Source organism: Stenotrophomonas sp. 2619, assembly GCF_040548725.1.
GTDB lineage: Bacteria > Pseudomonadota > Gammaproteobacteria > Xanthomonadales > Xanthomonadaceae > Stenotrophomonas > Stenotrophomonas maltophilia_AP.
The window spans coordinates 1-115,343 of sequence record NZ_JBEPSF010000001.1 but is presented as its reverse complement, the minus strand read 5'-3'; the positions used below and the strand labels follow the sequence as shown (position 1 = coordinate 115,343).

Below are 115,343 nucleotides of genomic sequence, written 5' to 3'. Positions count from 1 at the left end.
CGCGCTGATGGGTTTCCATGTCGACGCGCACTCGTATCGACACGAACAGCAGGAGGGACCAACGATTGGATTGGTGGAGAAATGGACTTCAACTCAACCTGCGCATCCGGCCGGCCGGGTTCGCCGTTGCCTTGGTATATGCCTTCGCCTGCTGGGGCGCGCGACAGATATCGCTTGATCAGTTCTACCTGCCCGCCGGTGTCCGGGTTGCCGCCCTGCTGCTCTGCCCTGCCCGTCTCTGGCCGTACCTGATCCTGGGCGAGTATGCGTACTTCGCCCAGATGCGGTATCCGATGATCGACAAGTACGGGCTGGCCTGGGTGGTGATCGCTTCGGCGTGCATGATGCCGGCGGTTGCGCTGGTGGTACGCCTGCATCGCAGGATGATGACGGCACAGACGGAGGTGTGGCTGCTCTCGGTCGCCGCGACCGCCGCCCTGGTGGCCACGGTTCTGAAGCTGGGCCTGTCGCATCTGCTTTGGCCGGTACCGCCCAGCCTGCCCATACTCACCAGCGCGGCGCGGTTCGCGCTGGGTGATTACATCGGCATATTGACGCTCGCCCCGTTGGCCGTGCTCTGGACAAAGCGCGGCGTGCCTTACGACTGGCTGGCATGGCGCGCACCGCCAACGGTCATCGCGCTGTCTTCCCTGCTGGTGCTTGGCGTTCTGACACGGCTGGCCGCCGGCGATGACATGACCAGGACCAGTCTGCAGCTGATGCTGGCCTTGCCCGTGGTTGCCTTGACCTGCATGCATGGCTGGCGTGGCGCCGCAGTCGGCGTGCCCGTGCTGAACCTGCTCATCAGCGCGACCACCCCAAGCACCGGCCTGCCCGGCTCGTTCGATGCGCCCACCTTCGCCACCCAGCAGGTCGTCGCGCTTGCTGGTACGGCGCTGCTCGCACTGGGCGCGCAGATCAGCCACTACTTCCACCAGTACGCACGCCGCGATCTGGATGGGCAGCGGGCCGTCACGCTGTCCAGAACGGCGCACATCGCCAGCGAAATGGACCTCCGCGAACGGGCGCTGGGCCTGAGACGGATTGCCGATGGCCTGGACGTGTCCATCCAGGAAACGGTCGAGCTGTTGAAACGGCATGGCCACCACGAGCCTGCGGAGCGGCTGCTGCGTGCCTCGGCGGCCCATTCCCGCCAGTTCCGTGAGCAGACCAGCATGGTGTACCCAACGGCGCTTGAGCAGGTGGGTCTTTACCTTGCCCTGCAGGTCAGCGGTGCGCGGGAAGCCTGGGACGCTACCGACAGGGTGTCACGCCCCCGGTTGGGGGGAGACCCCTGCAGGTTGAGCGTGGGGCTGCAGTTGGCCACCTACCGGACGCTGACCGACGCGGTGTCCATTCTCCTCAAGAACGAGTACGGGCAGATTCAAGTGCGCGCGCGTTGCGGTCAGTTCCGTCAGCACCGCGGCATTCTGGTCACGGTGGGGCTGCTGGACGTAAACCGCAGCCTGTCCCCGGCAACGCTGGCCCTGGTCACCGAGCGGTTGGCGGCGCGCGCGTTGGCGTATGGCGGAACAGTGACCTGCCACCGCAATCGCATCCGGATGCTTCTGGTGGACGCACCGGCATCTGCGGCCAGGCCGTCGGTGCCGACCCCACTCGTGCTACGCGAAAACGCACTCTAGGGTCGACCCACGCGCCCTGCAGATCGCTACCGGGATCTGCAGGTGGCCTGGGCCACCTGCAGACGTTTCCGGTGCCCTGCTGGACCACCCAGGGGACATCAACCGCCGTTGGCGGGAACCTCAACGGACCAGATGGCGTCATTGCCCTCGCCATAGACGACCAGCGCGAACTCGGCACGCCTGTAGACCTCGCGGCGCACGGCATTGCTCGGCACGACCAGGCGTTGCGACGGCAACGAGGTGCGCGCGGGGCTCTTACCAGCCGGCAAGGTGAAGAATTGATCGTCGATCTTGCCCACGATCACGCGCACCTGGCCCGCAAGATCATTTACCTGGTAATACGAGATTCCATCACGCTCAAAACCGTAGACCAGCCAGTTGGGATCCTGGCTCAGGTTCACGGCCAGCGGAAGGGATTCACCCATACCGCTTTTGGCCAACGCAATACCGTTGCCATCGCTCGGACAGCAGGCGGCTGCCGCAACGAACGGCATCGAGAGCAGGCTCACGACCAATACCACACCACGAACGCGGGAAATTCGCACAAGCACCTCCAGAGTATAAGTAATGGAAACAGCGAGACGATTCTATCGTTGCCGCGGGCACATATTCCCTGACAATATTCCTAAAGCGAAATGACCCGGTTTGTCTCGCCGCGCCAGTGCGGGCATCAGGCTGCCCTGCAGTGCCATCAGGTCCGGGCCGCGCGGCAGGCCTGTTCGCAGGCCCGGCCCGGCACCCAGGGTCCCACCAGGGCATCGGCGTATGCCGCCCCACTGTCGCCCGGCCCAACCGGCACCGCTGCACGGGCCGCCAACCCACCCTAAAGTTGCATGTGAAATCGCCGCTATATCTGCCGACCCACTCGAAATCGAGCGTACGCCACATGCCGGCTCTGTTGCAGGGCGCTTTCGACAGCGACCCCGGTGATGCCTTACCCCAGCGGATCCTGCTGGTGGAAAACTCGCGCACGTTCACCAGCATGCTGCGCGAGGCGATCGAGCAGCGGCTGGAGCTGCCGGTGTTCGTGGCCACCAGCCTGGCCGAGGCCGGGCGGCTGCTGGACGAGGAACAGGGCTGGTTCCTGGTGCTGACCGGGCTGGTGCTGGCCGATGGCGACCGCGACAAGGTGGTGGAGTTCTTCCTGTCGCGCGGGCTGCCCACGGTGGTGGTCAGCGGCGTCTATGACGAAGACCTGCGCAAGCGCGTGCTGCAGCAGCAGATCATCGATTATGTACTGAAGAACACCCCCGGCAGCATCGATTACCTGGTGTGGCTGGTGCAGCGGCTGGAGCGCAACCGGCGCATCGCGGCGCTGGTGGTGGATGATTCAATGTCGGCGCGGATGTACGCCGCCTCGCTGCTGCGCATGTACGGCCACACCGTCTACGAGGCGGCCGACGGTGCCGAAGGGCTGAAGGCGATCGAGGCGCACCCGGCGATCCGGCTGGCAGTGGTCGACCAGGAGATGCCGGGCATGGAAGGCGTGGAGTTCACCCGCCGGCTGCGCACGATGCGCTCGCGCGACAAGCTGGCGGTGATCGGCATCTCGGGCAACACCGACCCTTCACTGATCCCGCGCTTCCTCAAGAACGGGGCCAACGATTTCCTGCGCAAGCCGTTTTCCCGCGAGGAGTTTTTCTGCCGGGTCTCGCAGAACGTGGACCAGCTGGAGCTGATCGGCACCCTGCAGGACCTGGCCACGCGCGACTTCCTGACCGGGCTGCCGAACCGGCGCAGCTTCCTGGAGCAGAGCCAGCGCCAGCTGCCGCAGCTGCACCACAACGATGACCTGGTGGCGGTGGCGATGATCGACATCGACCACTTCAAGCACATCAACGACACCCACGGTCATGAAGCCGGCGACGACGCGCTGCGCGCGGTGGCCGCCGCAGTGGCTGGCCATGCCCGCGACCAGGACCTGATCGCACGCTTCGGCGGCGAGGAATTCTGCCTGCTGGTGCCGGGGCTGGAAGAAGACGAGGCGCGCGGCTATTTCGAAATGCTGCGCGAGCGCATTGCGGCGCTGGAGGTGAAGCTGGGCGACACCACCCTGCGCATGACCGTGAGCATCGGGCTGTGCTGCCTGCGCCCACAGCGCGATTCCCTGCACCGGCTGATCTCCGAGGCCGACCGCCAGCTGTACCTGGCCAAGGCCGGCGGGCGCAACCGGGTCAGCTGTACCAGCGTTGCCAGTGCCGCCCGGGAAACCGCCCTGGCGCCTTGATCGAGATCAACGCGAGCGTGTCGCGATCAACCTAGAGTCGTTCCCAGTTGAACACCACAGGGAACGCACATGGCACTTCTGGTCTGGCAGGACGACCTGAACATCGGCATCGACGTCATCGACCACCAGCACATGCGGATCGTGGAGATGCTCAACCACCTGCACGTGGCGCAGACCAGCCTGCAACGGCTGGCGGTGGCCGAGGTGATCGACGAACTGGTGGACTACACCATGTCGCACTTCGCCTTCGAGGAAGAGCTGATGGAGGAAGCCGGCTATCCGTTCTGTGCGGCGCACAAGCGCGTGCATGAGATTTTCATCAAGCGCGTGGCCGAGTACCGCCTGCGCTTCCAGGCCGGCGAAGACATCAGCGACGAACTGCGCACCATGCTGTCGCGCTGGCTGTTCAACCACATCCGTGGCGACGACAAGGCCTACGCGCCGCAGGTCAAGCTGCACCTGAACCAGTTCGCCCGCGAGCACCAGCAGGGTAACTGGCTGGGGCGCACGCTCAAGCGCTTCTTCCGCTGACAGCCGCGCGCCGACCCATCGCCAGCAGCGCCAGAATGGTCACCAACGCGGTGCCGCACAGGTAGAAGCCAACCGCCAGCAGGCCGAAGCGCTCGGCCAGCCAGGTGGCCACGTACGGCGCCGGGGCCGCGCCGAGGATGCCGGCCAGGTTGAACGACAGCGACGCGCCGGTATAGCGCACCTGCACCGGGTAGATTTCAGCCAGGAAGGTGCCGCACGGGCCGTAGGTGAGGCCCATCAGGAACAACCCCAGCGACAGGAAGCCCAGCACCAGCCATGGGCTGCCGGCCTGGAACAGCGGCGCGAACACGATGCCGAACGCGAGGATCAGGCCACTGGCCACGATCATGGTGCGGCGCGTGCCCCAGCGGTCGCCGTACAGCGCCGACAACGGAATGCCGGCGGCGAAGAACAGGATGCCCACCATCTGCAGCAGCAGGAACTGCTCACGGCTGTACTGCAGCACGGTGGTTCCGTAGCCCAGGGTAAACACCGTCATCAGGTAGAACAGCACGAAGGTGGCGAACGCGCCCAGCGTGCCCAGCACCAGGGTCAGGAAGTGCTCGCGCATGACGGTCCACATCGGCAGCCTGACCCGCTCGTTGCGGTCCAGCGCGGCCTGGAACTGCGGGGTCTCATGGATGTTCAGCCGGACCCACAGGCCCACCGCCACCAGCAGTGAGCTGGCCAGGAACGGGACGCGCCAGCCCCACTGCAGGAAGTCGGCATCGCTCATCGCCCGGCCCAGCAGCAGGAAGATGCCGGCCGACAACAGGAAGCCCAGCGGCGCGCCCAGCTGCGGGAACATGCCGTACCAGGCGCGCTTGCCCGGCGGTGCGTTCTCGGTCGCCAGCAGCACCGCCCCGCCCCACTCACCGCCCAGCCCAAGGCCCTGGCCGAACCGGCACAACGCCAGCAGGGCCGGGGCGAGGATGCCGATGCTGGCGTGCGTAGGCAGCAGGCCGATCGCCACGGTGGACACGCCCATGGTCAACAGGGCGGCCACCAGCGTGGCCTTGCGCCCGATCCGGTCGCCGTAGTGACCAAACACCGCCGAGCCCACCGGCCGTGCGATGAAGGCCACCGCGAAGGTGGCCAGCGACTGCAGCAGGGCCGCGCCATCGCTGCTGTCGGGGAAGAACAGGTGTGGGAACACCAGTACCGCCGCCGTGGCGTAGATGTAGAAGTCGAAGAACTCGATGGTGGTGCCGATCAGGCTGGCCAGCAGGATGCGGCGGGGCGAATTGGCGGCAGGTGCGGCAGGTGCGGCAGGAGTCGACATCGGGCACACAAAGAGGGGTAGCTGCCGGATTCTGCCACGCCCCCAGCCCGGCGCGGACGATGGTTGCAGACGAGACAGTCAGGCTGTGACCGCGCCCACTGCCCGCGCAACCGCGCGGAACTCCGGAGACGACCCACGGTCAGAGCAGGTCGATCCCGTCAGGATGGACGTGGAATGTCGTCATCGATGCCGTCCCCGCCTGCCCCACGCTGGAGCCGACCCTGTGCGATCGGGGTGGTCATCGCGGTACACGGCCTGTTGTTGCAGGTGCTGCTGGCGCCCACCCCGCTCGCGGGCATGGGCGGGGACGACGATCGACTGCGCGTGCGCTGGCTGCCGCATCCCGAACCTGTGCCGCCGCCCGCGCTGACGCTGCGACTGCCGCCCGCGCGCGCCTCGACGCCGCGACCCTCCCCGCCGGCGCCGGCACCCCGGCAGGCCGCCATCTCCCGCCCCGCTGCGGCGTCGGCGGCACTGCCGCTGGACCTCCATGTGCCAGGCCTCGGGCCAGGCAATGACGGCGTGGACGGGGCCACCTTCGTCGCGCCCGTCATCGGTCGGCGCGTGGTGCATGCCGCGTTCGCGCCACCGCCCCGCCGCTTCCGCATGAAGCGCGGCCTGACCCCGGAGCAGGTCGTGCAGGGCATCGCCCAGGCCCTGCAGATGTGGCCACCGGGCTACATCGTGGATCCCTGCCGGCTGAGCGCCGCGCAGGTGGACTACTTCCAGAACGCGGTGGACGAACGCGACCGCGACCTGCTGCGCGAGGCGCTGGTCAGCCAGCGCCAGGACTGCTGAGCGCGCTCACTCGCCCAGGTGGATCCAGGTGGCCTTGAGCTCGGTGTACTTGTCGAACGCGTGCAGCGACTTGTCGCGACCGATGCCGGACTGTTTGTAGCCGCCAAACGGGGCGGTCATGTCGCCGCCGTCCCACTGGTTCACCCACACGCTACCCACGCGCAGCTGGCGCGCCACCCGGTGCGCGCGGCCGAGGTCGCGGGTCCACAGACCGGCGGCCAGACCGTAGCGTGAATCGTTGGCCAGCCGCAGCGCATCGGCTTCGTGGTCGAAGCCGAGCACGCTCAGCACCGGCCCGAAGATTTCCTCGCGGGCAATGCTGTGCCCGGCATCCACCTCGTCGAACACGGTGGGCTGCACATAGCTGCCACCGGCGACCACCTCCACCCGCTTGCCGCCCAGCAGCAGGCGCGCGCCTTCGGCCTGGCCGCGGTTGATGTGGTCCAGCACCTGGTCGGCGTGCCGGTCGTCCACCAGTGCGCCCATCGGCGCGTCCGGATCGAACGGATGGGCCGGTTGCATGCGCCGCGCGTGCGCCAGTACCCGAGTCACGAATTCGTCCTGGATCGAGCGCTGCACCAGCAGCCGCGATGCCGCCGTGCAGACCTCGCCCTGGTTGTAGAAAATGCCGGTGGCGGCCGCTTCGGCGGCCTTGTCCAGGTCTGGTGCATCGGCGAACACCAGGTTCGGGCTCTTGCCGCCGCACTCCAGCCAGGTGCGCTTGAGGTTGGACCGCCCGGCGCACTGCAGCAGCCGCTTGCCCACGGCGGTGGACCCGGTGAAGGCCAGCGCGTCCACCTCCATGTGCAGCGCCAGCGGTTCGCCGGCGCGGGTGCCGTCGCCGGGCAACACGTTGAACACGCCGTCGGGAATGCCGGCCTCGGCGGCCAGTGCGGCCAGCCGGATCGCACTCAGCGGCGAACGCTCGGACGGTTTGAGGATCAGCGAATTGCCGGCTGCCAGCGCCGGGGCGATCTTCCAGCAGGCCATCAGCAGCGGGAAGTTCCACGGCACGATGGCGGCCACCACGCCCACCGGCTCGCGGCTGACCAGGCCCAGCGTGTCCGGTGCGGTCGGGGCGATCTCGCCGTATACCTTGTCGATGGCCTCGGCAGTCCAGCGCAGGCAGCGCACCGCGCCCGGCAGGTCGCCCTGGCGCGCGTCGCGGACCGGCTTGCCCATGTCCAGGCTTTCCAGCAGGGCCAGCTCGTCGGCGTGCTGTTCGACCAGGTCGGCCAGCCGCAACAGCACCTTCTTGCGATGGACCGGCGCGGCGCGCGACCAGTCCCCGGCATCGAAGGCGCGCCGCGCGGCAGCGACCGCGCGCTCCACGTCGGCGCTGCCGCAGTCGGCCACCTGGGCCAGTGCGCGGCCGTCGATCGGACTGATGCAGGCAAAGCGCGCGCCATCGGCGGCGTCCACGTAACGGCCATCGATGAAGGCCTGGCCATTCACCACCAGCGCATCGGCCTGGCGTTGCCATTCCTCGCGGGTACGGGCAGCGATCATCGGGGTCTCCAGCAGTGGATATCGGCCTCCTTTATACCCACCGTCCTCACCCCGCGCCGTGATGCATCTGCGATAGAGTCGTGACCATCCGGTTCCCTGCGGAGTTGCCCATGCGCCGTGCCGACCACCCGTTGTCGTCCCTGTCCCAGCAGCGCCCCGATGCAATGGATGCGTTCTGGATGCCGTTCAGCGCCAACCGCCAGTTCAAGGCGTCGCCGCGCCTGCTGGTGCGGGCCGAAGGCATGTACTACCACGATGTCGACGACCGCCCGGTGCTCGATGCTGCGGCCGGGTTGTGGTGCTGCAACGCCGGCCATGCACGGCCGCGCATCGTGCAGGCAATCCAGCAGCAGGCGGCCACGCTGGATTTCGCCCCGCCCTTCCAGATGGGCACGCCGTTGCCGTTCGTGCTGGCCCAGCGCCTGGCCGCGTTGGCGCCGGCACCGTTGAACCATGTGTTCTTCAGCAACTCCGGTTCCGAAGCGGTGGATACCGCGATGAAGATCGTGCTGGGCTACCACCGTCTGCGCGGCGAGGGGCAGCGCACCCGCTTCATCGGCCGTGAAAAGGCCTACCACGGGGTCGGTTTTGGCGGCATGTCCATTGGTGGGCTGCCCAACAACCGCAAGCAGTTCGGCGCGCTGCTGGCCGGCAGCGATTTCCTGCGCCACACCCTGGACCTGGAGCGCAATGCCTTCAGCCCCGGCCTGCCCCGGCATGGCGCCGAGCTGGCCGAGGACCTGGAGCGGCTGATCGCGCTGCACGACGCCTCCACCATTGCCGCGGTGTTCGTCGAACCGATCGCCGGCTCGGCCGGGGTGATCCTGCCGGCGCCGGGATACCTGCAGCGGCTGCGCGAGATCTGCGACCAGCACGGCATCCTGCTGGTGTTCGATGAGGTGATCACCGGCTTCGGCCGGGTGGGCAATGCGTTTGCCGCACAGCGTTTCGGCGTCACCCCGGACCTGATGACGCTGGCCAAGGGGCTCACCAACGGCGCGGTGCCGATGGGCGCCACGCTGGTGTCCGATGCGGTGCATGCGGCCTTCATGCAGGGCCCGCCGGCGGCGATCGAGCTGTTCCATGGCTATACCTATTCGGCCCACCCGCTGGCCTGTGCCGCCGCCTTGGCCACACTGGACACCTACGCCGAGGAACACCTGTTCGAGCGCGCCATCGAGCTGGGCGACTACTGGCAATCGGCGCTGCACAGCCTGCGCGGCCTGCCGCACGTGGTCGACATCCGCAATTTCGGGCTGATCGGTGCGGTGGAGCTGATGCCGCGCAAGGATGCCCCCGGCGCACGTGGCTATGAGGTGTTCGAGCGCTGCTTCCGCGAGGGCAGCCTGCTGGTGCGCTGCACCGGTGACGTGATCGCGCTGTCGCCGCCGTTGATCATCGACAAGGCGCAGATCGATCGCATCGTGGAGATCCTGGGCGACATGATCAACGCCACCGCCTGATACGCCATGGCGCGAGCCTGGCTGAACCCGGCGACCGGGACGCGACTACCCCGCCCCATTACAATGGTCGGTCACGTTGGCTCGCGTACCGGATTGCATGGACATTGTTGTCAAAGAAGAACTCAAGGCCTACATCGATCCCCTGACCACCGACGAGCACGACGCGCTGGAGCGCAGCATCCTGGCCGAAGGCTGCCGCGATGCGCTGGTGCTGTGGGGCGATGTGCTGGTGGACGGGCATAACCGTTTCGGCATCTGCCAGAAGCACGGCCTGCCGTTCCAGACCGTGCAGAACACCCGTTTCCAGTCGATGGACGATGTGCACCTGTGGATGATCGAGCAGCACCTGGGGCGGCGCAGTGTGTCCGACTTCCAGCGCGGCGTGCTGGCCCTGCGCAAGCGCGACATCCTGGCCGAGCGCCACCGCGCCGAGCAGGCCCAGCTGCAGAAGGAGAGCGACGGTGAGACCGCCGATGCCAGCCCTGAAGGCGACGAGGACAGCCCGCCGTGGGCGCCGGCGCCGAAGGTCAGCCGCGCCGACATGGCCCGCGAAGCGCGCCTGAGCAGCAGCCAGGTGACGATGATCGAGCGCATCCACAAGCAGGCCGCGCCGGAGCTGGTGGAAGCGGTGAAGACCGGGGTGATCTCGATCAGCGCCGCTGCGGCGGTGGCCGACCTGCCCGAGGATGAGCAGCGCGCCGCGGCCGTGGGCGGCAAGGACGAGCTGAAGCAGGCCGCCAAGCGCGTGCGCGAGGCCAAGCGCAAGCCGCGCAAGCCGGTGCAGGAGGTGCTGCACAGCGCCGACGGTGACACCGAGGTGGACCCCAGCCGCGAAGCCGAGATTGCCGACGCGCTCAACGCGCTCGGCGAAGGCCCGGCGGAACTGCGCCAGCGGGTGATCGCGCTGACGCTGGAAAACGACGCCCTGCGCCAGCAGCTGGCGGCGCTGCGCAAGCAGCTGGCCGACGCCGACGCGTGATGTGAAGCGGTGCGCCGCGTAGCGCCGGGCTCTGCCCGGCTGCTCTTGGTGCGGACTGCGCCATGCACCTGCGGACAGCCCCCGGGGTTGCCGGCCAGCGGCCGGCACTACCGGGTGCTCATACCGCACCGCGTAGCGCCGGGCTCTGCCCGGCTGCTCGTGGTGCGGACCGCGCCATGCACCTGCAGACAGCCCTCGAGGTTGCCGGCCAGCGGCCGGAATTACCGTTCTGTTGGGGTTCGCCTGGTTGCCGGCCAGCGGCCGGCACTACCGGGTGCTCATACCGGGGTGGGTAGACTGTGGGGATGACACCTATTGCTCCCCCCGACCCCCGCCGCGCGCAGCTGCGCCGTCTCAAACTGATCGCGCTGGCGATGCTGCTGGCCATGCTGGGCGGCTTCGTGGTCAGCCACCTGCAGGGCGAGCGCGGTATCTGGGCGTGGGTGTCGGCGTTCTGCGAGGCCGCCGCCGTGGGCGCGCTGGCCGACTGGTTCGCCGTGGTGGCGCTGTTCCGCCGCCCACTGGGCCTGCCCATTCCGCACACCGCAATCATTCCGCACAGCAAGGACCGCATCGCCGACAGCCTGGCGGTGTTCGTGCGCGACCAGTTCCTGGAACCGCAGGCGCTGCTGGCGCGGTTGCAGGTGTTCGACCCGGCCAGCCGACTGGGCAGCTGGCTGGCCGACCCGGCACGGTCGCGGCTGTTGGCCGACATGGCCCGCGGCTGGGCACTGCAGGCGCTGGACTTCCTGGACGAGGCGGCGGTACGGCGCAGCATCCAGGGCTTTGTGATCCAGCAGCTGCGGCAGTGGAATGCCGCAGCCACGGCCGGCGAGCTGCTGGGCCTGCTCACCGCCGACAACCGCCACCAGCGCGTGCTTGACGAGGGCCTGACCCGGGTCAGCGAGTGGCTGGACAACGACGCGGTGAAGCAGCGCGCCTCCGCGCTGATCGTGCGCTACATCCAGCGCGAGTGGCCCAAGCTGGCCAGCACCGTGAACTGGGTCAAGCCGATCGACGAGATCGGCGACAGCCTGGCCGAGCGCATGGCGCACGCGGTGCTGGCCGAGCTGCAGCAGATCCTGGCCCAGCCCGAGCACCCGCTGCGGCGCGATTACGAAACCTGGCTCGCCGATTACATCCAGCGCCTGCGCACCGACCCGGCGCTGGCCGGGAAGATCGACCAGATCAAGCAGCAGATCATCGACCATCCGGCCGTGCAGGAGTATGTGCAGGGCCTGTGGGAGCGCATCCACGCCAGCCTGCGCGCGGACCTGTCCAGTGAGGAGTCGGCACTGGCCGGCCACCTGCGCCGCAGCCTGGCCTCGGTCGGGCAGGCGCTGCAGGACGACCCGTCGCTGCGCGATGCGCTCAACCAGCACCTGATGGACGGTGCCGAACGCCTGACCAGCCGCCTGCGCGAGGGCGTCACCCAGCATATCGCGCAGACCGTCAAGGGCTGGGACGAGCGCCACCTGGTCGAGCAGCTGGAACTCAGCGTCGGCCGCGACCTGCAGTTCATCCGCTTCAACGGCACCCTGGTGGGCGGCCTGATCGGCCTGCTGCTGCACGCCCTGACGGTGTGGATGCACTGGTAGGCGGCACCGCCCGGTTGACGGATTGACCGGGTGTTTTTGTGAATTGGTTCGCGTATTCTGCCGCGCATTCCGGGCTGGTGTGGCCCACAGGGGGAATGATGCAAAGGACCATCCTTGCGCTGGCGCTGTGTGCGCTGGCCAGCAGCGCCCATGCCGGTCGCGTGTACAAATGCGCCGCCGGCGGGCAGACCATCTACCAGACCGTGCCCTGCCCGCCCGAGCAGGACACCGGCGTGACCCGCCCGATCACCCGCGACCCCAAACTGACCTGGGAAGAACGCAGCCGCGCCCAGCGCGAGCTGTACGATGCCCGCCGGCGCATGCAGGCCGATGCCGGCCGCGGTCAGCCGGCGGTGCGCGGCACGGTCATCGACGGCTCGGTGGATCCGGAAAAGTGCGAGGACCTGCGCGTGCGCCGCGACATCAGTGAAGCCTTCGGGCGCGCCGCGCCACCGCGCATCGAAGACGAGATCAAGAAGGCCTGCGCGAAGCGGTGACCCGACGTACCGCGCCCACCAACGCCTCCATCTGCGCCGGCGTGCTGAAGATGCCCGGCGTTACCCGCAGGGAAGCGCCCGAGGCCAGGCCCTCGCGCGGCACCACGAACACGCCCGATTGGCGGACCATCTGTTCGGCGGTGGCGGTGGTGTCGGCCAGGGTGGTCTGGCCGCGCAGGCGGAAGGCGGCGATCGCGCTGGACAGGCGTGGATCGGCCGAGGCCAGCAGTTGCACGCGGTCGTCGTCGCGTAGCGCATCGAGCCACAGGTTGCGCAGGTACACCAGCCGGGCGCGCTTGTTGGCCACCCCGATGCGCTGGTGCAGGTCCAGCGCGACCGGCAGCGCCATGCACGCGGCGAAGTTGACCGTGCCGGTGTGGACGCGGCTGTCGATGCTGTCATCGTCGGCCTCGCCCATGTACGGGTCCAGATCGCGCACGCGGCCGCGCCGCACGTAGATCGCGCCCATGCCGACCGGCGCGCCGATCCATTTGTGCAGGTTGATGCCGACGAAGTCCACGCCCAGCGCGCGCAGCGGGGTGTCCACCTGGCCGATGCCATGCGCGGCATCGAGCACCACCTCCACGCCGGCGGCGCGTGCCAGCGCTGCGATCTCGGCTACCGGCAGCAGCATGCCGTTGCGGTGGTTGACCTGGGTGAGCAGCAGCAGGCGGGTACCCGGGTAGCGCTGCAGCGCCTGCCGGTAGGTGTCGATGATGCTGTCGTAGTCGAACGGTTCGGGCAGCACGATGCGCTGTGCCGCCACGCCGCGGCGCACCTGCAGCCAGCGCATCGCGCTGATCATGCTGTCGTAGTCGGTGTCGGCGTACAGCACGGTGTCACCGGGGACGAGCCGGTTGTAGCCGCCGATCAGGACCTGCATCGCCTCGGTGGCCCCCCGGGTGAGCGCGATCTCGTCGGCGTGCACGCCCAGCGCCTCGGCCAGGTGGGTCCGCGCCTGTTCCAGCAGCGGTGGGAACGCCCGCCGCCCGAACCACGCGTTGCCGGCGTTCACTGTCGCGGTGGCCTGCTGGTAAGCCTGCAGCACCGGGCGTGCCATGGCGCCCCAGTACCCGTTGTCGAGCATCACCACCTCATCGCCGAGGTCGTACAGCGCGCGTATGTGCGCCCACCAGGTCTCGTCGGTGGCCAGCTGGGCTGGCGTGCGGTCGCGGATCATCGGCAGTTCCAGGCCATCCATCATCACGTGTCTGCATCGGTATTGGCAGGTCTCAGTCTGCCAGTGCACCGGTGTGCATGACCACGCTGCGGGCAGGCGTTGAACGGTTTGATAACGCTTGCCGAACGAAATGATAATGACTATCATTCACGCATTGGATGTACGCCCAGCCTCTCCGGCCCCGGCAGCGCGTGTCGCGCCAGGTCCCGCCCCGTGTACGCCCCTCGACGACCCGTTCTGGTGCCCGCGAATCGCCGATGGCGGCGAAGCGGTGCGCCGGAGCAATCCCGCCGGAGATGCAGGCCCCCCTGCCCCACCACGTTGTCACGTGGCGCCACGCCCAGCGCGGCCCGCAATGGATTGCAACGCTGCTTTACCACCCTGGAAACCCGCCATGACCGCTTCAACCGAATCGCCGCTGATCCGCCCCTCCCTGCTTAGCCTGGCCCTGCTTGCTGCCCTTGCTGGCCAGGCGCCGGTGGCGCTGGCCGAGACCGATCCGGGCGATGCCACCACGCTGGACACGGTCAAGGTCACCGCCGACGGCGACATCCCGACGTCGTACACGGTCAAGCAGGCGCGCACCGCCACCAAACTGGACCTGTCGTTGCGGCATACCCCGCAGTCGGTCACGGTGGTTACCCGCCAACGCCTGGACGACATGGGGTTGTTCGCGCTGTCCGACGTGATGAGCCAGGTCACCGGCGTGCACGTGTCGGTCACCGACAGCGAGCGCATCAGCTACATCTCGCGCGGCTATGCCATCAACAACTTCCAGATCGACGGCATGCTCAACACCTTCGGTGGGTCGCTCAAGACCAACACCGACAGCGCGATCTACGAGCGCATCGAGGTGGTCCGCGGCGCCACCGGGCTGACCACCGGTGCCGGCGATCCGTCGGGCACCATCAACATGGTGCGCAAGCGTCCGACCGATACGATGGCAATGAGCGCCGGGATCACGCTGGGCCGCTGGGGCAACCAGCGCCTGGAAGCGGACATCGGCGGCCCGGTCGCCCTGGACGGCCGCGTGCGCGCGCGGTTCGTCGCCGCCAAGCAGCAGAGCGATTCGTTCCGCGACATCTACAAACTCGACAAGGATGTGTTCTACGGCATCGTGCAGGCCGACCTGAGCGACAGCACCCTGTTCGAGGTCGGCTATGACTACCAGTCGCCGAAGACCACCGGCGTGACCTGGGGCGTGGTGCCGTACTGGGGGGCCGATGGCACGCCGGCCAACCTGCCCCGTTCCACCAACCTGTCCGCCGAATGGAGCAGCTGGCCGATCGTGGAGAAGACCACCTTCGCCCGCCTGGAGCAGCAGCTGGGCAACGGCTGGGCGATCAAGGCCGCCGCCACCCAGGCCAAGCGCGATACCGACGGCAGCGTCTGGTACGGCGCGGCCGGCTACCCGCGTGCGGACGGCACCGGCGTCACCGCCTACACCAGTCATTTCGCCGAACGCAGCGAAATGAACGTGTTCGACCTCAACGTGGGCGGCCCGTTCCGTCTGTTCGGGCAGGAACACGAGCTGGTGGCCGGGATCGGCCAGTCGGTGCGCGACAGCGAGGTACCGGGCATCGAGATCCCCGACGTCCCGGCCAGCTATGCGCAGGTGCCGGACTGGCGTAACTGGACCGGTCAGGTCGCACAGCTGCCGATCCAGCGGTTGGGCCGTATCGCCTCGGAAAGCGAGTTGCGCCAGCGCGCCGCCTACGTGGCCGCCAGGCTGCAACTGGCCGATCCGCTGCTGGCGGTGCTGGGCGCGCGCTACGGCAGTTGGGAAACCCGTACCTGGAACTACCGCTATGACGCGGCCGGCAACCGCAACGGGACCACCCGCGGCGGCTACAAGCCGGACGACTCCCTCACCCCGTACTTCGGCCTGATCTACGATTTCACCCGGCAGCTCAGCGCCTACGCCAGCTACACCGACATCTTCCAGCCGCAGTCCTACCGCGACCGCAACAACAATTACCTGGAGCCGGTGGTCGGGGACATGTGGGAAGCCGGCCTGAAGGGCGAATTCTTCAACGGTCGCCTCAATGCCTCCGCCGCGGTGTTCAAGGGCCTCAAGGACAACGTGGCCGAACTGGACGACTCGGTGCCGCCGGGTACCCTGCCCGATGGCACCGATGCCTACCGCTCCAGCGGCAAGGGCAACAAGGTCAGGGGCTGGGAAGTGGAAACCCAGGGCAGCATCACCGAGAACTGGAACGTTTCGGCCGGCTTTGCCCATACGACCATTCGCAACCAGGCCGGCGTGCTGCAGAACACCACCAACCCGATCGACACCTTCCGCCTGAACACCAGCTGGCGGCCCAGCGGTGCCTGGGACCGGTTGTCGCTGGGCGGCGGGGTGACCTGGCAGAGCAGCATCTACCGCAACAGCACCAAGCCGCGCGCTGACTACCTGACCAGCGGCCGCACCGAATCGGCACGCATCACCCAGGACGCGTTCTACCTGGTCAATGTGTTCGCCGGCTACCGCTTCAACGACAATTTCTCGGCCCAGCTCAACATCAACAACCTGCTCGACAAGAAGTACTACAGCAACGTCGGTTTCTACAACGGCGTGTACTGGGGCGAGCCGCGCAACGTGATGTTGAACCTGCGCTGGAAGCTGTAACCGCTCTCCAGGGAACGTTGCTTCGTGCAGCGACACGGCCACGGACGGCCACTTTTCCATGCATCACCGGCCGCGGCCGGTGATGTCCGTTGTTCGACATGACATTGCAGGTTCCCCGTGGACAGCACGCCTGACGCCAGCTGGTTCAGCCGCTTCGGAAGTTTCTTCGCCCGCCCCTGGCTGGGCGTGTTGTCACGCTCGCTGGCCGCCATCTTCGGCGGCTACGCGCTGGCCGCCACCTGCGCGATGTTCTTCGCCGTGGCCCTGCCGATCGCGCGTGGACAGGCGGTGTTGACCGGGATGCTGGTGGCCATCGTGCTGTGCGCCTGCGCGGCGTTGTGGGCATTCGCCACCCGTACCGCGCTGCGCGCGTGGGTCGGCATCCTGATCCCCACCGCGCTGTTCTGGGTGGGTACCGAACTGCTGAGGGCTGGCGCATGAAAAACGGATTCCGCCAATCGATGGCGTGGCTGCACACCTGGACCGGCTTGCTGGTCGGCTGGCTGCTGCTGCTGATTTTCATGGCCGGCACGGCCAGCTACTACCGCGAAGAGATCAGCCGCTGGATGCGCCCGGAGCTGCCGCGCAGTACGGTGTCCAACGAGGTCGCTGCCGAACGTGCCATTGCGTTCCTGCAGCACAAGGCGCCGCAGGCCGAAAGCTGGAACGTGACCCTGCCCGACCCGCGCAACCCGGCCATGCGGATGTTCTGGCGCAACCCCGAATCGATGGTCAAACCGCCTGCGGAAGGCGAGAAGCGCCGGCGGCGTGGCGGGGGCCGTTTCGGTGATGCCACCGTAGACCCCGGCACCGGCGAGGAAGTGGCCGCGCGCGAAACCCGCGGCGGTGATTTCTTCTACCGCCTGCACTTCGACCTGCACTACATCCCCGTGTACTGGGCGCGCTACCTGGTGGGCTTCTGCGCGATGTTCATGCTGGTGGCGATCATCACCGGGGTGATCACCCACAAGAAAATCTTCAAGGACTTCTTCACCTTCCGCAAGGACAAGGGCCTGCGGTCGTGGCTGGATTTCCACAACGTCAGCGCGGTGATGGCCCTGCCCTACCACGCGATGATCACCTATACCGGCATCGTCACCCTGATGTTCATGTACCTGCCGTGGGGCGTGAACGTGGCCTACCCCAAGGACGAGGATGCGTTCTTCAGCGAGGCCTTCGCACGCCTGGCCGACATCGAGACGCCCTCGGAAGGCACGGCCACCGCGCTGCCGATCCAGCAGTTGCTGGATGCCGCGCGTGCCGAGTGGAAGGGCGCCCAGGTGAGCGGCTTCACCCTGTACCACCCGGGTGCGGCCAATGCGGTGATCGACGTGTACCAGCGCGACGGCAAGCGGCTATCGGTGGATACGCCGTCGTTGCGCTATGACGCGGTGAGCGGCGCGCTGATCGAGGCCAGCCCGCTGTCCGGTGGCGCCACCCAGACCCGCGGGGTGATGTACGGCCTGCACCTGGCCCGCTTTGCCGACTGGGGGCTGCGCGCCCTGTTCTTCCTGTCCGGGCTGATCGGCTGCCTGATGGTGGCCAGCGGCGTGGTGCTGTGGGCGGTCAAGGAGCGGCCCAAGCATGCCAAGAGCGGAAAGATCGGGTTCGGCCTGCGCCTGGTGGACGCACTCAACATCAGCGCGGTCGCTGGCCTGCCGATCGCCTTCGCCGCCTACTTCTGGGGCAACCGGCTGCTGCCGGTGCAGATGGCCGAGCGTGCGGATGCCGAAGTGAACGTGTTCTTCTACGCCTGGGGTGCGGCCCTGCTGGCAGCCTTCCTCTGGCCCAAGCGGCTGATGTGGGCGTGGCAGTTGTACGTGGGCGCAGCGATGTTCCTGTTGATCCCGGTGATCAATGCCCTCACCACCCACGCGCACCTGGGCGTGACCCTGCGCAACGGCGACTGGGTGCTGGCCGGGTTCGACCTGGTGATGCTGGCCTTCGGTGCGGTGTTGGCGTACTGCGCGCTGCGCATGCAGCGCTGGCAGCCGGCGCTGACCGCGGCGGAGAAGAAGAAGCGGCAGGTTGCCGCGGCGGCGGCGGCCAAGGCGCAGGAAAGCGCGCACGCGGAGGCCAACGCATGATGCTGCTGGCCCTCACCGTGAGCTTCTCGGCCTTTACCGCGCTGTCGCTGGCCATGGACAAGCACCAGCTGGACCTGCATGGCAAGGCCGCGGCCAGCCCGGCCCGTATGCGGCTGTGGCGTTGGCTGGGCTGGGCGCTGCTGACGCTGTCGTTCGCGCTGTGCGTGTGGGACCACGGCTGGGCCGCCGGTCCAGTGCTGTGGCTGGGTGCGATGACGGTCAGCGGCATGCTGATCGCCTTCGGCCTGTATCCGTTCCGGCCACGCTGGATCGCGCCGTTGGCGTGGGCGTTGCCGGTGATCGGGCTGGCGGTGGCGTTGCTCGCCCGCTGACACGTAGTGCCGGGCGCTGCCCGGCAATCGATATTCCGCGGGCGGTAGCCGACCAACGGTCGGCTCTACGGGGTCACCCCGACAGCCAGGTAGCGCCGGGCGCTGCCCGGCAATCGATGTTCCGCGGGCGGTAGCCGACCAACGGTGGGCTCTACGGGGTCACCCCGACAGCCGGGTAGCGCCGGGCTCTGCCCGGCAATCGATGTTCCGCGGGCGGTAGCCGACCAACGGTCGGTTCTACGGGGTCACCCCGACAGCCGGGTAGCGCCGGGCTCTGCCCGGCAATCGATATTCCGCCAACGGCGGCCAGGTTGTGCCCGACGCAACGGGGTTACCCGGTCAGGGCACCAGCGAAAACACGTGCGCCGGGGCGGCCGCGTCGTCGATGACCAGTCGGTTGCGGGCCACGCACTCGTGCAGCGCACCGGACTTCACCGCCACCCGCTCGCTGGCCAGGTTGCCCACCGCCACCACGATCTCCACCCGGTGCAGTTGCAGTGGCCCGAATGCATGGGCCGCCAGCGCCTGCACGACACGGGTGGCAACGCCCTGGCCCTGCCCCGCCTGCCGCACCCAGTACCCCAGGTTGCAGAAGCGATGATCGTGCCGGATCGCGTTCAACCCGGCGCCGCCCAGAAACGCACCGGTGCCCGGGTCGAACACGCCGTACTCGTACGCCGTGCCCGCCGCCCAGCCCTCGCGGCAGGCCTGGAACCACTGCAACGCCTGTTCGTCCTTATAGTTCACCGAGGACCACGGCATCCAGCGCCGCATGCCCTCGGCCGACTCGCGCACCGCCGCGGCGAACGCGGCGGCATCGGTGTCCTCGAAGGGTCGCAGCAGCAGTCCGTGGGCGTGGAGGTGGCGATCGTCCATGCGGCCGTTTCCCGTCAGGCGCCGTAGCGGCGCAGTTCCCATGCGCGATGGATGCGCGGATTGCGTTCGAAGTCATCGCCGATGGTGTCGGCGGAGATCTCCCTGCACTCGGCAAATTCCTTGATCGCTTCCTCGTCCAGCTTGAAGCGGCGGAAGTTGTTGGAGAAGTACAGCACGCCCTCCGGGCTCAACCGCGCCACGGCCGCGCGCAGCAGGCGCACGTGCTCGCGCTGCACGTCGAAGTCTTCGGCGCGCGCGGAGTTGGAGAAGGTCGGCGGATCGCAGAAGATCACATCGAAGCGGTGCCGCTCGGCCTCCAGCCAGGCCAGGGCATCGGCCTGGATCAGCTGGTGCTGGCTGCCGCCCTTGCCGTTGAGGGCCAGGTTGTCGGCACACCACTGCAGGTAGGTGCCAGACAGGTCCACGCTGGTGGTCGATGCCGCACCGGCCACCGCCGCCTGCACGCTGGCCACGCCGGTGTAGCAGAACAGGTTGAGGAAGCGCTTGCCGATCGCCTCCTGCGCCATGTGCCAGCGCAGCGGGCGGTGGTCCAGGAACAGCCCGGTGTCGAGGTAGTCGAACAGGTTCACGCGCAGCAGCGCGTCGTTCTCGCGTACCAGCACGAATTCGCCGCGCTGCTCGAAACGACCGTACTTGCTGCCGCCCTTGCCGCGTTCGCGCGACTTCAGCGCGACCTGCTCGGCCGGCACCTGGAACACTTCGCGGGCGGCCGACAGCAGCTCGTTGCGGCGGCGGCGTACGTCCACGTCGGGAATGGTGGCCGGTGCAGCGTATTCCTGCACGTGCAGGAAGGTACGGCGTGCGCCGCCGTCTTCTTCGTACACGTCGATGGCCGCGGCGTATTCGGGCAGGTCGGCGTCGTAGACGCGGTAGCAGGTGATCGCTTCGCGGGCGCGCCAGTTCTTGAACTTCTTGATGTTCTTGCGCAGGCGGTTGGCCACCATCTGCGCGCCTTCGCTGAGCTCGCGCGGCTGCCCGGCGTTCTCGCGTTGCGGCACCGCGATGGGGTCGCAGACGATCAGCGCGCACTCGATGGCGCCGTTGAACAGCTGGTACTTCTTGTTGGCGCGCAGGCCGGTGGCGAAAGCCAGGTCGGCGCTGCCGCACAACAGGCTGGCGCGCCACTGCGGCACCGTGCGCTTGAGCGCATCGCCGAGCTGGCGGTACAGCACCGCGTCAGCGGCCAGGCGCTCGTCGTAGGGCGGGTTGCAGACCACGCAGCCGGTTTCCTGCGGCGGCACCTGCACATCGGTGATGTCGCGCACGCCGAACCAGATCGCGTGGGCCACACCGGCCGTTTCGGCATTCTGCTTGGCCGCGTGGATGGCGTGCGGATCCACGTCGCTGCCGTGGATGACCTGCTTGAGTGCGCTGCGGCCGGCGGTTTCGCGGGCGCGCGCTTCGTCCATCAGGCTGTTCCAGGCGTCGCGGTCGAAGCCCAGCCAGCGGCTCGGCGGAATGCTGCCGTGGCGCTGCAGGCCCGGGGCCACGTCGGCGGCCATCAAGGCGCCTTCGATCAGCAGCGTGCCGCTGCCGCACATCGGGTCGAGCAGGCCACCGCCTTCGCTGTGGATCTTCGGCCAGTTGGCACGCAGCAGCACGGCGGCGGCCAGGTTCTCCTTCAGCGGCGCATCGTTCTGCGCCATGCGCCAGCCGCGGCGGTGCATCGGGCCACCGCCCAGGTCGATCGAGATCGTGGCCCGGCCCTTGCGCAGCGACAGGTTGATGCGCACGTCGGGGAATTCGGTATTGACCGATGGCCGCTCCAGGCCCTGCGAACGCAGGCTGTCGACCACGCCGTCCTTGACCCGCTGCGCGGCAAAGCGCGCGTGGGTGATTTCGGTCCCGGACACGTGTGCGTCCACCGACAGGGTCAGCTCGGGGCTGATGTGCTGCTCCCACGCCATCGCCGACACGCCCTGGTAGAGCGAGCCTTCATCGGGGCAGTCGAACTCGGTCAGCGGCCACAGCACCCGGCTGGCCAGGCGCGACCAGAGCACCACCCGCAGCGCCTGCGACAGTTCGCCCTCGGCATTGACGCCGGAAATGGTGGCGGTGGCCTTGTCCAGGCCGAGCGCCAACAGTTCGTCGGCAAGCAGGTACTCCAGGCCCTTGGCGCAGGAAACAAAGAATTTCACAGGATCGGTATCGCAGGTCAGCGGAGAAGGGGTGCCCTCGGGCACGGCAAGCAGCCCGGCGCGGGCGCCAGGAGGGCCATTGTACGTGACCGGGGCAGGATCGCCCCGGCGGCGCGGCCGGGGCACCGGATCCCGGGCGGAGCCGACGGCAGGTCGCTACGCCTGCAGCGAACGGCGGGCGGCCGTTGGTTGGTGCGCCGCTACAGCACGGTTGGTACCGACCGTTGGTCGGTACGCTGTCCCGGTTGGTACGCCGTCACAGCGACAGCAGCAATTCCTCGAACGCCCGCGCCGACACCTCGACGTGGTTGTTCAGCCGGTGCCCGTCATCGACCAGCAGCAGCCGCGCCGAGCGGGCCTGGGCCCAGGCGATCACCTGCGCGGCCGGAATCAGCTCGTCATGCCAGGCATGCACCACGCTGGTGGGCACCGCGGCCGCGTCCAGGGCCGGCATCGGGCCCATGGTGGTGGGCGGCACCATCAGGAACAGGCCCCGGGTGGGGACCTGCAGCGAGGCGATCGCCGAGATGTAGGCGCCCAGGCTGGAGCCGGCCAGCACCACCGGCCCGCGCGGGGCGGCCGCAGCGGCCAGGTCGAGCAGCCGCTGCAGGCGGGCGCGCACGTCGCCTACGCTGCTGACCGCGCGCATGGCGTCCAGGTCGGTGTAATCGGGGCGTTCATGGGTCCAGCCCAGGCGCTGGGCGACCTCGGCCAGCGCGGTCACTTTGGTGGCGTCCGGGCCGCTTTCAAAGCCATGGGAAAGGATGCAGTGGCCGCGGCTCATGCACGCACCGCGCAGGAATCGATTTGAGCGTTCATGGCGGAATGCTAGCATCGCGCCATGCCCGGCCGCGCCCCGCCACCGATCGATCCGCAGCCCCTGCCCTACCAGGACAGCCTGCAGGCGCGCGTGCCGGCGCAGATCGACCTGGTGGTGATCCACTGCACCGAACTGCCCGACCTGGCGATGGCGCGCGCGTACGGCGAGCGTGTGCTGTACGACAGCGGCAGCGGCAACAGCGGGCACTTCTACATCGACCGTGACGGCCGCATCGTGCAGTACGTGGCGGTGGACCGGGTGGCGCACCATGTCAGCGGCTACAACCCGCGTTCGATCGGGATCGAGCTGGTCAACCGCGGGCGCTACCCGCACTGGCTGGATTCGCGCCACCAGGCCATGGACGAGCCGTACCCCGATGCCCAGATCGCCGCGCTGATCGACCTGCTGCAGCACCTGTGCCAGACCTTGCCGGGCCTGCAGTACATCGCCGGGCACGAGTGGCTGGACACGCGCGAGGAAGTGGCCAGCGACGATCCGGATCGGCGGGTGCCGCGCAAACGCGATCCCGGCCCGTTGTTCCCATGGCCGCGGGTGTTGGCGGCGGTGGCCCTGCAGGAACTGCGGGGGTGAGTCGGGTTGCCGGGTAGCGGGGTTGCCGGGCAGAGCCCGGCATTACGGTGTGCCGCGCAGAGGCTGGCGTCAGCCGGTGGCGACCGGACGCGAGGCGTCGCTGACCCAGCCGCTCCACGAATCGGCATAGACCTTTGCGCCGTGCAGACCGGCTACTTCCATGGCCAGCAGCAGGTGGCAGGCGGTGACGCCCGAGCCGCACATCAGCACCACCTGTTCGGGGGCATGGGTGCCGATCAACGGCTGCAATGCGGCGCGCAGATCAGGCGCCGGGCGCAGGCGGCCGTCTGCCACGTTCAGCGCGAACGGTCGGTTGACCGCGCCGGGGACGTGGCCGGCCACCGGGTCGAGTGGCTCCACTTCGCCGCGAAAACGCTCGCCCGCGCGTGCATCCAGCAGCCACCCCGGCGCATGCTTGAGCCGCGCGGCGACTTCGTCGACCGTGGCGATCCGGGCGCGATCGAAACGGCCCGGATAGGGAGGCAGCGGTTCCACCACCGGTTGGTCGGTGGTCAGCGCCAGGCCAGCGGCCTGCCAGGCCGCCACGCCGCCATCGAGCACCGCCACCCGGGTGTGGCCCATCAGGCGCAGCAGCCACCACAGGCGCGCGGCCGCCATGCTGCCGTCCGCGGCGTCGTAGACGACCACCTGGGTATCGGGCGCGATACCCCAGCGGCCCAGTGTGGCGGCGAACACCGCACTGTCGGGCAGCGGATGGCGGCCCTGGCCAATCTTGCTCAGGTCGGCCAGGTCACGATTGAGGTCGGCGTGCAGCGCCCCGGGAAGATGCCCCTGCGCGTAGGCCTGCGCACCGGACTGCGGATCGGCCAGTGCGAACCGCGCGTCCATCACGCGCACCGCGGTGCTGGCCGTGGCGCGCGCGTCCAGCACGCGGGTGCCGGCCTGGCCCAGGGTTGCGGCCAGATCGGCGGCATCCACCAGCGTGGTCCAAGTGGGGAGGGGGGTGGTCATTCGGTCTGCTCCAGGCGGCGACGCAGGTTGTAGAGAATGGCGGCGGTTGCGCCCCAGATGCGCTGGCCAGGCCAGCCGTACTCCAGCACGTGGCGCACACGGCCACGGTGCTCGATGTCCACGTGGCGCAGGTTGTCCGGATCCATCAGGTAGGCCAACGGCACTTCGAACACTTCGGCCACTTCGTCCGGCTGCGGCACCGCCACGAAGGCCGGGTCGATCACCGCCACCACCGGCATCACCCGGTAGCCGGTGATGGTCACGAACGGATCCAGATAGCCGAGCACCTGGACCTGCTCGGCGGGCAACGCGATTTCTTCCTCGCTTTCGCGCAGCGCGGCAGCCACCGCATCGCGATCGTCCGGCTCGGTACGGCCACCGGGGAAGCCCACCTGCCCGCCGTGCTGGCGCAGCGTTTCGGTGCGCCGGGTAAGAATCACCTGTGCCCCTTCGGGGCGCGGCACGATGCCGGCCAGCACCGCCGCTTCCACCGGCGGACCGGGTGGCAGCAGATCGATCAGTTCGCTGCGGTTCCAGCCATCACCGGTGGGCGGCTGGTCCAGCGGGTGCAGAGCGCGCAACAGGCGCTCGTGTTCGGCCAGCGAGCCGCGCAGCGATTGCCGCAACTGCTCGCGCAGCGGCAGCGTGTGCTGCATGACGTGGTTCTGTTGGTGTCGAGTCATCGTGGACCAGCGGGTAATTTCATCCACGCTGCGCAGGCAGCCCGTGCACAGCCCGGCGCGATCCAGCGCACAGATGCCGATGCAGGGTGTGGGGATTGCATGCGTGGGGTCTGCCAGGGAATGCACCGGGCAACAGTAGCGCGAATACACGGGATCTGCGCGGTTTTCAGGCACTGTCGGGCCGTGTCTGCCGTCCATCCACGGGCGCGTGGCGCCGCACGGCGGACACAAAAAAACGCGCCGGTGATTCACCGGCGCGTTCGGGGTGCAACAGCGTATTACTTGACGCTGACCAGCTTGATCTCGAACTGCACTGCCACGTTCGGCGGGAACGGGGTGCGCGGGTCGGCACCGTAGGCCTGTTCCGGCGGCAGGGTGACTTCCCACTTCGAGCCGGCCGGCATCTGCACGAGCACTTCGCGCATGGCCTTCATTTCGACTTCGCTGACCTTGATCGACGGAATCTGCTGCGCCGGACGCGCTTCGGCCGGACGGGTGCCGTACGGGTACGGACCGGCAACTTCCAGCTGCACGACGCTGGCCTGGGTCGGCTTGGCGCCCTTGCCGGCTTCAACCACGCGGTACTGCACGCCGCTCGGCAGCGCCTGCACGCCGGCCTTGGCCTTGTTGGCGGCCAGGAACTGGGTGCTCTTGGTCTTGTTGTCGGCCGCGGCCTTGTCGTATTCGGCCTTGGCGGCCTGCGCACGACCCTGCTCACGCTTCTGGAAGGCTTCGACCGCCGGCTTCAACTGCTCGGCCGTGATCGACGGCTGCTTCTTGGCGTAGGCATCCTGCAGGCCCTTGACCACCGAGTTGATGTCCAGCTGCTCGCCGCGGGCGGTGAGTTCGGCGAGGTTGTTACCGTAGTCGTAACCGAAGTAATAGCTCAGCTTGCCCTTTTCGGACGAGGTGTCCTGGGCGAAGGCATTGCCCGTCAGGGCCAGGGCCGCGACGGCGACCGCGATAGAACGCAACTTCATCAAACGTTTCTCCAGGGGTGGTAACTCAGGACGCATTGGGCCGCCCTGAGGCGACGGGTTAGGATAGCCGCCGCAACGTTGAACCGCCACTAACGACGCAGGCTCTGACCTGACTTCGTTTCAAGAGTTCAACATCACTTTTTTTTAACGTTTTCAGGAGTCCCGCCGTGGCCGACGCCCCCATCGCCCCCGCCCCTATCGACGTTGCCGATGACGGTGCCATCCGCACCGTCACCGTGAACCGGCCGGACAAGCTCAATGCCCTCAACCGCGCCACGCTGGAGGCCCTGGACGCCGCATTTGCCGCCGCCGCCACCGATCCGGCGGTCCGCGTGGTGGTGCTGACCGGGGCCGGCCCCAAGGCCTTCGTGGCCGGCGCGGACATCGCGGAAATGAACGGATTGACCCCGGTTCAGGGACGTGACTTCTCGCTGCTGGGTCAGCAATTGATGCGCCGCATCGAGCGCATGCCCAAGCCGGTGCTGGCCCGGATCAACGGATTTGCGCTGGGCGGCGGCCTGGAACTGGCCATGGCCTGCCACCTGCGGATCGCCGCAGACACCGCCAAAGTGGGCCAGCCGGAGATCAACCTGGGACTGATTCCCGGCTTCGGCGGCAGCCAGCGGCTGCTGCGCCTGTGCGGCCGCGCCGCCGCGCTGGAACTGTGCCTGCTGGGCACCCCGATCGCCGCCGCGCGCGCCCTGCAGCTGGGCATCGTCAATGAAGTGGTGGCCGCCGATGCGCTCGACGCGCGGGTGGACGCGCTTGCAGTGCAGCTGGCCAAGGCCGCGCCGCTGGCGCTGCGCGGCATCCTGGATGCGATCCACGTGGGCGGCGAATGCGCGCTGGGCGAAGGCCTGGAATACGAAAGCGCGCAGTTCGGTCTCATGTTCGCCACCGAGGACATGCGCGAAGGCACCGCCGCCTTCCTTGCCCGGCGCCCGCCGGTGTTCCAGAACCGCTGAGCCATGCACGCCGCACCTGCCCTGCCCGCGCGCCTGCTGTTGCTGGTGCTCGACGACGATCTGGACGCTGCGCTGGCAGCGGGCCTGATGGACTACGTGCCGTCACCGGGTGATGCCGCACTGCTGCCGGGCCACCCGGATCTTGCCGCGCGCCTGCTGCAGGCCCAGCAGCAGCTGCACCGCGCCTGGGCCGCGCGTGCGCGCTACCAGCAGCGCACGCAGCGGCTGGCCCGCCGCGCCGCCGAACGCGAGGCGCGCCGCGCGCCCCCTGCCCCCACCCCCGAACTGAAGCCGGCCCTGCCGCCGGCCGCCGCCGCGATCCTGGCGCGCGCGAAAGCCAAGGCCGCCGGCAAGACCTCCTGATGAGCACGATGAAGAGCACCCCGGCGGCCAAGCCTGCGCCGCGCAGCGCGCGCATGCCCAAGGCCGACGTGATCGAAATGTTCACGCGCCTGCGCGAACTCAATCCGCACCCGAAGACCGAACTGGAGTACAGCTCGCCGTTCGAGCTGCTGGTGGCCGTCGCGCTGTCTGCGCAGGCCACCGACGTGGGCGTCAACAAGGCCACCCGCAAGCTGTTTCCGGTGGCCAACACGCCGCAGGCGATGCTTGCGCTGGGCGAAGACGGCCTGAAGAAATACATCGCCACCATCGGCCTGTTCAACGCCAAGGCCAAGAACGTGATCGCCGCCTGCGCGATGCTGATCGACCAGCACGGCGGCGAGGTCCCGCGCGACCGTGCCGCACTGGAGGCGCTGCCCGGGGTGGGCCGCAAGACCGCCAACGTGGTGCTCAACACCGCCTTCGGCGAACCGGTGATGGCCGTGGACACCCATATCTTCCGCGTGTCCAACCGCACCGGGCTGGCCCCGGGCAAGGACGTGCGCGCGGTGGAGGACCTGCTGGTGAAGGTGATCCCGGCCGAGTTCCTGCTCGATGCGCACCACTGGCTGATCCTGCACGGCCGCTACGTGTGCAAGGCACGCAAGCCGGACTGCCCGCAATGCGTCATCCGCGACCTATGCCGGTTCAAGCAGAAAACCGCCGCCTGACGCGGCACGGCGACTGCCATCTGCACGCAACCCGGCGGTCATCTGCGTCGGGCATCAATGGCAACCCCTGACGGCGCCTGACCCGGGCCGGCCGTCGGTTTGCCTGAAACTGTCATATTTACGCAATCTTCACTAATTAGCCTGCGCAGCATCTTCCCACCTGCCTGCAAGGCTCCTCTCCATGAAACTGCATCGCCAACTCCTGACCGCGGCTGTTGCGGCTGCGCTGTTCGTCCCGGCTGCCCACGCCGAAGTGGCCATCGATGTGATCGGCGGTTCGGAGATCACCTTCGAAGGCCTGGTCCAGGCCGACGGCAACTGGTTCGACAACGACCTGACCGACCTCAACGGCGGTGATGCCGGCAACGGCAAGGACAGCGAGTTCGAACTGCGCCGCGCCGAACTGGTGCTCAAGGGCAAGGGCCCGGGCAACATCGAATGGGTGGTCGGCTACGACGCCAAGGCCGACAAGTTCCTGGACACCAACCTGAAGTACAAGCTGGCCGGCAACGCCAACCACTTCGTGCAGTTCGGCCAGTTCAAGCAGCCCAACAGCTTGGAAGAACTGTCCAGCACCAAGAACAACGACTTCATTTCCAAGGCGGCCGTCACCAATACCTACGCGGTGGCCCGTCGCCTCGGCGGTGCCTACAGCATCGGCGACAACAACTGGTCGGTGACCGCCAGCGCCTTCGGTCGCGAGCTGACCCGCAACCTGGCCCACGGTAGCGGATACGGCGCGCGCGGTACCTGGGCGCCGATCAATGACAAGGGCCAGGTGCTGCATTTCGGCCTGAGCTATGTGGACTACGACACCGACGCGGACACCCTGCGCGTGCGCGCCCGTCCCAACGCCGACCTGGCCACCGCGCGCCTGGTCGACAGCGGCAACCTGCTGGACACCGACCGCGTGAGCACGATCGGTGCCGAAGCGATGTACATCGGCGGCCCGTTCAAGGCCCAGGCCGAGTACTACACCAGCAAGGCCAAGCGTTACACCCGCGACAACTACACCAGCGACGGCTTCTACGTCAGCGGCCTGTGGAACATCACCGGCGAAACCTGGGGCTACAAGGGCGGCACCCCGACCACCGGCCTGCCGGACGAGCCGGGCCGCGGCATGTGGCAGCTGGGCGCACGTTACGACCACATGGATCTGAACGACGGCAACGTCAACGCCAACCCGGTGGCCGGCCGTCCGCCGATCGTCGACGGCGTGCTCGGCGGCAAGATGGACATCTGGACCGTGGGCGTGAACTACTACTGGCGCTCCAACACCAAGTTCGCGCTGAACTACGTGATGGTGGACAGCAAGAAGTACAACTCGACCGCGCGTGCGTTCGTCAACGACGACCCGAACATCCTCGAAGCGCGCCTGCAGTTCTTCTGGTAAGCGTGGCGGCAGATGTGTGATGGAAAGGGCGCAGCTTGGGCTGCGCCCTTTTTTGTCTGCGTAGTTTGCGCAGCCACCCCGGTCTTTGTCTGCGCAGCCACCCATGGGGTGGCTCTACCGGTTGCGTCGCGTTGTCACGCAATGCCGGGGCACCCCGGTTGCGTCGCGTTGTCACGCAATGCCGGGCACCCCGGTTGCGTCGCGTTGTCACGCAATGCCGGGCACCCCGGTTGCGTCACGTTGTCACGCAATGCCGAGCACCCCGGTTGCGTCGCGTTTTCACGCAATGCCGGGCACCCCGGGCGCGTATGCTGGGCGCCCCCTGCCCTGTGGATGTGTCGATGCGTAGTGCCCTGTTGGTGTTGCTGGCTGCCCTGTGCGGCGCCGCCCTGCCCGCGCGTGCGCAGGACTGCCACGAAGCCCAGGCGGCGGCGCACCAGGCGTACCTGGAACGGGCAGGCAACGTGCTGCCCGATCGCGCCGGCTACACCCGGGACACCACCGGCAGTGTCTGCCGGCGCTGGCCGGCCCGTCCCGGGCTGACCCTGCTGGCCACGCCGGTCTGGCGCGATGGCGGCGACAGCGATTCCCGCGATGGCGACGTGGAGGTGATGGTGATCGACAGCGACACGCTGGCACCGCGCGCCTGGACGGTGCTGACAGGCGCGCTGGACAGCGACGCGGTGTTCTTCGACGGCATGCGCCTGGATACCGCGCGCTACCAGCTGTCTGCCGACACGCTGGCGTTCGGGCTGCGCCTGCAGCGGCGCAATGGCTCCGGCCCCAACCCCTTCAGCGAGGAGCAGCTGTGGCTGCTGGCGATGCAGGGCACCGACCTGCACGAACTCAGCCCGCCGCTGGTGACGCGCCGCTACCAGGCCGAGTGGGATACGCGCTGCGCGGGCGAGTCCATCGACATGACACGCACGCTCTCGGTGGGCCGGCCGCCGCGGCACGGTCTGGCCGAACTGATCGTCAGCGAGCGCCGCGTGACCAGCCGCAGCTGGATGGACGGCGGGCAGTGCCGCGACCAGGACACGCCGGTGGACACCGGGCGCTACGTCCTGCGCCACGACGGGCGCCAGTACGCGGTTCCGGAGGCACTGCGCCCGTTGTGACGGGCACCTCATGACGCATGTCACGGTGCGGTCATATGACAGACGCTGCGCTGTCATCGAACCGTTATGGAATGAGCACCGGGCGGGACACCCCGCACCGTCATCCATCCCAGGAGCCACCCCGTGATCCACGCCTTCAAGTCGCGCGCCGCCGTTGCCGTCCTCGCCGCGTCGTCCGTGTTCGCCGCCAATGCCGCCGATGTGACCGGCGCGGGCGCCTCGTTCATCTATCCGGTCATGTCCAAGTGGTCGGCCGACTACAACACCGCGACCGGCAAGAAGGTCAATTACCAGTCGATCGGTTCGGGTGGTGGTATCGCCCAGATCAAGGCGGCGACGGTCGATTTCGGTTCGTCCGATGCCCCGCTGAAGCCGGAAGAGCTGGCCGCGGCTGGTCTGGCCCAGTTCCCGTCGGTGATCGGCGGCGTGGTGCCGGTGATCAACGTGGCCGGCATCGCGCCGGGTGCGCTGAAGCTGGATGGCCCGACGCTGGCCAACATCTTCCTGGGCAAGATCAAGACCTGGAACGACCCGGCGATTGCGGCCCTGAACCCGGGCGTGAAGCTGTCCGATGGCAAGATCACGGTCGTGCACCGCTCCGATGGTTCGGGCACCACCTTCAACTTCGTCAACTACCTGTCCAAGGTGAACCCGGAGTGGAAGAGCAAGGTCGGCGAAGGCACCTCGGTGCAGTGGCCGGTGGGCATCGGTGGCAAGGGCAATGAAGGCGTTGCCGCGTACGTGAAGCAGATCAAGGGCGGTATCGGCTACGTCGAGCTGTCGTATGCGCTGCAGAACAAGATGTCCTACGCGGCGATGAAGAACGCGTCGGGCAAGGTGGTGCTGCCGAGCGATACGTCGTTCGCCGCGGCCGCCGCCAGCGCCGACTGGGCCAGCGCGAAGGACTTCTACCTGGTGATGACCAACGCCCCGGGCGCGGAAGCCTGGCCGATCACGGCGACGAACTTCATTCTGGTGCGCAAGCAGCCGAAGAACGTGGCCAGCGCGAAGGCGACCCAGGAGTTCTTCCGCTGGATCTACAAGAGCGGCGATGCGCAGGCCAAGCAGCTGGACTATGTGCCGCTGCCGGACACGCTGGTGAAGCAGATCGAGACCTACTGGTCGCAGAACCTGAAGTACTGATCGGGCAACAACGAGGCAATGGCGGCGGCAGGTCCTCTCTCCCCCTGCCGCCGCCGGGCGCGGATCGAAAGATCCGCGCCTTTTCTTTTTGTGGGGTTTGTTTTTTAGAAGCTGAAAAGCCCAGAGCTGGAGCCAGAGCTGGAGCCGGAGCCAGAGCTTGGCGACGTGCGGGGTCGGTTCTGCTGGCTGAGCTGGTGGGGGTGGGCAGCCAGGGCACGCTGCAAGTCCCGCTCCGCGGCCCGGCCCAGCCGCCGGCGGCTGTGCGTTCGGACGCATGCGAGGCAGTGCCTCGCAAGCAATGCGCCCTCACCCTTGTAAGCTCCGCCATCGCATCCATGCGATGGAGGGCCCCGGCTGCCCACCCCCACCAGCCCCCGACAGTTTCCTGGCCCTTCAGCAAAAGCGCCTGCGCAATGAAGCGGCAATGCGGTTGGATCTGAGTTGTTCTGTTCTGACGTCTGAAATCTGGATGCCGGGATGGATGTCTGACGTTGAGGGTCTTGCCTTTGGCCTATCCACGGCCTCCGGCCAACTGTCAGGGGCGGGGAGGAGTGGGTTCGCGGGACCGTGTACGGCATGGATGCCGTACACGAGCCCCCATGGATGGGTTCACGGCGTGTCCCGCGAACCCACTCCTCCCCGCCCAGCCCAGGCGCAGGTTGCCCGCCAGGCTTCACGCTCTCCCCTTGAGAATTCGACCAAAACCCAAGCCCCACAAGGCCTCCACGTGCACCCGGTCACACCGTCATACGGCTGTAACAAAAACATCATTTCATAGCAGCGTCGCCGGAAAGACCGGCCCCTATCCCGCTACGGAGTGACCGATGAAACTGCACACGGCTGGCTTGACCGCCCTTTCCCTGGCCATCGCGCTGGGTCTTTCCGCCTGCAAGCCGGGCGCCGAAGGCCAGGCCGCCGCGCCGGCTGCCGACGCTCCCGCCGCTGCGCCTGCGGCCGGTGATCGCCTGACCGCTGAAATTTCCGGTGCCGGCGCGTCCTTCATCTTCCCGCTGGTGTCCAAGTGGTCGGCCGACTACAACACCGCCACCGGCGCCAAGATCAACTACCAGTCGATCGGTTCCGGCGGTGGCATCGCGCAGATCAAGGCCCGTACCGTCGACTTCGGTTCCTCCGACAAGCCGCTGAGCAGCGAAGAACTGGCCCAGGCCGGTCTCGGCCAGTTCCCGTCGGCGATCGGCGGCGTGGTGCCGGTGGTCAACATCGACGGCCTCGAAGCCGGCAAGCTGCGCCTCAGCGGCGCGCTGCTGGCCGACATCTTCCTGGGCAAGGTCAAGACCTGGAACGACCCGGCCATCGTTGCCGCCAACCCGGGCGTCAAGCTGCCCGACGGCAAGATCACCCTGGTCCACCGCTCCGACGGCTCGGGCACCACCTTCAACTTCTCCAACTACCTGTCCAAGGTCAGCCCGGACTGGAAGAGCAAGGTCGGCGAAGGCACCTCGGTGCAGTGGCCCGATGGCGTGGGCGGCAAGGGCAACGAAGGCGTGGCCTCGTACGTGAAGCAGATCAAGGGTTCCATCGGCTACGTCGAACTGGCCTACGCCCTGCAGAACGGCATGCCGTATGCCTCGATGCAGAACGCCGCCGGCAACTGGGTGCAGCCGAGCGCCGAAACCTTCGCCGCGGCCGCTGCCAGCGCCGACTGGGCCAGCGCCAAGGACTTCAACCTGGTCATCACCAACGCCCCGGGTGACCAGGCGTGGCCGATCACCGCCACCAACTTCATGCTGATGCACAAGCAGCCCAAGGATGCCAAGCGCAGCAAGGAAACCCTGGCGTTCTTCAAGTGGGCCTTCGAGAACGGCCAGAAGCAGGCCAACGAACTGCATTACGTGCCGCTGCCGGCCGAGCTGGTAACCCAGATCGAGGCCTACTGGACGGCCGAGTTCAAGTGAAACAGCCAGGCCCGCGCGCGTCGCGGGCCTGAGCGGTCGTAGTGCCAGGCACTGCCCGGCAGCACCACGCTGCACCTGTGTTGCCGGGCATGGCCCGGCACTACCCCTCTTCTTACGGCCCCCGCCTTTTCCCATGAATGCCATTGCCCAGCCTGTTCCCGCACCGTCCATCCGCGACCTGCGCGACGCCCGCAACGACAAACTGTTCCGTTGGGTCCTGATCGCCACCGTCATCCTGGTGCTGGTGGCCCTGGCCTGCGCCGCGCTCTCGATGCTGTGGGGCGGCCGCCATGCCCTGCAGGAGCAGGGCCTGAGCTTCTTCTATTCGTCCGAATGGAATCCGGTCGAAAACAAATTCGGCGCGCTCGCGCCCATCTACGGCACCCTGGTCACCGCGCTGATCGCGATGGTCATCGCCGTGCCGGTGAGCTTCGGCATCGCCTTCTTCCTCACCGAAGTGGCGCCGCGCTGGCTGCGTGGCCCGGTCGGCACCGCCATCGAACTGCTGGCCGGCATCCCCTCGATCATCTACGGCATGTGGGGCCTGTTCGTGCTGGTCCCGGTGATGACCGAGTACGTCACTCCGTTCCTCAACGACCACCTGGGCACGATGCCGATCATCGGCCCGTTGTTCCAGGGCCCGCCGCTGGGCATCGGCGTGCTTACCGCCGGCTTCGTGCTGGCCATCATGGTCATCCCCTTCATTTCCTCGGTGATGCGCGAAGTGTTCCTCACCGTGCCGACCCGCCTGAAGGAATCGGCCTATGCGCTGGGGTCCACCAAGTGGGAAGTCAGCTGGGACATCGTGCTGCCCTACACCCGCTCGGCGGTGATCGGCGGCATCTTCCTGGGCCTGGGCCGCGCGCTCGGCGAAACCATGGCGGTGGCCTTCGTGATCGGCAACAGCGTGCGCCTGTCGCCGTCGCTGCTGGAACCGGGCACCACCATTGCCGCACTGATCGCCAACGACTTCGGTGAAGCCACCGAAACCTACCGCTCGGCGCTGCTGCTGCTCGGCTTCGTGCTCTTCATCGTCACCTTCGTGGTGCTGGCAATCGCCCGCCTGATGCTGATGCGTCTGTCCCGCAAGGAGGGCAACTGATGTCCACCGTCGCTACGCACTCTTCCCAGCCCCTGTACCTGCGCCGCCGCATCGTCAACGTGGTCGCGCTGCTGATGTCCTGCCTGACCGCGCTTTTCGGCCTGTTCTTCCTTGGCTGGATCCTGTGGACGCTGGCCTCCAAGGGCCTGGCCGGGATCAACCTGGATCTGTTCACCAAGATGACGCCACCGCCGATGCAGGAAGGCGGCCTGGCCAATGCGTTCTTCGGCAGCGCGGTGATGTGCGGCCTGGCCATTGCCATCGGCACCCCGCTGGGTGTGCTGGCCGGCACCTGGCTGGCCGAGTACGGCAACTTCCGCAAGGCCGGCACGGTGGTCCGCTTCGTCAACGACATCCTGCTTTCGGCGCCGTCCATCGTGCTCGGCCTGTTCGTCTACACGCTGTACGTGATGCAGACCGGCGGGCAGTTCTCGGCCTTCGCCGGTGCGCTGTCGCTGGCCTTCATCGTGCTGCCGGTAGTGGTGCGCACCACCGATGAAATGCTGCGCCTGGTGCCGTCGCAGATGCGCGAAGCCGCCCTGTCGCTGGGCATCCCGCAGTGGAAGGTGACCGTGCAGGTGCTGTACCGCAGTGCCGCCGCCGGCATCATCACCGGCATCCTGCTGGCACTGGCCCGCATCTCCGGTGAAACCGCGCCGCTGCTGTTCACCGCCTTCGGCAACCAGTACTGGAACAGCAACGTGTTCCAGCCGATGGCCTCGGTCCCGGTGGTGATGAACCAGTTCGCCGGCAGCCCGTATGAATCCTGGCAGGTGCTGGCCTGGGCCGGCGCGCTGGTGCTGACCGTGTTCGTGCTGCTGGTCAGCCTCTCCGCGCGCGGCATCCTGCTGCGCAACCGTATCTCCCATGACTGACCTTTCCGCGGATATCGCCATGAACGATCTTTCCAACGCCGTGCCGATGCAGCGCATCGTGGTCCCGGCCTCGCATGAAAACCTGCAGACCCCGGCGCCGATCAAGCTGGCCGCGCGTGGGCTGGATTTCTACTACGACAAGTTCCATGCGCTGAAGAACATCGAGCTGGAGATCCCCGAAAAGCGCGTCACCGCCCTGATCGGTCCGTCCGGCTGCGGCAAGTCCACGCTGCTGCGCATCTTCAACCGCATCTACGCGCTGTACCCCAAGATGGAAGCGCGCGGTGAGGTGCTGCTGGACGGCGAGAACATCCTGTCGCCGAAGTACCCGATGAACCGCCTGCGCAGCAAGGTGGGCATGGTGTTCCAGAAGCCGGTGCCGTTCCCGATGACGATCTTCGAGAACGTGGCCTACGGCATCCGCCACCACGAGAAGCTGTCCAAGGCCGACATGGCGGTGCGCGTCGAGCAGGCGCTGCGCCAGGGCGCGCTGTGGGACGAGGTGAAGGACAAGCTCAACCAGAGCGCGCTGGGCCTGTCCGGTGGCCAGCAGCAGCGTCTGTGCATTGCCCGTGCGGTGGCCCTGCGCCCGGACGTGCTGCTGCTGGACGAGCCGACCTCGGCGCTGGACCCGATTTCCACCAGCCGCATCGAGCAGCTGGTGGAAGAACTCAAGCACGATTACACGATCGTGATCGTGACCCACAACATGCAGCAGGCCGCGCGCGTGTCGGACTACACCGCCTTCATGTACCTGGGCGACCTGATCGAACACAACCGCACCGAAGTGATCTTCTCGCAGCCCAACAAGCAGCAGACCGAAGACTACATCACCGGCCGTTTCGGCTGATCCCGGCCACGAACCTTTGGATTACACCCGCATGAGCATTCCCAACGACCATATCGTCAAGAGCTACGACGAAGAGCAGCAGCGGCTGGTGGCCGAGATCGTGCGCATGGGCGAGATGGCGGTCGCCCAGCTCGAGGCGTCGATGGACGTGATCGAGAAGCGCGACGAGAACGCGGCCCAGCGCATCATCGCCAACGACGAGGCGATTGACGGGCTGGAGCAGCAGATCAGCCACGACGTGATGCGTCTTGCCCTGCGCGGGCCGATGGCACGCGACCTGCGCGAGATCCTGGCGGGCCTGCGCATCCCCGCCGATATCGAGCGCATCGGCGATTACGCCGCGAACGTGGCCAAGCGTTCGATCGCGCTGAGCAAGGTGCCGCCGCTGCCGCAGATCCAGGGCCTGCGCTCACTGGGCCGGCTGGCCGCACAGCAGGTACGCCGCGCAATCGAGGCCTACCGCGACAACGACGCAGCCGCCGCGCTGGCACTGCGCGACGACGATGCACGGCTCGACGCGCAGTACACCGCGCTGTTCCGCGAGCTGCTGACGTACATGATGGAAGACCCCCGCAACATCACCCCGTGCACGCATCTGTTGTTCATGGCCAAGAACCTGGAACGGGTGGGCGACCACGCCACCAACATCGCCGAGAACGTGTGGTTCCTGGTACACGGCGAGCAGGTACTCCCGCCCCGCGAAAAGCGCGACGAAACCAGCAGCACCGATCACGTCTGATCGACCTGGCTGCAGAAAAGCAAAAAGCCGCTGCCTTCGGGTGGCGGCTTTTTTCGTTTCGGGCTTCCGTGACCGCCAAAGATGGAGCTCAACCGCTGCAGTCTCCTGGCTATACCGAGCTGGGCGGGGGCGTGTGGGTTCGCGGGACACGCCGTAAATCCATCCCTGGAGGCTCGTGGGCGCCATCCATGGCGCCCAACGGTCCCGCGAACCCACACACCCCCACCCTAGACACTTGGCTGGCAGCCACAGAAGAGGCGGCGCACTGCGGAGCATGGCAAGCGGGGAAAGCCGCTGCTTTTTCATTGCGCACCGGCCTACTGTCACAAGGTGGGTACGGGTGGGTTGGCGGGACCGTTGGGCGCCATGGATGGCGCTCACGAGCCTACACGGACGTACTTGCGGCGTGTCCCGCCAACCCACCCGTACCCGCCAAGCCAACCCAGCTCGCACCAGCGGCTGTTGCTGTTGCTGTTGCTCCAGATTCTTGCTTCTAAAAAAAACACACCCCCCACACTTCACGAAACATTGAATCCTGTGTGAGGATTCGTTGAGCCGGGCCGGCCCACCATGGCCGCACCTGCTGCCCCCACGCAGCCATCCCGGGCCCCGGCCCATACCAAGGAGCACCACCTGATGAGCAACCCTACCCGTTCGCTGTCCCTGCTGGCCGCCACCGCACTCGCCGCCGGCCTCGGCGCCACCGCCTCGGCGTCTGCGTTGAGCATGACCGACCTGGCCCAGGGCTACCTCGTTGCCGGACAGGCTGCCACCAAGACCGCCGAAGGCAAATGCGGTGAAGGCAAGTGTGGCGCCCATGGCGACAAGACCGGCACCAAGACCGCCACCGCAACCGGTACCAAGGCCGCCGAAGGCAAGTGTGGCGAAGGCAAGTGCGGCGCCGACAAGGGCAAGGGCACCGACGCCAAGACCAAGACTGCCGGCGACAAGAAGGCCGCCGAAGGCAAGTGCGGCGAAGGCAAGTGCGGTGCCAAGCACTGACCCCATCGCCCCGGGCAGTCACCGGTCGCCGCTGCCTGCGGCAGCGACCGGACTGGGCCTGCGCCGCGCACTGCTGCAGACCCTGCGCGATGCCCCGGCCGGCGACCTCGACTTCCTCGAATGCGCGCCGGAAAACTGGATCGGCGTGGGCGGTCCTGCCGGCGACGCCCTGGCCGACCTCGCCCAACGCTACCCGCTGAGCTGCCACGGCCTGTCCCTGTCGCTGGGCAGCACCGCGCCACTGGATACCCACCTGCTTGAACAGGTCGGCCGCTTCCTCGACCAGCACCGGGTACCGCTGTACAGCGAACACCTCAGCTACTGCAGCGACGATGGCCACCTCTACGACCTGCTGCCCATCCCCTTCACCGAGGAAGCCGTGCGCCACACCGCCGCACGCATCGCCCGCGTACAGGATCTTCTGGGCCGGCGCATCGCGGTGGAAAACGTCTCCTACTACCTGGCCCCCGAACCGGCCATGGACGAACTGGCCTTCACCAACGCCGTGCTCGCCGAAGCCGATTGCGACCTGCTGCTCGACGTCAACAACGTCTACGTCAATGCCTGCAACCACGGCTATGACGCCGACGCGTTCATCGCCGGACTGCCCGCCCAGCGCATCGTCTGCCTGCACGTGGCCGGCCACCTGGACGAAGCCGAGGACCTGAAGATCGACACCCACGGCAGCGCCGTGATCGACCCGGTCTGGGACCTGCTGGCCCGCACCTACGCGCGCATCGGTGCACGCCCCACCCTGCTCGAACGCGACTTCAACTTCCCGCCCTACCCCGAACTGCGCGACGAACTGCGCACCATCCGCCAGCTGATGGCCGCACACGCCGGAGCCGACCGTGACTGACGCCCCGGCCCGCCTGCACGCCCAGCAGCGGGCATTCACCACCCACCTGCGCGACCCGGCCCGCGTTGCCTCGCCCGCCGGCCTGGATGCACGGCGGCTGGCGGTCTACCGGCGGCTGGTGTTCAACACCATTCTGGGCCTGCTGGGCACCGGTTTTCCGGTCTGCGTGCAGCTGCTTGGCGACCCCGAATGGACCGTGCTGGTGCGCCGCTTCGTGGCCGGACATCGCGCGCAGACCCCGTTGTTCACCGAACTGGCCGCCGAGTTCGTGCAGTGGCTGCAGGCCCAGCCGACGCTGCCGCACCCCGCGCTGTCCGAACTGGCCCACTACGAGTGGGTGGAAACCGCGCTGTACCAACTGGATGCCCAACCGCTGCCGGCCACGCCCGGGCTGGACCCGATGCACGCCCCATTGCAGCGTTCGCCGCTGGCGTGGCCGCTGCTGTACCACTGGGCGGTGCACCGGCTGGGCAGCGACGATGCTCCCCTCGCGCCCGGCGACGCCCCCACCGGGCTGCTGGTGCGGCGTGACCCGGATGGGCAGGTCCGGTTTGCGACCATCAGCCCGATGGCCGCGCAGGTGCTGGAGCAGATCGGTCAGCAGCCCGGCCATACCGGTACGTGGCACCTGCAACAGCTTGCCCTGGCCCACGGCCTGGCCGCCGATACGCTGCTCCCCCCCGGCGCGGCGTTGCTGCACCAGTTCCTCGGCAGCGGCGTGATCGGGCCGGCCCCTCCCGCTTCCTGATTCCCCACAAAGGACGTCATCGATGAAGACACCGTACCTGGCCGCCCTGCGCGGCCGGCTGGACCCGCTCGGCCCGTGGATTGCCCCGCTGGGTCTGCGCCTGCTGATGGCTTGGGAGTACTTCGAATCCGGCCGCGAGAAACTGCACGGCAGCAACTGGTTCGGCGACCTGCAGCAGGCGTTCCCGTTTCCCTTCGACCAGGTGCCGGCCAGCATCAACTGGCAGCTGGCCACGTGGTTCGAGCTGGTGGGCGCGGCCTGCCTGCTGGTCGGCCTGGGCACGCGCATGGCCGCCAGCGGCCTGCTGGTGCTGACCGTGGTGGCCACCGCCGCCGTGCATTGGCCCATGCACTGGGACGGGCTGGGCGAGCTGGCGATGGGCTATGCCATTACCGACCAGGGCTTTGGCAACTTCAAGCTGCCCGTGCTGTTCATGGCCATGCTGCTACCGCTGGCCCTGCAGGGGGCCGGCCCGTTGAGCCTGGACCGGCTGCTGCAGCGCTGCCTGGCACGCACGCCTGCACTGGCCTGAGCGCGGGGGCGTACAGCCCCCCTCTGCTAGAATCCCCGCATGACAGATGCCGCCTTGCCCCCCACCGCCGCTCCGGCGCCTGCTGCCCCGGCAGTGAACCTGGCCATGTCCCAGCGCTTCCGCGGCTTCCTGCCGGTAGTGATCGACGTGGAAACCGGCGGCTTCGACTGCAACCGCAATGCGCTGCTCGAAATCGCCGCCGTGCCGATCGAGATGGATGAAAACGGGCTGCTGTACCCCGGCCAGACCGCCAGCGCCCACGTGATCCCGGCCGAGGGCCTGGAGATCGACCCGAAGTCGCTGGAAATCACCGGCATCATCCTCGACCACCCGTTCCGCCTGGCCAAGTCCGAGAAGGACGCGCTGGACCATATCTTCGCGCCGGTGCGTGCGGCGGTGAAGAAGTACGGCTGCCAGCGCGCGATCCTGGTCGGGCACAACGCGCACTTCGACCTGGGCTTCGTCAATGCCGCAGTGAACCGGGTGGGCCACAAGCGCAACCCGTTCCATCCTTTCAGTGTGTTCGACACCGTCACCATGGCCGGCATCGCGTACGGCCAGACCGTCCTCGCCCGCGCCGCCGCCGCCGCGGGACTGGGGTGGGACGCCGACGAGGCACACAGCGCGGTGTACGACACCGAGCAGACCGCCAAGCTGTTCTGCACCATCGCCAACGCCTGGCCGCGGTAACCCCGAGCACCGCAGAGCCGACCGTTGGTCGGCTGCGTTTCCACACACGACACACCTCCCGAAGGTAGCGCCGACCGTTGGTCGGCTGCACGCGGTGTGGCGTGCGTGCGGTGTCGCGAACGGCAGCCGACCAACGGTCGGCTCTACCCGATGGCGGTGCGGTCGCGGCCTTCGCTTTTGGCCCGGTACAGCGCGCGGTCGGCGCGTTGGTACAGCAGCATCGGGGTGCGGTCGGCGGCGTCCAGTTCCACCAGGCCCGCGCTGAAAGTCACCTTCAGGCCCGGCACGCCGGCCCAGTCCGGGTGGTCATGGAACAGCCCGCGCAGGCGCGCGCATACCTGCGCCGCTTCGGCCAGGCGGGTGTCGTTGAGCAGCAGCGTGAACTCTTCGCCGCCGGTACGCGCGGGCATGTCCGAATCGCGGCAGGCCGAGGCGATCACGCGCGCCACTTCCACCAGCACCACGTCGCCCACGCTGTGACTGTGCTGGTCGTTGACTTCCTTGAAGTGGTCGATGTCCAGCACCACCAGGCACAGCGGGTGGCCGCTGCGCTGGGAGCGGGCGAAGTCGCGCGCCAGTGCTTCATCGAAGGCGCGCCGGTTCGGCAACCCGGTCAAGGCATCTTCGCGTGCCTGGCGGCCGAACTGCTCGGCCTGCACCGCCAACCGGTCGGCCAGTTCGGTCTTTTCCTGGTTCAACGCCTGCAGGTTCACCGTCTGCGCCTGCAGGTCGCGGGTGGCTTCGTCCACCTTCTGCGCCAGGCGCACGTTGCTGGCCTTGTAGCGGTGGATCAGGTACAGGTACAGCGCGATCAGACCGCCCAACAGCAGCAGCGCGGCCACCACCTGTACGCTGCGGCGCTGCCACAGGAACGGTTCAACGGTGAACTCCCACACCGCCTCGCTGTCGCTCCAGCTGCCACCGGGGTGCGCGGCGGACACGTGCAGGGTGTAATCCCCCGGCGGCAGGCCGATGAACTCCACGCTGCGCTGCTGGCCGCGCTCGATCCACCCCTTGTCCAGGCCGGTCAGCCGGGTGCGGTAACGGATCCGCTCGGACATCAGGTAGCTCAGGCCGACATAGCTCACGCTGAGCCGGCGTCCACCGGGAATGCTGTTGTGGTTGGCGCCCTGCCAGTGCAGCGGCTTGCCATCGACCTGCACGCTTTCAATCACCGCCGGCGGTGCCAGGCGCTCGCGGAAGCGCTGCAGGCGCAGCGGGTCGACCATGCTCAGGCCGCCCGCGGTCACCACCCAGAACGTGCCGTCCTGGCGCAGGATGGCCGACGGGCCGGAACTGCCGTTGGCCTGCGAATTGGCCATGCCGTCGATCTCGTTGTAGTGCTCCACCTCGACCCGCGCGGTGCGGCCATCGGCGACGTCGTTGAGCATCGCCATGTCGGTGCGCAGCACGCCGCGGTTGCTGCTGATCCAGACGTTGCCGATGCGGTCGGGGACCAGCTGGAACACGGTATCCACCGGCATGCCCTGCTCCAGCCCGACCCGTGCCAGGTGGCCGTCCTTCCACCGGTACAGGCCGCGGTCGCTGCTGACCCACATCGCATCGCCCACCTGCTGGAAGCCGAACACGCTGCGACCGCCGCCCAGCGGGGCCAGGTCGATGCTCTGCACGCGGTTGCCGCGCAGCACGCGGATGCCCTCGATGGTGCCGATCCACAACGCACCGTCGGCATCGTGGGCCAGGGCGGTGATCAGGCCGCCGGGCATGCCCGGCACGCGCGGTACTTCGACGCCGTGGTCATCGATGCGCACCACGCCCTTCTGGGTGCCGGCCCAGACCACGCCGGCGCGGTCCACGCTGATGGCGCGGATGTTGCCCCCGGGCAGGCCGTCGGCGGTGCCGTAGTTGCGCAGGGTGCGGCCCTGGGCATCCAGCCGGAACACCCCGTCGCCGAAGGTGCCGACCCACAGGTCGTGCGCGTGGCCCTGGGCCAGGCTGAGCACCGAGGGCGTCTTGCCGCCGCTGTTGCGCAGCGCCACCGGCGAGAACCGCCCCTGCGCATCGCGCCGGTCCAGGCCGCTGGCGCTGCCGACCCACAGCTGCCGCTGCTGGTCCTCCAGCACCGTGCGGATGTAGTCGCCACTGAGCCCGTCGCGCTCGGTGAAGCTGCTGAACAAGGTTTCGCGCAGCCGGTACAGGCCGCCATTGGCCCCCACCCAGATGCTGCCTTCGGCATCCTCTCGCAGGCTCACCACGCGCCCGCCGGGCAGCGACAGACCGGTGGGCAGGCGCTCCAGCCCATGCCGCGACAGCCGCAGCAGGCCCTGGTTCTCGGTGCCCAGCCACAGGTCGCCATGGCGGTCCTGCAGCATCGCGGTGATGTGCATCACCCCGGGCAGGCGGTGCTGCAGCTGCGGCACGCCGTCCTGCATGCGGTAGATGCGTTCGCCGGCCACGATCCACATCACCCCGTCCGGCCCGCGGTAGGGCCACACCAGCCCGTGCCCCAGCCCGAAGCTGTCCGGTGCACGGCGCAGCACGCCGTCGGTGTCGCGCACCACCAGTCCGTCCAGGGTGCCCACCCAGACCCGATCCTGCGCGTCCACGACCAGTTTGGTGAAGCTCATCGCCATCGGCACATCGGCGGGCGGCTTCTGGTACTCAATGCGGCCGTCCGGCGCGAGGCTGCCGATGCCCTGCCCTTCGTAGAGCAGCCACAGGCGGCCATGGCTGTCCATCTGCATGGCCTGGATCAGCACCTGCGGGGTACCGGGCTGGTGCTCGTAGACCTGCCAACGCCCGTCGCTGCCGCGCCGGGTCACGTTGCCGCGTGAATCACTGATCCACAGCCCACCGCTGCGGTCGACCAGCAGCGCGCCCACGCCGTTGTCGCGCAGGCCCGGCCGGGTGCTGCGATCGAATACAGTGAAATCCAGGCCGTTGTAGCGCACCAGCCCTTCCCAGGTGGCGAACCACAGGTGGCCTTCGGGGGTCTGGGCAATGTCGCGCAACGAGTTGTGCGGCAGGCCGTTGCGCGAGGTCCACACGTCGATGGCGTAGTCGCGCAGCGGCGGTGGGCCGTCCTGGGCCGCCAGCGGCCACGACAACGCCCCGCACAGGCACACCCACAGCAAGGCTGCGCCCAGGCGCCGAATAACGTTCAGTTGTACCGGCCGCCACCGGCTACCACGCCCCCCTTGGCTCATCCGTCAGGACCGGCCAGGGGAACGAAACAGCGGGACGGGCGGCGATGCACCGGGATGGCAACCGACAGGCAAAGGCGCGCTCATGCGGGAGAAAGCGGTGGGGTTGCCCATAGTAGGCAAAACCGCAGCACTTTGTGTCGAGACCGCTCAGCCCCCGCGGCTGCCCCCTGCGCGCAGGCTCGCCGGCCACTCCACCACCGCCTCCAGCCCGCCCTGCGGATGGTTGCGCAGCACCAGCCGCGCGCCGTCCTTCTCGGCCAGCGCGCGGGCAATGGTCAGGCCCAGGCCGGCGCCGCCGGTTTCACGCGAGCGCGAGGTCTCCAGCCGCACGAACGGGTCGAACACCGCCTCCAGTTCGTCCCCGTCCAGGCCGGGCCCACTGTCGCGGATCCGCACGATCACCCGCTCGGCGTCCTGCTCCACGCTGACCCGGGCCGACTGGCCATAGGTCACCGCGTTGTCCACCAGGTTGGAGAACAGCCGGTGCATGGCCAGCGGGCGCAGCATCAGCACCGCGCCGCTGGGCTTGTCGAAACGCACGTCGGCGCCGGCTTCCACCGCATCCTCGACGATGCTCTCCAGCAGCGAGTCCAGGTCCAGTGCCGCGCGTTGCTCGGCGCTCTCGGCACTGCGCGCCAGTTCCAGGCCTTCGCGGATCAGCGCCTGCATGGCGGCCAGGTCGCCTACCAGGCGCTCGCGCAGCGCTTCATCGGCGACGTTCTCCAGCCGCAGGCGCAGCCGGGTGACCGGGGTCTGCAGGTCGTGGGTGATGGCGGCCAGCATCTGGGTGCGTTCGCCAAGGTGGCGCTGCAGGCGCTTCTGCATGGCATTGAACGCTTCGGCGGCACGACGCACTTCCAGCGGCCCGGTCACGGGCATCGGCGCGCCCTGCAGGTCATCGCCCAGTGCAGCGGCGGCCGCGGCCAGGCGTTGCAGCGGCGCGCTGGCCATGCGCGCCACGATATAGGCCAGCACCGCGATGGCCAGCACCAGCAGGGTCAGGAACAGCGGGTCCACGGCCAGGATGCCGTTGTGCGCCACCGCCGGCGAATCCAGCGCCAGCTGCAGCGGCGTGCCGTCGCTCAGGCGCAGCGACACCATGCGGCAGCGAGGCGGAATGAAGGCCGGGTCGCGCTCACGCGGCGGGCCGGTGCGCGGCTTCTTCGGGTGCGGCAGCTCGGGCAGCGTGGGCAGGCAGGAACGGAACGAGGTGAAGGCCACCTGGCTGCTCGACACCGGCCCGGGGCGATCGTCCAGCACTTCCATCAGGGCCGCGTCCGGGCGCCCTACCCGGGCACCGGGCGGCAGCCGCCGCACGCTGGGGCCACCGCTGTCGAGCAGGCGCTCACGCAGTTCGGGGTTGCCATCGAGCAGGTTGACGTAGCCTTGCAGCCGGTCGGCAATGCGGTTGAGGTTCTGCCGCTCGAACTCCTGCTGGCGCTTTGAACTAGCCAGCATCGTCGCGCCGATCGCGGCCACGCTCATGCCCAGCAGCAGGATCACGAACAGGCGCCCCACCATCGAGGCGAAGAACCGGCGCAGGCGATTCATTCCAGGGTCACTGCCGTGGCCAGCACATACCCTTCGTTGCGCACGGTCTTGATCAATCCGTCGCTGCCGCCGTCGTCGGCGAGCTTGTTGCGCAGCCGGCTCACCTGCAGGTCGATCGCGCGGTCCTGCGACTCGTAGCTGCGGCCACTGCTGAGTGCCACCAGCTGCTCACGCGACAACACCTTGTTGGCATGCCCGACAAACACCCGCAGCAGCCGGAACTCCGCCCCGGACAGCACCACCACACGGCCATCGGGATCGAGCAGGTGGCGATGCTCCAGATCGAAGATCCAGTGCGAGAACCGGGCGCGGCGAATGGCCAGCGGTTCCAGGTTGGCCGGCAGCGCTTCGGTGCGGCGCAGCACGTTGCGGATGCGCGCCAGCAGCTCGCGCGGTTCGAACGGCTTGCCCAGGTAATCGTCGGCGCCCATCTCCAGACCCAGCACACGGTCGATCGGCTCGCTGCGCGCGGTGAGCATGATCACCGGCGTGTTGGAGCGCGCGCGCAGGTCGCGGCACAAGGTAAGCCCGTCTTCGCGCGGCAGGTTGAGGTCGAGCACGATCAGGTCCACGTGCTCGCGTTCGAGAACCTGGCGCATGCCATGGCCGTCGCCGGCCGTGCTCACCTGATAGCCGGCACGGCCCAGTTGTTCGGCCAGCAGCTGGCGGATGTCGTTGTCGTCGTCGACGATCAGCAGTCGATGCATTGGGTTGGGAGTCTCCATGCAGCCATGATCCCCTGTCGGGAGCTGAACCGCATCCAGTGGTTTACGTACACGTGTTTCAAAGGCCGCCACGGACACACAACGACACACACCGGCCCCGGTCTGGTTACGCCGCGACACACGGCGAGTGTTGAGCGTTCGACAAGCGGTCTTCACAATGCTGACAACGCCGCACACCGGCCTGCCGAGTAGACGATCATCGTGAAGCCCCGCCTGCCCACCACCCGTCGCGGCCGTGTGCTGCTGTTGATCATCGTGATTGCCGTGCTGGGTGCGATTGTCGCATGGTCCCTGCGCAAGCCGGCCGCACCGGCCCTGGCCACCACGCCGGTCAGCCGCGGGGACATCGAACAGACCGTGGAAGCCACCGGGGTGATCGACGCCTACAAGCTGGTCAGCGTGGGTGCGCAGGCCTCGGGCCAGATCAAGTCGCTGAAGGTGCAGCTGGGCGACAGCGTCAAGCAGGGCGACCTGATCGCCGAGATCGACGCGACCACCCAGCAGAACCAGGTGCTCAACGCGCAGGCCACGCTGGACCAGGTCAAGGCCCAGCGCTCGGTGCAGCAGGCCAGCCTGCGGGAAGCAGAACTGGAATTCGCCCGCCAGCAGCAGATGCTGGCCGCCGAGGCCACCTCGCGCGCCGAATACGACGCCGCCGACGCGAAGCTGAAAACCGCCCGTGCCCAGATCCAGTCCTACGACGCACAGATCAAGGGCCGCGAAACCGAACTGGGCACCGCCCGCGCCAACCTGGCCTATACCCGCATCACCGCACCCATGGACGGCACCGTGGTCGCGGTGGTGGCCGAGGAAGGCCGCACCGTCAACGCCAACCAGACCGCGCCGACCATCGTGATGCTGGCGCGGCTGGACCTGGTCACGGTCAACGCCGAGGTGTCCGAGGCGGACGTGGTGAAAATCAAGGCCGGCATGCCGGTGTACTTCACCACGCTGGGCGAGCCGGACCGCAAGTACCACGCCACCCTGCGCCAGGTGAACCCGGCACCGTCGTCGATCGCCAACGACAGTGCGTCCAGCTCCAGCTCGTCCAGTTCCAGCGCCAGCAGCGCGGTGTACTACAACGCGCTGTTCGACGTGGAAAACCCCGACGGCACGCTGCGCATCGACATGACCGCGCAGGTGTCGGTGATGCTCAAGCAGGCCAAGGGCGTGCTAACCATTCCGGCCGTGGCCCTGGGCCCGAAGACCCGCGATGGCCAGTACATGGTGCGCGTGGCCGATGCCGACGGCATGCCCACGCCGCGCAAGGTCAAGATCGGCATCAACAACGGCGCCACGGCCGAAGTGCTGTCCGGGCTGAAGGAAGGCGAGAAGGTGGTGGTGGGTGAAGGTGGCGCTGCCACCGGCGGCAGCGGCAGTGGCGGCCGCGGCGGTGCGCAGATGCGGATCGGTGGCCCGGGCATGGGCGGACCGCGTCGATGACCCCGGCATCCACCGGCACGCCGCTGCTGCGGCTGCGTGACCTGCGCCGGGAGTTTCCGGCGGGCGATGAAACCATCGCGGTGCTGCGTGACGTCAACCTGGACATCGCCGCCGGCGAGATCGTCGCCATCGTCGGCCAGTCCGGGTCGGGCAAGTCCACGCTGATGAACATCCTCGGCTGCCTGGACCGCCCGACCCGTGGCAGCTACCAGGTGGCCGGCCGTGAAACCGGCAGCATGCTGCCCGACGAACTGGCCGAGCTGCGCCGCGAGCATTTCGGTTTCATCTTCCAGCGCTACCACCTGCTGGGCGACCTGGACGCGCGCGGCAACGTGGCCGTGCCGGCGGTGTATGCCGGCAGCCCCGGCCCGGTGCGCACCGCGCGCGCCGAACAACTGCTGCAGCGGCTCGGGCTGGGCGACCGCATGAACCACAAGCCCGGCCAGCTCTCCGGCGGCCAGCAGCAACGCGTGTCGATCGCGCGTGCGCTGATGAACGGCGGCGAGGTGATCCTGGCCGATGAGCCGACCGGCGCACTGGACACCAAATCCGGCGAGGAAGTGATGGGCATCCTCGGCGAGCTGCATGCCGAAGGCCACACCATCATCATCGTCACCCACGACATGAGCGTGGCCGAGCATGCCCAGCGCATCATCGAGATCCGCGACGGCGAAATCATCGCCGACCGTATCAACGACAAGGCACCGAGCTACCGCGCGCAGCGCCAGCCGACCGTGGCCGCCGGCAAGGGCCACAGCTGGCGCGCCGCGCGTGATCGCTTCACCGAAGCGTTCCGGATGGCGCTGCTGGCGATGAACGCGCACCGCCTGCGCACCTTCCTGACCATGCTCGGCATCATCATCGGCATCGCCTCGGTGGTCTCGGTGGTGGCGATGGGCAATGGCTCGCAGCAGCAGATCCTGCAGAACATCAGCGCACTGGGCACCAACACGATCGATGTGTATCCCGGGCGCGGTTTCGGCGACATGCGCTCGGCGCGGGTGCAGACACTCAAGGCCAGTGACGCCGACGCGCTGGGCCGGCAGAGCTACATCGACAGTGCCACGCCCAGCGTGTCCTCTTCGGTGACCGCGCGCTACCGCAACCAGTCGGCCACCGCGCAGGTCAACGGCGTGGGCGAGCAGTTCTTCCGGGTCAAGGGCGTCACCCTGATCGCCGGCAGCTTCTTCGACACCGATGCGGTGCGCAGCCTGGCCCAGGTGGCGATCATCGATGAGAACACCCGCACCCAGTTCTTCCCCAACGGCGAAGACCCGGTGGGCCAGGTGATCCTGCTGGGCAACGTGCCGGTACGCGTGGTCGGCGTGGCGCAGCGGCAGAGTTTCGGCTTCGGTGGCAGCACCAGCCTGAGCGTGTGGGTGCCCTACACCACGGTGATGTCGCGCATGCTGGGCCAGAGCCATGTTTCCAGCATCACCGTGCGCGTGGATGACGCCACTCCGATGGATGCCGCGCAGTCGGCGATTTCCAAGCTGCTGATCATGCGGCATGGCACCGAGGACTTCTTCCTGAGCAACAGCGCCGAGATCCGCCAGACCATCGAGCAGACCACCCGCACGATGACGCTGCTGATCAGCGCCATCGCCGCGATCGCGCTGCTGGTGGGCGGCATCGGGGTGATGAACATCATGCTGGTGTCGGTGACCGAGCGGACCCGCGAGATCGGCGTGCGCATGGCCGTCGGCGCGCGACAGAGCGACATCCGCCAGCAGTTCCTGATCGAGGCGGTGCTGGTCTGCCTGCTGGGCGGCCTGCTCGGCGTCGGCCTGTCGCTGGTGGTCGGCTGGCTGTTCGGCAAGTTCGCCCCGGACTTCCAGATGCTGTTCTCGACCGCATCCATCGTGGCCGCGTTCGCCTGCTCCAGCCTGATCGGCGTGGCGTTCGGCTTCCTTCCGGCGCGCAATGCCGCCCAACTTGATCCCGTGGAGGCGCTGGCGCGCGAATGAAGACCCCTACTTTCCTGCTTGCCCGCCTGCGTCCGCTGGCGCTGGCCTGCGCCGCCACCGTGTCGCTGTCGGCGTGTGTCAGCACCGGCCGCTACCAGGTCGATGCACCGGCGGTGCCGGCCAGTTACGGCCGTGGCGATGCCCGTTTGAACACCCCCACTCAAGCTGTCACCGAACAGCCGCATGCGGCGACCTCGGATGTGCGCAGCGATGCCTGGTGGACCCAGTTTGGTGACCCGGGCCTGGACCGCGTGATCGACCGCGCCCTGGCCGCCAACACCGACCTGGTCTCGGCCGGGCTGGCGGTGCAGCGTGCGCGCCTGCAGGCCGGGCTGGCCGACAACGCGCTGTGGCCGCAGCCGTCGGGCAGTGTCAGCAGCAGCGGCAACCGCCCGATCGACCAAAGCGCGGACTGGAACCGCGGCAGCTCGGCCGGCGTATCCCTGCAATGGGAGATCGACCTGTGGGGGCGCCTGCGCACCCAGCGTGACATCGCCCAGTGGGAAGCCCAGGCCAGCCAGGAAGACCTGCAGAATACCGCCCTGCTGGTGATCAGCGACGTGGCCACGCAGTACTGGACGCTGGCGTTCCTCAACCAGTCCATTGCCGCCGGCCAGGCCAACCTGGACCGCCTGCAGCGCACCCGCGAGTTGGTCCAGGCCCGCTTCGACGCCGGGGCGGTGTCGCGCCTGGAAGTACGCCAGGCAGCCCAGAGCCTGGAGGCCCAACGCGCCGCGCAGAGTGCGCTGGAGCAGCAGCGTGTCGCCGCGCGCAATGCGCTGACCGTGCTGCTGGACGGCCAGCCGCTGGCGCTGTCCGAGGAGCCGCAGCAGTTGGCGCGTGTGGGCAGCCCGGTGGTCGCCGAAGGCCTGCCGGCCGATCTGCTCGGCCGACGCCCGGACCTGCGCGCGGCCGAACTGCGCCTGCGCAACAGCCTGAAGACCATCAAGGTGACCGCCACCCAGTACTACCCCGCGCTCAGCCTCACCGGCAGCGTCGGCACCGGCGCCACCTCCCTGTCGGACGTGCTGAAGAACCCGGTGGCCACGCTCGGTGCCGGGCTGTCGCTGCCGTTCCTCAATGTGCGCCAGGCCCAGTTGAACACCCGCCTGGCCGGTACCGACTACCAGATCGCCGCCAACGGCTTCCGCCGCACGCTGTACACCGCGCTGTCGGAGGTGGACAACGCCCTGTCGGCCCGCACGCAGTTCGCCACGCAGGTGGCCGCCTCGCAGGCGTCCTACGACGAAGCGGTTGCGATCGAGAAGATGTACGAAGTGCGCTACCGGGTAGGCGCCACCGACCTGCGCACCTGGCTCGAAGCGCAGCAGACCCGACGCGATGCGGAGCTGTCGCTGGCCTCGGTAAGGCAGCGACAGTTGATCAACGACGTAACCTTGTTCAAGGCATTGGGCGGCAGCGCAGGCTGACATCCGGAGGTAGAGCCGACCGTTGGTCGGCTACCAACCCACCCCGGTAGAGCCGACCGTTGGCCGGCTGCCAACCCACCCGGTAGAGCCGACCGTTGGTCGGCTTTCGACCCACCCGGTAGAGCCGACCGTTGGTCGGCTTTCGACCCACCCCGGTAGAGCCGACCGTTGGTCGGCTTTCGTACCCCGCGTAGAGCAGCCGACCAACGGTCGGCTCTACCCCCTCGCGGGGGCGGATTACAGGCCGCGCTGGCGCACAGCCTCGAACAGGCTCACGCCGGTGGCCACCGACACGTTCAGGCTTTCGATGTCGCCCGGCATCGGGATCTTGACCAGGCCATCGCAGTTTTCGCGGGTCAGACGACGCAGGCCGTCGGCTTCGCCGCCCAGCACCAGCGCCACGTTGCCCTTCAAATCGATCGAGTACAGCGAGGCAGTGGCTTCACCGGCCAGGCCATAGATCCACACGCCCAGCTTCTGCAGGTCCTTCAGGCAGCGCGACAGGTTGGTCACCGCCACCACCGGGATGCGGTCGGCCGCACCGGCCGAGGTCTTGCGCACGGTGGCGTTGACCGTGGCCGACTTGTCCTTGGGAATGATCACCGCAGTGGCACCGGCAGCCGCCGCGCTGCGCAGGCAGGCGCCCAGGTTGTGCGGGTCCTGCACCTCGTCGAGGATCAGCAGCAGGGCCTTGCCCTCGGCGGCCTCGACCAGGCCTTCCAGTTCGTTCTCACCGTAGGTACGGGCCGCCTGGTAGCGCGCCGCCACGCCCTGGTGGCGCACCGAACCGCCCACGCCATCCAGCGCCTGGGTGTTGACCTTGCGCACGTCGATGCCCTTGCGGCGCGCGTTCTCTTCGATTTCCACCAGCCGCGGATTCTTCGCGCTGGCTTCGATCAGCACCTCGCGGACGTTCTCGGCATCGTTCTCGATCGAAGAGGCGACAGCGTTGACGCCGACGATCCACTGGCTTTGCTTGCTCATTGCGGGGGCACGACCGGTACAGGGGGTGGTAATGGTAGAGCATCAAGGCCCCGCCTGCCCCGCCGGGCGTTCACGCCGGAGCCCCGACCCTGCGGCGCGGCGCCGTCAGGGGGTGTCGTGGTCGGGGTGCTGGTGGCTGACCAGGCCCTGCAGCAGGGCCATCTCGGGGTCATCCTGGTCGCGGATCACGCGCAGCGACCCCAACGTATCCACGAACGGCAGCTTGGCCTCGGTGCCGTATTGCACGGTCGGCGGCAGGCGCGCAGGATCGTCAAAGGCCCCGGCAGCAACGGCCATGCCGTCCGGCGCTTCGTAGGTCAGCGGCGTGCCGCAGTCGGGGCAGAAACCCCGCTGGACCAGATTGGACGAGGCAAACCGGCGCGGCTCGCCCCGGGTCCAGGTGAATTCGACGGTGCGCACCGACACCAGCGGTGCGTAGTAAGCGCCGAAGGCCTTCTGGCACATCCGGCAATGGCAGATCGAACTGTCGGTGAGTTCGCCGCGAACGTGGAAGCGGATGGCGCCGCACTGGCAGCCGCCACTGTATTCGGGGAGGACGGGCATGGGTGCGCTCCGATCGGGGTAGGCATGGTGCCGGTGGACGCGTGCCAACCAATGGTCGGCACCGGCACCTACCGGGTGGCCGGGGTAGCGCGGGTGCCGCAGGGCGGCCGGTGTCCGCGCCCTGGCGTACCGGCCGGTGGCCGGTACGCCGGTCTTTCAGTACTTCTGCTTCTTGCGCTTGGCTGGCTGGCCACGCGGCGGCAGTTCGTCCACCTCGTCGCCCTGCTCCTCGACCAAGCGGAAGTCGATCTTGCGCTCTTCCATGCTGGCCTTGAGCACCAGGATCCGCACGCGGTCGCCCAGCCGGTAGGCCTTGCCACGGCGTTCGCCGCTGAGCGTCTTGCGGGTGGCATCGAACTGGTAGTAGTCGTGCGGCAGCTGGGTCACGTGGACCAGGCCGTTGACCTTGGATTCGTCCAGTTCCACGAACAGGCCGAAACTGGTCACGCCGCTGATCACACCGTCGAACTGGCCACCCACGTGCTTTTCCATCCACGCGGCGCGGTAGCGTTCGTCCACTTCGCGCTCGGCCTCGTCGGCCCGGCGCTCGCGTTCGGAGCACTGCAGCGCCAGCGCGGCCATCTCACGCGGCGAGTAGGTGTACTTCTCGGCCGGTGCGCCGCTGAGCGCATGCTTGATCGCACGGTGCACCAGCAGGTCGGGATAGCGGCGGATCGGCGAGGTGAAGTGCGCGTACGCATCCAGCGACAGACCGAAGTGGCCCTGGTTGTCCGGCGAATACACCGCCAGGCTCTGGCTGCGCAGCAGCACCGATTCCAGCAGCGCCGCATCCGGGCGCTCGCGCACCTTCTTCAGCAGCTTGGTGTAATCGCCCGGCTGCACTTTCGACCACGGCGGCAGGCTCAGCTTGAATTCCTTCAGGAACTCCAGCAGGTCCTCGAACTTGGCTTCCGGCGGCTTGGCATGGTCGCGGAACGGCGCCGGCACCTGCTTGTGCAGCAGGTAGCGCGCGGCCTGCACGTTGGCGGCGATCATGCATTCTTCGATCAGCTTGTGTGCATCGTTGCGCACCAGCATGCCGGCCTGGGTCACTTCGCCGGTGTTGTCGAGCACGAAGCGCACTTCAGACGATTCGAACTCGATCGCGCCGCGCTTGGTACGGGCCTTGGCCAGCACCTTGTACAGCTGGTGCAGGCGCTCGACCTGCGGCAGCACCGCAGCGATTTCCTTGCGCACTGCCGGGTCGTTTTCACCGACCGCCTGCCAGACCTGGTTGTAGGTCAGGCGGGCGTGCGAATTCATCACCGCTTCGTAGAAGCGCGAATGGATCACCTCACCGTCGCGGTTCACCTGCATGTCGCAGACGAAGCACATGCGGTCGACCTTGGGCATCAGCGAGCAGATGCCGTTGGACAGCGTCTCGGGCAGCATCGGCACCACGAAACCCGGGAAATAGACCGAGGTGGCGCGCTTCTGCGCTTCGTCATCCAACGGCGTGCCGGGGCGGACGTAGTTGGACACGTCGGCGATGGCCACCACCAGGCGGAAGCCTTCGGCATTCGGTTCGCAGAACACCGCGTCATCGAAGTCCTTGGCATCCTCACCGTCGATGGTCACCAGCGGCGTGCTGCGCAGGTCCACGCGGTTGCCCAGCATGGCCGGCTCGACCACCAGCGGCACCGAGGCGGCCTCGTTGAGCACCTCCTGCGGGAACTCGAACGGCAGTTCATGGCCGTGGATGGCGGTTTCCACGATCAGCGAGGCGGTCAGCTTGTCGCCGAGCACCGCGATGATGCGGCCGATCGGCGGGCGGCGGGTATCCGGGGCCTGGGTCAGCTCGCAGACCACCAGCTGGCCGTCGCGGGCGTCGCCGGTCTGGTCCGGCGGAATCTGCACGTTGCGCTGCACCCGCTTGTCGTCGGGCACCACGTAGTTGATACCGAACTCGACGCTGAAGCGGCCGATCAGCCGGGTCATGCCGCGCTCGAGCACGCGGGCGATGCTGCCCTCGCGGCGGCCGCGGCGATCGATGCCGGTCACGTTGGCCAGCACGCGGTCGCCGTGCATGACCTTGCGCATTTCATACGGCGGCAGGAACAGGTCGTCCCCGCCCTCCACCGGACGCAGGAAGCCGAAGCCTTCCGGGTTGGCGATGACCACGCCGGTGATGAGGTTGGTGGCCTGCACCGGGGCGAAACCGCCGCGGCGGTTCTGCACCAGCTGGCCATCACGCACCATCGCGCCCAGGCGCTTGCCCAGCGCGTCGGCGCGGTCGGGTTCGGTCAGGCCGAGGTGGATGCCGATTTCCTCGGCGGTCTGCGGGCCGTCGCAGCGGTCCAGCAGCTGCAGGATGGCTTCGCGGCTGGCGATGGGCTGCGCATAGCGCTCGGCCTCACGCGCGGCATGGGGGTCGATCACGTTCATGTCGGCAGCAGTCGGGTGCGGGCGGCGACGGGTCGGGATCGGCCCGCCGGCATCCGGCTTGGGGCCGGACCGCTTGCCACCGCGCGGCGGCGCTGGGGTGTTCATTGATTCGGGCATCCACGGTGGCAGCTTGCCGGCCTTCTTGGCGGCAGCGCGGGGCTTGCCCGACGGACCGGCAGCCTGCTTGGGCGCCGGGGACTTGGGGGCTTTCGCGCCCTGGGTCGGTTTCTTTGGTTTCATTGGCCTCCATGGTAACCGCTGACAGTGTGCAGAACCGGTCATGGGCGCGGCATATGCAGGTTTGTGAAGAATTTTCGCAAAACCGTTGACAAGCTCCGGCAGCATCTTCACAATTCGCCTCCTGAGTCGCCCAGGTGGCGGAATTGGTAGACGCACTAGCTTCAGGTGCTAGCGGGGGCAACTTCGTGGAGGTTCGAGTCCTCTCCTGGGCACCATGACTCAGAAAATGATCAAACCCGCGCAAGCGGGTTTTTTCGTTTCTGGCGTCGGCGCATTGCAACCAGGCCCGATCAGGCCTCGGGATCGTAGTAGCGGCGGGCCAACCCTGCCCGTCCCGGGAAGTACTTAAACCAGGGCCGGGCCGCGTCGATCACCGCAGCCACCGCCACGTGCGCCATCAGCCGTTCCACATAGGCAGACAGTGCCACGTGCGCCTCCGGCACTGGCACGTAAGCCACCGCATAGAACAGCGCCGGTGCCGCAGCGCAGTCGGCCAGGGTGAACGCCTCGCCGGTCAGCCAGCGGCGCCCCGCGAGCTGGCGATCCAGCAGTGCATGGCTGTTGAGCAGGGTGGCCCGCGCCGCTGCCGTGGCCTGTGCATCGCCCTGCCCGTCCGGCTGCAGCAGCGCAGCGGTCAGCGCCTGCATCGGGGTCATGACGTAGAAGTCGCAGAACCGATCCCAGAACCGTACTGCCAGCGCCTGCGCCGGATCCGGCGGAATCAGCCACGTACCTGCGGCGGCATGATGGAGCTGGAGGTGCTCGATGATGATGCTGGTCTCACCGATGGGCGTGCCCTGCTCGACCAGCAGCGGCATCTTGCCCAGCGGCCACAGCGCCCGGAACGCTGCGCGCTCGACCGGGTCGCCGAGGTTCAACAGCCGGGCGTCCAAGGTGACGCCGAGCACGTCGGCGGCGATCAGCACTTTCTGGCAGCACGAGGACAGCGGATGGAAATGCAGGATCGGGGTTTCCATGGGAACGCCTTGCTGCCGGGTGGGCCGAGTATTTTCAGGGTCCACCACCCGGGTCAAGCCGCGCCGCGCCAGTGGCCAACGCACCCTGCGCGTTTGCGGCGCCGGAATGCATTGACAGCCCTGCGATGCATCCGCATAATTCGCCTCCTGAGTCGCCCAGGTGGCGGAATTGGTAGACGCACTAGCTTCAGGTGCTAGCGGGGGCAACTTCGTGGAGGTTCGAGTCCTCTCCTGGGCACCACGACTCAGTACATGATCAAACCCGCGCAAGCGGGTTTTTTCGTTTCTGCGGTTCGATAGTGTGGGTGTGGCATGCACGATTGCCCGATGTGCAGCGCGACGATCCGGCAGCGCGCGATGATCGAAATTTTCCGCGACATGCTGTTGACACATTCGTGGTTCTCCCGCAGAATTCTCCTCCTGAGTCGCCCAGGTGGCGGAATTGGTAGACGCACTAGCTTCAGGTGCTAGCGGGGGCAACTTCGTGGAGGTTCGAGTCCTCTCCTGGGCACCACGACTCAGACAATGATCAAACCCGCGCAAGCGGGTTTTTTCATGTCTGGGGTTTGGGGGGGGTTTCTTTCTTTTTAGAAGCGAAAGCCAGAGCTGGAGCCAGAGCTGGAGCCAGAGCCAGAGCTGGAGCCAGAGCGTTGGTTCTGCGACTGCTGCGGATTGGGCGGGGGTGTGTGGGTTCGCGGGACACGTCGTGAATCCATCCGTGGAGGCTCGTGAGCGCCATCCATGGCGCCCAACGGTCCCGCGAACCCACACACCCCCACCCCAGATAGTGCCCCGGTGGCCAACGTAGAAGACCCAACGCGGTAGAGCCGACCGTTGGTCGGCTGCCTTGCTGCCTCGCTACTTATTACTTGCTACTTGCTACTTGCTGCCTGCTGCTTTGCTGCTTTGCTCTTGGGCTCTTGGACTCTTGGACTCTTGGACTCTTGGACTCTTGGGCTCTTGGGCTGTTGGGCTGTTGGCCGTTCGCTCTTCGTCGCGCACCGACTCACTTTCAAGGGCGGGTACGGGTGGGTTGGCGGGACCGTAGAGCGCCATGGATGGCGCGAACGAGCCTACAGGGACGTACTTGCGGCGTGTCCCGACAATCCACCCGTACCCGACCAAGCCAAGAGACATACAGACGATGCGCTATTGCTCTGCTGTTGCTCTGCTCTGCTGTTGCTCTGCTCTGCACGCGCTCTTCCCAGCCAACATGAAAAAAAACCCCGCCTTTCGACGGGGTTTTGTTCGTTTCAGTTCAACCGCGGATCAATGCCCGCCGGCCGAGGCTGCACCCGCGCCTGCACCGAACGGTGGCTTGGCCAGCCACAGGAAGGCGATGATCGCCAGGAAGATCCAGCCCAGCAGGAAGAAGATGTCGTTGAAGCCCATCTGCGACGCCTGGTGGTTGATCATGTTGTTCAACGCCGCTGCCCCGTGCTGCAGGTCGCCCTGCCCCATCGCCGCCACCTGCTCCTGCATGCCCGGCTGATACGCCGAAATGTGCTCGGTCAGATCCGCGTGGTGCACCTGCGTCCGGCGCGCCCACAGCCACGTCGTCAGCGACGCCGCGAAACTGCCGCCCAGCGTACGCAGGAACGTCGCCAACCCCGAACCCGCCGCGATCTCGCGACCGTCCAGGTCCGACAGCAGAATCTGCAGCACCGGCATGAAGAACAGCGCCACACCAATACCCATGATCAACTGCACGCCTGCCACGTGGGCATAGTCCACCTGCAGGTTGAAGTCCGAGCGCATGAAACTGGTGAACGACAGGAACACGAACGCGAACGACGCGATCATGCGCATATCGAAGCGCGAGGCGTACTTGCCCACGAACGGCGTCATGATCACCGGCAGGATACCGATCGGCGCCGTCGCCAGGCCTGCCCAGATCGCCGTGTAGCCCATGTCGCGCTGCAACCACTGCGGAATCAGCAGCGACACACTGAAGAAGGCCGCATACGCCACCACCATCGCCAACGTGCCGGCGCGGAAATTGCGGTGCCGGAACAGCTTCAGGTCGACGATCGGGTCCTTGTCGGTCAACTCCCAGATCAGGAACACCGCCAGTGCCACCACCGCCACGCAGGCCAGCACCACGATCTTGGTCGACGCGAACCAGTCTTCGTCGTTGCCCAGGTCAAGCACCAGCTGCAGCGCGCCCACACCAATCACCAGCGTGATCAGGCCGACGTAATCCATCTTCGGCTTCTCGATGTGCTCCGGCCGCCCCTTCAACTGGCTGCCCACCACCATCGCCGCGAAGATGCCCAACGGCACGTTGATCAGGAAGATCCATTCCCAACTGTAGTTGTCGGTGATCCAACCGCCCAGGATCGGGCCGCAGATCGGCGCCACCACCGTGATCATCGCCAGCAGCGCCAGCGCCTGCCCACGTTTCTCGCGTGGGTAGATCGACACCAGCAACGACTGCGTGATCGGATACATCGGGCCGGCCACGAAGCCCTGCAGCGCGCGCGACAGCACCAGCATGCCCATGCTCTGGGCCAGGCCGCACAGCAGCGAGGTGATCACGAACGCCAGCGTCGCCCAGACGAACAGCTTGCGTTCGCCGAAGCGGCGACTGAGCCAACCGGTCAGCGGCAGCGCGATCGCGGTGCTGACCGCGAACGAGGTGATCACCCAGGTGGCCTGCTGCGAACTGGCACCGAGGTTGCCGGCGATGGTCGGCAGCGACACATTGGCGATGGTGGTGTCGAGCACCTGCATGAACGAGGCCATCGCCAGGCCCACGGTGCACAGGGCCACACTCGGTGGCAGGAAGCCGGCGGCCGCACTGGGCGCCGCCGGTGCGCCCGGACTGCCGGGCGCGGCTGGAGCTTGGGCGGACATGGTGACCTCAGCTCGCCTTGGCCTGCTGCGGCAGGTTGCGCTGGATGATCGCGTGGATCGCGTCATCGGCGCTGTGCAGCTGCTTGGCGTAGACGTCGGTGTCGAACACCTGGCCCTTGGCGGCCTGGGTCGGCAGCACCGTGCCCTTCTGGTCGCGCAGGCTCACTTCGGCCTTGATCGACAGGCCGATGCGCAGCGGGTGCTCGGCCAGCTGCTTGGCGTCGATGGCGATGCGCACCGGCACGCGCTGCACGATCTTGATCCAGTTGCCGCTGGCGTTCTGCGCCGGCAGCAGCGAGAACGCCGAACCGGTGCCCAGGCCCAGGCTGTCGATGCGGCCCTTGTAGGTCACATCACCGCCGTACAGGTCCGAGCGCAGCTCCACTTCCTGGCCCAGGCGCATGTGGCGCAGCTGGGTTTCCTTGAAGTTGGCTTCCACCCACATCTGTTCGGTCGGCACCACGGCCATCAGCGCGTTGCCCGGCTGCACGCGCTGGCCCACCTGCACCGAACGACGGGCGACATAGCCCGACACCGGTGCCACGATGCCCGCGCGGGCATTGTTGAGGTACGCCTGGCGCAGCTGCGCCGCGGCCGCCTGCACGTCCGGCTGGGTGGCGATCACGGTGTCATCGACCAGCGCGTTGTTGCGCTCGAAAGTCTCGCGCGACCCGGCCACGGCCGCTTCGGCGGCGGCCAGCTCATCACGGGCGTGGGCCAGTTCTTCGTTGGAGATCGCACCGCTGGCGGCCAGGCCCTTGCGACGGTTGAAGTCGTCGCGGACGCGCTTGAGGGTCACCTGGCGGGCATTCAAGTCCGCCTGGGCACCTTCCACGCTGCGGTACAGACCGCGGGTCTGGCGCACGGTCTTGGCCAGGTTGGCTTCGGCCTGCTGCAGTGCCACTTCGGTGTCGGCCGGGTCCAGCTGCACCAGCAGCTGGCCACGCTCCACGCGCATGCCGTCATCGGCATTGATCGCCACCACGGTACCGCTCACCAGCGGGGTGATCTGGACCTGGTTGCCCTGCACGTAGGCGTCGTCGGTGTCTTCGAACCAGCGGCCGAACATGAAGTACCACAGCGCCAGTGCCGCCAGCAGCAGCACCACGATGACCAACAGGCCGCGCAGCAGCTTGCCGCGACGGGACGGAGCTGCCGGGGCGGCAGCGGGAGCGGATGTCTGGCTCATGGGATGTGTCTCAGGAATGCGTGGAATCAGGGGCGGTGGCGAGCGTGGCGGTATCGCCGGACGGGGTGAAGCCACCGCCCAGCGACTGGCTCAGCCGCACCGAAACAAGGATCTGCCGGGACTGCAGTTCGGCCAGCCGCTGCTGGGACACCAGCAACTGCTCTTCGACCACCAGCACCTCCAGGTAGCTGCCGATGCCGGCGCGGTAGCGCTGCTCGGCCAGGTCATGGGCGGCGCGGGCGGTGTCCACCGCCTGCTGCTGCGCGGCGGCCTGGGTGGCCAGCGAGCGCACCGCGTTGACCTGGTCGGCCACGTCGCGCAATGCGTTCACCACCGACTGGTTGTAGTCGGCCACGGCCAGGTCGTACTGGGCGTCGGTCTTGTCCAGGTTGGCGCGCAGGCGGCCGCCATCGAAGATCGGCAGGCTCAGCGCCGGGCCGAGGAAGGCGAAGGTGGAGCCGCTCTTGAGCAGCTGGTCCACTTCACTGGACACCACCCCGCCCAACGCGGTCAGGTTGAGGCTGGGATAGAACTGGGCCTTCGCTGCGTGGATCTCGCGGTGGGCCGCTTCCACGCGCCAGCGCGCGGCAACGATGTCGGGGCGGCGGCCCAGCAACGCACTCGGCAACACGCCGGGCAATTGCAGTGCCAGCGGATTGAGCACCTGCGGGCGCTCGATCTGCAGGCCGCGGTCCGGGCCCTGCCCGACCAGCGCGGCCAGCGCGGTGCGGGCCTCGTCGATCTGCTGCTGGGCGGCCTGTTGCTGCTGCTGCGCGGCCGGAATGCGCGCTTCGGCCTGGCGGGTCTGCAGGTCGCTGTCGATCCCGGCGCGGCGGCGTTGGGCGGTCAGGTCCAGGGTCTTCTGCGAGCGCGCCAGCTCTTCGCTGGCAACGTCATGCAACGTGTAGGCATAGCCCAGCTGCGCATACGCCTCGGCGATGGCCGCCGACAGGTTCAGGCGTGCGGCCTGCGCGTCCACTTCGGCGGCATGGCCGCTGTCCACGGCCGCTTCCCAGGCGGCGCGCTTGCCGCCCCACAGGTCGATGCCGTAGCTGAAACTCAGGTAGGCCTGGCCGCTGCCGGCATAGCTGCCACCGAGTTCGTCGCCGACCATCGATTCGGGCAGGCGGACACCGGTGTACCCGCCGGAGGCGGACACACTGGGCAGGCGCTCGGCGTGGGCGGTGCCGATCCGGGCACGGGCCTGGCGCAGGCGCGCATCGGCGGCGTCCAGGCCCGGGTTGCGCTGCAGGCCTTCGGCGATCAGGGCGTCCAGCTGCGGGTCGCCCAGTGCACGCCACCAGTCGGCGGCCGGCCAGCCGGGCTGGCTCAGGCCGGCGGCAGACAGGGTGCGCTGGGTCTGCAGGCTGTCGGCATCCAGCAGCGTGGCCTGCGGCTGCAGGCCACGGCTGCTGGCACAGGCGGCCAGCGCCAGCGCGAGCACCGATACCAGCACCGGGCGCAGCGGACGCAGCGGACGCAGCGAAGAAGTGCGATCAAGGGAGGAGGTCATGGCGTAATCAACGAGTCACGTACACGGGTCATGAGGGAAAGCAGCTGGGCGCGCTCGTCGGTGGACAGGTCGCGCATGGCGTCATCGATGGTCTGGTCGCCGCGCTGCTTCAGCCGGGCCCACAACTGGCGGCCTTCATCGGTCAGTACGATCTGCAGCGCCCGGCGGTCCTGGGCATGCGGCTCGCGCCGCACGCAGCCCATGGCTTCCAGCTTGTCCAGCAGGCGGGTCACCGCGCTGGGCACCTGGTCCAGGGCCTGGGCCAACTCGTTGGCGGTACACGGGGCCTTGACCGCGAGCACCTTCAAACCGAGGTAGTGGGTGAAACCAATGCCGAGGTTTTCCTCAGCCATCGACGTGTCGAGCTGACGGACAAGGCCGTCGCGCACCTGGCGCAACAGCAGCCCGAAGCTGGGAGGAGTGGTTTCAGGGCAGATCATCATGGGACGGCACTTTACTTCCAGAAAATATATTTCTCAATGGAAATATTTAATCTGGAACCAAATGCTGTGTTGCAGCAAAGCGGGTAATGCAGCGGTGTGTCGATCGGGTGGTCACCTTAATGGCCGGGTCAGGTGGCCCGGTATTACAATCTGGACAATGAATAACGTTTTCAGGCCAGAGGACGCCATTGCCCTCCCTCCCGCCAAGGTGCGGCACGACGTGCTGGACTGGCTGGAACGCGACGACGGCCTGGCCGTGCTGGGGTTCCAGATCGAGAGTGCGCGCGGGCTCGACCGCGAGATCGACTGGCACCAGCATCGCCGCGCCCAGCTGATCAGCGTTGAAGCCGGGCTGCTCAACATCCGCACCCGCCATGGCAACTGGTCGTTGCCGCCCGGGTGCGCCGGCTGGATGCCGCCGGGCGAGCCCCACACGGTGGGCATCTCCGGTCCGCTGCGCGGCTGGGGCCTGATCGTGTCGGCCGACATGGCCCACGACCTGCCCGACCAGCCCTGCGTGGTGGCCATCTCCGACCTGCTGCAGGCGCTGGCCATGCGGGTGATCCGCTGGGCGCCCGCCGCCGCGCCCGACCTGCGCCAGCAGCACATGATCGAGGTGCTGCTGGATGAAATCCGCAACGCGCCACGCCAGCGCATGCACCTGCCGATGCCGCAGGACCGGCGCCTGCTGCGGATTGCCTCGCAGCTGATCGCCAACCCGGCCGACGGCCGCAGCCTGGAACAGTGGGCGCACTGGGCCGGTCTGTCGCCGCGCAGCCTGACCCGCCACTTCCGCGACGAAACCACGCTCAGCTTCGCCCAGTGGCGCCAGCAGGCCCGCCTGGCCGACGGCCTGCGCCGGCTGTCCGATGGCCACAGGGTGTCCGATATCGCCCACGAACTGGGCTTCAGCAGCCCCAGCGCGTTCGTCACCGTGTTCCGCCGGCACTTCGGCTGCCCGCCCGGGCGCTATCTGGCGCGCAGCGGCCAGCCCCTCAATCCAACGCGCGGCTTGGCATCCCCGGCCGCATCCGGATAATCGACCGCCTGCGAGGGCGACAGCCGTCGCCGTCCCTTGCCACAGGTAACAATCCCGCATGACCGATCTTGCCCGCCCCGCCTTCCACGGCTTTGAACAGCTGCCCCTGCGCGAGTACGCCGAACGGGCGTACCTGGACTATTCGATGTACGTGGTGCTCGATCGCGCACTGCCGTTCATCGGCGACGGCCTGAAGCCGGTGCAGCGCCGCATCATCTATTCGATGAGCGAGCTGGGCCTGAACGCCGCCTCCAAACCGAAGAAGTCCGCGCGTACCGTGGGTGATGTGATCGGTAAGTACCATCCGCACGGCGACAGCGCGTGCTACGAGGCGCTGGTGCTGATGGCCCAGCCGTTCTCCTACCGCTACCCGCTGATCGAAGGCCAGGGCAACTTCGGTTCCACCGACGATCCCAAGTCGTTCGCGGCGATGCGCTACACCGAATCCAAGCTGACCCCGATCGCCGAGGTGCTGCTGGGCGAAATCAACCAGGGCACCACCGACTGGACCCCGAACTTCGACGGCACCCTGGAAGAGCCGACCTGGATGCCGGCACGCCTGCCGCACCTGCTGCTCAACGGCACCACCGGCATCGCCGTGGGCATGGCCACCGACGTGCCGCCGCACAACCTCAACGAGATCGTCAGCGCGTTGCTGCACCTGCTGGACGACCCGGACGCGACCGTCGCCGACCTGTGCGAGCACGTGAAGGGCCCGGACTACCCCAGCTTCGCCGAGATCATCACCGCGCCGGCCGACCTGCGGAACATGTACGAAACCGGCTACGGCAGCGTGCGTGCGCGCGCGACGTACTTCAAGGAATCGACCAACATCGTCATCAACGCGCTGCCCTTCCAGGTATCGCCGTCGAAGGTGATCGAGCAGATCGCCGCGCAGATGCGCGCCAAGAAGCTGCCGTGGCTGGAAGACATCCGCGACGAGTCCGACCATGCCAACCCGGTGCGGGTGGTGCTGGTGCCGCGCTCCAACCGGGTCGATGCCGACCAGCTGATGGGCCACCTGTTCGCCACCACCGACCTGGAGCGCAGCTACCGGGTCAACCTCAACGTGATCGGCCTGGACGGGCGTCCGCAGGTGAAGAACCTGAAGATGCTGCTCGCCGAATGGCTGCAGTTCCGCGCCACCACCGTCACCCGCCGCCTCAACCACCGCCTGCAGAAGGTCGAGCGCCGCCTGCACCTGTTGGACGGTCTGCTGGTGGCCTTCCTCAACCTGGATGAAGTGATCCGCATCATCCGCACCGAGGACGAAGCCAAGCCGGCGCTGATCGCGCGCTTCAGCCTGAGCGAGGAACAGGCCGAGTACATCCTCGACACGCGCCTGAAGCAGCTGGCCCGCCTGGAAGAAATGAAGATCCGCGGCGAGCAGGACGAGCTGGCCAAGGAGCGCGACAAGATCCTGGGCATCCTGGACAGCAAGGCCAAGCTGAAGAAGCTGATCCGCGACGAACTGACCGCCGATGCCAAGAAGTTCGGCGATGACCGCCGCTCGCCGCTGGTGCAGCGCGGTGCCGCCCAGGCCATCGACGAAACCGAACTGGTGCCGAGCGAGCCGATGACCGTGGTGCTGTCGGAGAAGGGCTGGATCCGCGCGGCCAAGGGCCACGACATGGACCCGTCCACGCTGTCCTACCGCGACGGCGACGCCCTGCTGGGCGCGGTGCGTGCGCGCAGTACCCAGCAGGTGGCGTTCCTGGACAGCGAGGGTCGTGCGTACTCCACGCTGATCCACACCCTGCCCTCGGCGCGAGGCAATGGCGAACCGCTGACCGGGCGCTTCTCGCCGGCCGCCGGCAGCCAGTTCCTGACCCTGGCCAGCGGGGAAAACAACACCCGCTTCGTGCTGGCCTCCACCCACGGCTACGGCTTCGTGACCCGCTTCGAGAACCTGACCGGGCGCAACAAGGCCGGCAAGGCGATGCTCAACCTGACCTCCGGCTCCAAGGTGCTGACCCCGGCCGTGGTGGCCAACCCGGAAACCGATCGCATCGTGGCGGTGACCAGCTCGGGCAACCTGCTGGCGATCGCCGCCAGCGACCTGCCGGAACTGGACAAGGGCAAGGGCAACAAGATCATCGATATCCCCAAGGCCAAGCTCGCCACCGAGCGCGTGGTCGCGGTCGTGTCGGTGGGCCCGGCCAACACCCTGCTGGTACGCAGCGGCGCGCGCACCATGAACCTGTCCTTCAAGGACCTGGAAACCTACCTGGGCACGCGTGCCACGCGTGGCCACCTGCTGCCGCGCGGCTGGCAGAAGGTGGAAGGTCTGGCGGTCGAATAACCGCACAGGACCGTAGCGCCGGGCTCTGCCCGGCTGCATGTGCCGCGCGTTGCGCGTTTACCGCGTAGCGCCGGGCTCTGCCCGGCTGCATCCGCCGCGCGTTGCACGGTTGCCCCGTAGCGCCGGGCTCTGCCCGGCTGCATCCGCCGCGCGTTGCACGGTTGCCGCGTAGCGCCGGGCTCCGCCCGGCTGCATCTGCCGCGCGTTGCACGGTTGCCGCGTAGCGCCGGGCTCTGCCCGGCTGCATCCGCCGCGCGTTGCACGGTTGCCGGGCAGAGCCCGGCACTACGCATTGCTGGCGAACGTGTCCGGAAAACGAAAAAGCCGGGAAATCCCCGGCTTTTTCGTTCGTCGCTGGCTGGCGGATGCTGGCTGGCGGACGAGGGCTTCTGCAGCGTGCTGGCGAAAGCTGGCTGGCGAGCAGAACCCGATGACGGGTCGGTGGATCGTCACGCGTCCAGGACACCGTCTGGAGAAACAGCCCCCTTGGAGTCCAAGGGGGCGCGCCGACAGGCGCGGGGATGTGGAAGGTGATACGCCGGGGCCCGCGATGTGCGCGGCACATCGCGGGGCTGATGCGCGTATGCGCGTCAGTGCGCGGACGTCCCCTTCGCATCCATCTTGCTGGTCTGGTACAGCGCCAGCCCGATCCGCTTGATCAGGCCCAGCTGCTGCTCCAGCCACCAGGCATGGTCTTCTTCGGTGTCCTTCAACTGCACCAGCAGCATGTCGCGGCTCACGAAATCCTGGTGCTGCTCGCACAGCTTCATGCCGGCGGCCAGGTTGTTGCGCACGCTGTATTCGGTGTCCAGGTCCTTCTGCAGCATCTCCTCCACGGTCTCGCCCGGCTCGAAGCCATGCGGACGCATGTCGGGGGTGCCACCGAGAAACAGGATCCGGCGCAGCAACGCGTCGGCGTGCTGGGTCTCTTCTTCCATCTCGTGGTTGAGGCGCTCGTACAGCGCCATCAGGCCCTGGTCTTCGTAGCGGCGCGAATGGATGAAGTACTGGTCACGCGCCGCCAGTTCGCCGCGCAGCAGTTCCTTCAGACACGCGATCACGTCCGGATTGCCTTTCATGTGGGGGTGCTCCTGATCAATCAATGCGCGCATGGTGCCCCATCCAGAATTCCAATGATCTAATCGGAATCAGTTGCAGTTGCGCTTGCAGCGGCCTCCACGTGGCGTTCACAGCCCCTACAATCCAACGCACACCACCATCGGGGGATGCTGCATGCGTCGTTGGCTTACGCGGTTGCTGTGGCTGTCGCTGTTGCTCGGGGTCGTTCTGATCGCCACGCTGTGGTGGCTGCTGCGCGGCAGCCTGGCGCAGCTGGACGGCCCGCTGCCGGTGGATGGCCTGCAGGCGCCGGCCAGCATCAGCCGCGACGCGCGCGGGGTGGTCACCATCGACGCGGCCAGCCAGGCCGACGCGATGCGGGCGCTGGGGCTGGTGCATGCGCAGGAACGCTACTTCGAGATGGACCTGATGCGGCGCAGCGCCGCCGGGGAGCTAGCCGAGCTGTTCGGCCCGGCCGCCGTGCCAGCCGACCAGCGCATGCGCGTGCATCGCCTGCGCGCGCGCACCCACGCCCACCTGGCCGAGGCCACCGGCACCGATCCCCTGCCCCTGCAGGCCTATGTGGCCGGGGTCAACCAAGGCCTGACCGACCTGCGGGTGCGGCCCTGGCCCTACCTGCTGCTGCGCCAGCGGCCCACCCCCTGGCTGGCCGAGGACAGCGTGCTGACCGGGTTGGCGATGTACGCCGACCTGCAGGACCCCACCAACCAGACCGAACTGGCCCTGGCGCGCATCCGCGCGGTGGTGCCGCCCGCGCTCTACGACCTGCTCAGCCGCGACGGCAGCGAGTGGGACGCACCGCTGTTCGGCGCGCCACGCGGCAATGCGGTGCTGCCGGGACCGGATGCGGTGGACCTGCGCACGCCCGCCAGCGCGCGGTCGGCCAGCGCCGCCGGGCACGCCGACCCGGATGTGCACGGCAGCAACAACTTCGCCGTGGCCGGTGCGCTCACCGCCGATGGCCGCGCGATCCTGGCCGATGACATGCACCTGGGGCTGCGTGCGCCAGCCCTGTGGTTCCGGGTGCGGCTGCGCTACCCCGACGCGCAGGCGCCGGGCGGCACGGTCGACGTGAGCGGCTTCTCGCTGCCCGGGCTGCCGGCGATCGTGGTGGGCAGCAATGGCCACGTGGCGTGGGGCTTCACCAACAGCTACATCGACAATGCCGATTTCGTGCACGTACCGGCGCATGCGCCCGGCACCCTCGACGGCATCACCACCCACACCGAACGCATCCGCGTGGCCGGCCAGCCGGACACCGTGCTGCGCGTGCGCGAGACGGCCTGGGGGCCGATCCTGCACGAGCGTCCCGACGGCAGCGGCGAAGCACTGCGCTGGACCGCACAGTTGCCCGGCGCGGTGCGCCTGGACTTCGCCGACATGGCGCGCGCGGGCAACCTGGACGATGCGCTGCGGATCGCCGACCGCGCCGGCATCCCTACCCAGAACCTGTTGCTGGCCGACCGCCAGGGCCGCATCGCCTGGCGGCTGATCGGGGCCCGCCCGGACCGCAGCGCGGACTGCCCTCCGGCCGGCGCGGCCACGCCGGTAGCCGCGCACTGCGCACCATGGCCGATCCGCAGCGACGCCTCGCCGGCGCTGGTGGACCCGGCCAACCACCGCTTGTGGACCGCCAACGGCCGCGTGCTCGATGGCGGCGCGCTGGCAGTGGCAGGCAACGGCGGCTACGACCTGGGCGCACGCGGACGGCAGATCCGCGACGGCCTGTTGGCCAAAGAGCGCTTCGACGAACGCGACCTGCTGGCCATTCAACTCGACGACCGCGCCGTGTTCCTGCAGCGCTGGTGGACGCTGCTGCGCCAGGTGGTCGAACACAGCGACGACCCGGCGCTGCAGCGGCTGGAACAGGCCAGCCGGCACTGGGACGGGCACGCCGCCGCCCGGTCGGTGAGCTACCGGATCACCCGCGGCTTCCGCGGCATGGTGCTGGACAGCGTGTCGGCGGGCCTGCTGGCACCGGCCAAGCAGCGCCTGGGCGATGCCTACCTGGAGCCGCGCCTGGCGCAGATCGAAGGCGTGCTCTGGCCGTTGGTGAACGAACGTCCGGCGCACCTGCTGCTGCCGCCGTATGCGAGTTGGGAAGCACTGCTGGCCGACGCTGCCCGGCGCCTGGAGGCCGACCTGGCCGCGCAGGGACCGACCCTGACCGAGCGCAGCTGGGGCGAGCGCAACACCGCCGCGATCTGCCACCCGGTCAGCCGCGCCCTGCCCGCCGTTGCCCGGCCGTGGCTGTGCATGCCGGCCGACCGCCTGCCCGGCGACCGCGACATGCCCCGCGTGCAGGGCCCTGCGTTTGGCGCCTCGCAGCGCATGGTGGTGTCACCCGGGCACGAAGCCGACGGCATCATCCACATGCCCGGCGGCCAGAGCGGGCACCCGTTGTCACCGTTCTGGGGCGCGGGGCACGAGGACTGGGTCAACGGCACGCCGACACCGTTCCTGCCCGGCGCGACGGTGCATACGCTCAGGTTGGTGCCGGCGCGGGAATGACGGGGTCGCCGGAGGGTGACGGCGTAGCCGACCAACGGTCGGCTCTACCGTGAGGGGGCACCGCACACCGCCGGCATCAACGTCGGCACCGTTCGATCAGGCTCAACAACGGCCCGGTCATCGCCGTGGTGACCAGCGCCATGATCACCAGCACCGCGAACAGGCGGTCGCCGAGGAAACCCAGTTCGTACCCCAGGTTCAGCACGATCAGCTCCATCAGGCCGCGGGTGTTCATCAACGCGCCCAGCTTCCACGCCTCATGGTTGCCCATGCCGGCGCTGCGCGCCGCGCTCCAGGTACCGAACAGCTTGCCCAGCGTGGCCACCGCGATCACCACCACGCACAGCAGCAGGTCGCTGGCCTGCAGCGCGTCGGCACGCATGCGCAGACCGGTCATGGCGAAGAACAGCGGCAGCAGCAGCGTGACCGCGAACGGTTCGACCTTGGTGGCCACCGTATGCCGCAGGGTGGCGTTGCCCGACACCGCCACGCCGGCGGCGAACGCGCCAAACAGCGCATGGATGCCCAGCATTTCAGTGACCAGCGCGCAGCCCAGCGCCATCAGCAGCATCACCAGCAGCCAGCGGCCTTCCTGGCCGGCTGCAATCGTCTGCCGCGAGAACCACGGCCGCACCAGGCCCAGCATCACCCCGACGAACGCCACCACACACACCAGGTTGAGCGCCGCCGGCACCCAGCCCTGTGCCTGCGCGGCCGCCACGATCAGCGCCAGCAGGCACCACGCGGTGGCATCGCCGAGCGCGGCGCAGGCGATGGCGGTCTGGCCCAACGGCGTACTGGTCATGCCCCGGTCGGCGAGGATCCGCAGCAGCACCGGGAACGCGGTGATGCTCAGTGAAATGCCCACGAACAGGGCGAAGCCGGTAAACCCGATCCCGCTGGGCGCGTGCGCACCGTACAACCAGATCGCCAGGGCCACGCCCAGCACGAACGGCACCGCGATACCGGCATGGCTGACCACGAACGCAAACCGTCGGCGACCGCGCAGCCCGCCCAGGTCCAGTTCGGCGCCGGCCACCAGCAGGAACATCAGCACGCCCAGCTGGCTGAGCAGCCCGAGCGACCCCAGCGAGGCGGCGGGGAACAACGCCCCATGCACCTGCGGCAACAGCGCCCCCAGCACCAGCGGGCCCATCATCAGCCCGGCGGCCATCTCCCCGATCACGCCCGGTTGGCCAAAACGCCGGAACAGCCAGCCGGCGCCTTTGGCCACCAGCAGCAGCACCAGCAACTGCATCAGGAACAGGCCCAGCGGCGCATGCAGGTGCGCGGCCCAGTCGGCGCCCAGCGACGACTGCGCCCGTTCTACCTGCACCGCCACGGTCGGGCCGGCGTACCGCGCCAGGCCCAGGCCTACCAGCAACGGCAACGCCACCCAGCCCAGGTACCGCCACGCCAGCCCGCTGCGGCGCATGCCGCCGGTGGTATCTGCTTCCATTCCCGATCCCCATCGATTGAGGGAGCGATTCTACGGGCTGGCGGTGTTCCCGCCAGCCCTGCCGCGTGCGATCAGGCCAGCGCCTGCTCGTGCACCCCGGCCACCGCACGCCCGGACGGATCGGCCATCGTGGCGAAGCTGGCGTCCCAGGCGATCGCCGCCGGCGAGGAGCAGGCGATCGACTTGCCACCCGGCACCGTTTCCGCCGCGGCCTGGGTCGGGAAGTACTGCTCGAACACGTGGCGGTAGTAGTACGCCTCCTTGGTCTGCGGCGGGTTGTGCACGAAGCGCTTGTCGGCCGCGGCCATCACCCGGTCACTGATCTGCGCTTCGGCATGCGCCTTCAGCCCGTCGATCCAGCCGTAGCCGACGCCATCGCTGAACTGCTCTTTCTGCCGCCACAGGATCGACTCGGGCAGGTACCCTTCGAACGCTTCGCGCAGCACCGCCTTTTCGATCCGGCGTGCGCCCTGCGGTCCCTGTCCGACCATCTTGTGTTTGGCGTCGATGCGCATGGCCACATCGAGGAATTCGCGGTCCAGGAACGGCACGCGCGGCTCCACGCCCCAGGCCATCATCGACTTGTTGGCGCGCAGGCAATCGTAGTTGTTGAGCGCATCGAGCTTGCGCACCAGCTCTTCGTGGAATTCGCGTGCGTTGGGCGCCTTGTGGAAGTACAGGTAGCCGCCGAAGATCTCGTCGCTGCCCTCGCCGGACAGCACCATCTTTACCCCCATTGCCTTGATCCGCCGCGCCAGCAGGAACATCGGCGTGGAGGCCCGGATGGTGGTGACGTCGTAGGTTTCCACGTGGCGGATCACCTCCGGCAGTGCGTCCAGGCCCTCTTCGAAGGTGTACTCGAAGCCGTGGTGCACGGTGCCCAACGCCTCGGCGGCGATGGCCGCGGCGGCCAGGTCCGGCGAGCCCTTCAGGCCGATGGCGAACGAATGCAGGCGCGGCCACCACGCTTCGCTCTGGTCGCCATCCTCGATGCGGTGCCGTGCGTAGCGCGCGGCCACGGCCGCCACCAGCGAGGAATCCAGGCCGCCGGAGAGCAGCACGCCGTAGGGCACGTCGGTCATCAGCTGGCGGTGCACCGCGCGCTCGAAGGCTTCGCGCAGTTCCACCCGGTCGGCCTCGACCCCTTCCACCGCATCGTAGTCACGCCACGGGCGCTCGTAGTAGCGGGTGAGCGTATCGGTGGCGCTGTCGTACCAGTGGCCGGGCGGGAACTGCGCGGCATCGGCGCAGATGTCCACCAGCGACTTCAGTTCCGAGGCGACCACCAGGCGGCCGTCCTTGTCGTGGCCCCAGTACAGCGGCACCACGCCGATCGGGTCACGCGCGATCAGCACGCGCTGCTGGTCACGGTCCCACAGCGCGAAGGCGAAGATGCCGTTGAGGCGGTTGAGGAACGAGGCCGGGCTGTCCTCGCGGTACAGCGCGTTGATCACCTCGCAGTCCGAGCCGGTCTGGAACGCGTAGGGCTGGGCCAGCTCGGCCTTCAGTTCGGTGTGGTTGTAGATCTCGCCGTTGACCGCCAGGGCCAGCTGGCCGTCCGCCGACAGCAGCGGCTGCGAGCCGCCGGCCGGGTCGACGATGGCCAGCCGCTCATGCACCAGGATGGCGCCGGCATCGACGTACACCCCGCTCCAGTCCGGGCCGCGATGGCGCTGGCGCTGGGAAAGGTCCAGCGCATGGCGGCGCAGGGTGGGAAGGTCGTCGCCGGCCTGCAGGCCGAAAATACCGAAGATCGAACACATGGGAACAGCTCCTGATGATGGGGGAATACACGGGGTGCATGCGTTCGAGCGGCCATAAAAAAACCCGCATCGGACGATGCGGGTTTTCTGGAGTCCGGGCGTGGTGCTTGTACTAGCCCTGGTCGCAGTCCCGCATCGGCCGCGCACGATTATTCGCGCGCAGATTGCTGCGGTTGGTATTGGTGACGGCGGTGGCCAGGAACGAGGACATGGATCGACCGTAACCGGGTTTTGGCGGCCGTGCAACTGTTGCGATGGCAACCATGCGCACCCCGGCACCGCGCGGGTACAGCCGACGGGGGCGATACTCACGCCCCCCCTGTGCACGACCCGGCTGGAATGACCCTTCGCATCGGACGCATCGCCCCACGCCTGGGCGGCATCGCCTTCACCCTTGTCCTGGGCGCCTGCGCCAGCACGCCCTCGCGCACTCCTGCCCCCCTGGTCCACGAGGTGGAGGCCAAGGCCGCCGATGGCCGCTTCGACAGCGCCTGGGAAGCCGCCCGCACCTATGAACGGTTCAACGACCCGCGCGCCGTGGGCTGGTACGAGCGTGCCGCGGCAGCGACGCCGTGGACGTTCCACAACCCGCAGGCCGAAGAGGCGCTGGGCCGGATCTGGACCGACGGCGAGCTGCTGCATGCCGACGGGCCCAACGTGGTCCAGGGCACCGCGCTGCGCCCCTCGCCGCGCCGGGCCGAGCGCTGGTACCGCACCGCCGCCGGGCACGGCAACCCGATGGCCATGCTGATGCTGGCCCGGTTCCACCGCGAGCGCGGCGAAGCGGCCAGCGCGCTGCGTTGGGACCTGCGCGCGACCATCTACAACCACATGCCGTCCGAATCGTCGCGGCTGCCGCTGGCCATCGCACCGCAGGACGGCGCACTGCACCCGCGGGTGGTGGACATCCAGCGGCGCGCACGACGCGGCGACGCCGATGCCCAGGTGGACCTGGGCACGCTGTATGAAACCGGGATGGGCGGCCTGCCCCGCGATGGCCACCAGGCCCTGCGCTGGTATCGGCAGGCGGGCGACCAGGGCAATGTCTACGGGCAGTACTTCAGCGGGCTGCTGCTCGGCCGCGGCCGCGCCGGCGTGACCCGCGACCTGGACGCCGCCGCCGACTGGTTCGCCAAGGCCGAGGCGCAGCAGTTCTACCTGGCCGGCGAATCGTACTGGCGCGAGCGGATCAAAGCGCCGTTCTGGACCTTCGACTGACCCGACCCGGTAGAGCCGACCGTTGGTCGGCTGCCCGCCCGAACCGGTAGAGCCGACCGTTGGTCGGCTGCCCGCCCAAACCGGTAGAGCCGACCGTTGGTCGGCTGCCCGCCCGAACCGGTAGAGCCGACCGTTGGTCGGCTGCACGTGTTGGCATCAACGGCGGCCGGCATCAACGGTCGGCTCTACCGCGTATTCCGCGCCACGAATGTTTGTACACACTCCGCGCCCACCTTCAAGACTGCCGCCTGCGCCGCCCATCACCCAGAATGGCCGCATGACCACCGCCCTTTTCCGCGACGACACCATCACCCGCGCACGCATGCAGACGATCATCGCCGCGCATCCACGTGCGGCCATCTTCGAGGGCTGCACCTTCGACCACGGCGACTTTTCGCGCCTGGACATGGACGGCTTCCAGTTCAACCAGTGCTCGGTCACCGGTGCGAACTGGCTGGCCGCGTCACTGGAAGAAACCCGGTGGCTGAAATGCCGCGGCGGGCAGTGCGACTTCAGTTCCGCGCTGCTCAGCGATGCGCGCTTCTCGCATTGCGATCTCAACAACAGTCACTGGCGTCGCGCCACGCTGTCCTCGGTGCAGTTCCACGACTGCAAGCTCACCGGCGCACACCTGCAGGAGGTGACCGGTTGGGCGCTGGAATTTCGCGATTGCCTGCTGGTCAGTGCCGACCTGCGCGGGCTTTCGTTCCGCAAGGCCGACCTGCAGGGCATGGATTTTTCCGATGCGGAACTGTCCGGCTGTGACTTCCGCGATGCGGTGTTCACCGGCGGCAGCCTGCGCAACGCACAGACCCGGCTGACCCGCTTCGAGGGCGCCGACCTGCGCGGCACCGACATCAGCGGGCTCAACGTGATGGACGCCAAACTGTTCAAGAAAGCGGTGATCTCGCAGCAGCAGGCCGCCGCAGCGCTGGCCGCGTTCGGCTTGATCGTGGCGTAGGACGAACCGGCCGCTGGCCGGCTCCCCGCGACCCTCCGGTAGTGCCGGCCGCTGGCCGGCTCCCCGCGCCCCTACGGTAGTGCCGGCCGCTGGCCGGCTCCCCCCGACCCTCCGGTAGTGCCGGCCGCTGGCCGGCTCCCCCGATGGCCAGACCGAAGAAGGCGCCGGCCAGCGAGCCGACACGACCGCCACCGCCCGCCGACGGGTTCCACCCGCCGGCCTCAGGCCAGCAGACGCTCGATCAGCCGCTGGTACAGCGCCGGCAACTGTTCCAGATCGGCCACCCGCACGTTCTCATCCACCTGGTGGATGCTGGCATTGACCGGCCCCACTTCGATGCACTGCGCGCCCAGCGGCGCGATGAAGCGCGCGTCGGAGGTGCCGCCGCCGGTGCTTTCTTCCGGCGGTGCGCCGGCGAACGCGCCCAGCACCTCACGCGCCACACGGCGCAGGGTGCCTTCGGGGGTGTAGAACGGCTCGCCGCTGCGGTGCCATTTCAGCGCGTAGTCCAGGCCATGCGCATCCAGCAGCGCGCCAATGGCCTGTTCCAGCATCGGCGCGTTCCAGTGCGGGTTGTAGCGCAGGTTGAACAGCACCTGCAGCTCGCCCGGAATCACGTTGTTGGCCCCGGTGCCGGCGTGGATGTTGGACACCTGCAGGCTGGTCGGCGGGAAGCTCTCGAAGCCATCGTCCCAGTGCCGCGCGGTCAGTTCCGCCAGTGCCGCCGCAGCCAGATGGATCGGATTGCGCGCCTTGTCCGGATATGCCACATGGCCCTGCACACCCTTCACCGTCAGCGTGGCCGAAAGGCTGCCGCGGCGGCCCACGCGCAGCAGGTCACCGAGCACCGCGGTGGAGGACGGCTCACCGGTGATGCACCAGTCGATGGCCTGGCCGCGTTCGCGGAAGATGTCGGCCACACGACGCACGCCGTCGATGGCGTCGCCTTCCTCGTCGCTGGTCAGCAGCACGGCCAACGTGCCGGGATGCTCCGGATGGGCAGCCACGAACTGCTCGGCAGCGACCACGAACGCGGCAACACTGCCTTTCATGTCGGCCGCGCCGCGCCCGTACAGCACGCCGTCGCGGATCTGCGGATCGAACGGATCACTGGTCCAGGCCTCGACCGGCCCGGTCGGCACCACGTCGGTATGCCCGAGCAGTACCAGCACCGGTGCGCCCTGCCCGTGCGTGGCCCACAGGTTGTCGACCTCGCCCAGGCGCAGGTGTTCGCAGTGGAAGCCGGCGCGCTCAAGACGGCCCGCCAGCAGCGCCTGGCAACCGGCGTCCTCCGGCGTGACCGAGGCGCGTGCGATCAGGTCGCAGGTCAGCGCAAGCACATCGCTCACGCGCCGACCCCGAACCGCTGCTTGAAGCCGTTGTCGGTGAAACCCTGGGTCATCACACCGTCGGCGGTGACCACCACCGGGCGCTTGATCAGCTGCGGGTGCTCCCGCAACAGCAGCTTCCACTCGGCATCGGACGCGGCCGCCTTGCGGTTGTCCGGCAACTGCCGCCAGGTGGTCGACGATTTGTTGACCAGGGCAGCGAAGCCGCCGGCCTGCCCGGCCCAGTCGACCAGCGTTTCCGGTGTCGGCTTCGCTTCGCGGTAGTCGACAAACGCATACGGCACCGCGAAACGGTCCAGCCACTTGGTGGCCTTCTTGCAGGTGTCGCAGTTCTTCAACCCATACACGGTGGTGGTCATGGCAGGACTCAGTCAGCCAAGCCGCGCAGCAGGTCGTTGACGCTGGTCTTGCTGCGGGTCTTGGCGTCCACCTGCTTGACGATCACCGCGCAGTACAGCGAGTGCGAGCCGTCCTTGGACGGCAGCTGGCCAGACACCACCACGCTGTACGGCGGCACCGAGCCGTAGCTGATTTCGCCGGTGGCGCGGTTGTACACGCGCGTGCTCTGGCCCAGGAACACGCCCATGCCGATCACGCTGTGGTGGCCGACCACGAAGCCTTCCACCACTTCCGAACGGGCGCCGATGAAGCAGTGGTCTTCAATGATGGTCGGGCTGGCCTGCAGCGGTTCGAGCACGCCACCAATGCCGGCGCCGCCGGACAGGTGGCAGTGCTTGCCGATCTGCGCGCACGAACCCACCGTGGCCCAGGTGTCCACCATGGTGCCTTCGCCGACATAGGCGCCGATGTTGGTGAAGCTAGGCATCAGCACCACGTCCTTGCCGAAGTACGTCCCGCGACGGGCGATCGCGCCGGGCACCACGCGCACGCCGGCGCGGCGGAACTTGGCCTCATCGAAACCGGCGAAGCGCGATTCCACCTTGTCCCAGAACGGTGCGGGGCGCGCATCGACCACGGCCATGTCGTTGACGCGGAAGTACAGCAGCACCGCCTTCTTCAGCCACTCGTTGACCTTCCAGCCGCCATGGCCATCGGGCTCGGCAACGCGGAATTCACCGGTTTCCAGACCATCGATGACGCGGCCGACCAGCGGCTTGGTCGAGCCTTCCAGTTCATGCAGGGTCAGCGTGGCACGGCGCTCGAAGGCGCTCTCGATGCCGAACTTCAGCTCTTCCACGCCCGGCGTGGCCGGCTTGCGCAGCGACTTGCGGGCAATGGTGGCATCGCGGCTGGCGCTGCGCTTGGCGGCGCTTTCGGCCGGGGTGGCGGCCTTGCTGGCCGCGGCCTTCTTCGCAGCGGCCTTCTTTACCGCCGGCACCTTGGCAGCGGCAACGGGCTTCTTCGCGGCGGCCGGTGGGGCAGCAGTCTTCTTGGCGGCCGCGGTCTTGGCGGCAGTCTTCTTGGCGGGCTTGGTGGCCATCAGTGGGGGTCTCCGGCGTTGCGATCGGGGTCCAGGCACGCGAGCATCGCGTCGTGCAGCTGCTGCCTGGCAGATTCGGTGAGGGGGTGGTCGTGCTCATCGCTGATCACGAACATGTCTTCGGCGCGCTCGCCGAAGGTGGCGATGCGCGCGTCGTGCACGCGCAACCGCTGGTTGCGCAGCACAAACGCCACGTCGGCCAGCAGGCCAGGGCGGTCGGGCGCGATCAGGCTGAAACGGGTGCCGGGGCTGCCGTCGCTGCCGTCGCGGAACTCGATGCGCGGTGCGAAACGGAAATGCCGCAGCTGGCGCGGGATGACCCGGCGCGAGGGCCGCAGGCGGGTCAGGTCGCCGGCCAGCGCATCGCGCAGCGCTGCTTCCAGGCGCGGCGCGTCACCGTCGGCGAAGCTGTCGGCCGGGGTGACTTCGAAGGTATCGAAAATGGTGTCGACCGGGCCATCCAGCACGCGCGCACGGTGGATGCCATAGCCCTTGCGGTCCAGCGTCATCACAATCGCGGCGAACAGGCCATCGCGGTCCGGCGACTGCACGAACACTTCCAGCGCATGGTCGTCCGGGGTGATCCGGCGCACCTTGACCAATGTCTGGCCGGGCTTCACCGGCACCAGCGCGGCGGCCTGCCAGGCCAGCTGCTCCGGGCGCAGCCGGATGAAACTTTCGTCGGGCATCACCGCGAACTGGCGATCGATGGTGGCGTCGTCATACCCGCGCTCGCGCACCAGCGCACGCACCGAATCGCGCGCTTCGGCAACCCGCTCGGCGGCCGGCATCTGGTTTTCCAGGCCGTCGCGCAGCGCGCGCCGTGCGGCGAAATACAGGTCCGCCAGCAGCCGGTCCTTCCACGCATTCCACAGCTTGGGGCTGGTGCCGGCGATATCGGCGCAGGTCAGCAGGTACAGGTAGTCCAGGCGGTCGCGGCTGCCCACCAGCGTGGCGAAGCGGTGGATCACCTCCGGGTCGGAGATGTCCTGCTTCTGCGCGGTCACCGACATGCGCAGGTGCTGTTCCACCAGCCACGCCACCAGTTCGGTGTCCGAACTGCTCAGCGCGTGCGCCTGGCAGAACGCGCGCGCATCCACCGCGCCCAGTTCGGAGTGGTCGCCACCGCGGCCCTTGGCGATGTCGTGGAACAACCCGGCCAGCAGCAGCAGCTCGGGCTTGCGCAGGCGCGGCCACACTTCGTGTGCGATCGAGAAGCGGTCGTCAGCGCGGCTGCTGGCGAACAGGCCGATGTTCCGCAGCACCATCAGCGTGTGCTGGTCCACGGTGTACACGTGGAAAAGATCGAACTGCATGCGCCCGGACACCTGCGCGAAGGCCGGCACCCACTGGCCCAGCACGCCCAGCCGCGCCATGCGTGCCAGCGTATCGACCGCGCGCGGGCTGCGCAGCAGCGCCATGAACTGCTCGCGGGCCGCGACGCTGGCATCGGTGTAGGCCGGCAGCTCCGGCAGCGCTTCGGCCAACGCACGCGCGGTCAGCGAATGCAGGCCGCGCACGTCGGGGTTGTAGGCCCAGCTGGAAAACAGCGCGAACACCTGTTCGATGTCGCCCTGCGGCCAGCGTGCGTCGTTGGCGGCCAGATAGCCGCGGCGCAGCGAGAAGCCCACGCTGACCGGCTCGGGCACCGCTTCGCCGTCGAACTGTTCCTCGAAGCGCTGCAGCAGCCGGTCGCTGATCCGCCGCACCACGCTGGCGCTGCGGTAGAAGCCCTGCATCATTTTTTCCACGGCCAGGCTTTCGAGGTCGTCCTCGAAGCCCAGGCGGGCGGCCAGGGTTTTCTGGTAATCGAAGCGCAGCCGCTCTTCGGGGCGGTTGGCCACCAGGTGCAGACCGAAGCGTAGTCGCGCCAGCGCGCAGCGTTCGCGCTTCAGCGCGGCCGCTTCGTCAGCGCCCAGGTGGCCCAGCCCGACCAGCGCTTCGAGGTCGCGAACGCCGAACGCGCGCAGGGCCATCCAGCCCAGCGTATTGAGGTCGCGCAACCCGCCCGGGCCGTCCTTGATGTCCGGTTCCAGGTTGTCGGCGGTGTCGCCGAAGCGCTGGTGGCGGGCCAGCAGTTCCTCGCGCTTGGCCAGGAAGAATTCGCGCGGCGGCCACAGGCCGTCGGTGTTGACCGCCGCCTTCAGCGCGAGGCGTGCCCCCTCATCGGCGAGCAGCGGCCGCGACTCGATCAGCGCGGTCATCACGGTCTGGTCGGCGCTGGCATCGATGCACTCGGCGGCCGAGCGCACCGCGTGGCTGACCGGCAGCCCGCAGTCCCAGAGCAGCGCGAACAGGCGCGCCAGGCTGGATTCGTGCTGGCGCTGGTGGGTGGGTTCGCCGAACACCAGCAGGTCGATGTCCGAGCGCGGGAACAATTCGCCGCGTCCGTACCCGCCCACGGCAAACAGTGCCAGGCCACTGCCGGCCGGCAGGCAACGCTGCCAGGCCAGCCGGATCAGGTGGTCGGCCGCACGCGCGCGCAACGCCAGCAGGCGCTCGATGTTGTCGCCCTGGTCGAAGCGGCGGTACAGCCGCGTGTCGGTCTGCTGCAGCGATTGCCGCGCCAGCGCCGACCAGTCCAGGTCGGTGACGGACGCTGCCGGCGCGTCCAGCATCGGGCTCGCCGGCAACATGCTCAGACCTGCGATTCGCCGGGCGAGAGGGTCAGCACGTCCACGCCGGTCTCGGTGACCGCGATCATGTGCTCCCACTGTGCCGACAACTTGCGGTCCTTGGTCACCACGGTCCAGCCATCGGGCAGCACCTTGTTGTAGCGGGTGCCCTCGTTGATCATCGGTTCGATGGTGAAGGTCATGCCCGGCTGCAGCACCAGGCCCTGGCCCGGGCGGCCGTAATGCACCACCTGCGGCTCATCGTGGTAGACCTTGCCGATGCCATGGCCGCAGTACTCGCGCACCACGCTGAAACGCTCGCCTTCGGCCAGGGTCTGGATGGCATGGCCGATGTCGCCCAAGGTGGCGCCCGGCTTGACTGCACGGATACCGGCCCACATGGCCTGGTAGGTGGTGTCGACCAGGCGCTTGGCCATCGTCGACGGCGTGCCGGCGTAGTACATGCGGCTGGTGTCGCCGTGCCAGCCATCCTTGATCACGGTGACATCGATATTGACGATGTCGCCGTCCTTCAGGACCTTGGCTTCGCTGGGAATGCCATGGCAGATCACGTTGTTGACCGACGTGCAGACCGTCTTGGGGAAGCCACGGTAGCCGACGTTGGCCGGCGTGGCCTTCTGCACGTTGATGATGTGGTCGTGGCAGATGCGGTCCAGCTCTTCGGTCGTCACGCCGGGCTTTACATACGGGGTGACGATGTCGAGCACCTCGCTGGCCAGGCGGCCGGCGATGCGCATCAGTTCGATTTCCTCGGGGGTTTTCAGATTCACGCTCATGGCGCCCATTATCGCCGATCCGGGACCAATCTGAACGGGATCGGGTGGAACGCTGACAGCCGGGATTGGGGCTGGGGCTTGGTCAGCTAGCTGAACCAGCGTGATCTGCCTCGCAAAAACGCGACCCCATGCCGAAAACGGCCATCGATTTCCCCGGATCTCACGGCCCCCATACAGACCCGAACCTATAACCGGGACAAGAACGCAGTAGAAGTCCGGCAGCATCGTGTTGTTCAGCAAGGACCGTTGTCCAAGGAGCATGCCCATGCGATTTCTCCGCACTACCGTACTCAGCCTGGCCGTTGCCAGCCTCGCCGCGCCCGCCCTGGCGGCCGATACCACCACCTTCAACGTCAAGATCATCATCACCAAGGCGTGCACGATCACGGCCGCAGCCGCCACCGACGTGGACTTCGGCTCGGCCCTGTCCACCGCCACCGCCCCGTCCAACGCGCAGGGCACCATCACCGCCCAGTGCTCGGCACTGACTCCCTACACCGTGGCCCTCAATGCAGGCGCCAACGCCGGCACCGCCAATGACGTGACTACCCGGCGCATGAAGAACACCGACGCCAGCGTGACCGCCAACAATTTCGTGGGCTACCAGCTCTACCGCGATGCCGCGCACACCAACGTGTGGGGCGCCACCACCGGCACCAACACGGCCGCCGGTATCGGCACCGGCCTGGCGCAGACGTTGAACGTCTACGGCCAGATCGCCAACCCCAGCGTCAACAACGCCGCTGCGGGCAACTACCAGGACACCATCACCGCCACCATCACCTACTGAGGGTCCGCGCCATGCCGATTTCCGCAGGGCGAAGCCCGTGGCGGTTCGGGTACGCGGCCCTTGGCTGGCTGTGGCTGCTGATGGGGAGCGCCACCGCCGCAAGCCTGCAGGTCGCCCCTACGTCATTGCAGCTCACGCCGCGTCAGAACGCCGACGCGCTGTGGCTCACCAACAGCGGCACCGCACCGGTCCAGGTGCAGGTGCGGGTGTTCGAGTGGCGCCAGGACAGCGGCCAGGACCAGCTTCTGCCCACCACGGAACTGCAGGTCAGCCCGCCCATGCAATCGCTGGCCGCCGGCCAGCAGCAGCTGATCCGGGTGGTGCGCAGCGACCCTGCCCCGCCCGCCGCGCAACGCGCTTACCGGGTGGTGGTGGACGAACTGCCCAGCGCGGTGCCGCAGGGCACCGGCATGCAGTTCGTGCTGCGCTATTCGATGCCGGTGTTCATCCAGCCCGCCGGCGACGCCCCGCTCAAGCACGCGCTGCAGGCCCGTCTGCTGCGGCTGGATGACGGGCGCCCGGCCCTGGAGGTGCACAACAGCGGCAACAGCTACGCGCAACTGGCCGATATCGGCCTGGGCAGTGCGGATCGCCCGCAGATCGTGCACCCCGGCCTGCTCGGCTATGTGCTTGGCGGACAGACGATGCGCTGGCCGCTGGATGTTCCGGCGGCCCGCCTGGCAGGCGCCACGTTCTCGGCGAAGATCAATGGCGAGTCGGCCCAGACGCCGCTGCCCGTCGCGCCTGCGGCTCGCTGAGGCCTGCATGCGGATGCTGCTCACCGCGACGCTGGCACCGTGCGCGGCGAACGCGGCCGACGCGGACATCGGCGTGTCCGGCGAGGCCCTGCTGCCGCCGCCCACGCCGCTCACCGCTGCGCAGACGCTGTACCTGGAGGTGACCCTCAACCAGGCCCCGCGCGGGTTGCTGCCCTTCACCGAACTGCAGGGCCGGCTGATGGCCTCGCCCGCGACCCTGCGCCAACTGGGCTTTTCGGCCCGGGGCGAGGAACCGGTGGCGCTGGACCTGCTCAGCGGCGTGGTGGTGCGCTACGACGCGGGGCTGCAGACGCTGTCGCTGGACGTGCCGCTGGAGCAGCTGTCGCTGCCGACCACGCGGCTGGAGCGCCCGGCCGACACCGCACCGGCAGCGGCGGCATCCCCCGGCGCGCTGCTCAACTACGACGTGTACGGCAGCCACACCGAAGGCGGCGGCAACCTCGCCCTGACCACCGAACTGCGCCTGTTCGGGCTCGGGCGCGGCGTGTTCGAATCCAGTGCGCTGCTGCGCACCTACCAGGATCCGGAAGACCGCCAGTGGCGAGGGGAAAGCGTGCGCCTGGATACCGCATGGCGACTGGACTTCCCCGATACGGCCGTCACCCTGACCGTCGGCGATTTCTACAGCGGCTTCGTCGACTGGAGCCGACCGGTGCGCATGGGCGGCGTGCAGATTGGACGCAACTACGGCCTGCAACCCTATCGCGTGCTGACCCCCACCCCCACCTTCCTCGGCGAGGCGGTGGTGCCCTCCACTGTGGAGCTGTATGTGGACGGCCTGCGCCAGTACAACGGCGAGGTCCCGGTCGGTCCTTTCCAGCTGGCCGCGCAACCGGGCATCAGCGGCACCGGCAACGCCCAGGTGGTCATCACCGACGCGTTCGGCCGCATGCAGACCCTGGACTTCGCGTTCTACGGTGCCCAGCAGCTGCTGGCCAAGGGGTTGTCGGACTGGTCGGCCGGCGTGGGCCGGATGCGCCGCGACTACGGCATCCGCTCGTTCGGCTACGAATCGCCGGTGATCGGCAGCGCGACCTGGCGCCACGGCGCCAGCGACAGTTTCACCGCCGAGGCGCATCTGGAAGGCGGCGGCGGAGTGCTCAATGGCGGTGCCGGTGGCTGGTGGCTGCTGGGCGGCGCCGGGGTGCTCAACGCCGCCTACGCGCACAGCCGCATGGATGGCCTGCAGGGCGGCCAGTACTCGCTGGGGTACAGCTGGAACAACCGGCGCTTCAACCTCAACCTGCTCACCCGGCGCAGCCATGGCGACTACCGCGACCTGGGCGCGCTGCAGAACACGCTGCCGCCGGACATCAGCGAACAGGCCACCGTGGGCATCAACCTGGAGCGCGCCGGCTCGCTCAGCGCCAGCTACCTGCGGTTGCGCTATCCCGACGGCGATGACAACCGTTACGCCAGCCTGTTCTGGTCGCGCAGCTTCGGCGAACGCTGGTCGGCCTACCTGTCGTTCAACCAGAACCTGTCCGACAGCGACGACCGCAGCGCCTACCTGTCGGTGTCGGCCGCGCTGGGTCGCAACCGCCAGAGCAGCGTGTCGGCGCAGCGCAACGGCGAGCGCATGACCTACGTGGCCGATGTGTCCCAACCGGTGCCGGGCGATGGCAGCCAGGGCGGGGTTGGCTGGCGCGTGCAGGCACGCGGTGGCGACGATGGCGCCGGCGGGTTGGCTGAGCTGGGCTGGCTCAACCGGGTGGGCCGTTACGCGCTGGGGTACTCGCGGCAGGGCGATTTCGACTCCGGCTATGCCAGCGCCAGTGGCAGCCTGGTGTGGATGGGCGGGCACCTGTTCGCGGCGCGCGAAGTGTCCGATGCGTTCGCGCTGGTCTCCACCGACGGCCATCCCGGCATCCCGGTGCGGCTGGAAAACCGCCTGATCGGCAGCACCGACCGCAACGGCCTGCTGCTGGTGACCTCGCTGCTGTCCTGGCAGCGCAACCGGCTCTCGATCGACACCCTGGACCTGCCCGCGGACATGCGCGCCGACCGCGTGGACGCCTGGGTCACCCCGCGCCAGAGCGCCGGGCTGGGCGTGGACTTCGGCCTGCGCCGCACCCTGGCCTGGAGCGTGTTGCTGCAGGACGCTGCCGGCGTGCCGCTGCCGGTGGGCAGCACCGTGCTGCTGCCCGGCGGGCGTACCGCCACGGTGGGCTACGACGGCGAAACCTACCTGGAAGACGTGGCGTTGCCGGCCGACCTGCAGGTGCAGCTGCCGGACGGCCGCTGCAGTGTGCGGCTGGCCCCGGTGGTGGCCCCCACCTCGCCCGGCACCACGCGGATCGGCCCGCTGCGCTGCCTGCCGGTACCGGCGCGATGAACAGCGTGCGGTTGATCGCCCTGCTGCTGGGACTGGCACTGGCCTGTCTTGCCGCCCCGGCGCGCGCCGATACCACCTGCACCGCCACCGCGCCGACCGCACTGGCGTTCGGCACCATCACCAATGGCGCGGCCACCGCGACCAACGCCATGACCAGCTTCACCATCACCTGCACCACCGCCGCGCTGAGCATCCTCGGAAGCGCCAGCGTGCGCGCCTGCCTGAAGATCGGCACCGGCAGCACCGGCAGCACCCTGCTGCCGACCCGCAGCATGACCAACGCCAGCGCCGACCCGATGGCCTTCCAGCTGTATACGAATGCGGGGCGCACCACGGTGTGGGGCACGGTGCCGGCCGGGACGCCGCCCGCCGCGGTGGTCACCCTCAGTTACGCCGTGCCCTTGCTCACCGGCGGCAGCGGCGCCCAGACAATCACGCTGTACGGGCAGGTGCCGGCCGCGCAGGTGCTGTCGGCCGGCAGCTTCGCGAGCAATTTCACTGCGGCCAACGTGAGCCTGGAATACGCCTACAACGAGAGCATCATCGGCACAGCGCAGCCGCCTGCGCTGTGCACCACGGCCAGCGGCGTCAGCGGCCACAAGACCGCCGACAGCGCCTTCCCGTTCACGGTCAGCGCCAATGTGCTGCCCCAATGCAGCACCTACATCACCACCGATATGGATTTCGGCAGCAATGCCGGGGCGATCACCGCCAACCTGGACCGCACCTCCACCATCGGCCTGACCTGCATCAACCGCACCGCCTACAGCATCGGCCTGGACAACGGGCTGAGCGCGCAGGGCACCACCCGGCGCATGCGTTTCACCGCACCGGACAGCAGCGTCTACTACATCCCCTACGAGCTGTACCGCGACCCGGCACGCTCGCAGCGCTGGGGCAACACCCTCAACATCGACACCCGGTCCGGTACCGGTAACGGCGCGGCGCAGACGCTCACGGTGTACGGGCGGGCCCCGCCCACCACGGGCGCGGTTCCCGCCCAGGGCAGCTATAACGACGTGATCACCGTCACCATCACTTATTGAACTAGTCGGCACATCTACTCAAGCGGCTGCGATCACGGCCGTTAACGGTCGCATCCCCTGCCGTGCGATGTTCGATGCCCCCGCGATCGCTCTCCTTCGCTTTGGCCAGCCTGCTGGTCCTGTGTGCCGCCGCATCGTCCGTCACCGCCCGCCCCGCCACCGGCGGCAGCGCCGGCCTGCGGATCGGGGTGCGGATCGTCGCCGACTGCAGCCGCCCCGGCACGCCCCACGAACCCGCCTGCCGACCGGCGCAGCAGCGCAGCGACGGCCGCCAGCCGGTCCCGGCCCAGGTGACCGCCCTCAGCCCGGCCATCCCGGCATCCGGCCTCGGCCAGCCGCCCTTGGCAACGGTCACCTACTGATGCGACAGGCCGCGGTACTCGTGCTCGCCGCGCTGGCGACCTTGCCCGTGCACGCCTTGGAGATCAGCCCGGTGCGCGTGTCGGTGCCGGCCGGTCCGGCCCACGCCGAGCTGTGGCTGGCCAACCCGGACGGTACGGCCTGGTCCGGCCAGGCCCGGCTGTACCGCTGGGAACAGGCGGGCGACCAGGAACAGCTGGTGCCCGCGGCGGACTTGGCGGTAAGCCCGGCCCGGCTGGAGATCGCGCCGGGCCAGCGCCAGCGGGTCCGCGTGGTCCGCCTCGGCGCCGTGCCCGACGCCGTCCAGCAGGGCTACCGGCTGGTCATCAGCCCGGACCCGGGCGTCGGCGATGCACGCTACTCGCTGCCGGTGTTCGTGGAGCCTGACCGACTGACGCTGCCGGTACCGCGGCTGCAGGTCGGCACCGGTGGCAGCCCGTCGGCCCCGCGCCTGCACCTCTATAATGACGGCGACGGCCATGCCGGCCTGGCCGACCTGGTCTTCGTGGATTCCCAGGGGCGGCGTCAGCCGCTGATCGATGGCCTTGCCGGTTATGTGCTCCCGCGCAGCGCCCGCCGCTGGGACCTCCCACCGCGACCGGATGGCTACGCCGGCGGCCAGTTCCGGGCCCGGCTCAACGGTGCGGCCGAAGCCCCGCTTCCCGCCGTGATTGCGCCTGCCCCCGGCACCGGGCTATAATCGACCGGATCCCTGCCGCCTTGGCGCGGGAATACGTCAACACCGGACGTCACCGGTGAATTCACACCTGCCGCCCATATCCGTGCCGGGGTGCTCCGCAAGGAGTTCGGTCACGGAAGCGACAGGGAAGCCAAACCCCGGAACCCCCCGCCTCACGGCGGACCGCCCTCTATCACCCGTGGCGGCCGGTTCCCTATCAGGAGTTACTGCAATGCCTCAGGTCACCATGCGTCAGATGCTGGAAGCCGGCGTCCACTTCGGCCACCAGACCCGTTACTGGAACCCCAAGATGGGCCAGTACATCTTCGGCGCCCGCGGCAAGATCCACATCATCAACCTGGAAAAGACCGTTCCGCTCTTCAATGACGCGATGAACTTCATTTCCAGCGTTGCGCAGAAGCGCGGCACCATCCTGTTCCTGGGCACCAAGCGCAGCGCCCGCGAGTCGATCCGTGAAGAAGCCGAGCGTTGCGGCATGCCCTTCATGAACCAGCGTTGGCTGGGCGGCACCCTGACCAACTTCCGTACCGTGAAGCAGTCGGTTGCCCGCCTGAAGGAACTGGAAGCAGGCGAAACCGACGGCAGCTTCGACAAGCTGGTCAAGCACGAAGTGCTGGGCCTGCGTCGCGAGCGCGACAAGCTGGAAGCCTCGCTGGGCGGCATCAAGGACATGAACCGTCTGCCGGACGCGATCTTCGTCATCGATATCGGCCACGAAGACATCGCCATCAAGGAAGCCAAGAAGCTCGGCATCCCGGTGATCGCCGTGGTTGATACCAACTACAACCCGGAACTGGTCGACTACGCGATCCCGGGCAACGACGACGCCATCCGCGCCGTGCAGCTGTACGCCCGTGCCGCCGCCGACGCCGTGCTGGAAGGCAAGGCTGCTGCGCCGCACGCTGCCACCGTCCGCGAAGAAGAGTTCAGCGAAGCCGCTGCTGGCGAAGAAGCCAAGCCGGCCCGCCGCGCTCCGGCCAAGAAGGCTGCCGCTCCGGCCGCCGACGCTCCGGCTGCTGGCGAAGCCCAGGCCTGATCCAGGCCCACGGTGGGCGCCACGCGCCCACCGTTCCTGTCCGCTGCCGATGGCGCGACGACAGGACACTGTCACACGGGCCGGCCACCATGCCGGCCCAACCCCTTTCTTTCGTGAGGAAATCCCGTGGAAATCACTGCTTCCCTGGTCAAGGAACTGCGCGAGCGCACTGGCGCCGGCATGATGGAGTGCAAGAAGGCACTCGTCGAAAACGGCGGCAACATCGACGCCTCGGCCGAATGGCTGCGCAAGTCCGGCCTGGCCAAGGCCGACAAGAAGGCTGACCGCGTGGCTGCCGAAGGCATCATCGTGGCTGCACAGGACGGCAACAAGGCCGTGCTGGTGGAAGTGAACTCGGAAACCGACTTCGTCGCCAAGGACAGCAACTTCCTGGACTTCACCAAGGCTGTTGGCGCGACCGCGCTGAGCTCGGGTGCTGCCGACATCGACGCACTGAAGGCCGCCAAGCTGCCGACCGGTGAGACGATCGAAGAAGCCCGCGCCGCGGTGATTGCCAAGGTCGGCGAGAAGGTCGACGTGCGTCGCATCGTGCGTCTGGAATCGACCAACAACGTCGCTGCCTACGTGCACGGCGGCCGCATCGGCGTGCTGGTTGAACTGGCCGGCGGCGACGCCGAGCTGGCCCGTGGCCTGGCCATGCACGTGGCTGCGATGAACCCGCCGCACAACAAGGCGGCCGATGTGCCGGCCGAGTTCGTTGCGAAGGAAAAGGAAATCGAGCTGGCCAAGATGACCGACAAGGACAAGTCCAAGCCGGCCGACATCCTGGAAAAGATCATCAGCGGCAAGATCGCCAAGATCGTGAACGAAGTGACGCTGTACGGCCAGCCGTACGTGCTGGACACCAACCAGTCGGTCGAGCAGGTGCTGAAGGCTGCCGGCGCGGACGTGGTGGGCTTCAAGCGCCTGGCCGTTGGCGAAGGCATCGAGAAGGTGGTGGAAGACTACGCCGCCGAAGTGATGAAGCAGGCCGGTCTGGCCTGATCCACTACGCCGTCGCTTCGGCGATGGCGGGGTGATTCGCTTCAACGAAAAAACCCGGCTTCGGTCGGGTTTTTTTGTGGGTGGTGTTTTTTTTCGAAGCGTAAAGCGCAGGGCAAAAGCGCAGAGCCAAAGCGCAGAGCTGGTTTCCTTGCTGCTTGCGGTTCTGTGCGGACTGGCAGGCTTACCCCCTGCCGGGACACGCCGTGAACCCCGCTCCGCGGCCCGGCCCAGCCGCTGGCGGCTGGGCGTTCAGTCGCATGCGAGGCAGTGCCTCGCGAGCAATGCGCCTTCACCCCTGGGGGCTCGTGGGCGCCATCCATGGCGCCCAACGGTCCCGGCAGGGGGTAAGCCTGCCAGCCCCGACTTGGTGTCGCTAACGGATGGATGGGAAACGGCGGAGCTGCGTTTTTGCCGTTTCTTGGGGTTGGTTGGTGCGGTTGGTGCGGCTGGTTTGGTTTGTTTGGATAGGGGGTGGGGTGTGGTTTGGGGTGGGTGTCGGGTGGGTTGGAGCAGCCGACCAACGGTCGGCTCTACCCCCTATCTCTCAACGAATTCACCATCCGATCCACCCATCTACCCACCCGCCGTGGGGCGGCCCCCCGCCCCCCCCCCCCCCCCCCAAAAAAAAAAAACAACCCCATAAAACCCACCCCCCCCCCCCAAAAAAAACACCCCACCACCCCCCCCCCCCGTGGCCGGTGGCCGCCCCACCCCCCCGGGCCCCCCCCCCCCCCCCACCCCCCACCCCACCCCCCCCCCCCCCCCCCCACCCCCCCCCCCGGGGGGGCCCCCCCCCCGCCCGACCACGAACCAACCAACAACCATCAACCAACCAGTTACTCCCCAGCCGCCAACCCAAAACAAACCGGCATCCAACCGCCCCCGGCTGTCGCAGTTGCCCTCCCAACGCGCCCGCACACTGTCGGGGGTTGGTGCGGGTGGGTTGGCGGGACCGTTGGGCGCCATGGATGGCGCCCACGAGCCTCCAAGGATGGATTCACGGCGTGTCCCGCCAACCCACCCGCACCGACCCAGCCGCTAGCACCGCGGCGCCGCAGTTGACGTTGCAGTTGAAGTTGCCGTTGCCGTTGCCGTAAAAAGCCGCGCGCCAGCGCATCAACCCACCCTCACCCCTTCGCCTGGAACGAAACCTCCTCGTACGGCTGCACCACCACCCAGCCCTCGCCGGCAAAACGCATCTGCAGACTCTCGCCCGACCCGCGACCCACCAGCGTGCCCAGCGAGATGTCCGCCACGATCTCCGGCACCAGCGACCCCGACCAGGCCACCGTCGCGTTCGGATCGGTGAACACCGGACCCGTCTGCGCGTTCACCGGCAGCGTCATCGGCTCGTAATGCGACGTCATCGCCACGATCCCGTGCCCGCTCAACTGAATGTTGAACAGACCGCCCGACAGCATCCCCGCCACCTTCTTCATCATCGTGATCTTCGACGCGATCCCCGTCTCGAACGCCAGCACATCATTGCCGTTCACGAAAATCGACTCCCCCGCCAGCCGCAGCAACGTCACCTGCTTGCCCGCGTCCGCCAGGTACACCCGCCCCTGGCCCTCCACCTTCATCAACTGCAGACCCTCGCCGCTCACCATCTTCTTCAGCAGCGTGCCCAGCCCCTGCTCCAGCAGCCCCTGGCGGGTGAACTTCACCCCGCCCTTGCGCGCCACCATCGAACCGGCCTTGGCCCACACCATCCCGTCCACCCGCACCTCCAGCATGTGCGGACTTTCCAGCTCGAACGCATCGGCGCTGACATCCTTCTCCTGGGTGGTGGACAAAAACTCCTGCAACGTCTTTACGGCCATGTCGTGCGTCATCCATGCAAGGGGAGCGCGAATGGTAGCGCCCCTCCCCCTGCGCCGGGGAATGTGTTACCAAGGGCGCGATGACCCCGCCCGCCGCGATCTGCCCGTTGGTTTTGCAGCACGTGGCGCATCGGCAAACGCAGTGCCGACGCCAATCGACCCGCCAACGCAAGTATCAACGCTCAAATCTGTGACGCACTCCATGTATTCTTGCCTCAACACACTAATAGCCATGCCATGCCTCCCGAGCTGACAGCCGCCCTGGCGCTCTGCCGCAACCTGCCCTCGCCGCCCGGTATTGCCCTGCGCATCATCGAACTGGCCCAGGACCCGGAAGCGGACATCACCACCGCCGCCGACATCATCGCCATCGACATGGCGCTGAGCGCACGCATGCTGCGCATCGCCAACTCGCCCCTGTATGCCAGCCGCCGCCGCATCGAAAACCTCGGCCAGGCGCTGACCATGCTGGGCTTGAATGCCACCGTCAGCCTCGCCCTCGGCTTCACCGTCACCCAGGGCCTCACCGCGCCCGGCGACGGCCAGGACCTGCGCGAACGTGCGTGGCGGCGCAGCATTCTCAGCGCCCTGGCGGCCAGCCTGCTGGGCCAGGCCCGCGGCCTGCGCAAGGCCGAAGAACTGATGCTGGCCGGCCTGCTGCAGGACCTGGGCATCCTGGTGCTGGCCCAGGCCCAGCCGGACACCTACCTGCCGCTGCTGCGCCAGGCCGCCGACAACGAGGCGCTGGTCGCGCTTGAGCGCGAACACCTGCAGTGCACCCATGCCGACGTCGGCGCCCTCATGGCCGAGCAGTGGGACCTGCCGCGCTACCTGGTGGACAGCATCGCCCGCAGCGAATCACCCGCCGCGGCCGAAGACAATTTCCAGACCTGCGTGGCCCTGTCCGGTGCCGTTGCCGATATCTGGCTCAGCGCCGACGCCGACGCCGCGCGCGAGCACGCCCTGCACCTGGTTCACGAAACACTGCAGCTGGACAGCGCCCAGTTCGACCAGGTGCTGGCCCGCATCAGCGACGCCCTGCCCGACATCAGCGCCCTGTTCGAGACGCCGCTGCTGTCGCCCTCGCGCGTGCAGCAGCTGATCGACCACGCCCAGGAACTGGCGACCCTGCGCAACCTGCGCGAAATGCAGGACGCCGCCCAGGCCCGGCAGCGCGCCGATGAGTTCGAAGCACGCGCCAACCGGCTGGCCGAACAGGCCCACCGCGACGCACTGACCGGCGTGCTCAACCGGCGCCAGCTGGAGGCCGTGCTGGAACAGGAGTTCCTGCGCGCCACCCGCCACGGCTGGCCGCTGTCGGTGGCGTTCATCGACCTGGATGACTTCAAGAAGATCAACGACGCCCACGGCCACCTGATGGGTGACCAGGTACTGCGCGTGTTCGCCGGCAAGCTGCAGGAGCAGCTGCGCACCAGCGATACCGTGGCCCGCTTCGGCGGTGAGGAGTTCATCGCCCTGCTGCCCAACACCACCGAACTGGTCGCACTGGACGTGGTCCGCCGGGTGCTGGCCAACATCGTCAATACGCCGATGGCCGAGGTACCCGACGGCCCCCTGTTCGTGACCTTCTCGGCCGGGGTCGCCACCCAGGGCGGCTACGAGCGTTTCGCCGATGTTCAGGACCTGCTGAAGGCGGCCGACGACGTGCTTTACCGGTCCAAGAACCTGGGCCGCAACCGCGTCATCGCCCGCTCCCCGGGAACGGCGCCGGCGTGAACCGGATGCCCCTTCCCGCCGGGGAAGGGCGCCGGGCCTGCGCCGCAGCGCAGCAAAATAAACGCACGGGCAGACCCGGCTTCCAGTAGAATTCCCGCGTTTTCCACGCATCCAGAGGTCACCATGTCCAGTCTTGCCTATCGCCGCATCCTGCTGAAAGTTTCCGGGGAGGCGCTGATGGGAGACGAGGACTACGGCATCGACCCCAAGGTCATCAACCGTCTGGCCCGTGAGGTCATCGAAGCCCAGCAGGCCGGCGCGGAAGTGGCCCTGGTCATCGGCGGCGGCAACATCTTCCGCGGCGCCGGCCTGGCGGCCGGCGGCATGGACCGCGTCACCGGCGACCAGATGGGCATGCTGGCCACCGTGATCAACGCGCTGGCCATGCAGGACGCGCTGGAAAAGCTCGGCGCCAAGGCGCGCGTGATGAGCGCCATCAAGATCAACGACGTGTGCGAGGACTACATCCGCCGCCGCGCCATCCGCCACCTGGAAAAGGGCCGGCTGGTGATCTTCGCCGCCGGCGTCGGCAGCCCGTTCTTCACCACCGATTCCGGCGCTGCCCTGCGTGCCATCGAGATCGGCGCGGACCTGCTGCTGAAGGCCACCAAGGTCGACGGCGTGTACGACAAGGACCCCAACAAGTACAGCGATGCGGTCCGCTTCGACAGCCTGACCTACGACGAAGTGATCCGCCGCGGCCTGGAAGTGATGGACACCGCCGCCTTCGCCCTGGCGCGCGACAGCGACCTGCCGCTGCGCGTGTTCGACATGGGCCAGCCGGGCGAGCTGCTGAAGATCCTGCACGGCGACAACATCGGCACCCTGGTGCGCGGTCGCGACCAGGCTGCCTGAACAACGCAGTCATCCCGGCAGCCGGCCCGTGGCCGAGCCTGCCGGGTGCGCGTACCTGCGGGCGTCGGCCAACGCCCGGCCCCGATAAGGCGGGCAGCCCCCTTATTCGCCTATAATCGTCCGATTACCAGCTACATCCAGGATTCGGGCGATGCTCAACGAAATCAAGCAGGACGCGCAGACGCGCATGGCCAAGAGCATCGATGCTCTGAAGCACACCCTGACCTCCATCCGCACCGGCCGCGCCTCGCCGGCGCTGCTGGACCGCATCACGGTCAAGGCATACGGCACCGACACCCCGCTGAACCAGGTCGCCTCGATCAGCGTGTCCGAAGGCCATTCCCTGGTCATCACCCTGTTCGACAAGGGCATGATCAAGGACGTCGAGAAGGCCATCTACGCCTCCGACCTCGGCCTGACCCCCAACGTGGCCGGCACCGTGATCCGCCTCAACCTGCCGCCGCCGACCGAAGAACGTCGCCGCGAGCTGGGCAAGCAGGTGCAGAAGGAAGGCGAAGGCGCCAAGATCGCCATCCGCAACATCCGCCAGGACGCCAACAAGGCCATCGCCAGCCTGATCAAGGACAAGGCGATCAGCGAAGACGACAAGAAGCGCGGCGAAGACGACATCCAGAAGCTGACCGACAAGTCGATCAAGGACGTCGATAGTGTCGTGGCCGAGAAAGAAAAGGAACTGATGGCGGTCTGAGCCCCATGTCCCAGGCCCCGACCTCCAGCACCCCTGCGGCCATCCCGCGCCACGTTGCCATCATCATGGATGGCAACGGGCGGTGGGCGCAGAAGCGGCGCCGCCCGCGCCTGATCGGCCATCGGGCCGGCGCGCGCGCGGTCAACCGCACCATCGATTTCTGCCTGGAACGCGGCATCGCCGCGTTGACCCTGTTTGCCTTCTCCAGTGAGAACTGGGGCCGGCCAACCGACGAGGTCGACGCGCTGATGAAGCTGTTCCTCAATGCGCTCGACCGCGAAGTGGACGAGCTGCATCGGCGTGGCGTGCGCGTGCGCTTCATCGGCGAACGCGAACGCTTCGGCGCCGGGCTGGTCAGCCGCATGCAGCTGGCCGAACAACGCACCGCCGACAACCGCGCGATGACCCTGAACATCGCCGCCAGCTACGGTGGCCGCCAGGACATCGCCCGCGCCGCGCGCGAACTGGCCGCAGAGGTGGCCGCCGGCCGCCTGCTGCCCGAACAGATCGACGAAGCGATGCTGTCCAGCCGGGTCGCCCTGGCCGACCTGCCGCCGCCGGACCTGTTCATCCGTACCGGCGGCGACACCCGCATCAGCAATTTCCTGCTGTGGCAGCTGGCGTATACCGAATTGTGGTTCACCGACGTGCTGTGGCCCGAGTTCGACGCCGCCGTCCTGCAGCAGGCGCTCGACGCCTATGCCGCCCGTGAACGCCGCTTCGGCCTGACCAGCGCCCAGATCGCCGCCCTGGCCACCGAGACATCCACCCCATGACCAAGACCCGAGTCATCGCCGCGCTGATCATGGCGCCGGTCGCCATCGCGGCGATCCTGTTGCTGCCGACCCAATGGCTGGCCGCCGCCGCCGCCGCCGTGTTCCTGATCGGCCTGTGGGAATGGCTGAAGCTGGCCGACGTGGACGACACCCTCGCCCGCACCGTGCTGCTGGTGCTGAACCTGCTGCTGATGGTGCTGATGGTGTGGGCCGGCGACGGCTCGCTGGTGCTGTACCAGATCGCCGCACTGGTCGGCATCGGCTGGTGGCTGATGGCGCTGCTGTGGCTGCGCTTCTTCACCTTCGGAGCCAGCCCGAGCAGCCCCGCGCGTGCACTGAAGCTGCTGGCCGGCACCCTGGCCATCGTGCCGGCGTGGGCCTCGCTGGTGCTGATCCATGCCAGCGGCAGCAACGGCCACCTGTGGCTGCTGACGGCACTGGCCGTAGTCTGGGCGGCCGATTCGGGCGCCTACTTCGCCGGTCGCACCTTCGGCCGCACCAAGCTGGCCCCGCGGATCAGCCCCAACAAGACCTGGGAAGGCCTCGGCGGCGGCATGGTGGCCGGGCTGGCGGTCGCGCTGGGCTTTGGCTACATGGCCGGCATCGACAACGCCCACGTGCTGGGCCTGGTCATCACCGCCGTGGTGACCGTGTTCGCCTCGGTACTGGGTGACCTGTACGAGAGCCTGATCAAGCGCCACGCCGGTGCCAAGGACTCGGGCCACATCATTCCCGGCCACGGTGGCGTGCTGGATCGTATCGACGGCGTGCTTGCCGCCCTGCCCGTGTTCGCACTGGGCAAGGAAATCTTCGGATTCTGAACATGGTCAGCGTTACCGCTCCCCGCCGGGTCGCCGTGTTCGGCGCCACCGGCTCGATCGGCGCATCGGCGCTGGATGTGATCGCGCGTCATCCCGACCGCTACCGCGCCAGCGTGCTGGCGGCCGGGCGCCAGGTGGAGGCGCTGGTGGCGCTGTGCGTGCAGCATCGGCCCGATCATGCCGTGATCGCCGACGACACCCTCTTCGCCGCGCTGCGTGACGGCCTGCGCGACGCCGGGCTGCCCACCCAGGCCCACGCCGGCGCCGCCGCGCTGGACCAGCTTGCCGCCAGTGCCGAATGCGACACCCTGGTCGCTGCCATCGTGGGCGCCGCCGGGCTGTCCTCGACCCTGGCCGCCGCTGCGGCGGGCAAGCGCATCCTGCTGGCCAACAAGGAATCGCTGGTGCTGGCCGGCGAGTTGCTGATGCGCCAGGCCGCCTCCGCCGGGGCCGAAATCATTCCGATCGACAGCGAACACAGCGCGATCTTCCAGTGCCTGCGCTCGCGCGATGCCAGCCTGGAAGGCGCCGGCGTCCGCCGGATCCTGCTGACCGCCTCGGGCGGCCCCTTCCGTGGGCGCAGCCGTGCGGAGCTGGGCCAGGTCACCCCGGCGCAGGCCGTGGCGCACCCGAAATGGTCGATGGGGCCGAAGATCTCGGTCGATTCGGCGACGTTGATGAACAAGGGCCTGGAAGTCATCGAGGCCCACCACCTGTTCGGCGTGCCGGGCGAGCGCATCGAGGTACTGGTGCACCCGCAGAGCCTGGTGCATTCGCTGGTCGAGTTCGTCGACGGCTCCACCCTGGCCCAGATGGGCCTGCCGGACATGCGCACCACCCTGGCCGTGGGCCTGGGCTGGCCGCAACGGATCGAATCCGGGGTCGGCGGGCTGGATCTGCTGGCCCAGGGTCGGCTGGATTTCGAGGCGCCCGACAACGACGCCTTCCCCTGCCTGGGCCTGGCCTGGCAGGCCATGGCGGCCGGCGGCACCGCGCCGGCGATCCTCAATGCCGCCAATGAAGTGGCTGTTTCAGCATTTCTTCAGGGAAAAGTCGCTTTCCTTGCCATTCCGGCGCTGGTGGCTAACGCTCTGTCAACATTGTCGGTCGAGTCCGCCGATACACTGGCGGTCCTGCTGGCTGCCGACCAGCGCGCCCGCCTGATCACCCAAGCCGCAATCGACCACGCCTGAATGCCCTTCCCGCCCCTCTCCAGTGCCGTCCACCATGGCTGAATTCATCGGATCTGTCTGGTGGATGATCGTCAGCCTCGGCGTGCTGGTGACCTTCCATGAATTCGGCCACTACTGGGTGGCGCGCCGCTGCGGGGTGAAGGTGCTGCGGTTCTCGGTCGGCTTCGGCCGCCCGCTGTGGATGCGGCGCAACCGCGCCGGCACCGAGTTCGCCATTGCGGCCATCCCGCTCGGTGGCTACGTGAAGATGCTCGACGAGCGCGAAGTCGAGGTGCATCCGCACGAGCGTGACCAGGCCTTCAACCACAAGAGCGTGTGGCAGCGCATCGCGATCGTGGCCGCCGGCCCGGCCGCCAACCTGCTGCTGTGCATCGCCCTGCTGTGGGCCATGTTCGTGCTCGGCAAGCAGGACTACTCCCCCACCATCGGCCGCACCAGCGGCATGGCGCAGGCCGCCGGGCTGCAGTCGGGCGACCGGCTGATCAGCGTGGACGCGCGCAGCGTGGTGACCGCCGGCCAGGCCAGCATGGCGCTGACCACCGCCGCCATGGACCGTCACGATGCCCGCCTGGAAGTGCTGGACGCGCAGGACCGGGTACAGACCCGGGTGCTGCCGTTGTCGCAGCTGCCGCAAGGCTTCGACGAGCGCCGGGTGCCGGTGCTGGCCGGGCTGACCTGGCAGTTCTGGCTGCAGCCGGCGCTGGTCGAAAAGGTCGTGCCCGACTCGGCCGCCCAGGGCGTGCTGCTGCCGGGCGACCTGATCGTGGCGGTGGACGGCCAGCGCATCGACGCCATCGACCAGGTGTTCACCGAAATCCACACCCTGGGCAAGCGCGGCGGCCCAGGCATGATCGAAGTACTGCGCGGCGGCGAGCGGCTGGCGCTCGAAATCACCCCGCGCCAGGGCAAGGACGGCCGTGGCCAGCCCACTTGGCAGATCGGGATCGGTTTTGCCCAGTCTAGCGCGCCGGCCTACGACGCCGAACTCAAGTACGGGCCCATTGCGGCACTGCCGGTCGCCCTGCGTGAAACCGCCCGCATGGCTGGGGATTCGCTGGGCATGATGCGCCGCATCGTCACCGGCAGCGCCTCGCTGCAGAACATTTCCGGCCCGGTCACCATTGCCCGCGTGGCCAATGTGTCCGCACAGCGGGGGCTGGACTGGTTCCTGTTCTTCCTGGCCCTGCTGTCGCTGAGCCTGTGCATCATCAACCTGTTGCCCATCCCCATCTTGGACGGCGGGCACCTGCTGTATTACCTTATTGAGTTGGTCAAGGGCAGCCCGCTGAGCGAGCGCGCCATGGCTGCCGGCCAGTACGTCGGGCTGGCGCTGCTGGCCGGGCTGATGGGGCTGGCGTTCTACAACGACATCCTCGGCCTGGCCGCGCGATGAACTTTTTCCCTTTTGTCGTCGTCTTATGCGCCGGCATCCCGCAACATTGCATTCGACTCCAACCGGACGTGACATGACGCGACTCCCCAATCGCCGCCTGCTTGCCCTTGCACTCGCCGCCGGTTTCGGCGCGCCCGCCCTGGCCCAGGCAGCCGAGCCCTTCACCGTCAGCGACATCCGTGTCGATGGTCTGCAGCGCATCACCTCCGGTACCGTGTTCACCTACCTGCCGGTGGAACGTGGCGAAACCCTGACCGACAACAAGGTCGGCGAGAGCATCCGTGCGCTGTACAAGACCGGCTTCTTCGAAGACGTGCAGCTGGATCGCCAGGGAAACATCCTGGTGGTCACGGTCAAAGAGCGCCCGGCGATCAACAAGTTGACCGTCACCGGCAACAAGGACATCAAGAGCGACCAGCTGCTCAAGGGCCTGAGCGACATCGGCCTGACCGAGGGCGGTACCTTCGACCGCCTGAGCCTGGACCGCGTGACCCAGGAACTCCGCCGCCAGTACAACGACCGCGGCAAATACAACGTGGACATCACCCCCACGGTGAGCCCGCTGGATCGCAATCGCGTGGACATCACCATCGCGATCAAGGAAGGCAAGGCCGCCAAGATCCAGCACGTGAACCTGGTGGGCACCGAGAAGTTCGCCTCCGAAGACATCCTGGAAACCTGGGAGTCCAAGGAGCACAACTGGGCCTCGTGGTACCGCCGCGATGACCAGTACTCCAAGGAAAAACTGTCCGGCGACCTGGAAAAGCTCAATTCCTGGTACCTGGACCGCGGCTACGTGGACTTCAGCATCGATTCCACCCAGGTGTCGATCAGCCCCGACAAGCGCGACATGTTCATCACCGCCGGCGTGACCGAAGGTGAGCAGTACAAGATCTCCGACATCAAGGTCACCGGCGACACCATCCTGCCGCAGGAAGATGTCGAGCGCATGGTGATCCAGAAATCCGGCGACACGTTCTCGCGTGCGCTGCTGGAATTCAGCTCGGACGCGATCACCAACTCGCTGTCCAACATCGGTTACGCCTTCGCCAAGGTCAACCCGATCCCGACCAGCAACCGCGCCGACCGTACCGTGGCGATCAACATGCAGGTCGTGCCGGGCCCGCGCGTACAGGTGCGTCGCATCACCTTCAAGGGCAACACCCGCACCTCCGACGAAGTGCTGCGTCGTGAAATGCGCCAGTTCGAGAACAGCTGGTACTCGCAGGCCGCGATCGATCGTTCCAAGATCCGCCTGCAGCGCCTGGGCTACTTCGAATCGGTCGACGTCGAGACCCCGCCGGTCACCGGCAGCAACGACCAGGTCGACGTGGTCTACAACGTCAAGGAAACCACATCGGGCAGCTTCGTGTTCGGCCTGGGCTATTCGCAGTCCTACGGCATGACCACCTCGGTGCAGCTGTCGCAGAACAACTTCCTCGGCGGCGGCAACCGCGTGTCGGTCGAAGCCTCGCGCAGCAGCTACCTGCAGCGTTACGGCTTCAGCTACACCAACCCGTACTTCACCGATGACGGTGTGTCGCTGGGTTACAACCTGTCCTGGCGCGAACTGGATTACTCCGACTTCAACACCGCCCAGTACAACAGCACCAACCGGTCGGCGCAGATGGTGTTCGGCGTGCCGATCACCGAGAACGACACGGTCTCGCTGATGGTCGGTATCGACAGCAACCAGATCAACACCTACCAGGGCTCGACGCCGCAGTCGATCATCGACTACATCGATGCCATCGGCACCAAGACGTTCCACTCCTGGCGCACCGAACTGGGCTGGGCCCGCGATACCCGCAACGATTACTTCATGCCGACCCGTGGTACCTATCAGCGTATCGGCCTGGAAACCACCCTGCCGGGCTCGACGATCGAGTACTACAAGCTGAACTACCAGTTCTCCAAGTACTGGCCGATCATCCCGTCGCTGGTCATCAACACCCGTGCCGAAATCGGCTACGGCGACAGCTATGGCAAGGACATCACCCGCGACCTCTGCTACACCGCACCGACCGCGGCCAACCCGAACCCGACCCAGACGGTGGACTGCAACTCCGCCTCGGCCGACTACGTGAAGACCGTGACCGCCACCGGCCTGCCGTTCTACGAGAACTTCTACGCCGGCGGTACCAACTCGGTGCGCGGCTTCGAGGACAACACCCTGGGTCCGCGTGAAGCCACGCGAGGTTATCCAGATGGCCAGCCGCTGGGCGGTTCGCTGAAGACCGTCGGTTCGGTCGAAGCCTACTTCCCGCGCCTGTTCGACAGCCCGTCGGCCCGCATCTCGGCCTTCGTCGATTTCGGCAACGTGTACAACGGCACCGACAACTTCAAGGCCAACGAACTGCGCGTGTCCACCGGCGTGGCCCTGCTGTGGCGCGCGCCGGTCGGCCCGATCTCGATCAGCTATGCTTTCCCGCTGAAGAAGAAGGACGGCGACGAGATCGAGCGCCTGCAGTTCACGTTCGGTGGTCAGTTCTGACGAACTGCTCCGCAGTTTGTCCGCGCCTTCGGCGCGCCCCCTTCAAGAGAAGGGGGCTTTCCCACCAGATGCGCTACGAGACGCCGGGCTTGCCCGGCGTTTTCGTTTGTGGGGATTGGCCACTGGCCGGCTGCGTGGGAGGCTGGGAATGCCGTGCCGACCAATGGTCGGCGCCTGCCGTCGCGTGGGGTGGGATGTGCCGGGAGCCGGCCAGCGGCCGGCACTACCCGCCCCATTGTCCGGGCAGAGGCAGGGCGTCCGCCGGGAGGCAAGCCCCACCCTGCATGACCGAACCTGCGCCACACGGTAAACTTCCGCCGTGAATACTCCTACCTACACCGCCCAGCAACTCGCCGAGCAGTTCGGCCTGCAGGTCCATGGCGACGGCAGCACCGCCATCCATGGCGTGGCCACGCTTGCCCATGCCGGCCCTGGCCAGCTCACCTTCCTTGCCAACCCGCGCTACCGGGCCCAGCTGGCCGACAGCCAGGCCGGCATCGTGGTGCTGCGCGCCGAGGACGCCGAGGCCGCCCCCGGCAGCGCCCTGATCGCCAAGGACCCGTACACCACCTTCGCCAAGATTGGTGCGCTGTTCGACATCGCCCCCGCGCGACCGCCCGGCATCCATCCCAGCGCGGTCATCGACCCCAGCGCCCAGGTTGCCGCCAGCGCCCACATCGGCCCGTTCGTCAGCATCGGCGCCGGCAGCGTCGTGGGCGAGAACTGCATCATCGGCACCGGCAGCATCATCGGTGAGAACTGCACCCTGGACAGCGGCTGCGAACTGATCGCCCGCGTCACCTTGGTCACCCGCGTCAAGCTCGGCAAGCGCGTGCGCATCCATCCCGGCGCCGTCCTCGGTGCCGATGGCTTCGGCCTGGCCATGGACGCCGGCAAGTGGATCAAGGTGCCGCAACTGGGCGGCGTGCGCATCGGCGACGACTGCGAAATCGGCGCCAACACCTGCGTCGACCGCGGCGCCCTGGAAGACACCATCCTCGACGAGGACGTGCGCCTGGACAACCTGGTGCAGATCGCCCACAACGTCCAGATCGGCGCCCACTCGGCCATCGCCGGCTGCACCGGCATTGCCGGCAGCGCCAAGATCGGCCGCTACTGCCTGCTTGGCGGGCATGTGGGCGTGGTCGGCCACCTCGAAATCTGCGACAAGGTCGTCATCACCGGCAAGTCGGTGGTGCGCAACTCCATCCACGAGCCGGGTGAATACTCCTCCGGCACCCCATTGACCGATAACCGCACGTGGCGCAAGAACGCCGCGCGCTTCAAGCAGCTGGACGCCCTCGCCCGTCGAGTCCTGGCTGCTGGCAAGGAGAAAGAATGAACGACACGCTGCAGCTTCCGATCGACATCACCCAGATCCAGGAGCTGATCCCCCACCGCTACCCGTTCCTGCTTGTGGACAGGGTCGTCGAACTCGACGTCGAGACCAAGCAGATCGTGTGCCAGAAGAACGTCAGCTACAACGAACCGTACTTCCAGGGCCACTTCCCGGGTCGGCCGATCATGCCCGGCGTGCTGATCATCGAAGCGCTGGCCCAGGCCGGTGGCGTAATGACCCAGCTGACCCTGGGGCGTGACGCGCAGTCCAAGCTGTTCTACATGGTCAAGGTCGAAAACGCCCGTTTCAACAAGCAGGTGGTCCCCGGTGACGTGCTCATGCTGCATGTGCAGATGAAGCGCCTGATCCGCAACATGGGCTGGTACTACGGCGAAGCCCGGGTCAACGGCGAAGTCGTGGCCAGCGCGGAAGTCATGTGCGCCGGCGCCAAGGGCTGAGCCACCACGGAGGCAGGAATGACTGACAACGCACCACGGATCCATCCCACGGCAGTGATCGAGGAAGGCGCGCGCCTGGCCGACGACGTCCAGGTCGGCGCCTTCACCCTGATCGGTGCCGATGTCGAGATCGGCGCCGGCACCGTGATCGGTCCGCACTGCTCGATCCACGGCCCGACCCGCATCGGCCGCAACAACCGCTTCATCGGCCACGCCGCGATCGGCGGCGAACCGCAGGACAAGAAGTACCGCGCCGAACGCACCGAACTGGTGATCGGCGACGGCAACGTCATCCGCGAGTTCGTCACCATCAACCGCGGCACCGAAGGCGGCGGTGGCATCACCACCGTTGGCGACGACAACTGGATGCTGGCCTACACCCACGTGGCGCACGACTGCCACGTCGGCAGCCACTGCGTGTTCTCCAACAACACCACGCTGGCTGGCCACGTGAGCGTGGGCGACTACGTCATCATCAGCGGCTTTGCCGGCGCGCACCAGTTCTGCCGGATCGGCGCGCACGCCTTCCTGGGCATGGGCGCGCTGACCAATGGCGACGTGCCGCCGTTCACCATGGTGGGCAGCGACTCGCTCGGTCGCCCGCGCGGCATCAACAGCGAAGGCCTCAAGCGTCGTGGTTTCGACGCCGAGCGCATCGCCAGCATCAAGCGCGCCTACCGCACCCTGTACGTGGCCGGGCTGCCGCTGGCCGAGGCCAAGGTGCAGCTGGCCGAACAGGCCGCGCACAGTGCCGACGTCAAGGACCTGCTGGACTTCATCGAGCACGCCGAGAGGCCGCTGCTGCGATGACGGCCTCTGGCGGGCACACTCCAGCGGGCACCACCGCCCAGGTCATTGAACTGGCGGCGGTGATCGGCGCGCTGGACAACGCGGCCCTGTCGGCCACGTCGGACCGGCCCGTGCGGATCGCGCTGGTGGCCGGCGAGGCCTCCGGCGACCTGCTCGGTGCCGGGCTGGTACGCGAGCTGAAGGCGCGCTTCCCGCAGGCCGAGTTCGCCGGTATCGGCGGTGACGCGATGCGCAGCGCCGGCTGCCAGACCTGGTTCGATGCCAGCGAACTGGCGGTGATGGGGCTGACCGAGATCCTGCGCCACCTGCCCCGGCTGCTGAAACTGCGCGGCGAGTTCCGTCGCCGCGCACTGGAATGGCAGCCGGATGTCTTCATCGGCATCGACGCCCCCGATTTCAATCTGGGCGTGGAGCGCTGGCTGAAGGAACGCGGCATCACCACGGTGCACTACGTGAGCCCGTCGGTGTGGGCCTGGCGCGAGAAGCGCGCCGAGAAGATCGGGGCCAGCGCCGACCTGGTGCTGTGCCTGTTCCCGATGGAACCGCCGATCTACGCCAGGCACGGCATCGATGCGCGCTTCGTGGGCCATCCGATGGCCGACGATATCCCGTTGCACAACGACCGCGACCAGGCGCGCATGGCGCTGGGCCTGCCTTCGAATGCGAAGGTGCTGGCGGTGCTGCCGGGCAGCCGGCTGGGCGAAATCGGCAAGCTGGGCGAAGCCTTCTTCGAAGCCGCCTGGCAGGTCTCCGAGCGCATTCCGGGCCTGCACGTGGTGGTACCGGCCGCCAACCCGGCCTGCCGCCAGTTGATCAGCGAGCAGTTGTCGCGCTCGGCGTTGCCGGTGGCGTACTCGCACCTGCTCGATGGCGATGCACGCAACGCGATGATCGCCGCCGACGTGGTGGTACTGGCGTCGGGTACGGCAACGCTGGAAACGATGCTGGTGAAGCGCCCGATGGTGGTGGGCTACCGCGTGGCCGAGCTGACCTACCGGATCGTGAAGGCGCTGGGGCTGATCAAGGTGGACCGGTTCGCGCTGCCGAACATTCTGGCGGGCAAGGACCTGGCACCGGAGTTGATCCAGCACGACTGCGTGCCCGACAAGCTGGCTGCGGCGATCCTGCAGTGGTTCGATCATCCGCAGCGCGCGATCGACCTGCAGGACACGTACCAGCAGCTGCACCTGCAACTGCGCCAGGATGCGTCGGCGCGTGCGGCCGACGCGGTGGCCGAGCTGCTGGCGCGCAAGGCGGCCGCATGAGCCGGCGGCACGCGGCGGCCGCGTCGATGGCGCTGTTCGACGGGGCCGCGCTGGCGACGGTGGCACCGCGTTACGTGGCCGGGGTGGACGAGGCCGGTCGCGGTCCATTGGCCGGGCCGGTGGCGGTGGCGGCGGTGGTGTTCTGCCCGGACCGGCCGCGGTTGAACGGGCTGGACGATTCGAAGCAGTTGACGGCCCTGCGCCGTGACCAGTTGTTCGACAAGATTCTGGACCGTGCGCTGGCCTTCCACGTGGTGATGGTGGAGGTGGGCGAGATCGATGCGCTGAATATCTACCAGGCGACGATGCTAGGGATGCGGCGCGCGGTGGAGGGGGTGTCGCACGTGGCGCAGTTCGCGCGGATCGACGGCAATGTGGTGCCCAAGGGGCTGCCCTGCCCGGCGCAGGCACTGGTGGGCGGGGACGCGCTGGACCGGGCGATCATGGCGGCGTCGATTCTGGCCAAGGTGACGCGCGATCGGTTCATGCTGGCGCTGCACGAGGAGCACCCGGAATACGGGTTCGATCAGCACAAGGGCTACGGGACACCGGCCCATCTGGCGGCCCTGCGCAATCACGGGCCCTGTCCGCAGCATCGCCGCAGCTTTGCGCCGGTTCGCGCTTGTTTTGAGGTGGTGTAGGTTTTTTTTATGCTGCGCATGGCCGAGGCGGGAGCCACTTCAAATGCAACTGCAACTGCAACAGCCCGGGGGCCGGTGGCTCGCTGGTGGGGCGGTACGGTTGGGTTGGCGGGACACGCCGCAAGTACGTCCGTGTAGGCTCCGCCACCGCATCCATGCGGTGGAGGGTCCCACCAACCCAACCGTACCGCCCCTCGACAGACCACCGGTGGCCTGGGTGACAGCGGCTTTTTAGCTTCGGTCGGGATCTCTGTGGATGCTGGAATCGCGGCTCCGGCGTCGGACTCGAAGATTCGGTGATTTGGTAATTGGGAGTTAGGGATATTGGGTTTGGTCGTAGGTGCCGAGCGTTGCTCGGCACTCCCCCTCCCCAATCGACCACCTAAACGCTCTTGCTCTTGCCTTGGCCTTGGCCTTGGCCTTGGCCTTGGCCCTGCTCCGTTTCCCCCATGAGCACAGATGCACTATCGGGGGGTGGGGGAGGCAGGGTCGCGGGACCCTCCACCGCATGGATGCGGTGGCGGAGCCTACACGGACGTACTTGCGGCGTGTCCTGCGACCCTGCCTCCCCCGCCCCAGCCCTTCAGTACCCGCACACCGGCTTGTAGCCGCTGCCGTTGCCGTTGCCGTTGCCGTTGAACTTGAACTTGCCCCAAGCTTCGAAAAAAACAAAAACCAACCTGAACCCCACAACCCACCCCGCCCCCTGTAACACCCCTGTCAAGCCTTGTTCGGTCAGGCCCGCGCCGCTACCCTGACCGGGCATTACATTGGCCCGGCATGTCCACTTCCCGTTTCGTACATCTCCACGTCCACACCGAGTTTTCGCTGGCGGATTCGACCATCCGTGTCCCGGCGAAGCCGGATCAGGCTGACCCGAAGAAAGCCAAGCAGGCCAACCTGCTCAGCCGCGCGGTGGAACTCAAGCTGCCTGCCCTGGCAGTGACCGACCTGAACAACCTGTTCGCCCTGGTCAAGTTCTACAAGGCCGCCGAAACCGTGGGCATCAAGCCCATCGCCGGTGCAGACATCATGATCGCCGAAGAGGGCATGACCCCCTGGCGCATGACCCTGCTGTGCCGCGATCGTGACGGCTACCTCAGCCTCTCACGCCTGCTCACCCGCGCCTGGATGGAAGGCCACCGCCCCGAAGGCGGCGTCGCCGTGCATCCGGACTGGCTCAAGGCCGGCTGCCACAACCTGTTTGCCTTGGCCGGCCGCGACAGCCTGGCCGGCCGCCTCGCCGGCGAAGGCCGCCATGACCTGGCCGAGCAGCAGCTCGCCGACTGGCAGCGCGTGTTCGGCGATGGCCTGCACTTGGAACTCACCCGCACCGGGCGCGACGGCGAAGAAGCCTTCAACCAGTTCGCCCTGCTCGCCGCGGGCCAGCGTGGCCTGCCCGTGGTCGCCAGCAACGACGTGCGCTTCCTGCAGCCGGAGGATTTCGCCGCCCACGAAGCGCGCGTGTGCATCTCCTCCGGGCGCGTGCTCGACGACCCCAAGCGCCCGCGCGACTACAGCGACCAGCAGTACCTCAAGTCGGCCGACGACATGTGCGCGCTGTTCGCCGACATTCCCGACGCGATCGACAACACCCTCGCGCTGGCCGAACGCTGCAACATCGAAATGCGCCTGGGCACTTACTTCCTGCCCAACTACCCGGTGCCCGAAGACGAAACGCTCGACAGCTGGATCTGCAGCGAATCGCGCAAGGGCCTCGAAGCGCGCCTGGAAAAGAACCCGCTGGCCGAAGGCAAGACCCGCGCCGACTACTTCGAGCGCCTGGAATTCGAGCTGGCCACCATCATCAAGATGGGCTTCCCCGGCTACTTCCTGATCGTGGCCGACTTCATCCAGTGGGGAAAGAACCAGGGCATCCCGATCGGCCCCGGCCGTGGTTCCGGTGCCGGCTCGCTGGTGGCCTGGGCGCTGCAGATCACCGACCTCGACCCGATCCCGTACAACCTGCTGTTCGAGCGGTTCCTCAACCCCGAACGCGTGTCGATGCCCGACTTCGACATCGACTTCTGCATGGACCGCCGCGACGAAGTCATCGACTACGTGGCGCGCAAGTACGGCCGCGAACGCGTCAGCCAGATCATCACCTACGGCACCATGGCCGCCAAGGCGGTGGTGCGCGACTCCGGGCGCGTGCTCGGCTTCCCGTATGGCCTGGTCGACGGCGTGTCCAAGCTGATCCCCAACATCCTGGGCATCTCGCTCAAGGACGCCATGGGCGAAGGAAAGGATTCGGAGATGGCGTCGCCGGAGCTGATCCAGCGCTACCAGAACGAAGACGACGTCCGCGACCTGATCGACCTGGCCCTCCAGCTCGAAGACCTGACCCGCAACGCCGGCAAGCACGCCGGTGGCGTGGTGATCGCGCCCGAGCCGCTGGCCGAGTTCTGCCCCCTGTTCGCCGAACACGACGAAGGCGGCCGCGGCCGCAACCCGGTCACCCAGTTCGACAAGAACGACGTCGAAGAAATCGGCCTGGTGAAGTTCGACTTCCTCGGCCTGCGCACGCTGACGATCATCGACTGGGCGGTCAAGGCGATCAACAAGCGCCACGAACGCGCTGGCATCCCGCCGGTGGACATCACCGCGCTGCCGCTGGACGACGTGGCCACCTACAAGGACATCTTCGCCAACGGCAACACCGGCGCGGTGTTCCAGTTCGAATCCTCGGGCATGCGCCGCCTGCTGAAGGACGCGCGCCCCGACCGTTTCGAAGACCTCATCGCGCTGGTGTCGCTGTACCGCCCCGGCCCGATGGACCTGATTCCCTCCTTCAACGCGCGTAAGCACGGGCAGGAAGAAATCATCTACCCCGATCCGCGCACCGAAGCGATCCTGAAAGACACCTACGGCATCATGGTGTACCAGGAGCAGGTGATGCAGATGGCACAGATCGTGGGCGGTTACTCGCTCGGCGGCGCCGACCTGCTGCGGCGCGCGATGGGCAAGAAGGTGCCGGCCGAAATGGCGAAGCACCGCGAGATCTTCCGCGAAGGCGCGGCCAAGGACGGGGTGAGCGAGGCCAAGGCCGACGCCATCTTCGACCTGATGGAAAAGTTCGCCGGCTACGGCTTCAACAAGTCGCACGCCGCCGCCTACGCGCTGGTCAGCTACCAGACCGCCTGGCTCAAGCGTCATTACCCGGCCGAGTTCATGGCGGCCACGCTCTCCTCGGACATGGACAACACCGACAAGGTGGTGGGCTTCCTGGCCGAAGTGCGCAACCTCGGCCTGACCGTGCTGCCGCCGCGCGTGAACGAATCGGCGTACATGTTCGAAGCCTCCAGTGCCGACACCATCGTGTACGGCCTGGGCGCGATCAAGGGCGTCGGCCAGGGCGCATGCGAAGCGGTCGTGGAAGAACGCGCACGCGGCGGCCGTTACGAATCGCTGCTGGATTTCTGCATGCGCGCCGAGTCGGGCAAGCTCAACCGGCGCACCCTGGAAGCAATGATCAACTGCGGCGCGATGGACGGCCTGGGCAAGAACCGCGCCTCGTTGATGCTGCAGCTGCCCGAAGTGCTCAAGGCCACCGACCAGATCACCCGCGAGAAGGCGTCCGGGCAGAACTCGCTGTTCGGCGCCCCCAGCCCGCAGGCCACCGCGCAGCAGCTGGACCTGCCCGAAGCCAAGGAATGGGCGCTGGGCCAGCTGCTCGACGGCGAGCGCGACACGCTGGGCTTCTACCTGAGCGGGCATCCGTTCGATCCGTATGCCGATGACGTCAAGGAACTGGTCGGTACCGACCTGGGCATGCTCGAGCGCCTGATTCCCCCCGCCCGGCCCAGCAAGGACGGCGAGAAGCGTGCGTGGCGCCAGGAAACCCCGGTGATCCTGGCCGGCCAGGTGGTGGGCGTGCGGCGCAAGGGCGAAAGCCAGGTGTTCATGCAGCTGGAAGACAGCAAGGGCCGCGTGGAGTGCAGTGCCTTCACCGACGGCCTGGCCGAGTTCGGCCACCTGATGACCAAGGACCGCATCCTGATCGTCAAGGGCGGCCTGCGCGAGGATGAATTCAACGGCGGCTACGCCCTGCGCATCCGCCAGTGCTGGGATTACGAAGAGGTGTGCGCCAACTACGCCACCCGCCTGTCGCTGCGCCTGGACCTGCGCCAGGACGGCAATGTGTGGGACCGCGTGAACGCCCTGCTCGACCGCCACCGCCCCGGCCGCACGCCGCTGCGCATGGACCTGCTGCTGGGGTCCGAACAGGGCCCGGTGGCCGGCATGCTCGACGTCGGCGGCGACATCGCCGTGCGGGTGGACAGCCAGCTGGTCGACGCGCTGCGCGCCGACCCCGCCGTGCGCACCGTGAAGGTCCGCTACAGCCCGCCCTGGGCGAACTGATCCACTTCACCGTTCCACGCTCCAGCGTTCCTCCGCTCCACAACAGGTAACCGGTTTTGATCACACGTTTTGCCGGGCTGCTGCTTGCCGCCCTTGCCCTCAGCGGCTGCACCAGCCCGTCCCAGACCTTCGAGATCGACAACCCGGGCGACACCCCGCTGACCCTGCGTATCGACGGCAACGAACTGCCGATCGCCGCGCACGCCTCGCGGCCGGTCAAGCTCAAGCCCGGTGAGCACCACCTGCAGACCCCGGCCCTGGGCGAGGTGCGGTTCATCGTCTACGCGCGCGGCAAGGGCGGCCTGATCAACCCGACGCTGGGCGAGTACGTGATCGCCAGCGAGATCTACGTCACCGGCGAAGACAAGCGCAGCAATTTCGGCCGCGTGGACCACCACATCGAGTTGGGCGGGGTCGGCTTCGACGGCCCGTACAGCACAACCCACGCGCTGTTCATCGACCATGCCTGGACCTTCGGCGTGCGCGAGCCGTTCCCCGACGAGCAAACCGTGGCCCATGTGGACGAGACCGGCGGCCGGATCAACACCAAGATCTTCACCGCCCCGGACTTCATCGCCTACGTCGAGGCCAGCCGCGGCGAACCGGGCGCCTACCGGCGCCAGCAGCCGGCCGGTTACCAGGCGCCGACCTACACGCTGGAGCCCGCACCCACCGCCCTGCCCGCGCTGGACCCCGCCTTCGAACGGCATGCCGCCCCCCTGCGCGAGCTGTATGCGCGCTACCTGAAGGCCACCACCGCTGACGCCCAGCTGCAGCTGCAGCAGGAGGCCTTCCAGGCGCAGATGGCCTTCACCGCTGCTACGGCCGCACTTGGCTCGGGCCTGCCGGTAGAGGCCAACGAGGCCTACAACACCTTCGTGCAGACCCGCGGCAGCCTGATGGGCAGTGCCGCGCTGGTTGTGCCCTGACCTGACTGGCGCGCCCCGCCCCGCTGCGCTACCGTCGGTTTCCAGACGACGGCGTACGGGGCTTTTCGGCGCATTCGGCTACACTTTCCCTCTTTACTTCACGACGGTTTCCGATGAATCCGAACTACCTCGACTTCGAGCAACCCATCGCTGATCTGGAGGCGAAGATCCAGGACCTGCGCAGCGCCAGCGCCGGGCCTGCGGTCAATGTCGAGGCCGAGGTGCATGCCCTGCAGGACAAGCTGCGGGTGCGTACCGCGCAGATCTTCCGCAACCTGACGTCGTGGCAGATCCTGCAGCTGGCCCGCCATCCCTCGCGCCCGTACACCGCCGACTACATCCGCATCTTCTGTGACGAGTTCCAGGAGCTGGCCGGTGATCGCGCCTTCGCCGACGACAAGGCCATCATGGGTGGCCTGGCCCGCATCGGTGGCCGTTCGGTGATGCTGATCGGCCACCAGAAAGGCCGCGACACCAAGGAAAAGATCAAGCGCAACTTCGGCATGCCCAAGCCGGAGGGCTACCGCAAGGCGCTGCGTCTGATGAAGATGGCCGAACGCTTCGGCCTGCCGGTGCTGACCCTGATCGACACCGCGGGCGCCTGGCCGGGCATCGACGCCGAATCGCGCGGCCAGTCCGAGGCGATCGCGCGCAACCTGATGGAGATGGCCGAGCTGAAGGTGCCGGTGATCTGCACCGTGATCGGCGAAGGCGGTTCCGGCGGCGCGCTGGCGCTGGGCGTGGGCGACCGCACCGTGATGCTGGAGTACAGCGTGTACTCGACCATCACCCCTGAAGGCTGCGCCTCGATCCTGTGGAAGGACGCCGGCAAGGCCAAGGAAGCGGCCGAGCAGCTGGGCATGACCGCCCCGCGCCTGAAGAGCCTGGGCCTGATCGACAAGATGGTGCGCGAGCCGACCGGCGGCGCCCACCGCAATCCGAACCAGATGGGCAAGCGCCTGAAGGCCGTCCTGCTCAACGAGCTGGACGAACTGCAGAAGCTGTCGGTGGACGACCTGCTGGCCCGCCGCTACGAGCGCCTGCGCAGCTACGGCACCTACGAGACGATCTAAGCGGATTGCCGTTGCGATGGAACCAGAAAAGCCGGACGCGAAAGCGCCCGGCTTTTTTCATGCGCGGTAGAGCCGACCGTTGGTCGGCTGCCGCTGCGGCGGTCTCTTTCGACTGCCGGGATCACCGGACATGGTCGAGAGCCGGCCAGCGGCCGGCACTACCATCGCGCAGCCCGGTAGAGCCGACCGTTGGTCGGCTGCCGCTGCGGCGGTCTCTTGCGGCTGCCGGCTGCCGGGATCACCGGACATGGTCGAGAGCCGGCCAGCGGCCGGCACTACCGTCGCGCAGCCCGGTAGAGCCGACCGTTGGTCGGCTGCCGTTGCGGCTGCCGCTGCGGCGGTCTCTTTCGGCTGCCGGGATCACCGCAGATGGTCGAGAGCCGGCCGGCGGCCGGCACTACCGTCGCGCAGCCCGGTAGAGCCGACCGTTGGTCGGCTGCCGCTACGGCGGTCTCTTTCGGCTGCCGGGATCACCGGACATGGTCGAGAGCCGGCCAGCGGCCGGAACTACCGTCGCGCAGCCCGGTAGAGCCGACCGTTGGTCGGCTGCCGCTGCGGCGGTCTCTTTCGGCTGCCGGGATCATCGCAGATGGTCGAGAGCCGGCCAGCGGCCGGCACTACCGTCGCGCAGCCCGGTAGAGCCGACCGTTGGTCGGCTGCCGTTGCGGCGGTCTCTTTCGGCTGCCGGGATCACCGCAGATGGTCGAGAGCCGGCCAGCGGCCGGCACTACCGGCGCGCAGCCCGGTAGAGCCGACCGTTGGTCGGCTGCCGCTGCCGCTGCCGCTGCGGCTGCCGGGATTACCGGACATGGTCGAGAGCCGGCCAGCGGCCGGCACTACCGTCGCGCAGCCCGGTAGAGCCGACCGTTGGTCGGCTGCCGTAGCAGTGCGGTCAGCGCCCCATCGCGCCCCTCAGAACGGCTTGGCCAGCACCAGCCACACCACACCGATGAACAGCACCAGCGGCAGTTCGTTGAACCAGCGCAGCGCGCGCGAGGACGGCAGCGCCTTGCCGCGGACATTGCCCTTCAACAACCGGCCGGTCCAGGAGTAGTACACCAGCAGCAGCACCACCAGGCCCAGCTTGGCGTGCAGCCAGCCGGCCGCGCCCGGGGCCACCATGGTCGGGAAATCGGGGATCACCTTGTAGCCCAGCCACAGCACCAGCCCCAGGATCAGCGCGAAGCCGAACATCATGTGGCCGAACTTGTACAAGCGCAGGCCCATCAGCTGCAGCCGCTCGGTCACCGGCAGCTGGCCAGCGGTCTCGCTCAGGTTCACCAGAATCCGCGGCAGGTAGAACACCGCTGCCATCCATGCCACCACGAACAGCAGATGGAAGGTCTTGACCCAGTAATAGCTCTGCATGCGCTCGCTCCAGCGGCTGGCGTAGATTGTTGGGCATTCTCGCATGCCCGGGCAGAGCCGCCCCATGCTGGGCTGGCGCGACCAATCGCCACACCACCGCCACGCAGGCCGCTGCGCGACACCGTACGATAGGCGCCGTTTTCACGACTTCGCATGATCGCCATGGACAAGACCTACGACGCCGACTACTTCAAGCGCTGGTACGAGGCCGACCAGGCCGGTGGCGCCGCGCGCCTGGCGCGCAAGGTCGCCCTGGCCGTGGCCAGCGCCGAGTACTACCTGGAACGCCCCATCCGCAGCGTGCTCGACATCGGCTGCGGCGAAGGCGCCTGGCGCGCGCCGCTGCTCAAGCTGCGCCCGCGCGTGCAGTACCTGGGCTTTGACAGCAGCGAGTACGCCATCCACCGCTACGGCCGCAGCCGCAACCTGCACATGGCCAAGGTGGGCGACTTCGCCTGGTTGCGTCCGTGCGCGCCGGTCGACCTGCTGATCTGTTCGGACGTGATGCATTACGTGCCCAGCCGCGAGCTGCGCCCGGCCCTGGAGGGCTTCGCCGAACTGACCGGCGGTGTGGCGTTCCTGGAGGCGTTCAGTGCCGAGGACGAATTCGACGGCGACCATGAAGGCTTCCAGGCGCGTCCGGCGCGCTGGTACCGCAGTGGCCTGAAGAAGGCCGGCTTCACCGCGCTGGGCTCGCACTGCTGGCTGTCCCCTGCCTTGGCCGGGCATGCCGCCGCGCTGGAACGCGCAGACCGCTGAATCTCGATAACAACTGAGACAGTCCCCGTATTAACGCGCCGATCCTGCCGGTAGGCTATGCTGCGCGGCAACATAAGACCATACATATTCGGACGCCATGCTTTATCAACTGCATGAGTTGACCCGCAACATGCTCGCCCCGTGGGTTCACCAAGCCCAGGCCAACGCCAAATTCTTCGCCAACCAGGGTCACTGGTGGTCGCAGATGCCCGGTGCCGATCGCCTGGCGGCGGTCAACGAGCTGTTCCATCGCATCGGCAAGGATTACGAGAAGCCCGAGTGGGGCATCAACGAAATCGAGGTCGATGGCGAGCGCGTGCCGATCGTGGTGCACGAGGAAGTCAGCAAGCCGTTCTGCAAGCTGCTGCGCTTCAAGCGCCACAGCAACGAGGCCGACCAGCTGCACACCATGCTCAACCAGCCGTTCGTGCTGGTGGTGGCGCCGCTGTCGGGCCACCACGCCACGCTGCTGCGCGACACCGTGCGCACGCTGCTGCGCGACCACCGCGTGTATGTCACCGACTGGGTGGATGCACGCATGGTGCCGGGCAGCGACGGCGAGTTCGGGCTGGACGATTACATCGCCTACGTGCAGGAATTCATCCGCCACCTGGGCGCTGAAAAGCTGCACGTGGTGAGCGTGTGCCAGCCGACCGTGCCAGTGCTGGCGGCGGTGTCGCTGATGGCCAGCCGCGGCGAGCCGACGCCGCGCACGCTGGTGATGATGGGCGGCCCGATCGATGCGCGCTGCAGCCCCACCGCGGTGAACAACCTGGCCACGCAGAACCCGTTGTCGTGGTTCGAGAACAACGTCATCCACACCGTGCCGGGCACCTACCCCGGCGCCGGTCGCCGCGTGTACCCGGGCTTCCTGCAGCATGCCGGGTTCCTGTCGATGAACCCGAGCCGGCACTTCAGTTCGCACTGGGATTTCTACGCCGACCTGGTCAAGGGCGACATGGAAGACGCCGACGCGCACCGTCGTTTCTACGATGAGTACAACGCGGTGCTGGACATGCCGGCCAAGTACTACCTGGACACCATCGAGGTGGTGTTCCAGCAGTTCCTGCTGCCGCGTGGCGAGTGGTACGTCAACGGCGAGCACGTGAACCCGGCGGCGATCACCGGGACGGCCCTGCTGAGCATCGAGGGCGAGCTGGACGACATCGCCGGGCTCGGCCAGACCGAAGCGGCGCAGGCGTTGTGCAGCGGTATTCCGGCCGAACACCGCGAGCATTTCATCGTGGAAGGCGCCGGTCATTACGGCATCTTCAGCGGCCGCCGCTGGCGCGAAACGGTGTACCCCAAGGTGCGTGATTTCTTCGCGACCCATGCGTACACCGCGACGGCCAAGCCGAAGAAGGCCGCCAAGATCACCAGCAACGTCACCCCGTTGCGGCGCAAGGCGGGCTGAGAGCACCTCGCAGCCCCTCCGGAAGAGCCGGCCGCTGGCCGGCGCCAAGCAACGCACGACGAAACGAGGTAGTGCCGGCCGCTGGCCGGCTCCAAGCAACGCACGACGACACCAAGGTAGTGCCGGCCGCTGGCCGGCGCCAAGCAACGCACGACGACACCAAGGTAGTGGCGGGGGGGGGGGGGGGGGGGGGGGGCGGGCCGGCCGGGGGGGGGGGGGGGGGGGCGGGGGCCCCCCCCCCCACGCCGCGGGGTCGCGGCGGGGTAAACCGACAACCCCCACGG

Annotated in this window: 94 protein-coding genes and 3 tRNA genes; 66 read left to right on the top strand and 31 right to left on the bottom strand. The window is 67.9% G+C overall.

Going from position 1 to position 115,343, the window contains the following annotated elements:
* Positions 1-17 precede the first annotated feature (17 nt).
* On the top strand, positions 18-1,643 hold the full coding sequence (locus ABIA71_RS00485; protein WP_354282273.1) for an MASE1 domain-containing protein: 1,626 nt from the start codon (positions 18-20) through the stop codon (positions 1,641-1,643).
* Between the two features lie 98 nt (positions 1,644-1,741).
* Here the strand turns inward: ABIA71_RS00485 and ABIA71_RS00480 are convergent, their stop codons facing one another.
* Positions 1,742-2,152, bottom strand: a complete 411-nt coding sequence (locus ABIA71_RS00480; RefSeq protein ID WP_354282271.1) for a hypothetical protein — start codon at positions 2,150-2,152, stop codon at positions 1,742-1,744.
* A 377-nt stretch (positions 2,153-2,529) separates the two neighbouring features.
* Here ABIA71_RS00480 and ABIA71_RS00475 point away from each other — a divergent pair, with 377 nt between their 5' ends.
* Entirely contained in the window at positions 2,530-3,870 is a 1,341-nt protein-coding gene (locus ABIA71_RS00475; protein ID WP_181393928.1) for a GGDEF domain-containing response regulator, read from the top strand.
* Positions 3,871-3,939: 69 nt separating this feature from the next.
* Positions 3,940-4,401 carry a bacteriohemerythrin gene (locus ABIA71_RS00470; RefSeq protein WP_128096289.1) on the top strand — a complete coding sequence of 154 codons (462 nt, stop codon included), beginning with the start codon at positions 3,940-3,942 and terminating at the stop codon, positions 4,399-4,401.
* On the opposite strand, the gene ABIA71_RS00465 is transcribed toward ABIA71_RS00470, so the two are convergent.
* Positions 4,382-5,683: an MFS transporter gene (locus tag ABIA71_RS00465; RefSeq protein WP_354282269.1), complete on the bottom strand. Its 1,302-nt coding sequence runs from the start codon at positions 5,681-5,683 to the stop codon at positions 4,382-4,384. The genes ABIA71_RS00470 and ABIA71_RS00465 overlap by 20 nt on opposite strands.
* 174 nt (positions 5,684-5,857) lie before the next feature.
* Between ABIA71_RS00465 and ABIA71_RS00460 the strand changes: the two genes are divergently transcribed.
* Complete coding sequence (locus ABIA71_RS00460; RefSeq protein ID WP_354282267.1) at positions 5,858-6,481, top strand: hypothetical protein; 624 nt, start codon at positions 5,858-5,860, stop codon at positions 6,479-6,481.
* A gap of 6 nt (positions 6,482-6,487) precedes the next feature.
* On the opposite strand, the gene ABIA71_RS00455 is transcribed toward ABIA71_RS00460, so the two are convergent.
* Positions 6,488-7,990 (bottom strand): aldehyde dehydrogenase, encoded by a 1,503-nt coding sequence (locus ABIA71_RS00455; protein ID WP_354282265.1) that lies wholly within the window; start codon positions 7,988-7,990, stop codon positions 6,488-6,490.
* A gap of 110 nt (positions 7,991-8,100) precedes the next feature.
* Here ABIA71_RS00455 and aptA point away from each other — a divergent pair, with 110 nt between their 5' ends.
* From aptA to ABIA71_RS00435, 4 genes are all read left to right on the top strand, one after another.
* Positions 8,101-9,453, top strand: coding sequence for an omega-aminotransferase AptA (gene aptA, locus ABIA71_RS00450; protein ID WP_354282263.1), 1,353 nt, complete (start codon positions 8,101-8,103; stop codon positions 9,451-9,453).
* 97 nt (positions 9,454-9,550) lie between these two features.
* Positions 9,551-10,432 (top strand): ParB N-terminal domain-containing protein, encoded by an 882-nt coding sequence (locus ABIA71_RS00445; protein WP_354282261.1) that lies wholly within the window; start codon positions 9,551-9,553, stop codon positions 10,430-10,432.
* A 305-nt stretch (positions 10,433-10,737) separates the two neighbouring features.
* The gene (locus ABIA71_RS00440; protein ID WP_354282259.1) at positions 10,738-12,030 is read left to right on the top strand and encodes a DUF445 domain-containing protein; all 1,293 of its coding nucleotides are present in this window, start codon (positions 10,738-10,740) and stop codon (positions 12,028-12,030) included.
* A 98-nt stretch (positions 12,031-12,128) separates the two neighbouring features.
* Positions 12,129-12,527: a DUF4124 domain-containing protein gene (locus ABIA71_RS00435; protein WP_354282257.1), complete on the top strand. Its 399-nt coding sequence runs from the start codon at positions 12,129-12,131 to the stop codon at positions 12,525-12,527.
* Here the strand turns inward: ABIA71_RS00435 and ABIA71_RS00430 are convergent.
* Positions 12,502-13,731, bottom strand: coding sequence for an aminotransferase class V-fold PLP-dependent enzyme (locus tag ABIA71_RS00430; protein WP_354282255.1), 1,230 nt, complete (start codon positions 13,729-13,731; stop codon positions 12,502-12,504). The two genes, ABIA71_RS00435 and ABIA71_RS00430, sit on opposite strands and share 26 nt — an antisense overlap.
* A 370-nt stretch (positions 13,732-14,101) precedes the next feature.
* Here ABIA71_RS00430 and ABIA71_RS00425 point away from each other — a divergent pair, with 370 nt between their 5' ends.
* The 4 genes from ABIA71_RS00425 to ABIA71_RS00410 all read left to right on the top strand — a co-directional run bounded on the left by ABIA71_RS00425 (position 14,102) and on the right by ABIA71_RS00410 (position 18,755).
* Complete coding sequence (locus ABIA71_RS00425; RefSeq protein ID WP_354282253.1) at positions 14,102-16,336, top strand: TonB-dependent siderophore receptor; 2,235 nt, start codon at positions 14,102-14,104, stop codon at positions 16,334-16,336.
* A 117-nt stretch (positions 16,337-16,453) separates the two neighbouring features.
* On the top strand, positions 16,454-16,777 hold the full coding sequence (locus tag ABIA71_RS00420) for a DUF3649 domain-containing protein (protein WP_128098148.1): 324 nt from the start codon (positions 16,454-16,456) through the stop codon (positions 16,775-16,777).
* Entirely contained in the window at positions 16,774-18,423 is a 1,650-nt protein-coding gene (locus ABIA71_RS00415) for a PepSY-associated TM helix domain-containing protein (RefSeq protein WP_354282251.1), read from the top strand. The genes ABIA71_RS00420 and ABIA71_RS00415 overlap by 4 nt, the downstream gene beginning before the upstream one ends.
* Positions 18,420-18,755, top strand: coding sequence for a DUF3325 domain-containing protein (locus ABIA71_RS00410; protein ID WP_354282249.1), 336 nt, complete (start codon positions 18,420-18,422; stop codon positions 18,753-18,755). Before ABIA71_RS00415 ends, ABIA71_RS00410 begins: the two co-directional genes overlap by 4 nt.
* A 339-nt stretch (positions 18,756-19,094) precedes the next feature.
* On the opposite strand, the gene ABIA71_RS00405 is transcribed toward ABIA71_RS00410, so the two are convergent.
* The 3 genes from ABIA71_RS00405 to ABIA71_RS00395 all read right to left on the bottom strand — a co-directional run bounded on the left by ABIA71_RS00405 (position 19,095) and on the right by ABIA71_RS00395 (position 22,574).
* A complete protein-coding gene (locus tag ABIA71_RS00405; RefSeq protein ID WP_354282247.1) occupies positions 19,095-19,631 on the bottom strand; it encodes a GNAT family N-acetyltransferase in 537 nt (178 codons plus the stop codon).
* Positions 19,632-19,645: 14 nt separating this feature from the next.
* Entirely contained in the window at positions 19,646-21,790 is a 2,145-nt protein-coding gene (rlmKL, locus tag ABIA71_RS00400; RefSeq protein ID WP_354282245.1) for a bifunctional 23S rRNA (guanine(2069)-N(7))-methyltransferase RlmK/23S rRNA (guanine(2445)-N(2))-methyltransferase RlmL, read from the bottom strand.
* A gap of 256 nt (positions 21,791-22,046) precedes the next feature.
* Positions 22,047-22,574 carry an alpha/beta hydrolase gene (locus tag ABIA71_RS00395; protein WP_128098144.1) on the bottom strand — a complete coding sequence of 176 codons (528 nt, stop codon included), beginning with the start codon at positions 22,572-22,574 and terminating at the stop codon, positions 22,047-22,049.
* 57 nt (positions 22,575-22,631) lie between these two features.
* On the opposite strand from ABIA71_RS00395, the gene ABIA71_RS00390 reads away from it, so the two are divergent.
* Complete coding sequence (locus ABIA71_RS00390; RefSeq protein ID WP_354282243.1) at positions 22,632-23,201, top strand: N-acetylmuramoyl-L-alanine amidase; 570 nt, start codon at positions 22,632-22,634, stop codon at positions 23,199-23,201.
* 69 nt (positions 23,202-23,270) lie between these two features.
* Here the strand turns inward: ABIA71_RS00390 and ABIA71_RS00385 are convergent, their stop codons facing one another.
* From ABIA71_RS00385 to ABIA71_RS00375, 3 genes are all read right to left on the bottom strand, one after another.
* Positions 23,271-24,173: a sulfurtransferase gene (locus tag ABIA71_RS00385; protein WP_354282241.1), complete on the bottom strand. Its 903-nt coding sequence runs from the start codon at positions 24,171-24,173 to the stop codon at positions 23,271-23,273.
* A complete protein-coding gene (locus ABIA71_RS00380) occupies positions 24,170-24,973 on the bottom strand; it encodes a CoA pyrophosphatase (RefSeq protein ID WP_502960731.1) in 804 nt (267 codons plus the stop codon). Before ABIA71_RS00380 ends, ABIA71_RS00385 begins: the two co-directional genes overlap by 4 nt.
* Positions 24,974-25,134: 161 nt before the next feature.
* Positions 25,135-25,836, bottom strand: a complete 702-nt coding sequence (locus tag ABIA71_RS00375) for an FKBP-type peptidyl-prolyl cis-trans isomerase (RefSeq protein WP_038689367.1) — start codon at positions 25,834-25,836, stop codon at positions 25,135-25,137.
* 182 nt (positions 25,837-26,018) lie between these two features.
* Between ABIA71_RS00375 and ABIA71_RS00370 the strand changes: the two genes are divergently transcribed.
* The 16 genes from ABIA71_RS00370 to rnt all read left to right on the top strand — a co-directional run bounded on the left by ABIA71_RS00370 (position 26,019) and on the right by rnt (position 40,820).
* Entirely contained in the window at positions 26,019-26,801 is a 783-nt protein-coding gene (locus tag ABIA71_RS00370; RefSeq protein ID WP_354282889.1) for an enoyl-CoA hydratase/isomerase family protein, read from the top strand.
* Positions 26,802-26,804: 3 nt separating this feature from the next.
* On the top strand, positions 26,805-27,164 hold the full coding sequence (locus ABIA71_RS00365) for a hypothetical protein (RefSeq protein ID WP_354282237.1): 360 nt from the start codon (positions 26,805-26,807) through the stop codon (positions 27,162-27,164).
* Positions 27,164-27,853 carry an endonuclease III gene (gene nth / locus ABIA71_RS00360; protein ID WP_038689371.1) on the top strand — a complete coding sequence of 230 codons (690 nt, stop codon included), beginning with the start codon at positions 27,164-27,166 and terminating at the stop codon, positions 27,851-27,853. The genes ABIA71_RS00365 and nth overlap by 1 nt, the downstream gene beginning before the upstream one ends.
* A 181-nt stretch (positions 27,854-28,034) precedes the next feature.
* Positions 28,035-29,246 carry an OprO/OprP family phosphate-selective porin gene (locus tag ABIA71_RS00355; protein ID WP_128098140.1) on the top strand — a complete coding sequence of 404 codons (1,212 nt, stop codon included), beginning with the start codon at positions 28,035-28,037 and terminating at the stop codon, positions 29,244-29,246.
* A gap of 341 nt (positions 29,247-29,587) precedes the next feature.
* Positions 29,588-30,364: a PA3715 family protein gene (locus tag ABIA71_RS00350; RefSeq protein ID WP_354282235.1), complete on the top strand. Its 777-nt coding sequence runs from the start codon at positions 29,588-29,590 to the stop codon at positions 30,362-30,364.
* Positions 30,365-30,487: 123 nt separating this feature from the next.
* The gene (gene pstS, locus ABIA71_RS00345; protein WP_354282233.1) at positions 30,488-31,507 is read left to right on the top strand and encodes a phosphate ABC transporter substrate-binding protein PstS; all 1,020 of its coding nucleotides are present in this window, start codon (positions 30,488-30,490) and stop codon (positions 31,505-31,507) included.
* An 824-nt stretch (positions 31,508-32,331) separates the two neighbouring features.
* Positions 32,332-33,423 carry a phosphate ABC transporter substrate-binding protein PstS gene (gene pstS / locus ABIA71_RS00340; RefSeq protein WP_354282231.1) on the top strand — a complete coding sequence of 364 codons (1,092 nt, stop codon included), beginning with the start codon at positions 32,332-32,334 and terminating at the stop codon, positions 33,421-33,423.
* A 133-nt stretch (positions 33,424-33,556) separates the two neighbouring features.
* Positions 33,557-34,525, top strand: coding sequence for a phosphate ABC transporter permease subunit PstC (gene pstC / locus ABIA71_RS00335; RefSeq protein WP_128095443.1), 969 nt, complete (start codon positions 33,557-33,559; stop codon positions 34,523-34,525).
* Positions 34,525-35,400, top strand: coding sequence for a phosphate ABC transporter permease PstA (gene pstA, locus ABIA71_RS00330; RefSeq protein ID WP_128095442.1), 876 nt, complete (start codon positions 34,525-34,527; stop codon positions 35,398-35,400). The genes pstC and pstA overlap by 1 nt, the downstream gene beginning before the upstream one ends.
* 19 nt (positions 35,401-35,419) lie before the next feature.
* Positions 35,420-36,250, top strand: a complete 831-nt coding sequence (gene pstB, locus ABIA71_RS00325; protein ID WP_354282228.1) for a phosphate ABC transporter ATP-binding protein PstB — start codon at positions 35,420-35,422, stop codon at positions 36,248-36,250.
* A 31-nt stretch (positions 36,251-36,281) separates the two neighbouring features.
* Entirely contained in the window at positions 36,282-36,989 is a 708-nt protein-coding gene (gene phoU / locus ABIA71_RS00320) for a phosphate signaling complex protein PhoU (protein WP_038689389.1), read from the top strand.
* A gap of 636 nt (positions 36,990-37,625) precedes the next feature.
* The gene (locus ABIA71_RS00315) at positions 37,626-37,991 is read left to right on the top strand and encodes an HvfA family oxazolone/thioamide-modified RiPP metallophore (RefSeq protein WP_354282226.1); all 366 of its coding nucleotides are present in this window, start codon (positions 37,626-37,628) and stop codon (positions 37,989-37,991) included.
* Positions 37,978-38,850, top strand: a complete 873-nt coding sequence (locus ABIA71_RS00310; RefSeq protein WP_354282224.1) for an HvfB family MNIO-type RiPP peptide maturase — start codon at positions 37,978-37,980, stop codon at positions 38,848-38,850. The genes ABIA71_RS00315 and ABIA71_RS00310 overlap by 14 nt, the downstream gene beginning before the upstream one ends.
* Entirely contained in the window at positions 38,843-39,598 is a 756-nt protein-coding gene (locus ABIA71_RS00305; RefSeq protein WP_354282222.1) for an HvfC family RiPP maturation protein, read from the top strand. Before ABIA71_RS00310 ends, ABIA71_RS00305 begins: the two co-directional genes overlap by 8 nt.
* A gap of 22 nt (positions 39,599-39,620) precedes the next feature.
* Complete coding sequence (locus tag ABIA71_RS00300; RefSeq protein WP_354282220.1) at positions 39,621-40,130, top strand: HvfX family Cu-binding RiPP maturation protein; 510 nt, start codon at positions 39,621-39,623, stop codon at positions 40,128-40,130.
* Positions 40,131-40,169: 39 nt separating this feature from the next.
* Positions 40,170-40,820 (top strand): ribonuclease T, encoded by a 651-nt coding sequence (rnt, locus tag ABIA71_RS00295; RefSeq protein ID WP_392732672.1) that lies wholly within the window; start codon positions 40,170-40,172, stop codon positions 40,818-40,820.
* A gap of 143 nt (positions 40,821-40,963) precedes the next feature.
* Here rnt and ABIA71_RS00290 read toward each other — a convergent pair whose 3' ends face one another.
* The 3 genes from ABIA71_RS00290 to ABIA71_RS00280 all read right to left on the bottom strand — a co-directional run bounded on the left by ABIA71_RS00290 (position 40,964) and on the right by ABIA71_RS00280 (position 46,263).
* A complete protein-coding gene (locus ABIA71_RS00290) occupies positions 40,964-43,987 on the bottom strand; it encodes a two-component regulator propeller domain-containing protein (protein ID WP_354282218.1) in 3,024 nt (1,007 codons plus the stop codon).
* A 147-nt stretch (positions 43,988-44,134) separates the two neighbouring features.
* On the bottom strand, positions 44,135-45,538 hold the full coding sequence (locus ABIA71_RS00285) for an ATP-binding protein (protein WP_354282216.1): 1,404 nt from the start codon (positions 45,536-45,538) through the stop codon (positions 44,135-44,137).
* The gene (locus ABIA71_RS00280; RefSeq protein WP_137189022.1) at positions 45,535-46,263 is read right to left on the bottom strand and encodes a response regulator; all 729 of its coding nucleotides are present in this window, start codon (positions 46,261-46,263) and stop codon (positions 45,535-45,537) included. Before ABIA71_RS00280 ends, ABIA71_RS00285 begins: the two co-directional genes overlap by 4 nt.
* 201 nt (positions 46,264-46,464) lie before the next feature.
* Between ABIA71_RS00280 and ABIA71_RS00275 the strand changes: the two genes are divergently transcribed.
* The 3 genes from ABIA71_RS00275 to ABIA71_RS00265 are packed head-to-tail and all read left to right on the top strand — an operon-like array spanning position 46,465 to position 51,103.
* Positions 46,465-47,706: an efflux RND transporter periplasmic adaptor subunit gene (locus ABIA71_RS00275; protein ID WP_354282214.1), complete on the top strand. Its 1,242-nt coding sequence runs from the start codon at positions 46,465-46,467 to the stop codon at positions 47,704-47,706.
* The gene (locus ABIA71_RS00270) at positions 47,703-49,673 is read left to right on the top strand and encodes a MacB family efflux pump subunit (protein ID WP_128096814.1); all 1,971 of its coding nucleotides are present in this window, start codon (positions 47,703-47,705) and stop codon (positions 49,671-49,673) included. The genes ABIA71_RS00275 and ABIA71_RS00270 overlap by 4 nt, the downstream gene beginning before the upstream one ends.
* A complete protein-coding gene (locus tag ABIA71_RS00265; RefSeq protein ID WP_354282212.1) occupies positions 49,670-51,103 on the top strand; it encodes a TolC family protein in 1,434 nt (477 codons plus the stop codon). Before ABIA71_RS00270 ends, ABIA71_RS00265 begins: the two co-directional genes overlap by 4 nt.
* Positions 51,104-51,340: 237 nt before the next feature.
* Here the strand turns inward: ABIA71_RS00265 and rlmB are convergent, their stop codons facing one another.
* From rlmB to rnr, 3 genes are all read right to left on the bottom strand, one after another.
* The gene (rlmB, locus tag ABIA71_RS00260; RefSeq protein ID WP_038689409.1) at positions 51,341-52,087 is read right to left on the bottom strand and encodes a 23S rRNA (guanosine(2251)-2'-O)-methyltransferase RlmB; all 747 of its coding nucleotides are present in this window, start codon (positions 52,085-52,087) and stop codon (positions 51,341-51,343) included.
* A 105-nt stretch (positions 52,088-52,192) separates the two neighbouring features.
* Positions 52,193-52,651 carry a GFA family protein gene (locus ABIA71_RS00255; RefSeq protein ID WP_354282210.1) on the bottom strand — a complete coding sequence of 153 codons (459 nt, stop codon included), beginning with the start codon at positions 52,649-52,651 and terminating at the stop codon, positions 52,193-52,195.
* A 156-nt stretch (positions 52,652-52,807) separates the two neighbouring features.
* Positions 52,808-55,276 (bottom strand): ribonuclease R, encoded by a 2,469-nt coding sequence (gene rnr / locus ABIA71_RS00250; protein WP_354282208.1) that lies wholly within the window; start codon positions 55,274-55,276, stop codon positions 52,808-52,810.
* A 128-nt stretch (positions 55,277-55,404) separates the two neighbouring features.
* On the opposite strand from rnr, the gene ABIA71_RS00245 reads away from it, so the two are divergent.
* Positions 55,405-55,491: transfer RNA gene (locus tag ABIA71_RS00245), tRNA-Leu, on the top strand.
* A gap of 75 nt (positions 55,492-55,566) precedes the next feature.
* On the opposite strand, the gene ABIA71_RS00240 is transcribed toward ABIA71_RS00245, so the two are convergent.
* Positions 55,567-56,253, bottom strand: a complete 687-nt coding sequence (locus ABIA71_RS00240; RefSeq protein ID WP_354282206.1) for a glutathione S-transferase family protein — start codon at positions 56,251-56,253, stop codon at positions 55,567-55,569.
* A gap of 154 nt (positions 56,254-56,407) precedes the next feature.
* On the opposite strand from ABIA71_RS00240, the gene ABIA71_RS00235 reads away from it, so the two are divergent.
* Together ABIA71_RS00235 and ABIA71_RS00230 are read left to right on the top strand one after the other, a co-directional pair.
* Positions 56,408-56,494 (top strand) — tRNA-Leu (locus ABIA71_RS00235).
* 186 nt (positions 56,495-56,680) lie between these two features.
* Positions 56,681-56,767 (top strand) — tRNA-Leu (locus ABIA71_RS00230).
* A gap of 755 nt (positions 56,768-57,522) precedes the next feature.
* On the opposite strand, the gene emrB is transcribed toward ABIA71_RS00230, so the two are convergent.
* From emrB to ABIA71_RS00210, 4 genes are read right to left on the bottom strand one after another with little or no spacing between them, the layout of a single operon-like run.
* Complete coding sequence (emrB, locus tag ABIA71_RS00225) at positions 57,523-59,109, bottom strand: multidrug efflux MFS transporter permease subunit EmrB (RefSeq protein WP_128095537.1); 1,587 nt, start codon at positions 59,107-59,109, stop codon at positions 57,523-57,525.
* A 7-nt stretch (positions 59,110-59,116) separates the two neighbouring features.
* Entirely contained in the window at positions 59,117-60,298 is a 1,182-nt protein-coding gene (gene emrA, locus ABIA71_RS00220; RefSeq protein WP_128095538.1) for a multidrug efflux MFS transporter periplasmic adaptor subunit EmrA, read from the bottom strand.
* Positions 60,299-60,308: 10 nt separating this feature from the next.
* Positions 60,309-61,811 carry an efflux transporter outer membrane subunit gene (locus tag ABIA71_RS00215; RefSeq protein WP_354282204.1) on the bottom strand — a complete coding sequence of 501 codons (1,503 nt, stop codon included), beginning with the start codon at positions 61,809-61,811 and terminating at the stop codon, positions 60,309-60,311.
* The gene (locus ABIA71_RS00210; RefSeq protein ID WP_128095543.1) at positions 61,808-62,251 is read right to left on the bottom strand and encodes a MarR family winged helix-turn-helix transcriptional regulator; all 444 of its coding nucleotides are present in this window, start codon (positions 62,249-62,251) and stop codon (positions 61,808-61,810) included. The genes ABIA71_RS00215 and ABIA71_RS00210 overlap by 4 nt, the downstream gene beginning before the upstream one ends.
* Before the next feature lie 160 nt (positions 62,252-62,411).
* On the opposite strand from ABIA71_RS00210, the gene ABIA71_RS00205 reads away from it, so the two are divergent.
* Both ABIA71_RS00205 and parC read left to right on the top strand, forming a co-directional pair.
* Complete coding sequence (locus ABIA71_RS00205) at positions 62,412-63,293, top strand: AraC family transcriptional regulator (protein ID WP_354282202.1); 882 nt, start codon at positions 62,412-62,414, stop codon at positions 63,291-63,293.
* A 58-nt stretch (positions 63,294-63,351) separates the two neighbouring features.
* Positions 63,352-65,595 carry a DNA topoisomerase IV subunit A gene (parC, locus tag ABIA71_RS00200; RefSeq protein WP_354282200.1) on the top strand — a complete coding sequence of 748 codons (2,244 nt, stop codon included), beginning with the start codon at positions 63,352-63,354 and terminating at the stop codon, positions 65,593-65,595.
* Positions 65,596-66,185: 590 nt separating this feature from the next.
* Here parC and bfr read toward each other — a convergent pair.
* On the bottom strand, positions 66,186-66,674 hold the full coding sequence (gene bfr / locus ABIA71_RS00195) for a bacterioferritin (protein WP_128095542.1): 489 nt from the start codon (positions 66,672-66,674) through the stop codon (positions 66,186-66,188).
* Between the two features lie 154 nt (positions 66,675-66,828).
* Between bfr and ABIA71_RS00190 the strand changes: the two genes are divergently transcribed.
* Positions 66,829-69,186: a penicillin acylase family protein gene (locus ABIA71_RS00190; RefSeq protein ID WP_354282198.1), complete on the top strand. Its 2,358-nt coding sequence runs from the start codon at positions 66,829-66,831 to the stop codon at positions 69,184-69,186.
* A 76-nt stretch (positions 69,187-69,262) separates the two neighbouring features.
* Here ABIA71_RS00190 and ABIA71_RS00185 read toward each other — a convergent pair whose 3' ends face one another.
* Both ABIA71_RS00185 and asnB read right to left on the bottom strand, forming a co-directional pair.
* On the bottom strand, positions 69,263-70,645 hold the full coding sequence (locus tag ABIA71_RS00185; RefSeq protein ID WP_354282196.1) for a cation:proton antiporter: 1,383 nt from the start codon (positions 70,643-70,645) through the stop codon (positions 69,263-69,265).
* A 71-nt stretch (positions 70,646-70,716) separates the two neighbouring features.
* Positions 70,717-72,408, bottom strand: a complete 1,692-nt coding sequence (gene asnB / locus ABIA71_RS00180) for an asparagine synthase B (RefSeq protein ID WP_354282194.1) — start codon at positions 72,406-72,408, stop codon at positions 70,717-70,719.
* Between the two features lie 339 nt (positions 72,409-72,747).
* On the opposite strand from asnB, the gene ABIA71_RS00175 reads away from it, so the two are divergent.
* Complete coding sequence (locus ABIA71_RS00175) at positions 72,748-73,626, top strand: tetratricopeptide repeat protein (RefSeq protein WP_354282192.1); 879 nt, start codon at positions 72,748-72,750, stop codon at positions 73,624-73,626.
* 277 nt (positions 73,627-73,903) lie between these two features.
* Complete coding sequence (locus ABIA71_RS00170) at positions 73,904-74,587, top strand: pentapeptide repeat-containing protein (protein ID WP_354282190.1); 684 nt, start codon at positions 73,904-73,906, stop codon at positions 74,585-74,587.
* A 221-nt stretch (positions 74,588-74,808) separates the two neighbouring features.
* Here the strand turns inward: ABIA71_RS00170 and dapE are convergent, their stop codons facing one another.
* The 5 genes from dapE to map are packed head-to-tail and all read right to left on the bottom strand — an operon-like array spanning position 74,809 to position 80,789.
* Positions 74,809-75,936 (bottom strand): succinyl-diaminopimelate desuccinylase, encoded by a 1,128-nt coding sequence (gene dapE, locus ABIA71_RS00165; RefSeq protein WP_354282188.1) that lies wholly within the window; start codon positions 75,934-75,936, stop codon positions 74,809-74,811.
* Positions 75,933-76,295, bottom strand: coding sequence for a Spx/MgsR family RNA polymerase-binding regulatory protein (locus tag ABIA71_RS00160; protein WP_038689439.1), 363 nt, complete (start codon positions 76,293-76,295; stop codon positions 75,933-75,935). The genes dapE and ABIA71_RS00160 overlap by 4 nt, the downstream gene beginning before the upstream one ends.
* 8 nt (positions 76,296-76,303) lie before the next feature.
* The gene (gene dapD, locus ABIA71_RS00155) at positions 76,304-77,377 is read right to left on the bottom strand and encodes a 2,3,4,5-tetrahydropyridine-2,6-dicarboxylate N-succinyltransferase (RefSeq protein ID WP_354282186.1); all 1,074 of its coding nucleotides are present in this window, start codon (positions 77,375-77,377) and stop codon (positions 76,304-76,306) included.
* A complete protein-coding gene (locus ABIA71_RS00150) occupies positions 77,377-79,995 on the bottom strand; it encodes a [protein-PII] uridylyltransferase (protein WP_502960728.1) in 2,619 nt (872 codons plus the stop codon). The genes dapD and ABIA71_RS00150 overlap by 1 nt, the downstream gene beginning before the upstream one ends.
* A gap of 20 nt (positions 79,996-80,015) precedes the next feature.
* Positions 80,016-80,789, bottom strand: a complete 774-nt coding sequence (gene map, locus ABIA71_RS00145; RefSeq protein ID WP_128098041.1) for a type I methionyl aminopeptidase — start codon at positions 80,787-80,789, stop codon at positions 80,016-80,018.
* 265 nt (positions 80,790-81,054) lie between these two features.
* On the opposite strand from map, the gene ABIA71_RS00140 reads away from it, so the two are divergent.
* From ABIA71_RS00140 to tsf, 8 genes are all read left to right on the top strand, one after another.
* Positions 81,055-81,579, top strand: coding sequence for a Csu type fimbrial protein (locus ABIA71_RS00140; protein WP_354282182.1), 525 nt, complete (start codon positions 81,055-81,057; stop codon positions 81,577-81,579).
* An 11-nt stretch (positions 81,580-81,590) separates the two neighbouring features.
* Positions 81,591-82,337, top strand: a complete 747-nt coding sequence (locus tag ABIA71_RS00135) for a fimbrial biogenesis chaperone (RefSeq protein WP_354282180.1) — start codon at positions 81,591-81,593, stop codon at positions 82,335-82,337.
* Between the two features lie 7 nt (positions 82,338-82,344).
* Positions 82,345-84,693: a fimbria/pilus outer membrane usher protein gene (locus ABIA71_RS00130; protein ID WP_354282178.1), complete on the top strand. Its 2,349-nt coding sequence runs from the start codon at positions 82,345-82,347 to the stop codon at positions 84,691-84,693.
* On the top strand, positions 84,690-85,739 hold the full coding sequence (locus tag ABIA71_RS00125; RefSeq protein ID WP_354282176.1) for a Csu type fimbrial protein: 1,050 nt from the start codon (positions 84,690-84,692) through the stop codon (positions 85,737-85,739). Before ABIA71_RS00130 ends, ABIA71_RS00125 begins: the two co-directional genes overlap by 4 nt.
* Positions 85,740-85,813: 74 nt before the next feature.
* Positions 85,814-86,101 carry a hypothetical protein gene (locus ABIA71_RS00120; RefSeq protein ID WP_354282174.1) on the top strand — a complete coding sequence of 96 codons (288 nt, stop codon included), beginning with the start codon at positions 85,814-85,816 and terminating at the stop codon, positions 86,099-86,101.
* On the top strand, positions 86,101-86,799 hold the full coding sequence (locus ABIA71_RS00115; RefSeq protein ID WP_354282172.1) for a fimbrial biogenesis chaperone: 699 nt from the start codon (positions 86,101-86,103) through the stop codon (positions 86,797-86,799). The genes ABIA71_RS00120 and ABIA71_RS00115 overlap by 1 nt, the downstream gene beginning before the upstream one ends.
* A gap of 211 nt (positions 86,800-87,010) precedes the next feature.
* Positions 87,011-87,835, top strand: a complete 825-nt coding sequence (gene rpsB / locus ABIA71_RS00110) for a 30S ribosomal protein S2 (protein WP_019184395.1) — start codon at positions 87,011-87,013, stop codon at positions 87,833-87,835.
* Positions 87,836-87,961: 126 nt separating this feature from the next.
* Positions 87,962-88,840: a translation elongation factor Ts gene (gene tsf, locus ABIA71_RS00105; protein WP_038689454.1), complete on the top strand. Its 879-nt coding sequence runs from the start codon at positions 87,962-87,964 to the stop codon at positions 88,838-88,840.
* 1,127 nt (positions 88,841-89,967) lie between these two features.
* Here the strand turns inward: tsf and ABIA71_RS00100 are convergent.
* On the bottom strand, positions 89,968-90,663 hold the full coding sequence (locus ABIA71_RS00100) for an AIM24 family protein (protein ID WP_159499260.1): 696 nt from the start codon (positions 90,661-90,663) through the stop codon (positions 89,968-89,970).
* 237 nt (positions 90,664-90,900) lie between these two features.
* On the opposite strand from ABIA71_RS00100, the gene ABIA71_RS00095 reads away from it, so the two are divergent.
* The 16 genes from ABIA71_RS00095 to ABIA71_RS00020 all read left to right on the top strand — a co-directional run bounded on the left by ABIA71_RS00095 (position 90,901) and on the right by ABIA71_RS00020 (position 111,518).
* On the top strand, positions 90,901-92,400 hold the full coding sequence (locus ABIA71_RS00095; protein WP_354282169.1) for a sensor domain-containing diguanylate cyclase: 1,500 nt from the start codon (positions 90,901-90,903) through the stop codon (positions 92,398-92,400).
* A gap of 123 nt (positions 92,401-92,523) precedes the next feature.
* Positions 92,524-93,255: a UMP kinase gene (gene pyrH / locus ABIA71_RS00090; protein WP_038689459.1), complete on the top strand. Its 732-nt coding sequence runs from the start codon at positions 92,524-92,526 to the stop codon at positions 93,253-93,255.
* Positions 93,256-93,406: 151 nt separating this feature from the next.
* A complete protein-coding gene (frr, locus tag ABIA71_RS00085) occupies positions 93,407-93,964 on the top strand; it encodes a ribosome recycling factor (RefSeq protein WP_354282167.1) in 558 nt (185 codons plus the stop codon).
* Between the two features lie 5 nt (positions 93,965-93,969).
* The gene (gene uppS / locus ABIA71_RS00080) at positions 93,970-94,740 is read left to right on the top strand and encodes a polyprenyl diphosphate synthase (RefSeq protein ID WP_038689463.1); all 771 of its coding nucleotides are present in this window, start codon (positions 93,970-93,972) and stop codon (positions 94,738-94,740) included.
* Positions 94,737-95,561, top strand: a complete 825-nt coding sequence (locus ABIA71_RS00075) for a phosphatidate cytidylyltransferase (protein WP_128095744.1) — start codon at positions 94,737-94,739, stop codon at positions 95,559-95,561. Before uppS ends, ABIA71_RS00075 begins: the two co-directional genes overlap by 4 nt.
* A gap of 2 nt (positions 95,562-95,563) precedes the next feature.
* Positions 95,564-96,754 (top strand): 1-deoxy-D-xylulose-5-phosphate reductoisomerase, encoded by a 1,191-nt coding sequence (gene dxr, locus ABIA71_RS00070; protein ID WP_354282164.1) that lies wholly within the window; start codon positions 95,564-95,566, stop codon positions 96,752-96,754.
* 34 nt (positions 96,755-96,788) lie between these two features.
* On the top strand, positions 96,789-98,147 hold the full coding sequence (gene rseP / locus ABIA71_RS00065; protein ID WP_354282162.1) for an RIP metalloprotease RseP: 1,359 nt from the start codon (positions 96,789-96,791) through the stop codon (positions 98,145-98,147).
* Positions 98,148-98,220: 73 nt separating this feature from the next.
* Complete coding sequence (gene bamA / locus ABIA71_RS00060) at positions 98,221-100,641, top strand: outer membrane protein assembly factor BamA (protein ID WP_354282160.1); 2,421 nt, start codon at positions 98,221-98,223, stop codon at positions 100,639-100,641.
* A 319-nt stretch (positions 100,642-100,960) separates the two neighbouring features.
* Positions 100,961-101,983: a UDP-3-O-(3-hydroxymyristoyl)glucosamine N-acyltransferase gene (lpxD, locus tag ABIA71_RS00055; RefSeq protein ID WP_137188994.1), complete on the top strand. Its 1,023-nt coding sequence runs from the start codon at positions 100,961-100,963 to the stop codon at positions 101,981-101,983.
* A complete protein-coding gene (fabZ, locus tag ABIA71_RS00050; RefSeq protein ID WP_038689474.1) occupies positions 101,980-102,438 on the top strand; it encodes a 3-hydroxyacyl-ACP dehydratase FabZ in 459 nt (152 codons plus the stop codon). Before lpxD ends, fabZ begins: the two co-directional genes overlap by 4 nt.
* 18 nt (positions 102,439-102,456) lie before the next feature.
* Positions 102,457-103,248 (top strand): acyl-ACP--UDP-N-acetylglucosamine O-acyltransferase, encoded by a 792-nt coding sequence (lpxA, locus tag ABIA71_RS00045; RefSeq protein ID WP_038689477.1) that lies wholly within the window; start codon positions 102,457-102,459, stop codon positions 103,246-103,248.
* Positions 103,245-104,513 (top strand): lipid-A-disaccharide synthase, encoded by a 1,269-nt coding sequence (gene lpxB, locus ABIA71_RS00040; protein ID WP_354282157.1) that lies wholly within the window; start codon positions 103,245-103,247, stop codon positions 104,511-104,513. The genes lpxA and lpxB overlap by 4 nt, the downstream gene beginning before the upstream one ends.
* Positions 104,510-105,154: a ribonuclease HII gene (gene rnhB, locus ABIA71_RS00035; protein WP_354282155.1), complete on the top strand. Its 645-nt coding sequence runs from the start codon at positions 104,510-104,512 to the stop codon at positions 105,152-105,154. Before lpxB ends, rnhB begins: the two co-directional genes overlap by 4 nt.
* Before the next feature lie 780 nt (positions 105,155-105,934).
* Complete coding sequence (gene dnaE / locus ABIA71_RS00030) at positions 105,935-109,516, top strand: DNA polymerase III subunit alpha (protein WP_354282153.1); 3,582 nt, start codon at positions 105,935-105,937, stop codon at positions 109,514-109,516.
* 56 nt (positions 109,517-109,572) lie between these two features.
* On the top strand, positions 109,573-110,445 hold the full coding sequence (locus ABIA71_RS00025; protein ID WP_354282151.1) for a hypothetical protein: 873 nt from the start codon (positions 109,573-109,575) through the stop codon (positions 110,443-110,445).
* Between the two features lie 113 nt (positions 110,446-110,558).
* Positions 110,559-111,518, top strand: coding sequence for an acetyl-CoA carboxylase carboxyltransferase subunit alpha (locus tag ABIA71_RS00020; RefSeq protein WP_128096831.1), 960 nt, complete (start codon positions 110,559-110,561; stop codon positions 111,516-111,518).
* A gap of 912 nt (positions 111,519-112,430) precedes the next feature.
* On the opposite strand, the gene ABIA71_RS00015 is transcribed toward ABIA71_RS00020, so the two are convergent.
* Positions 112,431-112,886, bottom strand: a complete 456-nt coding sequence (locus tag ABIA71_RS00015; protein ID WP_354282148.1) for a CopD family protein — start codon at positions 112,884-112,886, stop codon at positions 112,431-112,433.
* 162 nt (positions 112,887-113,048) lie between these two features.
* Between ABIA71_RS00015 and ABIA71_RS00010 the strand changes: the two genes are divergently transcribed.
* The gene (locus ABIA71_RS00010) at positions 113,049-113,645 is read left to right on the top strand and encodes a class I SAM-dependent DNA methyltransferase (RefSeq protein ID WP_354282886.1); all 597 of its coding nucleotides are present in this window, start codon (positions 113,049-113,051) and stop codon (positions 113,643-113,645) included.
* Between the two features lie 97 nt (positions 113,646-113,742).
* The gene (locus tag ABIA71_RS00005) at positions 113,743-115,059 is read left to right on the top strand and encodes a polyhydroxyalkanoate depolymerase (RefSeq protein ID WP_354282146.1); all 1,317 of its coding nucleotides are present in this window, start codon (positions 113,743-113,745) and stop codon (positions 115,057-115,059) included.
* Positions 115,060-115,343 lie beyond the last annotated feature (284 nt).

Coding starts and splice junctions, on each gene's coding strand:
- ABIA71_RS00010 (WP_354282886.1), top strand. CDS start 113,049: ATGGACAAGACCTACGACGCCGACTACTTCAAGCGCTGGTACGAGGCC.
- ABIA71_RS00410 (WP_354282249.1), top strand. CDS start 18,420: ATGATGCTGCTGGCCCTCACCGTGAGCTTCTCGGCCTTTACCGCGCTG.
- ABIA71_RS00130 (WP_354282178.1), top strand. CDS start 82,345: ATGCGGATGCTGCTCACCGCGACGCTGGCACCGTGCGCGGCGAACGCG.
- ABIA71_RS00005 (WP_354282146.1), top strand. CDS start 113,743: ATGCTTTATCAACTGCATGAGTTGACCCGCAACATGCTCGCCCCGTGG.
- ABIA71_RS00240 (WP_354282206.1), bottom strand. CDS start 56,253: ATGGAAACCCCGATCCTGCATTTCCATCCGCTGTCCTCGTGCTGCCAG.
- ABIA71_RS00425 (WP_354282253.1), top strand. CDS start 14,102: ATGACCGCTTCAACCGAATCGCCGCTGATCCGCCCCTCCCTGCTTAGC.
- ABIA71_RS00135 (WP_354282180.1), top strand. CDS start 81,591: ATGCCGATTTCCGCAGGGCGAAGCCCGTGGCGGTTCGGGTACGCGGCC.
- ABIA71_RS00470 (WP_128096289.1), top strand. CDS start 3,940: ATGGCACTTCTGGTCTGGCAGGACGACCTGAACATCGGCATCGACGTC.
- ABIA71_RS00435 (WP_354282257.1), top strand. CDS start 12,129: ATGCAAAGGACCATCCTTGCGCTGGCGCTGTGTGCGCTGGCCAGCAGC.
- ABIA71_RS00365 (WP_354282237.1), top strand. CDS start 26,805: ATGCACGCCGCACCTGCCCTGCCCGCGCGCCTGCTGTTGCTGGTGCTC.
- pstB (WP_354282228.1), top strand. CDS start 35,420: ATGAACGATCTTTCCAACGCCGTGCCGATGCAGCGCATCGTGGTCCCG.
- bfr (WP_128095542.1), bottom strand. CDS start 66,674: ATGAAAGGCAATCCGGACGTGATCGCGTGTCTGAAGGAACTGCTGCGC.
- map (WP_128098041.1), bottom strand. CDS start 80,789: ATGAGCGTGAATCTGAAAACCCCCGAGGAAATCGAACTGATGCGCATC.
- ABIA71_RS00290 (WP_354282218.1), bottom strand. CDS start 43,987: ATGAGCCAAGGGGGGCGTGGTAGCCGGTGGCGGCCGGTACAACTGAAC.
- ABIA71_RS00465 (WP_354282269.1), bottom strand. CDS start 5,683: ATGTCGACTCCTGCCGCACCTGCCGCACCTGCCGCCAATTCGCCCCGC.
- pstC (WP_128095443.1), top strand. CDS start 33,557: ATGAATGCCATTGCCCAGCCTGTTCCCGCACCGTCCATCCGCGACCTG.
- rnt (WP_392732672.1), top strand. CDS start 40,170: ATGACAGATGCCGCCTTGCCCCCCACCGCCGCTCCGGCGCCTGCTGCC.
- fabZ (WP_038689474.1), top strand. CDS start 101,980: ATGAACGACACGCTGCAGCTTCCGATCGACATCACCCAGATCCAGGAG.
- emrA (WP_128095538.1), bottom strand. CDS start 60,298: ATGAGCCAGACATCCGCTCCCGCTGCCGCCCCGGCAGCTCCGTCCCGT.
- frr (WP_354282167.1), top strand. CDS start 93,407: ATGCTCAACGAAATCAAGCAGGACGCGCAGACGCGCATGGCCAAGAGC.
- asnB (WP_354282194.1), bottom strand. CDS start 72,408: ATGTGTTCGATCTTCGGTATTTTCGGCCTGCAGGCCGGCGACGACCTT.
- pyrH (WP_038689459.1), top strand. CDS start 92,524: ATGTCCAGTCTTGCCTATCGCCGCATCCTGCTGAAAGTTTCCGGGGAG.
- ABIA71_RS00115 (WP_354282172.1), top strand. CDS start 86,101: ATGCGACAGGCCGCGGTACTCGTGCTCGCCGCGCTGGCGACCTTGCCC.
- nth (WP_038689371.1), top strand. CDS start 27,164: ATGAGCACGATGAAGAGCACCCCGGCGGCCAAGCCTGCGCCGCGCAGC.
- ABIA71_RS00445 (WP_354282261.1), top strand. CDS start 9,551: ATGGACATTGTTGTCAAAGAAGAACTCAAGGCCTACATCGATCCCCTG.
- rnr (WP_354282208.1), bottom strand. CDS start 55,276: ATGAAACCAAAGAAACCGACCCAGGGCGCGAAAGCCCCCAAGTCCCCG.
- rlmB (WP_038689409.1), bottom strand. CDS start 52,087: ATGAGCAAGCAAAGCCAGTGGATCGTCGGCGTCAACGCTGTCGCCTCT.
- ABIA71_RS00190 (WP_354282198.1), top strand. CDS start 66,829: ATGCGTCGTTGGCTTACGCGGTTGCTGTGGCTGTCGCTGTTGCTCGGG.
- ABIA71_RS00215 (WP_354282204.1), bottom strand. CDS start 61,811: ATGACCTCCTCCCTTGATCGCACTTCTTCGCTGCGTCCGCTGCGTCCG.
- ABIA71_RS00205 (WP_354282202.1), top strand. CDS start 62,412: ATGAATAACGTTTTCAGGCCAGAGGACGCCATTGCCCTCCCTCCCGCC.
- bamA (WP_354282160.1), top strand. CDS start 98,221: ATGACGCGACTCCCCAATCGCCGCCTGCTTGCCCTTGCACTCGCCGCC.
- ABIA71_RS00140 (WP_354282182.1), top strand. CDS start 81,055: ATGCGATTTCTCCGCACTACCGTACTCAGCCTGGCCGTTGCCAGCCTC.
- ABIA71_RS00315 (WP_354282226.1), top strand. CDS start 37,626: ATGAGCAACCCTACCCGTTCGCTGTCCCTGCTGGCCGCCACCGCACTC.
- parC (WP_354282200.1), top strand. CDS start 63,352: ATGACCGATCTTGCCCGCCCCGCCTTCCACGGCTTTGAACAGCTGCCC.
- ABIA71_RS00125 (WP_354282176.1), top strand. CDS start 84,690: ATGAACAGCGTGCGGTTGATCGCCCTGCTGCTGGGACTGGCACTGGCC.
- uppS (WP_038689463.1), top strand. CDS start 93,970: ATGTCCCAGGCCCCGACCTCCAGCACCCCTGCGGCCATCCCGCGCCAC.
- lpxA (WP_038689477.1), top strand. CDS start 102,457: ATGACTGACAACGCACCACGGATCCATCCCACGGCAGTGATCGAGGAA.
- rnhB (WP_354282155.1), top strand. CDS start 104,510: ATGAGCCGGCGGCACGCGGCGGCCGCGTCGATGGCGCTGTTCGACGGG.
- ABIA71_RS00350 (WP_354282235.1), top strand. CDS start 29,588: ATGCGTAGTGCCCTGTTGGTGTTGCTGGCTGCCCTGTGCGGCGCCGCC.
- ABIA71_RS00160 (WP_038689439.1), bottom strand. CDS start 76,295: ATGACCACCACCGTGTATGGGTTGAAGAACTGCGACACCTGCAAGAAG.
- pstA (WP_128095442.1), top strand. CDS start 34,525: ATGTCCACCGTCGCTACGCACTCTTCCCAGCCCCTGTACCTGCGCCGC.
- ABIA71_RS00150 (WP_502960728.1), bottom strand. CDS start 79,995: ATGCTGGACGCGCCGGCAGCGTCCGTCACCGACCTGGACTGGTCGGCG.
- dapD (WP_354282186.1), bottom strand. CDS start 77,377: ATGGCCACCAAGCCCGCCAAGAAGACTGCCGCCAAGACCGCGGCCGCC.
- ABIA71_RS00185 (WP_354282196.1), bottom strand. CDS start 70,645: ATGGAAGCAGATACCACCGGCGGCATGCGCCGCAGCGGGCTGGCGTGG.
- ABIA71_RS00175 (WP_354282192.1), top strand. CDS start 72,748: ATGACCCTTCGCATCGGACGCATCGCCCCACGCCTGGGCGGCATCGCC.
- ABIA71_RS00405 (WP_354282247.1), bottom strand. CDS start 19,631: ATGGACGATCGCCACCTCCACGCCCACGGACTGCTGCTGCGACCCTTC.
- ABIA71_RS00280 (WP_137189022.1), bottom strand. CDS start 46,263: ATGGAGACTCCCAACCCAATGCATCGACTGCTGATCGTCGACGACGAC.
- ABIA71_RS00285 (WP_354282216.1), bottom strand. CDS start 45,538: ATGAATCGCCTGCGCCGGTTCTTCGCCTCGATGGTGGGGCGCCTGTTC.
- ABIA71_RS00270 (WP_128096814.1), top strand. CDS start 47,703: ATGACCCCGGCATCCACCGGCACGCCGCTGCTGCGGCTGCGTGACCTG.
- ABIA71_RS00430 (WP_354282255.1), bottom strand. CDS start 13,731: ATGATGGATGGCCTGGAACTGCCGATGATCCGCGACCGCACGCCAGCC.
- ABIA71_RS00475 (WP_181393928.1), top strand. CDS start 2,530: ATGCCGGCTCTGTTGCAGGGCGCTTTCGACAGCGACCCCGGTGATGCC.
- ABIA71_RS00015 (WP_354282148.1), bottom strand. CDS start 112,886: ATGCAGAGCTATTACTGGGTCAAGACCTTCCATCTGCTGTTCGTGGTG.
- ABIA71_RS00460 (WP_354282267.1), top strand. CDS start 5,858: ATGTCGTCATCGATGCCGTCCCCGCCTGCCCCACGCTGGAGCCGACCC.
- emrB (WP_128095537.1), bottom strand. CDS start 59,109: ATGTCCGCCCAAGCTCCAGCCGCGCCCGGCAGTCCGGGCGCACCGGCG.
- ABIA71_RS00100 (WP_159499260.1), bottom strand. CDS start 90,663: ATGGCCGTAAAGACGTTGCAGGAGTTTTTGTCCACCACCCAGGAGAAG.
- ABIA71_RS00375 (WP_038689367.1), bottom strand. CDS start 25,836: ATGAAGTTGCGTTCTATCGCGGTCGCCGTCGCGGCCCTGGCCCTGACG.
- lpxB (WP_354282157.1), top strand. CDS start 103,245: ATGACGGCCTCTGGCGGGCACACTCCAGCGGGCACCACCGCCCAGGTC.
- ABIA71_RS00170 (WP_354282190.1), top strand. CDS start 73,904: ATGACCACCGCCCTTTTCCGCGACGACACCATCACCCGCGCACGCATG.
- ABIA71_RS00075 (WP_128095744.1), top strand. CDS start 94,737: ATGACCAAGACCCGAGTCATCGCCGCGCTGATCATGGCGCCGGTCGCC.
- ABIA71_RS00395 (WP_128098144.1), bottom strand. CDS start 22,574: ATGAGCCGCGGCCACTGCATCCTTTCCCATGGCTTTGAAAGCGGCCCG.
- rseP (WP_354282162.1), top strand. CDS start 96,789: ATGGCTGAATTCATCGGATCTGTCTGGTGGATGATCGTCAGCCTCGGC.
- rpsB (WP_019184395.1), top strand. CDS start 87,011: ATGCCTCAGGTCACCATGCGTCAGATGCTGGAAGCCGGCGTCCACTTC.
- ABIA71_RS00210 (WP_128095543.1), bottom strand. CDS start 62,251: ATGATCTGCCCTGAAACCACTCCTCCCAGCTTCGGGCTGCTGTTGCGC.
- ABIA71_RS00390 (WP_354282243.1), top strand. CDS start 22,632: ATGCCCGGCCGCGCCCCGCCACCGATCGATCCGCAGCCCCTGCCCTAC.
- pstS (WP_354282231.1), top strand. CDS start 32,332: ATGAAACTGCACACGGCTGGCTTGACCGCCCTTTCCCTGGCCATCGCG.
- aptA (WP_354282263.1), top strand. CDS start 8,101: ATGCGCCGTGCCGACCACCCGTTGTCGTCCCTGTCCCAGCAGCGCCCC.
- dxr (WP_354282164.1), top strand. CDS start 95,564: ATGGTCAGCGTTACCGCTCCCCGCCGGGTCGCCGTGTTCGGCGCCACC.
- ABIA71_RS00355 (WP_128098140.1), top strand. CDS start 28,035: ATGAAACTGCATCGCCAACTCCTGACCGCGGCTGTTGCGGCTGCGCTG.
- phoU (WP_038689389.1), top strand. CDS start 36,282: ATGAGCATTCCCAACGACCATATCGTCAAGAGCTACGACGAAGAGCAG.
- ABIA71_RS00385 (WP_354282241.1), bottom strand. CDS start 24,173: ATGACCACCCCCCTCCCCACTTGGACCACGCTGGTGGATGCCGCCGAT.
- ABIA71_RS00095 (WP_354282169.1), top strand. CDS start 90,901: ATGCCTCCCGAGCTGACAGCCGCCCTGGCGCTCTGCCGCAACCTGCCC.
- ABIA71_RS00455 (WP_354282265.1), bottom strand. CDS start 7,990: ATGATCGCTGCCCGTACCCGCGAGGAATGGCAACGCCAGGCCGATGCG.
- ABIA71_RS00120 (WP_354282174.1), top strand. CDS start 85,814: ATGCCCCCGCGATCGCTCTCCTTCGCTTTGGCCAGCCTGCTGGTCCTG.
- ABIA71_RS00255 (WP_354282210.1), bottom strand. CDS start 52,651: ATGCCCGTCCTCCCCGAATACAGTGGCGGCTGCCAGTGCGGCGCCATC.
- ABIA71_RS00020 (WP_128096831.1), top strand. CDS start 110,559: ATGAATCCGAACTACCTCGACTTCGAGCAACCCATCGCTGATCTGGAG.
- ABIA71_RS00440 (WP_354282259.1), top strand. CDS start 10,738: ATGACACCTATTGCTCCCCCCGACCCCCGCCGCGCGCAGCTGCGCCGT.
- ABIA71_RS00415 (WP_354282251.1), top strand. CDS start 16,774: ATGAAAAACGGATTCCGCCAATCGATGGCGTGGCTGCACACCTGGACC.
- dnaE (WP_354282153.1), top strand. CDS start 105,935: ATGTCCACTTCCCGTTTCGTACATCTCCACGTCCACACCGAGTTTTCG.
- ABIA71_RS00300 (WP_354282220.1), top strand. CDS start 39,621: ATGAAGACACCGTACCTGGCCGCCCTGCGCGGCCGGCTGGACCCGCTC.
- ABIA71_RS00485 (WP_354282273.1), top strand. CDS start 18: ATGTCGACGCGCACTCGTATCGACACGAACAGCAGGAGGGACCAACGA.
- ABIA71_RS00265 (WP_354282212.1), top strand. CDS start 49,670: ATGAAGACCCCTACTTTCCTGCTTGCCCGCCTGCGTCCGCTGGCGCTG.